This window comes from Levilactobacillus spicheri DSM 15429 (genome assembly GCF_001435095.1).
GTDB classification, from domain to species: domain Bacteria; phylum Bacillota; class Bacilli; order Lactobacillales; family Lactobacillaceae; genus Levilactobacillus; species Levilactobacillus spicheri.
Map to the genome: position 1 here is coordinate 57672 of NZ_AZFC01000003.1, position 113977 is coordinate 171648.

107 protein-coding genes, 1 pseudogene and 1 riboswitch (1 of these 109 running past the window's edge) are annotated in these 113977 nt (G+C 55.5%); of the genes and pseudogenes, 95 read left to right on the plus strand and 13 right to left on the minus strand.

Annotated features, from left to right (window positions below; genetic code table 11):
- The 21 genes from FD37_RS01780 to FD37_RS01880 all read left to right on the plus strand — a co-directional run.
- On the plus strand, positions 1 to 3872 hold the 3' portion of the coding sequence (locus FD37_RS01780; RefSeq protein WP_056963042.1) for a PolC-type DNA polymerase III. It extends 466 nt beyond the left edge of the window; only the last 3872 of its 4338 coding nucleotides appear in the window; its start codon lies beyond the left edge, outside the window; it ends in the stop codon at positions 3870 to 3872.
- A gap of 223 nt (positions 3873 to 4095) precedes the next feature.
- Complete coding sequence (locus tag FD37_RS01785; protein WP_056963044.1) at positions 4096 to 4368, plus strand: hypothetical protein; 273 nt, start codon at positions 4096 to 4098, stop codon at positions 4366 to 4368.
- 127 nt (positions 4369 to 4495) lie between these two features.
- A complete protein-coding gene (gene rimP / locus FD37_RS01790; RefSeq protein ID WP_045807914.1) occupies positions 4496 to 4969 on the plus strand; it encodes a ribosome maturation factor RimP in 474 nt (157 codons plus the stop codon).
- Positions 4970 to 4990: 21 nt separating this feature from the next.
- Positions 4991 to 6262 (plus strand): transcription termination factor NusA, encoded by a 1272-nt coding sequence (nusA, locus tag FD37_RS01795; protein ID WP_056963046.1) that lies wholly within the window; start codon positions 4991 to 4993, stop codon positions 6260 to 6262.
- 26 nt (positions 6263 to 6288) lie between these two features.
- Complete coding sequence (gene rnpM, locus FD37_RS01800) at positions 6289 to 6585, plus strand: RNase P modulator RnpM (RefSeq protein ID WP_045807912.1); 297 nt, start codon at positions 6289 to 6291, stop codon at positions 6583 to 6585.
- Positions 6578 to 6883: a L7Ae/L30e/S12e/Gadd45 family ribosomal protein gene (locus FD37_RS01805; protein ID WP_045807911.1), complete on the plus strand. Its 306-nt coding sequence runs from the start codon at positions 6578 to 6580 to the stop codon at positions 6881 to 6883. Before rnpM ends, FD37_RS01805 begins: the two co-directional genes overlap by 8 nt.
- A gap of 45 nt (positions 6884 to 6928) precedes the next feature.
- The gene (infB, locus tag FD37_RS01810) at positions 6929 to 9313 is read left to right on the plus strand and encodes a translation initiation factor IF-2 (RefSeq protein ID WP_056963049.1); all 2385 of its coding nucleotides are present in this window, start codon (positions 6929 to 6931) and stop codon (positions 9311 to 9313) included.
- Between the two features lie 21 nt (positions 9314 to 9334).
- On the plus strand, positions 9335 to 9688 hold the full coding sequence (gene rbfA, locus FD37_RS01815; RefSeq protein ID WP_045807909.1) for a 30S ribosome-binding factor RbfA: 354 nt from the start codon (positions 9335 to 9337) through the stop codon (positions 9686 to 9688).
- Between the two features lie 79 nt (positions 9689 to 9767).
- Positions 9768 to 10679 carry a tRNA pseudouridine(55) synthase TruB gene (gene truB / locus FD37_RS01820; RefSeq protein ID WP_056963051.1) on the plus strand — a complete coding sequence of 304 codons (912 nt, stop codon included), beginning with the start codon at positions 9768 to 9770 and terminating at the stop codon, positions 10677 to 10679.
- An 18-nt stretch (positions 10680 to 10697) separates the two neighbouring features.
- Complete coding sequence (gene ribF, locus FD37_RS01825) at positions 10698 to 11651, plus strand: riboflavin biosynthesis protein RibF (protein ID WP_056963053.1); 954 nt, start codon at positions 10698 to 10700, stop codon at positions 11649 to 11651.
- A gap of 364 nt (positions 11652 to 12015) precedes the next feature.
- Positions 12016 to 13053: a heat-inducible transcriptional repressor HrcA gene (hrcA, locus tag FD37_RS01830; protein ID WP_045807906.1), complete on the plus strand. Its 1038-nt coding sequence runs from the start codon at positions 12016 to 12018 to the stop codon at positions 13051 to 13053.
- A 21-nt stretch (positions 13054 to 13074) separates the two neighbouring features.
- Positions 13075 to 13680 (plus strand): nucleotide exchange factor GrpE, encoded by a 606-nt coding sequence (grpE, locus tag FD37_RS01835; protein WP_045807905.1) that lies wholly within the window; start codon positions 13075 to 13077, stop codon positions 13678 to 13680.
- Positions 13681 to 13718: 38 nt separating this feature from the next.
- On the plus strand, positions 13719 to 15596 hold the full coding sequence (dnaK, locus tag FD37_RS01840) for a molecular chaperone DnaK (RefSeq protein WP_045807904.1): 1878 nt from the start codon (positions 13719 to 13721) through the stop codon (positions 15594 to 15596).
- A 116-nt stretch (positions 15597 to 15712) separates the two neighbouring features.
- A complete protein-coding gene (dnaJ, locus tag FD37_RS01845; protein ID WP_056963055.1) occupies positions 15713 to 16861 on the plus strand; it encodes a molecular chaperone DnaJ in 1149 nt (382 codons plus the stop codon).
- A gap of 327 nt (positions 16862 to 17188) precedes the next feature.
- Positions 17189 to 17338 (plus strand): teichoic acid D-Ala incorporation-associated protein DltX, encoded by a 150-nt coding sequence (locus tag FD37_RS01850; protein WP_045807902.1) that lies wholly within the window; start codon positions 17189 to 17191, stop codon positions 17336 to 17338.
- 42 nt (positions 17339 to 17380) lie between these two features.
- Positions 17381 to 18907, plus strand: a complete 1527-nt coding sequence (dltA, locus tag FD37_RS01855; protein ID WP_082078067.1) for a D-alanine--poly(phosphoribitol) ligase subunit DltA — start codon at positions 17381 to 17383, stop codon at positions 18905 to 18907.
- Entirely contained in the window at positions 18907 to 20118 is a 1212-nt protein-coding gene (dltB, locus tag FD37_RS01860; RefSeq protein ID WP_045807900.1) for a D-alanyl-lipoteichoic acid biosynthesis protein DltB, read from the plus strand. The genes dltA and dltB overlap by 1 nt, the downstream gene beginning before the upstream one ends.
- A gap of 39 nt (positions 20119 to 20157) precedes the next feature.
- Positions 20158 to 20391: a D-alanine--poly(phosphoribitol) ligase subunit DltC gene (gene dltC, locus FD37_RS01865; RefSeq protein ID WP_045807899.1), complete on the plus strand. Its 234-nt coding sequence runs from the start codon at positions 20158 to 20160 to the stop codon at positions 20389 to 20391.
- 3 nt (positions 20392 to 20394) lie between these two features.
- A complete protein-coding gene (dltD, locus tag FD37_RS01870) occupies positions 20395 to 21684 on the plus strand; it encodes a D-alanyl-lipoteichoic acid biosynthesis protein DltD (protein ID WP_056963057.1) in 1290 nt (429 codons plus the stop codon).
- A gap of 117 nt (positions 21685 to 21801) precedes the next feature.
- A complete protein-coding gene (gene lepA / locus FD37_RS01875; protein WP_045807897.1) occupies positions 21802 to 23634 on the plus strand; it encodes a translation elongation factor 4 in 1833 nt (610 codons plus the stop codon).
- 365 nt (positions 23635 to 23999) lie between these two features.
- On the plus strand, positions 24000 to 24284 hold the full coding sequence (locus FD37_RS01880) for a hypothetical protein (RefSeq protein ID WP_045807896.1): 285 nt from the start codon (positions 24000 to 24002) through the stop codon (positions 24282 to 24284).
- A gap of 180 nt (positions 24285 to 24464) precedes the next feature.
- Here FD37_RS01880 and FD37_RS01885 read toward each other — a convergent pair whose 3' ends face one another.
- The gene (locus FD37_RS01885) at positions 24465 to 24728 is read right to left on the minus strand and encodes a hypothetical protein (protein WP_056963060.1); all 264 of its coding nucleotides are present in this window, start codon (positions 24726 to 24728) and stop codon (positions 24465 to 24467) included.
- A 319-nt stretch (positions 24729 to 25047) separates the two neighbouring features.
- Between FD37_RS01885 and FD37_RS01890 the strand changes: the two genes are divergently transcribed.
- Positions 25048 to 25374 carry a DMT family transporter gene (locus FD37_RS01890; protein ID WP_056963061.1) on the plus strand — a complete coding sequence of 109 codons (327 nt, stop codon included), beginning with the start codon at positions 25048 to 25050 and terminating at the stop codon, positions 25372 to 25374.
- Between the two features lie 131 nt (positions 25375 to 25505).
- Here FD37_RS01890 and FD37_RS01895 read toward each other — a convergent pair whose 3' ends face one another.
- Positions 25506 to 25871 (minus strand): hypothetical protein, encoded by a 366-nt coding sequence (locus FD37_RS01895; protein ID WP_045807893.1) that lies wholly within the window; start codon positions 25869 to 25871, stop codon positions 25506 to 25508.
- A 176-nt stretch (positions 25872 to 26047) separates the two neighbouring features.
- Complete coding sequence (mscL, locus tag FD37_RS01900; protein WP_045807892.1) at positions 26048 to 26428, minus strand: large-conductance mechanosensitive channel protein MscL; 381 nt, start codon at positions 26426 to 26428, stop codon at positions 26048 to 26050.
- A 343-nt stretch (positions 26429 to 26771) separates the two neighbouring features.
- Between mscL and FD37_RS01905 the strand changes: the two genes are divergently transcribed.
- The 8 genes and pseudogenes from FD37_RS01905 (at position 26772) to FD37_RS01940 (ending at position 33679) form a co-directional block, all read left to right on the plus strand.
- Entirely contained in the window at positions 26772 to 27089 is a 318-nt protein-coding gene (locus FD37_RS01905) for a hypothetical protein (protein WP_052957239.1), read from the plus strand.
- A gap of 96 nt (positions 27090 to 27185) precedes the next feature.
- A complete protein-coding gene (gene prmA / locus FD37_RS01910) occupies positions 27186 to 28133 on the plus strand; it encodes a 50S ribosomal protein L11 methyltransferase (RefSeq protein WP_056963063.1) in 948 nt (315 codons plus the stop codon).
- A 3-nt stretch (positions 28134 to 28136) separates the two neighbouring features.
- Positions 28137 to 28880, plus strand: a complete 744-nt coding sequence (locus tag FD37_RS01915; protein WP_056963065.1) for an RsmE family RNA methyltransferase — start codon at positions 28137 to 28139, stop codon at positions 28878 to 28880.
- A 78-nt stretch (positions 28881 to 28958) separates the two neighbouring features.
- Positions 28959 to 29303, plus strand: coding sequence for a hypothetical protein (locus tag FD37_RS01920; protein ID WP_045807887.1), 345 nt, complete (start codon positions 28959 to 28961; stop codon positions 29301 to 29303).
- Positions 29304 to 29320: 17 nt separating this feature from the next.
- Positions 29321 to 31549 (plus strand): RelA/SpoT family protein, encoded by a 2229-nt coding sequence (locus tag FD37_RS01925; protein ID WP_056963159.1) that lies wholly within the window; start codon positions 29321 to 29323, stop codon positions 31547 to 31549.
- Positions 31550 to 31561: 12 nt separating this feature from the next.
- Entirely contained in the window at positions 31562 to 32014 is a 453-nt protein-coding gene (gene dtd, locus FD37_RS01930) for a D-aminoacyl-tRNA deacylase (RefSeq protein WP_045807886.1), read from the plus strand.
- Positions 32015 to 32067: 53 nt separating this feature from the next.
- Entirely contained in the window at positions 32068 to 32715 is a 648-nt protein-coding gene (locus FD37_RS01935) for an HAD-IA family hydrolase (RefSeq protein ID WP_045807885.1), read from the plus strand.
- A 236-nt stretch (positions 32716 to 32951) separates the two neighbouring features.
- Positions 32952 to 33679: pseudogene (locus tag FD37_RS01940) on the plus strand (alpha/beta hydrolase).
- Between the two features lie 95 nt (positions 33680 to 33774).
- On the opposite strand, the gene FD37_RS01945 reads toward FD37_RS01940, so the two are convergent.
- Positions 33775 to 34629, minus strand: a complete 855-nt coding sequence (locus FD37_RS01945) for a fructosamine kinase family protein (RefSeq protein WP_186811282.1) — start codon at positions 34627 to 34629, stop codon at positions 33775 to 33777.
- Between the two features lie 79 nt (positions 34630 to 34708).
- Positions 34709 to 35560, minus strand: a complete 852-nt coding sequence (locus tag FD37_RS01950; RefSeq protein ID WP_045807882.1) for an N-acetylmuramoyl-L-alanine amidase family protein — start codon at positions 35558 to 35560, stop codon at positions 34709 to 34711.
- Positions 35561 to 35919: 359 nt separating this feature from the next.
- Here FD37_RS01950 and hisS point away from each other — a divergent pair, with 359 nt between their 5' ends.
- The 9 genes from hisS to FD37_RS01995 all read left to right on the plus strand — a co-directional run bounded on the left by hisS (position 35920) and on the right by FD37_RS01995 (position 45722).
- Positions 35920 to 37215 (plus strand): histidine--tRNA ligase, encoded by a 1296-nt coding sequence (gene hisS, locus FD37_RS01955; RefSeq protein ID WP_045807881.1) that lies wholly within the window; start codon positions 35920 to 35922, stop codon positions 37213 to 37215.
- A gap of 25 nt (positions 37216 to 37240) precedes the next feature.
- On the plus strand, positions 37241 to 39031 hold the full coding sequence (gene aspS / locus FD37_RS01960; protein WP_056963162.1) for an aspartate--tRNA ligase: 1791 nt from the start codon (positions 37241 to 37243) through the stop codon (positions 39029 to 39031).
- Positions 39032 to 39312: 281 nt separating this feature from the next.
- Positions 39313 to 39840 (plus strand): peptide-methionine (S)-S-oxide reductase MsrA, encoded by a 528-nt coding sequence (gene msrA, locus FD37_RS01965; RefSeq protein ID WP_056963163.1) that lies wholly within the window; start codon positions 39313 to 39315, stop codon positions 39838 to 39840.
- Positions 39841 to 39951: 111 nt separating this feature from the next.
- Positions 39952 to 40827 (plus strand): YitT family protein, encoded by an 876-nt coding sequence (locus FD37_RS01970; RefSeq protein WP_045807880.1) that lies wholly within the window; start codon positions 39952 to 39954, stop codon positions 40825 to 40827.
- Positions 40828 to 40995: 168 nt separating this feature from the next.
- Positions 40996 to 41193: a hypothetical protein gene (locus FD37_RS01975; protein WP_045807879.1), complete on the plus strand. Its 198-nt coding sequence runs from the start codon at positions 40996 to 40998 to the stop codon at positions 41191 to 41193.
- Between the two features lie 340 nt (positions 41194 to 41533).
- Positions 41534 to 42706, plus strand: a complete 1173-nt coding sequence (locus FD37_RS01980; RefSeq protein ID WP_056963069.1) for a CDP-glycerol glycerophosphotransferase family protein — start codon at positions 41534 to 41536, stop codon at positions 42704 to 42706.
- 21 nt (positions 42707 to 42727) lie between these two features.
- Positions 42728 to 43537 carry an ABC transporter permease gene (locus FD37_RS01985; protein WP_056963071.1) on the plus strand — a complete coding sequence of 270 codons (810 nt, stop codon included), beginning with the start codon at positions 42728 to 42730 and terminating at the stop codon, positions 43535 to 43537.
- A 20-nt stretch (positions 43538 to 43557) separates the two neighbouring features.
- On the plus strand, positions 43558 to 44787 hold the full coding sequence (locus FD37_RS01990) for a CDP-glycerol glycerophosphotransferase family protein (protein ID WP_056963073.1): 1230 nt from the start codon (positions 43558 to 43560) through the stop codon (positions 44785 to 44787).
- On the plus strand, positions 44784 to 45722 hold the full coding sequence (locus FD37_RS01995; protein ID WP_056963075.1) for a deoxyribonuclease IV: 939 nt from the start codon (positions 44784 to 44786) through the stop codon (positions 45720 to 45722). Before FD37_RS01990 ends, FD37_RS01995 begins: the two co-directional genes overlap by 4 nt.
- Positions 45723 to 45829: 107 nt before the next feature.
- Here FD37_RS01995 and FD37_RS02000 read toward each other — a convergent pair whose 3' ends face one another.
- Positions 45830 to 46657, minus strand: coding sequence for a pyruvate, water dikinase regulatory protein (locus tag FD37_RS02000; RefSeq protein ID WP_045807874.1), 828 nt, complete (start codon positions 46655 to 46657; stop codon positions 45830 to 45832).
- Between the two features lie 177 nt (positions 46658 to 46834).
- Between FD37_RS02000 and rpsU the strand changes: the two genes are divergently transcribed.
- Positions 46835 to 47023: a 30S ribosomal protein S21 gene (gene rpsU, locus FD37_RS02005; RefSeq protein ID WP_024746218.1), complete on the plus strand. Its 189-nt coding sequence runs from the start codon at positions 46835 to 46837 to the stop codon at positions 47021 to 47023.
- Between the two features lie 185 nt (positions 47024 to 47208).
- Here rpsU and FD37_RS02010 read toward each other — a convergent pair whose 3' ends face one another.
- Positions 47209 to 48219, minus strand: coding sequence for a zinc-binding alcohol dehydrogenase family protein (locus FD37_RS02010; protein ID WP_371862575.1), 1011 nt, complete (start codon positions 48217 to 48219; stop codon positions 47209 to 47211).
- Positions 48220 to 48366: 147 nt separating this feature from the next.
- On the opposite strand from FD37_RS02010, the gene FD37_RS02015 reads away from it, so the two are divergent.
- The 9 genes from FD37_RS02015 to glyS all read left to right on the plus strand — a co-directional run bounded on the left by FD37_RS02015 (position 48367) and on the right by glyS (position 56404).
- Positions 48367 to 48813: a GatB/YqeY domain-containing protein gene (locus FD37_RS02015; protein WP_056963079.1), complete on the plus strand. Its 447-nt coding sequence runs from the start codon at positions 48367 to 48369 to the stop codon at positions 48811 to 48813.
- A gap of 61 nt (positions 48814 to 48874) precedes the next feature.
- Positions 48875 to 49354 (plus strand): GNAT family N-acetyltransferase, encoded by a 480-nt coding sequence (locus tag FD37_RS02020; protein WP_045807872.1) that lies wholly within the window; start codon positions 48875 to 48877, stop codon positions 49352 to 49354.
- 103 nt (positions 49355 to 49457) lie between these two features.
- A complete protein-coding gene (locus FD37_RS02025; RefSeq protein ID WP_045807871.1) occupies positions 49458 to 50444 on the plus strand; it encodes a PhoH family protein in 987 nt (328 codons plus the stop codon).
- Entirely contained in the window at positions 50444 to 50932 is a 489-nt protein-coding gene (gene ybeY, locus FD37_RS02030; protein ID WP_045807870.1) for an rRNA maturation RNase YbeY, read from the plus strand. The genes FD37_RS02025 and ybeY overlap by 1 nt, the downstream gene beginning before the upstream one ends.
- Positions 50910 to 51305 carry a diacylglycerol kinase family protein gene (locus FD37_RS02035; protein WP_045807869.1) on the plus strand — a complete coding sequence of 132 codons (396 nt, stop codon included), beginning with the start codon at positions 50910 to 50912 and terminating at the stop codon, positions 51303 to 51305. The genes ybeY and FD37_RS02035 overlap by 23 nt, the downstream gene beginning before the upstream one ends.
- A gap of 13 nt (positions 51306 to 51318) precedes the next feature.
- Complete coding sequence (gene era, locus FD37_RS02040; protein ID WP_045807868.1) at positions 51319 to 52224, plus strand: GTPase Era; 906 nt, start codon at positions 51319 to 51321, stop codon at positions 52222 to 52224.
- 96 nt (positions 52225 to 52320) lie between these two features.
- Positions 52321 to 53109, plus strand: coding sequence for a DNA repair protein RecO (gene recO, locus FD37_RS02045; protein WP_045807867.1), 789 nt, complete (start codon positions 52321 to 52323; stop codon positions 53107 to 53109).
- 293 nt (positions 53110 to 53402) lie between these two features.
- Positions 53403 to 54329, plus strand: coding sequence for a glycine--tRNA ligase subunit alpha (gene glyQ / locus FD37_RS02050; RefSeq protein WP_045807866.1), 927 nt, complete (start codon positions 53403 to 53405; stop codon positions 54327 to 54329).
- Entirely contained in the window at positions 54329 to 56404 is a 2076-nt protein-coding gene (gene glyS / locus FD37_RS02055) for a glycine--tRNA ligase subunit beta (protein ID WP_056963081.1), read from the plus strand. The genes glyQ and glyS overlap by 1 nt, the downstream gene beginning before the upstream one ends.
- Positions 56405 to 56550: 146 nt before the next feature.
- Here glyS and FD37_RS02060 read toward each other — a convergent pair whose 3' ends face one another.
- Positions 56551 to 56862, minus strand: coding sequence for a hypothetical protein (locus tag FD37_RS02060; protein WP_045807864.1), 312 nt, complete (start codon positions 56860 to 56862; stop codon positions 56551 to 56553).
- A gap of 74 nt (positions 56863 to 56936) precedes the next feature.
- The gene (locus tag FD37_RS02065) at positions 56937 to 57737 is read right to left on the minus strand and encodes a PHP domain-containing protein (RefSeq protein ID WP_056963084.1); all 801 of its coding nucleotides are present in this window, start codon (positions 57735 to 57737) and stop codon (positions 56937 to 56939) included.
- A 448-nt stretch (positions 57738 to 58185) separates the two neighbouring features.
- On the opposite strand from FD37_RS02065, the gene FD37_RS02070 reads away from it, so the two are divergent.
- The 30 genes from FD37_RS02070 (at position 58186) to FD37_RS02215 (ending at position 94702) form a co-directional block, all read left to right on the plus strand.
- A complete protein-coding gene (locus FD37_RS02070; protein WP_056963086.1) occupies positions 58186 to 58425 on the plus strand; it encodes a hypothetical protein in 240 nt (79 codons plus the stop codon).
- Between the two features lie 151 nt (positions 58426 to 58576).
- A complete protein-coding gene (gene pepI, locus FD37_RS02075) occupies positions 58577 to 59458 on the plus strand; it encodes a proline iminopeptidase (protein ID WP_056963088.1) in 882 nt (293 codons plus the stop codon).
- A gap of 232 nt (positions 59459 to 59690) precedes the next feature.
- Positions 59691 to 61541 carry a DNA primase gene (gene dnaG / locus FD37_RS02080; protein WP_056963090.1) on the plus strand — a complete coding sequence of 617 codons (1851 nt, stop codon included), beginning with the start codon at positions 59691 to 59693 and terminating at the stop codon, positions 61539 to 61541.
- A 10-nt stretch (positions 61542 to 61551) separates the two neighbouring features.
- Positions 61552 to 62682, plus strand: coding sequence for an RNA polymerase sigma factor RpoD (rpoD, locus tag FD37_RS02085; RefSeq protein WP_371862574.1), 1131 nt, complete (start codon positions 61552 to 61554; stop codon positions 62680 to 62682).
- Positions 62683 to 62867: 185 nt separating this feature from the next.
- A complete protein-coding gene (locus tag FD37_RS02090) occupies positions 62868 to 63266 on the plus strand; it encodes a YxeA family protein (RefSeq protein WP_045807859.1) in 399 nt (132 codons plus the stop codon).
- A 280-nt stretch (positions 63267 to 63546) separates the two neighbouring features.
- Positions 63547 to 64053 carry an RrF2 family transcriptional regulator gene (locus tag FD37_RS02095; protein ID WP_045807858.1) on the plus strand — a complete coding sequence of 169 codons (507 nt, stop codon included), beginning with the start codon at positions 63547 to 63549 and terminating at the stop codon, positions 64051 to 64053.
- Positions 64054 to 64111: 58 nt separating this feature from the next.
- Entirely contained in the window at positions 64112 to 67504 is a 3393-nt protein-coding gene (locus FD37_RS02100; RefSeq protein ID WP_420835992.1) for an MMPL family transporter, read from the plus strand.
- Positions 67505 to 67648: 144 nt separating this feature from the next.
- Positions 67649 to 68356, plus strand: coding sequence for a tRNA (adenine(22)-N(1))-methyltransferase (locus FD37_RS02105; protein ID WP_045807856.1), 708 nt, complete (start codon positions 67649 to 67651; stop codon positions 68354 to 68356).
- Positions 68343 to 69149, plus strand: a complete 807-nt coding sequence (locus tag FD37_RS02110; RefSeq protein WP_056963094.1) for a Nif3-like dinuclear metal center hexameric protein — start codon at positions 68343 to 68345, stop codon at positions 69147 to 69149. Before FD37_RS02105 ends, FD37_RS02110 begins: the two co-directional genes overlap by 14 nt.
- Before the next feature lie 57 nt (positions 69150 to 69206).
- Positions 69207 to 70448: a peptidase T gene (gene pepT, locus FD37_RS02115; protein ID WP_056963095.1), complete on the plus strand. Its 1242-nt coding sequence runs from the start codon at positions 69207 to 69209 to the stop codon at positions 70446 to 70448.
- 143 nt (positions 70449 to 70591) lie between these two features.
- Positions 70592 to 73204, plus strand: coding sequence for an ATP-dependent chaperone ClpB (gene clpB, locus FD37_RS02120; RefSeq protein WP_056963097.1), 2613 nt, complete (start codon positions 70592 to 70594; stop codon positions 73202 to 73204).
- 159 nt (positions 73205 to 73363) lie between these two features.
- The gene (gene nudC, locus FD37_RS02125; protein ID WP_056963100.1) at positions 73364 to 74188 is read left to right on the plus strand and encodes an NAD(+) diphosphatase; all 825 of its coding nucleotides are present in this window, start codon (positions 73364 to 73366) and stop codon (positions 74186 to 74188) included.
- Between the two features lie 251 nt (positions 74189 to 74439).
- Positions 74440 to 77769 carry a DNA polymerase III subunit alpha gene (dnaE, locus tag FD37_RS02130; RefSeq protein ID WP_056963101.1) on the plus strand — a complete coding sequence of 1110 codons (3330 nt, stop codon included), beginning with the start codon at positions 74440 to 74442 and terminating at the stop codon, positions 77767 to 77769.
- Positions 77770 to 77863: 94 nt separating this feature from the next.
- Positions 77864 to 78601, plus strand: coding sequence for a transaldolase (locus FD37_RS02135; RefSeq protein ID WP_045807850.1), 738 nt, complete (start codon positions 77864 to 77866; stop codon positions 78599 to 78601).
- A 239-nt stretch (positions 78602 to 78840) separates the two neighbouring features.
- Positions 78841 to 80598 (plus strand): pyruvate kinase, encoded by a 1758-nt coding sequence (gene pyk / locus FD37_RS02140; RefSeq protein WP_045807849.1) that lies wholly within the window; start codon positions 78841 to 78843, stop codon positions 80596 to 80598.
- Between the two features lie 238 nt (positions 80599 to 80836).
- A complete protein-coding gene (locus FD37_RS02145; protein WP_056963103.1) occupies positions 80837 to 81736 on the plus strand; it encodes a CvfB family protein in 900 nt (299 codons plus the stop codon).
- A 50-nt stretch (positions 81737 to 81786) separates the two neighbouring features.
- Positions 81787 to 82683, plus strand: coding sequence for a site-specific tyrosine recombinase XerD (xerD, locus tag FD37_RS02150; RefSeq protein ID WP_056963106.1), 897 nt, complete (start codon positions 81787 to 81789; stop codon positions 82681 to 82683).
- Positions 82684 to 82745: 62 nt separating this feature from the next.
- Entirely contained in the window at positions 82746 to 83141 is a 396-nt protein-coding gene (locus FD37_RS02155) for a hypothetical protein (RefSeq protein WP_045807846.1), read from the plus strand.
- Positions 83095 to 83871, plus strand: coding sequence for a segregation and condensation protein A (locus FD37_RS02160; protein WP_186811281.1), 777 nt, complete (start codon positions 83095 to 83097; stop codon positions 83869 to 83871). Before FD37_RS02155 ends, FD37_RS02160 begins: the two co-directional genes overlap by 47 nt.
- On the plus strand, positions 83849 to 84448 hold the full coding sequence (scpB, locus tag FD37_RS02165; RefSeq protein ID WP_056963108.1) for an SMC-Scp complex subunit ScpB: 600 nt from the start codon (positions 83849 to 83851) through the stop codon (positions 84446 to 84448). Before FD37_RS02160 ends, scpB begins: the two co-directional genes overlap by 23 nt.
- Positions 84449 to 84450: 2 nt before the next feature.
- Positions 84451 to 85173, plus strand: a complete 723-nt coding sequence (locus FD37_RS02170; RefSeq protein WP_056963110.1) for a pseudouridine synthase — start codon at positions 84451 to 84453, stop codon at positions 85171 to 85173.
- Positions 85174 to 85233: 60 nt separating this feature from the next.
- A riboswitch (FMN riboswitch) is annotated at positions 85234 to 85352 on the plus strand.
- A 101-nt stretch (positions 85353 to 85453) separates the two neighbouring features.
- Positions 85454 to 86035: an ECF transporter S component gene (locus FD37_RS02175; protein WP_056963112.1), complete on the plus strand. Its 582-nt coding sequence runs from the start codon at positions 85454 to 85456 to the stop codon at positions 86033 to 86035.
- A gap of 107 nt (positions 86036 to 86142) precedes the next feature.
- Positions 86143 to 87183 (plus strand): helix-turn-helix domain-containing protein, encoded by a 1041-nt coding sequence (locus tag FD37_RS02180; protein WP_056963114.1) that lies wholly within the window; start codon positions 86143 to 86145, stop codon positions 87181 to 87183.
- Complete coding sequence (locus tag FD37_RS02185; protein WP_056963115.1) at positions 87184 to 88605, plus strand: RecQ family ATP-dependent DNA helicase; 1422 nt, start codon at positions 87184 to 87186, stop codon at positions 88603 to 88605.
- Between the two features lie 67 nt (positions 88606 to 88672).
- Entirely contained in the window at positions 88673 to 89296 is a 624-nt protein-coding gene (locus FD37_RS02190) for a LysM peptidoglycan-binding domain-containing protein (RefSeq protein ID WP_056963117.1), read from the plus strand.
- Between the two features lie 42 nt (positions 89297 to 89338).
- Complete coding sequence (cmk, locus tag FD37_RS02195) at positions 89339 to 90025, plus strand: (d)CMP kinase (protein WP_045807838.1); 687 nt, start codon at positions 89339 to 89341, stop codon at positions 90023 to 90025.
- A 73-nt stretch (positions 90026 to 90098) separates the two neighbouring features.
- Entirely contained in the window at positions 90099 to 91412 is a 1314-nt protein-coding gene (gene rpsA, locus FD37_RS02200) for a 30S ribosomal protein S1 (protein WP_045807837.1), read from the plus strand.
- A gap of 103 nt (positions 91413 to 91515) precedes the next feature.
- On the plus strand, positions 91516 to 92823 hold the full coding sequence (der, locus tag FD37_RS02205; RefSeq protein WP_056963119.1) for a ribosome biogenesis GTPase Der: 1308 nt from the start codon (positions 91516 to 91518) through the stop codon (positions 92821 to 92823).
- A 238-nt stretch (positions 92824 to 93061) separates the two neighbouring features.
- A complete protein-coding gene (locus tag FD37_RS02210) occupies positions 93062 to 93337 on the plus strand; it encodes an HU family DNA-binding protein (RefSeq protein WP_011667553.1) in 276 nt (91 codons plus the stop codon).
- 102 nt (positions 93338 to 93439) lie between these two features.
- A complete protein-coding gene (locus tag FD37_RS02215; protein ID WP_056963122.1) occupies positions 93440 to 94702 on the plus strand; it encodes a tetratricopeptide repeat protein in 1263 nt (420 codons plus the stop codon).
- Positions 94703 to 94828: 126 nt separating this feature from the next.
- On the opposite strand, the gene FD37_RS02220 is transcribed toward FD37_RS02215, so the two are convergent.
- Positions 94829 to 95722 (minus strand): YitT family protein, encoded by an 894-nt coding sequence (locus tag FD37_RS02220; protein WP_056963124.1) that lies wholly within the window; start codon positions 95720 to 95722, stop codon positions 94829 to 94831.
- Between the two features lie 284 nt (positions 95723 to 96006).
- Between FD37_RS02220 and FD37_RS02225 the strand changes: the two genes are divergently transcribed.
- Genes FD37_RS02225 through FD37_RS02240 form a run of 4 tightly spaced genes read left to right on the plus strand, consistent with a single transcriptional unit; the run spans position 96007 to position 100647 of the window.
- Positions 96007 to 97215, plus strand: a complete 1209-nt coding sequence (locus tag FD37_RS02225) for a CCA tRNA nucleotidyltransferase (protein ID WP_056963126.1) — start codon at positions 96007 to 96009, stop codon at positions 97213 to 97215.
- Between the two features lie 17 nt (positions 97216 to 97232).
- Complete coding sequence (locus FD37_RS02230; RefSeq protein WP_045807832.1) at positions 97233 to 99140, plus strand: ABC-F family ATP-binding cassette domain-containing protein; 1908 nt, start codon at positions 97233 to 97235, stop codon at positions 99138 to 99140.
- Positions 99141 to 99155: 15 nt separating this feature from the next.
- Positions 99156 to 100106, plus strand: coding sequence for a thymidylate synthase (locus FD37_RS02235; RefSeq protein WP_056963127.1), 951 nt, complete (start codon positions 99156 to 99158; stop codon positions 100104 to 100106).
- Between the two features lie 13 nt (positions 100107 to 100119).
- Positions 100120 to 100647, plus strand: a complete 528-nt coding sequence (locus tag FD37_RS02240) for a dihydrofolate reductase (protein WP_045807830.1) — start codon at positions 100120 to 100122, stop codon at positions 100645 to 100647.
- A gap of 156 nt (positions 100648 to 100803) precedes the next feature.
- Here the strand turns inward: FD37_RS02240 and trhA are convergent, their stop codons facing one another.
- The gene (gene trhA / locus FD37_RS02245) at positions 100804 to 101445 is read right to left on the minus strand and encodes a PAQR family membrane homeostasis protein TrhA (RefSeq protein WP_056963129.1); all 642 of its coding nucleotides are present in this window, start codon (positions 101443 to 101445) and stop codon (positions 100804 to 100806) included.
- A gap of 142 nt (positions 101446 to 101587) precedes the next feature.
- Here trhA and FD37_RS02250 point away from each other — a divergent pair, with 142 nt between their 5' ends.
- From FD37_RS02250 to FD37_RS02265, 4 genes are all read left to right on the plus strand, one after another.
- On the plus strand, positions 101588 to 102439 hold the full coding sequence (locus tag FD37_RS02250; RefSeq protein ID WP_056963131.1) for a DegV family protein: 852 nt from the start codon (positions 101588 to 101590) through the stop codon (positions 102437 to 102439).
- Between the two features lie 68 nt (positions 102440 to 102507).
- Positions 102508 to 103434: a GDSL-type esterase/lipase family protein gene (locus FD37_RS02255; protein ID WP_056963133.1), complete on the plus strand. Its 927-nt coding sequence runs from the start codon at positions 102508 to 102510 to the stop codon at positions 103432 to 103434.
- A gap of 13 nt (positions 103435 to 103447) precedes the next feature.
- Positions 103448 to 104050, plus strand: a complete 603-nt coding sequence (locus FD37_RS02260) for a YpmS family protein (RefSeq protein ID WP_045807826.1) — start codon at positions 103448 to 103450, stop codon at positions 104048 to 104050.
- Between the two features lie 11 nt (positions 104051 to 104061).
- Positions 104062 to 104283: a YozE family protein gene (locus FD37_RS02265; protein ID WP_045807825.1), complete on the plus strand. Its 222-nt coding sequence runs from the start codon at positions 104062 to 104064 to the stop codon at positions 104281 to 104283.
- A 299-nt stretch (positions 104284 to 104582) separates the two neighbouring features.
- Here FD37_RS02265 and FD37_RS02270 read toward each other — a convergent pair whose 3' ends face one another.
- Positions 104583 to 104909 carry a helix-turn-helix domain-containing protein gene (locus tag FD37_RS02270; protein WP_056963135.1) on the minus strand — a complete coding sequence of 109 codons (327 nt, stop codon included), beginning with the start codon at positions 104907 to 104909 and terminating at the stop codon, positions 104583 to 104585.
- Positions 104910 to 105347: 438 nt separating this feature from the next.
- On the opposite strand from FD37_RS02270, the gene FD37_RS12730 reads away from it, so the two are divergent.
- Both FD37_RS12730 and FD37_RS02275 read left to right on the plus strand, forming a co-directional pair.
- Positions 105348 to 105905 (plus strand): hypothetical protein, encoded by a 558-nt coding sequence (locus FD37_RS12730; protein WP_147007659.1) that lies wholly within the window; start codon positions 105348 to 105350, stop codon positions 105903 to 105905.
- 871 nt (positions 105906 to 106776) lie between these two features.
- Positions 106777 to 107268, plus strand: coding sequence for a hypothetical protein (locus tag FD37_RS02275; RefSeq protein WP_056963137.1), 492 nt, complete (start codon positions 106777 to 106779; stop codon positions 107266 to 107268).
- A gap of 458 nt (positions 107269 to 107726) precedes the next feature.
- Here the strand turns inward: FD37_RS02275 and FD37_RS02280 are convergent, their stop codons facing one another.
- Positions 107727 to 108359, minus strand: a complete 633-nt coding sequence (locus FD37_RS02280; protein ID WP_056963139.1) for a hypothetical protein — start codon at positions 108357 to 108359, stop codon at positions 107727 to 107729.
- A gap of 209 nt (positions 108360 to 108568) precedes the next feature.
- On the opposite strand from FD37_RS02280, the gene FD37_RS02285 reads away from it, so the two are divergent.
- The 6 genes from FD37_RS02285 to FD37_RS02315 all read left to right on the plus strand — a co-directional run bounded on the left by FD37_RS02285 (position 108569) and on the right by FD37_RS02315 (position 113698).
- The gene (locus FD37_RS02285; protein WP_056963141.1) at positions 108569 to 109006 is read left to right on the plus strand and encodes a hypothetical protein; all 438 of its coding nucleotides are present in this window, start codon (positions 108569 to 108571) and stop codon (positions 109004 to 109006) included.
- Positions 109007 to 109747: 741 nt separating this feature from the next.
- Positions 109748 to 110572: an FtsK/SpoIIIE domain-containing protein gene (locus FD37_RS02295; protein WP_056963145.1), complete on the plus strand. Its 825-nt coding sequence runs from the start codon at positions 109748 to 109750 to the stop codon at positions 110570 to 110572.
- A 118-nt stretch (positions 110573 to 110690) separates the two neighbouring features.
- Entirely contained in the window at positions 110691 to 111806 is a 1116-nt protein-coding gene (locus FD37_RS02300; RefSeq protein WP_056963147.1) for a rolling circle replication-associated protein, read from the plus strand.
- Between the two features lie 79 nt (positions 111807 to 111885).
- Positions 111886 to 112134, plus strand: coding sequence for a hypothetical protein (locus FD37_RS02305; protein WP_056963149.1), 249 nt, complete (start codon positions 111886 to 111888; stop codon positions 112132 to 112134).
- A complete protein-coding gene (locus FD37_RS02310) occupies positions 112131 to 112367 on the plus strand; it encodes a hypothetical protein (protein ID WP_056963151.1) in 237 nt (78 codons plus the stop codon). Before FD37_RS02305 ends, FD37_RS02310 begins: the two co-directional genes overlap by 4 nt.
- Positions 112368 to 112450: 83 nt before the next feature.
- The gene (locus FD37_RS02315) at positions 112451 to 113698 is read left to right on the plus strand and encodes a site-specific integrase (protein WP_056963153.1); all 1248 of its coding nucleotides are present in this window, start codon (positions 112451 to 112453) and stop codon (positions 113696 to 113698) included.
- Positions 113699 to 113977 lie beyond the last annotated feature (279 nt).

Consider the following 113977-nt stretch of genomic DNA (forward strand, 5'->3'; position numbering starts at 1 on the left):
GGTTCCCGAAGTTCAACATCGTGGTCATGATCGACGAGTCCAAGTCACAGGCCAAGATCGATGAGTTCAAGGCCCGTCAAGAAAAGACGGACGCCCAGTTGGCTCAGCAGGCGGCCGCGGCCATCGCCAAGGCCAACCAGAAGCGGCAAAGCGACGGTGACGTGGTGGCCGCCAGCGGTCCGACCCAGATTGGGAAGACCATCAAGGGCGACCAGCCGGTCATGCGGATGGTCGATATCACCCAGGAGGAACGCTCCGTCATCATCGAAGGGTACGTCTTCGACAAGGAGGTCCGGAAGTTGCGTTCGGGACGGCAGCTGCTGACCCTGAAGATCACCGACTACACCTCCTCCATCGTGGTGAAGAAGTTCTCCCGGGGTGCCGAGGACGAGGCCCAATTTGCCGGTGTCGAAGAGGGCAGCTGGGTCAAGGTCCGGGGAAGCGTCCAGGAAGACAGCTTCATGCGTGACCTGGCGCTCAACGCCTACGACATCAACGAGGTAAAGCACGCCAGTCGACAGGACACGGAGCCCGCCGACCAGAAACGCGTCGAACTGCACCTGCACACGAACATGAGCCAGATGGACGCGACGAACGGCATCGGCGACTACGTGAAGCAGGCCCAGAAGTGGGGGATGCCCGCGCTAGGGATCACCGATCACGCCGACGTCCAGGGATTTCCGGCGGCCTTCAATGCGGCCTCTAAGGCGGGCGTTAAGATGCTCTACGGGGTCGAGGCCAACCTGGTGGACGATGGGGTGCCGATTGGCTACAACAGTGCCCACGTGCCCTTAGACGGCGCGACCTACGTGGTCTTCGACGTGGAAACCACCGGCCTTTCGGCGATTTACGACAAGGTCATCGAACTATCGGCGGTCAAGATGCAACACAAAAACGTGATCGACCAATTCGAGGAATTCATCGACCCCGGGTTCCCGTTGTCCGAACAGACCACGAACCTGACCAGTATCACGGACGACATGGTGGCCGGCTCGAAGACCGAAGAAGAGGTATTCAAGGCCTTCCGCGAGTTCTGCGGCGACGCCATCATCGTGGGACATAACGTCACGTTCGACGTGGGGTTCATGAACACCGGGTACCAGCGGCACGGTATGGACGAGATTGCCAACCCGATCATCGATACGCTGACCCTGGCCCGGTGGCTGTACCCGACGTTAAAGAGTTACCGGTTGAACACGTTGGCCAAACGCTTCCACGTCAGCCTGGAGCACCATCACCGAGCGGTCTACGATGCCGAGTCGACAGGGCACCTGAACTATCTGTTCCTGAAGGATGCCGAAGAACGGTACCACGTGCAGTTCCACGACCAATTGAACGACCACATGACCGATAACGATGCGTATAAGCACGCCCGCCCGAACCACGCCATCATCTATGCCCAGACGCAAGCGGGGCTGAAGAACCTCTTTAAGCTGGTCTCGGCCTCGAACGTGGACTACTTCTACCGGGTCCCGCGGGTTCCCCGTAGCGTGCTCGACCATTACCGTGAGGGCCTGTTAGTCGGTTCGGCCTGTTCGTCCGGTGAGGTCTTCACGGCGATGATGCAAAAGGGGAAGGTCGAGGCGGCCGCTAAGGCGAAGTACTACGACTACCTGGAAGTTCAACCACCGCAGGCCTACCAGCCATTACTGGATTCTAAGCTGATTGCCGACACGGATCATCTCCACGAAATCATTCAAAACATGATCCAGTTGGGGCACGACCTGAACAAGCCGGTGGTGGCGACCGGGGATGTCCATTACCTGAACCCCGTCGACGCCATCTACCGCAAGATCCTGATCCATTCGCAAGGGGGAGCCAATCCCCTGAACCGGCAGGAATTGCCACCGGTACCGTTCCTCTCGACCAACGAAATGCTGGAACAGTTCAGCTTTCTGGACGCGGCCACGGCACAGGAGATCGTGGTCACCAACACCCAAAAGATCGCCGACGAGATCGACGAGATCCATCCGTTAAAGGATAAGCTGTATACGCCGCGGATGGAGGGGGCCGAAGATGAAATTCGGGAACGGACCATGAACCAGGCCCACGCCTGGTACGGGGATCCGTTGCCCGAACTGGTCCAACACCGGGTCGACCGGGAACTGAAGTCGATCATCGGAAACGGGTTCTCCGTGATTTACCTGATTGCCCAACGGCTGGTAGCCAAGTCCAATAAGGACGGGTACCTGGTTGGGTCCCGGGGGTCCGTGGGGTCTAGTCTGGTCGCGACCTTGACCGGAATTACCGAAGTCAACCCCTTACCGCCCCATTACCGCTGCCCGAACTGCCAGTATTCCCACTTCTACACTAAGGGAGAGTACAGTTCCGGGTACGATTTGCCAGAGAAGAAGTGCCCCAAGTGTGGCACGTTGATGATCGGTGACGGCCACAACATCCCGTTTGAAACCTTCTTGGGCTTCAAGGGGAACAAGGTCCCCGATATCGATTTGAACTTCTCGGGGGACTACCAACCGATCGCCCACAACTACACCAAGGTCCTGTTCGGTGAAAAGAACGTGTACCGGGCCGGAACCATTGGTACCGTGGCCGATAAGACGGCCTACGGGTACGTGAAGGCCTACGAGCGGGACACGGAGCAGACATTCCGGGGGGCCGAGGTGGACCGCCTTGCCAAGGGCGCGACCGGGGTCAAACGGACGACCGGTCAACACCCGGCCGGGATCATCGTTGTGCCGGACTACATGGATATCTACGACTTTACGCCGATCCAGTACCCGGCCGACGACCAGAACGCGGCCTGGCAAACGACCCACTTCGATTTCCATTCGATCCACGATAACATCTTGAAAATCGATATTCTGGGACACGATGATCCGACCATGATCCGGACGCTGCAAGACTTGTCCGGGGTCGACCCGACGACCATTCCGATGGATGATCCGGGGGTCATGGCCCTGTTCTCCGGAACGGATTCGTTGGGCGTCACCCCCGAACAGATCCAGTCGAAGACCGGGACGCTTGGGGTGCCCGAATTCGGGACCCGTTTCGTCCGGGGGATGCTTGAACAGACCCATCCGAAGAACTACTCACAACTGCTGCAGATTTCCGGGCTGTCTCACGGAACCGACGTGTGGCTGGGGAACGCCGACGAGCTGATCAAGAACGGGACCGCCACCATCGCCAACGTGATTGGGTGTCGGGATAACATCATGACCGACTTGATCAACTATGGGCTGGACTCCGAAACCTCGTTCCAGATCATGGAACAGGTCCGGCACGGTCGGGGCATCAAGGACGAGTGGCAAGAGAAGATGCGCGAGACCGAGGTACCCCAGTGGTACATCGATTCCTGCCTGAAGATCAAGTACATGTTCCCCCGGGCGCACGCGGCGGCTTACGTGCTGATGGCGTTGCGGGTGGCGTACTTCAAGGTCTACTTCCCGATCATTTACTACGCGGCGTACTTCTCCGTGCGGGCCGACGATTTCGATATCGTGGCCATGTCGCAGGGCAAGAACGCGGTCAAGGCGGCCATGAAGGCCATCAATGACCAGGGGATGGACGCCTCCGCGAAGGACAAGAATCTCTTGACGGTCCTGGAACTGGCCAACGAAATGTTGGAACGGGGCTATAAGTTCAAGATGATCGACCTGAACAAGTCGGACGCGGCGGACTGGATCATTGAGGGGGATACCCTGATTGCTCCGTTCCGTTCGGCCCCTGGTCTGGGCCTGAACGTGGCGAAGCAGATTGTGGCGGCCCGGAACGACCGGCCGTTCATCTCGAAGGAAGATCTGGCCAAGCGGGGGAAGGTTTCCAAGACCCTGATTGACTTTATGACCGAAAACGGTGTGCTGCAAGGCTTGCCGGACGAAAATCAACTCAGCCTCTTCGATGACATGATGTAGGCGAAAGCAACTTTAAACCGGTTCACGGTTGAGACGGGTCCTGCGGGACGCCGCCCCAACTCGTGCGCCGGTTTTTTTGGAGCAATCAGCCGTTGGGACGGACCCCGTATTTGCCGGGTTTAAGTCGTGGTAAGCGCTTACAATAACGTTGGAATATGGTATACTGGATGTGAGGAATTCCAGTAGGTCACGTCATGGACAATCACGAAAGTAGGTGTTCACCATGTTACGGCAATTTACCCGGTTACCAGATGGTTGGATCTTCTTTGCAGGTTATTGTTTAATTGTGTTGGGCTATGTTTTTTGTGGGTTATTGACGAGTGTCGCCGCGACGCCATTTTTGGTGTTGGTCATCGCGTACTTCGCGGTTGCGTTCGCACTGACGGTGGTCAAGGTCGTGCAGCTGCGGCGCATGGAGCTGACCCAGTTAAACTTCTTGGTGTTCGAATTTATTACCATTGCGGGCTTCATCCTGATCCTGGCAACTTGCGAGTAACCGCGCAATAGTTGCAATCCCGCGGTACTTGTAGTAAAGTTAAGAATGTAGTTAAACTCGTTTTTTAAATGAGTGAGCAGTCAATGCTCACTCTTTTTAATGGAAAAATGTAGGAGGCGGAATATATTTGAGTACTGTCGTCGAGACCGTAACGAATTTGGTGCAACCCATCGTCGCTCATCATCAGTTTGACCTGGTGGATGTCGAATTCGTCAAGGAAGGCAAGAGCTGGTACCTGCGGATCTATATCGATAAGCCCGGAGGCATCAACATTGAAGAATGTGCTTTAGTGAGTGATGAAGTATCGGAGAAGTTAGACGCGCTCGATCCAGATCCCATTCCACAAGCGTATTTCTTGGAGGTGTCGTCACCGGGTGCCGAACGGCCACTGAAGAAGCCGGAAGACTTCGACCGGGCCGTGGGCGATTACATCCACGTGTCACTCTACCAAAAGATTGGGGCCAGCAAGGTTTACGAAGGAACGCTGGAAAAGCTGACCGCCGAAACCCTCTACCTGAAGGTGAACTTAAAGGGCCGGTTCAAAACGTTTGAGATTCCGCGCAAGGGGATTGCCCAAGCTCGGCTAGCCATCAAGTTCTAAAGTTAAGGAGCGAAAGACAACATGAGTAAAGAATTACTAGGTGCCCTCGACGTCTTAGAGACCGAGAAGGGAATCAAAAAAGAAGTGATCATCGAGGCCTTGGAAGCCGCGTTGGTTTCGGCTTACAAGCGAAACTACGATCAAGCCCAAAACGTGGAGGTCACTTTCGACCAACGCAAGGGTGACATCCACGTCTTCGCCGTCAAGAAGGTCGTTGACCAAGTCTACGACTCACGGCTGGAAGTGGGCTTAGACGACGCTTTAGCCATCAACAAGGGCTACGAACTGGGCGATGACATCAAGTTTGAGGTCACCCCGAAGAACTTTGGCCGGATCGCCGCGCAAACGGCCAAGCAGGTCATCATGCAACGGGTTCGGGAAGCCGAACGGACCAACATCTACGATCAATACAGCCAGTACGAAAACGAAATCGTGACCGGTGAAGTTGAACGGCAGGATTCCCGGTTCGTTTACGTGAACCTGGGCAAGGTCGAGGCCGTCATGGGTCGTCAAGACCAGATGCCCAACGAGACCTACCGGATTCACGACCGCATCAAGGTCTACGTGACCCGGGTCGAGAACGCCACCAAGGGTCCTCAGGTTTTCGTGAGTCGGACGGCCGCCGACCTGTTAAAGCGGTTGTTTGAACAAGAAGTGCCGGAAATCTACGACGGGACCGTCGAGATCATGGCAATCGCGCGTGAAGCGGGTGACCGGGCCAAGGTCGCGGTTCGCTCGAACAACCCCGACATCGATCCCGTGGGAACCAGTGTGGGTCCCCGGGGACAACGGGTCCAGACCATCGTGAACGAACTCGGTGGTGAAAACATGGACATCGTGGAATGGACCGACGATGAAGCGAAGTTTATCGCCAACGCGTTGAACCCCGCCGAAGTGTTGGACGTCATCTTTGACCCAAACAACGAACGCGCCTGTGAAGTGGTCGTGCCCGATTACCAGTTGTCGTTAGCGATTGGGAAGCGGGGGCAAAACGCCCGCTTGGCCGCTAAGTTGACGGGCTACAAGATTGATATTAAATCAGAATCTGAAGCATCTGCTATAATGGAAGCAGATCAAGCTGCTGCGGACGCCACGGCGGAAGCTGACACCTCAGCGCCAGCCCCGGCTGACGACGAGGCATCGGTCAGCGAGCCGGCCCCGGACGTGACCCCGACATCGACGGATGATGGGGATGTGGACGACACGACCGACGCACCCACGTCAACGGATGACGTGGCATCTGCTGACCCAACGTCAGCGGCGGCTGATACGGATGATCAGTCAGCCGACTAGGCGACCGTTAAAGGAGGTTTCACGGCATGAAACAGCGTAAGATCCCGATGCGTAAAGATATCGTAACGGGAGAGATGGCCCCGAAGAAGCAGTTGGTGCGGGTCGTTCGGAATCAAGACCAAGAGGTCAGCATTGACCCCACGGGGAAGATGTCGGGACGGGGCGCCTACATTGCCTTGGACGTGGCCATTGCCAAGCGGGCCAAGCAAGAACGGACCTTTGACCACGTGTTCAGCGTGAAGATCGATGATCAGTTCTACGATGACCTGATTGCGTATGTGGATCACCAACAGGCTCGACGGGAATTATTCGACCATGACTAATTCACAACGAGCCTTACAGTTATTAGGATTGGTCCGGCGCGCAGGGAAACTTGTGACCGGCGAATCCTTCGTACTGGGCGCCATCCGGGACGGATCAGCCAAGTTGGTCTTGCTAGCCAGTGACACGGGCGCTAGCAGCCAGAAGCAGTTCCGGGACAAGGCCGCCAGTTACGGGGTTCCATTGAACGAAGCATTTACTAAAGACCAGTTGAGTACGGCCATTGGGTCCGCACGCACGGTTATAGCCATCACCGATCCGGGATTCGTCCGGAAGTTACAACAATTGCTTGCTGATTAGCCCTGACGTTCTCGCGATCGATGTGATTTTAAGGAGAGTGAAGATATGGGGAAAAAGCGAATTTACGAACTTGCTAAAGAAATTAACGTCTCCAGTAAACAACTTATCGCGAAGGCCGAGGAAAAGGGCTTTCCGGTAAAAAATCATATGTCAACGCTCGGCGAGAACGAAGAACGTCAGCTACGGGCCGCTTTTAAGCCCAAGGCCGCTCATCAGTCAACGCAAGCGACCGGTCATGCACACCGGTCGACGACCACGGCCCGTGGTGGTCAATCGACGGGGAAGCCCGTCCAACGGTCTACGGACCGCGCGGCGCACGCCTCAGCTAAGCCACAACAAAAACAGGCGGCTCGGCCGGCCCAACAGAACCAGGGTCAACAGAGCAACCGAACAACCAGTAACGCGCAACACAATAAAAATAATGGCCAGACCGGAGCGCAACACGGGACGCACAACTCCGGCACCGGCAGATTTGGTGGAAGCTTGAATAATAATACAAACAATAATAACGGCCGTCGGGGCGGCAGCAGCAATGGCCGCGGTGGACGGAATAACCGGAACAACCGCAATAACCGACGTCGTAACAACAATAATAACCGCTACAAGAAGAACCAACGAATCAAAGACACGAACCAACATAAGGGCGCGCCAGAACGGAAGAACAAGGCGTTACCAGAAACGTTGGTCTACACGGACGGCATGAACGCCCAAGACTTGGCGAAGTTACTTCACCGCTCATCGGCGGAAATCGTCAAGAAGCTCTTTATGCTCGGGGTCATGGTCAACCAAAACCAGTCCCTGGATAAGGACACGATTGAGATCTTAGCCTCCGATTACGGCATTGCCGCGAAGGAAAAGGTCCAAGTCGACGTTTCCGATATCGACAAGGCCTTCGATGCCGAGATGGCCAACACCAAGCACCTGGTAACGCGGGCTCCCGTTGTGACCATCATGGGCCACGTTGACCACGGGAAGACGACCCTGTTGGACCACTTACGGCACTCCCACATTACGGCGGGTGAAGCTGGTGGGATCACCCAAGCCATTGGGGCTTATCAAGTCCACTACAATGACAAGCTGATCACCTTCCTGGATACGCCAGGACACGCAGCCTTCACCGAGATGCGGGCCCGTGGGGCGGAAATCACCGACATCACGATCCTGGTCGTGGCGGCGGACGATGGTGTGATGCCGCAAACGATTGAAGCCATTCACCATGCGAAGGCGGCTGGTACGCCGATCATCGTGGCGGTCAACAAGATCGATAAGCCGGGTGCGAACCCGAACCACGTGATGGAACAGTTGACGGAATACGAACTGATTCCGGAAGACTGGGGTGGCGACACCATCTTCGTGAACATTTCCGCGAAGTTTGGCAAGAACATCGATGAGTTGCTCGACATGATCTTACTGCAGTCCGAAGTCATGGAATTAAAGGCCAACCCGGATCAAAACGGGGCCGGTTCCGTGATTGAAGCCCGGTTGGATCAGGGGAAGGGCTCCGTTGCGACCTTACTGGTCCAACAAGGGACCTTACACGTCGGCGATCCAATAGTGGTCGGCAATACCTTCGGTCGGGTCCGGACGATGACCAACGAACGGGGTCGCGCCATTAAGAGCGCCGTACCAGCAACGCCCGTTGAGATTACCGGGTTGAACGATGTTCCCGAAGCCGGGGACCGGTTCGTGGTCTTTGACGACGAAAAGACGGCCCGGGCCGCTGGTGAAGAACGGGCCAAGGAAGCCTTGGTCAAGGAACGCCAGAATACCAGTCACGTGACGCTCGACAACCTGTTCGACTCCCTTAAGGAAGGCGAAATGAAGGAAGTCGACGTCATCATCAAGGCGGACGTTCAAGGGTCCGTTGAGGCCCTGGTCGGCAGCTTGAAGAAGATCGAAGTTTCCGGTGTCCGGGTCAACATTATTCACTCGGCCGTTGGGGCCATCAACGAAAGTGATGTGACCTTGGCCGAAGCCTCGAACGCCATCATCATTGGGTTCAACGTGCGGCCAACGCCACAAGCCCGGTCGCAAGCCGACAGTGACAAGGTCGACATCCGGTTGCACAACGTCATCTACAACGCCATCGATGAAATCGAAGCGGCGATGAAGGGGATGCTGGAACCAACCTACGAAGAACAAGTGATTGGTCAAGTCGAAGTTCGGCAGATCTATCACGCTTCGAAGGTCGGCACGATTGCCGGTGGGATGGTCACCGATGGCAAGATTACGTCCGACAGTGACGTCCGGTTGATTCGTGACGGCGTCGTGATCTATCAAGGCAAGCTGGGAAGCTTGAAGCGGTTCAAGGACGACGTGAAGGAAGTTAAGCAGGGTTACGAACTTGGATTTACGATTGAAAACTACAACGACATCAAGGTTGATGACGTGGTTGAAGCGTACGTCATGAAGGAAGTTCCTGTTAAATAAAGGACGGAGGCACAACGTAAAATGGCACAATATCGAGTTGGTCGCTTGGAACAAGAGATCCAGCGGGAAGTTACGGACATCCTGTTAAAGCGGGTCCGTGATCCACGCGTCGAAGGCGTTACCGTTACGGGTGTGGAAGTAACTGGTGACTTGCAAGAAGCCACGATTTACTACAGTATTCTGTCGGACAAGGCGTCCTCTGCCGAGAAGACGGCGCAAGGACTGAAGAAGGCCACGGGTCTGATTCGTTCCGAGCTGGGTTCGCGGTTGAGCATCTACAAGACGCCGGAACTGACTTTCGAACAGGATAAATCCGTTCAATACGGTAGCCGGATCGATGAACTATTGAATGATCTCCATCACCAAGAAAAGTAAGGGTGCACGGAGTTGAAGGGACGCTGGCCCGCGTTTTGGGGGTCGGGCGTCCTTTTTTTGAAATGGGAGGAAACCAACGATGAACGGAATTATTCCGCTGTATAAGCCCCGGGGCGTGACCAGCTTCGACTGTATCGCGAAGTTGCGACACATCCTGCAGACCAAAAAGGTCGGGCATAGTGGGACCCTGGATCCCAGCGTGGACGGGGTCCTGCCCATCTGTATCGGACCGGCGACCAAGGTCGTGCCCTACCTGATGGCTTCCGGTAAGGTCTACCGGGGAACGGTGACCCTGGGCTTTGCCACGACGACCGAGGACCTGGACGGCGAGGTGGTCGACCGGCAAGCGCTGACGGCACCCTTTAGCGCGGCCGATTTACAAGCCGCTGCCGCGACCCTGACGGGGACCATCCAGCAAACGCCGCCGATGTACTCGGCAGTCAAGGTCCACGGGCGCAAACTCTACGAATACGCACGGGCGGGCGAGACCGTCGAACGGCCGACCCGTACCGTGACGGTCCACGACTTTGCCCTGCAGGGAGCGGGGACCTTTGACGCGACCGCGGGGACCCAGACCGTGGACTTCGAGATCAGCTGTTCGAAGGGGACCTATGTGCGGACCCTCGCCGTCGACCTGGGACGCCACCTGGGGGTTCCGGCCGTGATGGCGTCCTTGACGCGGTTGAAGAGCGGGGGGTTCACCCTGGACCAGACGGTGACGTTGGACCAGGTCGCCGTGGCCAAGGACCAAGGGACCTTAGACCAGGTCTTGCGGCCCATCGACTACGCCTTGCGGGACTACCCACAGGTGGCGTTGACGGAACGGGTCTGGAAATTGGTCAAAAATGGAGTCTGGTTGACCCCCGACGAGGTCGCCGATCACACCGAACCCGTTTTGGCCCTGCGCTTCAATGACGAGACGAAGTGTCTCTACCAGTGGTCGGAGCAGAAACACGCGTATAAACCGCTGAAAATGTTTACGGTCAACTAACGTAAGGAGACGTGACAGATGGAAGTTATTCGAATACATCATCCGCTCGATACCCGGCAGATCCCGAAGGACCCGGTCGTATTGGCCATGGGATTCTTCGACGGCGTGCACCGGGGCCATCAGGCGGTGATCAAACGCGCTAAGGCGTTGGCCCGGGCGCAGGGCGTTAAGTTAGCCGTCCTGACGTACGACCATCATCCGGCGCTGGTCTACCGGCCCTTGACGGCCGATGACCGCAAGTACCTGAGTACGCCCCAGCGCAAGCTCCAGCAGTTGGAGCGGTTGGGGGTCGACCGGGTCTTTCTGGTGACCTATACGGGCGACTTTGCGGCCCAGACGCCCCAGGAGTTCGTGGACCATTACCTGGTCGCCTTTCATACGACGACCGCGGTGGCGGGCTTCGATCACACATACGGGCCCAAGGACATCGCGACGATGGCGCGGCTGCCCGAATATGCCCGCAGCCGCTTCAAGGTCGTGACGGTGCCCGAGGAGACGGCGACCACGGCGAAGATCAGTTCGACCCGGATTCGGCAGGCGATGAAGGCCGGGCAGATCGACACCGTCAACGACCTGCTGGGGTATACCTACCGCAGCAGTGGCCTGGTGGTGCACGGCGAGGCCCGGGGACGGACAATCGGGTACCCGACGGCCAACGTTTTAGCTCCCGAAAATGAATGGGTGCCGGGAATTGGCATCTATACGGCCCGGCTCAAGGTCGGGGCCATCTGGTACCCGGGGATGGTCTCCGTGGGGCGTAACGTGACCTTTGGGGACGACCGGCCCATCACGGTCGAGATGAACCTGTTGGACTATCACGGGAACCTGTACGGCGAACCGGTCGAGGTAGAATGGCACCACCGGTTACGCGGCGAGGTCAAGTTCGCCGATGCCGATGAACTGGTCGCCCAGCTAAAAAAGGACGAGGCCGCCACGCGAACGTACTTCACGCAGCTGGCCCAACGGGAATAATGATCAAGTCAGTGCGTTAACGGACGGGTGGCTGACGGGGGGGTGTAGCCCTCGTCAGCCCCGTGATGCCCGTTTTGGTACTACCTATTCAAAGAGACTCATGGGGGGTCGTGACGTTGGTCACGGCCCCTTTAATGTGAGCGAATCATGGCAGTCCAGTTGACCGTCATTGGCAGGCCCCAATCAGGTCATCTTTACGGGGCCAAATGACCGGAATATCCCTTGACAAAAACTTTTTTAGCACTTACCCTGCCGGATTGCTAAATTTCTTGCCAGATTTCTTGACTTAAAAACCGGGTTTTGCTACATTATATATGTGTCTTAGCACTTAGTAAGTTTGAGTGCTAAAAAAGGGGTGATTGTGATGCTGTCAGAAAGACAGATGATGATTCTGCGAGCCGTTGTCCGTGATTTCACTAACAGTGGTGTTCCAGTGGGATCCAAGGCACTAGCTAAGCAGTTACCCATCCACGTGAGCTCAGCGACCATTCGGAATGAGATGGCGGCGCTGGAGGAGCAGGGCTTGATTCGAAAGACGCATTCGTCGTCCGGACGGGTCCCGTCGGTGGAAGGTTACCGGTATTACGTTGATCATTTGGTCAAGCCGGATCCGTTGCGGCCGAACGACCTGAACATGATTCAGTCCTCGTTGGGCGGCGACTTCCACAAAATCGACGAGATCATTTCCCAGTCGGCTACGATTCTTTCCAACCTGACCAGCTACACGGCGTTTACGTTGAAGCCGGAACTGAAGGACAGTCGCTTGAGCGGCTTCCGGTTGGTTCCGCTGGGTCGTCGTCAGGTGATGGCGATTCTGGTAACGGATAGTGGCGACGTGGAGAACCAAACGTTTGACGTGACCGAGGCGGTAACGGGCGAACAACTCGAAGCCGTCGTTCGCCTGATCAACGATCAATTGGTCGGGTTAACGCTACCGGAGGTTCTCAAGAAGCTGCAGACGGACATTCCGGTCAAGATTGCCAGTTATCTCCAGAGTCCGGAAGGGTTCCTGGATATCTTCGGCAACGTCTTGACCAAGGCAGCTCAGGAACGCTTCTACGTTGGTGGGCGACTCAACCTGCTGAACTTTTCGGAAGATCATGACGTGGACTCCCTCAAGTCGTTGTATTCGTTGATCGATAAGACCGACGACATTGCCGACGTCTTGGGGCAACCACGGGATAACATCTCCGTTCAAATTGGTAACGAAATGACCAATGACGCTCTGCGGAATTATAGCTTGATTACCGCAACGTACGACGTTGATCAACACGGTCGCGGGATGATTGCTATCCTGGGGCCGACGCGAATGCCATATTCTCGGATGATCGGGTTGTTAGGCGCGTTTCGAGAGGAACTCGCCAAGAAACTGCTCGATTATTATCGCTACTATGACGAGTAACAGAAAGGAAGGGGTTCAATCGTGGCTGATAAGCAACCAACATCTGCCGAAGACCAAAAGCAGGCCACGGCTGACGACCAAGTAAAGGCAACCGCCCAAGCAAAGCCAGCAGCCGATGACGCAGCTAAACAACCGACAGACCACAAGCAGCAAGCCCAGCAGCCGGATCCAACGGCGGCCAAGCTTGCGGCACTGACGCAAAAGTCCGCTGAGATGGAAGACAAGTATCTGCGGGCCGAAGCCGAAATTCAAAATATGCAAACCCGGTTTGAAAAGGAGCAGGCGACGCTGATCAAGTACGACGGTCAGCAGCTTGCTAAGGACATCTTACCCGTGATCGATAACCTGGAACGGGCCCTGGCCGTCGAAGCCGACGACGAGGCCGCCAAGGGTATCAAGAAGGGGGTTGAGATGACCTACAATCACTTGGAAGACGCCTTGAAGCGGAACCACGTGACGGAGATTGGTGCGTTGGGCGAGACCTTTGACCCGACCAAGCACCAAGCGGTTCAGACCGTGCCCGCCTCGGATGACCAACCGGCGGAAACCGTGGCACAAGTGCTTCAGAAGGGTTACCAACTGAAGGACCGGGTGTTACGCCCAGCCATGGTGGTTGTTGCACAGTAATCCAAATCAAAAAATAAACGAAAAAGAGGGAATTTTTGATGGCAAGCAACAAAATTATCGGGATTGACTTAGGGACGACGAACTCAGCCGTTGCCGTTCTAGAAGGTAGTACCCCAAAGATTATCGCGAACAAGGAAGGCGCTCGGACGACGCCATCCGTTGTCGCTTTTAAAGATGGCGAAACACAAGTTGGTGAAGTTGCCAAGCGGCAAGCCATCACCAACCCGAACACGATCTCATCCATCAAGAGTCACATGGGTGAAGCGGGCTACAAGGTCAGCGTTGATGGCAAGGACTACACGCCAGAACAAATCTCAGCGATGATCTTACAACACTTAAAGTCCTTCGCTGAAGACTACATTGGCGACACGGTCGACAAGGCCGTCATCACCGTGCCAGCTTACTTCAACGATGCCCAACGGCAAGCAACCAAGGATGCCGGTAAGATCGCCGGTCTGAACGTTGAACGGATCATCAACGAACCAACGGCCGCTGCCTTGGCTTACGGCCTGGACAAGCAAGATAAAGACGAAAAGATCATGGTCTACGACTTGGGTGGTGGGACCTTCGATGTGTCCATCCTGGACTTAGGGGATGGCGTCTTCGATGTCTTATCGACCAACGGTGACACTCACTTAGGTGGGGACGACTTTGACCAAAAGATCATGGACTGGTTGATCGCCGGCTTCAAGGACGAAAATGGCGTCGACTTGTCCAAGGACAAGATGGCCTTACAACGGTTAAAGGATGCCGCTGAAAAGGCGAAGAAGGACCTCTCTGGGGTCACCGAAGCGTCCATCAGCTTGCCATTTATCTCTGCCGGCGACAACGGCCCACTGCACTTGGAAAAGACCTTGACGCGGGCGAAGTTCAACGAATTAACGGCTGACCTGGTCGACAAGACCCGGATCCCCGTTGAAAATGCGTTGAAGGATGCCGACCTGCAGGCCAGCGACGTAGACGTCGTCATCTTAAACGGTGGGTCCACCCGGATTCCAGCCGTGCAAGAAGCCGTTCAAAAGTGGACGGGTAAGGAACCAAGTCACTCCATCAACCCTGACGAAGCCGTTGCCTTAGGTGCCGCGGTTCAAGGTGGGGTCATCACCGGTGATGTGAAGGACGTTGTGCTGTTGGATGTTACGCCATTGTCCTTGGGGATCGAAACCATGGGTGGCGTCTTCACCAAGTTGATCGACCGGAACACGACGATTCCAACCAGCAAGTCCCAAGTCTTCTCGACGGCTGCGGATAACCAACCAGCCGTGGACATCCACGTCTTACAAGGTGAACGGCCAATGGCTGCGGACAACAAGACGTTGGGGAACTTCCAACTGACGGACATTCCAGCCGCTCCTCGTGGGGTTCCTCAAATTCAAGTGACCTTCGATATCGATAAGAACGGGATCGTGAACGTCTCCGCTAAGGACATGGGCACGAACAAGGAACAAAAGATCACCATCAAGAGTTCCGACGGCCTGTCCGACGACGAAATCGAAAAGATGATGAAGGAAGCCAAGGAAAACGAAGCTTCTGACAAGCAACGGAAGGAAGAAGTCGACACCAAGAACGAAGTTGACCAATTACTCTTCCAGACCGATAAGACCCTGAAGGAAGTTAAGGGCAAGGTTTCCGACGACGAGATCAAGAAGGCGGAAGACGCTCGGGATGCCTTGAAGAAGGCTCAAGAAGCCAACAACCTGGACGACATGAAGAGCAAGAAGGATGACCTGACCAAGATCATCCAAGACCTCTCCGTGAAGTTGTATCAACAGGCCCAAAACGCCCAAGGTGGCGCTAACGGCGCGGCTGATGCGGGTGCTCAAGGTCAGACCAACTCGGATAACAACGGCGGTAAGGGCGACGACAATACCGTTGACGGGGACTTCCACGAAGTTCACGACGACGATAACAAGTAAGCCGACCGTAAAACTTGACGATAAGTTAGGGCAAAAAGCCAGAGTCCGCGGGGCTTTGGCTTTTTGTTTCGAGATATGCTATTCTTACTAATAGCTTTTAGATTGGGAGGAAAACGATGGCGCAAGAGGACTTATACGGTGTCCTGGGCGTGTCCAAGGACGCCAGTCAAGACGAGATAAAAAAGGCCTACCGGAAGTTATCCAAGAAGTATCATCCGGACCTCAATAAGGCGCCCGACGCCGCGGAGAAGTTTAAGGAAGTTCAAGACGCTTACGACGTTTTGGGCGACAAGGAGAAACGGCAGAACTATGACCAATACGGGTCAGCCGATGGCGCGCAAGGCGGCTTCGGTGGCTTTGGCGGTCAACAAGCCGGTGGCTTCGGCGGTTTCGGCGGCGGTAGCGGCGGTTTTGACGACATCTTCAACCAGTTCTTTGGTGGGGGTGGCCAACGAAATCCGAACGCACCACGGCCTGGTCGGGACCTCCAGTACCAGATGACCCTCAAGTTTGAGGAAGCCATCTTTGGGAAGAAGACCAAGATCACCTACACGCGTGAGGCACAGTGTCATACCTGTGGGGGGAACGGGGCTAAGCCCGGGACCTCGCCGGTGACCTGCCAACGGTGTGGGGGAACGGGTTACGTGACGACGGTCACCAACACGCCGCTTGGTCGGATGCAGAGTCAACAACCTTGCCCGGTCTGCCACGGAACGGGTCAGGAAATCAAGGAAAAGTGCCCGACCTGTGGGGGCTCTGGTCACGAAGAACAACGGCATGAGGTCGAAGTGACGATCCCAGCCGGGGTCGACGATGGCCAACAGATGCGCTTACAGGGTCAGGGTGAAGCCGGTCAAAATGGCGGTGGCTATGGCGACCTCTTCATTATTTTCCAAGTGCAGCCTAGCAAGGACTTCCGTCGTGACGGCACGGAAATCTACTTTGATCAAAACATCTCGTTCGTGCAAGCGGCCATGGGTGATGAGATCACGGTTAAGACCGTGCACGGCGACGTCAAGCTTAAGGTGCCCGCTGGTACCCAGGGTGGCACGACCTTCCGCTTACGGGGCAAGGGTGCGCCACGGCTGCGGGGCAACGGCAACGGTGACGAACACGTCACGGTCAAGGTCGTTACGCCGAAGAACCTGAACAAGGGTCAGCGCGACGCCTTACGGGACTTTGCGAAGGCCAGCGGCGAAAACGTCGCGGGCTCGGGCAAGGGCAACCTGTTTGACAAGATGCGCGACAAGTTTAACGACAACTAACGGATCAACTGAATTTGCGTGGCGGACGGGAGACCATCTCGCCACGAACCCATCAAGGCTACTGAAAATGTTCAGTAGCCTTTTTTGGGCCACTCAATTAACTAAATTGACGCAGAAAATGAAAAGAAACCCTTAAGGTTGAGGGGTGTTGTTTGCAATCCGGTTTTGGCAATGATAATCTCAAACTATAAACAATAACCGGAAAGACATCGGTTGTTGCCTACAGTTTTAAGGGCATCAGGGACTGTCCAAGCTGTATTTTGAACGATGATCGACTTCGGGGATGAAAGACTTCATCAGTCGACAAGAGAGTTGGGGGTGAAACTCATGTGGACGAAGTGGCTGGCAATTTGGCATCAGCCAGTGGTCGCCTTTATTGGCTGGACCATCTTCTACTTTGCAATTTTAATGGCGTTAGTTTATTTATATGGCTATAGTGGCCTAAACAGCACGACATTTATTTACAATGAGTTTTAGTCGGAGTACCGTGAGGACGGTAATTCTTTGGGGGGATAAACAGTGATAAAAAATATGGTCACCGCGATTGATCAAATCGCGCAAACGGACCCAGACCGCTTAATGTACGACGATTTGGGTCACACGAACACGTACGGAGAATTAAAACGTTACTCGGATGCGTTGGCGGCTCGGCTGGATGCCTTGAAACTGCCCCGTGAGGCGCCCATCCTGGTCTACGGTGGACAGACGTTCACGATGTTGGCCACGTTCTTAGGAATTACCAAGAGCGGCCACGCCTACGTGCCCATCGACACGCACTCGCCGTTGGAACGCATCACGACCATTGACGAGATTGCGAAGCCGGCCGCGGTGGTGGCGGTCGAAGCCTTACCCACCACGTTACCCGATACCCTGGTGATCACCCCGGACGACCTGGAAGCCATCTTTGGCCAACCGGCGCCCGATTACGTGGCGGATCACGCGGTCAGTGGGGATGAGACCTACTACATCATCTTCACGTCGGGAACCACGGGGAAACCCAAGGGGGTTCAGATTTCACACGCGAACCTGTTGAGCTACGTGAACTGGATGCTGAGTGACGATTTCGACTTGCCACAGCACCCTCGGTCATTGTCACAGGCCCCGTACTCGTTTGACCTGTCCGTGATGGACTGGGGGCCGACCTTGGCCAGCGGTGGGACGTTAGTGGCGTTGCCGAAGCAGGTCACGGATAACTTCAAGGCCTTGTTTGAGACGTTGCCGCAGATGGACCTGAACGTTTGGGTCTCGACGCCGTCCTTTATGGACATTTGCTTACTGGAGCCAACGTTTGACGCGGCCCATTATCCAAATCTGCAACGGTTCCTGTTCTGTGGGGAGGAATTGACCCACGCGACGGCAGCCACGTTACACAACCGTTTCCCAGCGGCCCGGATCTTTAACACGTACGGCCCCACGGAAACCACGGTGGCGGTCACACAGGTCGAGATTACCGACCAGATTCTGGCGGACTATCCGCGCCTGCCGATTGGCTACGTTAAGGACGACACGACAATCAAGGTGGTCGATGACCAATTGAACGAAGTCGCGGCCGGGACCGAAGGCGAGTTGCTGATCTACGGACCGTCGATGTCGAAGGGTTACCTGCACAATCCGGAAAAGACGGCCAAGGCGTTTATCGACTGGCACGGCCAGCGCGTCTACCGCTCCGGTGACTTAGGGGTCCAACTGGATAACGGCTTGATCATGTACCGGGGGCGGACCGACTTCCAGATCAAGCTGCACGGGTACCGGATCGAGTTGGAAGAAGTGAACCACTACTTGTCCCAAGAGGCCCACATCAAAGCCGGGGTGGCGGTGCCACGTTACGATCGCAACCATAAGGTCAACCAGTTGATTGCCTGGATCGTTCCGGAGCAGACTGAGCTGACCGAGTTGAACTTAACCAAGGCGATTAAGGAAAACTTACAGGGTGGCGATATGATGGAATACATGATTCCACAACGCTTTGTGTACAAGGATAGCTTACCGATGACCCCCAACGGCAAGATTGACATCAAGTCTATTATTGCCGAGGTCAACCAGTAATGCTATCGTTTGAACCATACGGGAACCCCACCTATTTCGCCTTATTAGGGGTTGCCCTATTGCCGCTCATGATTGGGCTGCTTTACGGTAAACGTTCACGACTGTACGAGACGTTAATTTCGATTTTCTTCCTGATCCTGACGTTCGGGGGTCCCAAGTGGACGCAAGGAATCGCCTTGATCATCTACATCTTGTACGAAGTGGCGTTAACCTGGGGGTACGCTGTTTATCGTAAGCAGAAGAACTCTGGTCCGGTGTTCTACCTGATGGTGATCCTGGCCATCCTGCCGCTGACCATCGTCAAGGTCACGCCGGCGGTGGAGAACGGGCAGGCATCACTCATCGGGTTCCTGGGGATCAGTTACCTGACGTTCCGGGCCGTTCAGACCATGATGGAAACGCGGGACGGGACGTTGAAGGACTACAACATCATGACGTTCCTACAGTTCATGCTGTTCTTCCCAACGATCTCATCCGGGCCCATCGACCGGTACCGGCGTTTCGAACAGGATTACCGGACGGTTCCCAGTCGTGAGAAATACCTGGGCATGATTCAAAAGGGGGTCCGCTACATCTTTGTGGGCTTCCTGTACAAGTTCCTGTTGGCGTACTACTTCGGGACGATTTTGATGCCGAAGTTGCAAATCATGGCTATGCATTCCCGGGGTGGGTTTATGGACCTGTCCTGGCCAGTGCTGGGGTACATGTACGCTTACAGTGCGGATTTGTTCTTTGACTTTGCCGGGTACAGTTTATTCGCTGTTGGGACGTCCTACCTGATGGGTATCGAGACGCCGATGAACTTTAAGCAACCCTGGCGTTCGCCGAACATCAAGGACTTCTGGAACCGGTGGCACATTACGTTGTCCTTCTGGTTCCGGGACTTCATCTACATGCGGTTGGTCTTCTGGTTCATGAAGCACCGCATGTTCAAGAGCCCGCGGACGACCGCCAACGTGACCTACATCATTAACATGTTGGTCATGGGGTTCTGGCACGGGGTCACTTGGTACTACATCACCTATGGGTTGTTCCATGGGGTGGCCCTGGTGGTCAACGATGCCTGGTTGCGGTACAAGAAGAAGCACCGGGAAAGCGTACCGCACAACCGCTTTACGCAGCTGTTTGCCATCTTCTTGACGGCGAACTTGGTCTGCTTTAGTTTCCTGATCTTCTCAGGATTCTTAAATACACTCTGGTTTACCAAATAATAAAAAACAATGGAGTATTTCATTTAGGGGGAAATTATCATGGATGTAAAAGAAACGGTATTATCAATTTTAAACGACTTAACGGGGAGCGACGTTAGTGGGGCCATGGACGACAACTTGTTTGACAGTGGTCTGTTAGACTCCATGGGGTCGGTTCAACTCTTATTGCAATTACAATCTCAACTGGGCGTCAACGTGCCAGTTTCTGAATTTGAGCGGTCAGAGTGGGACACGCCCAACAAGATCATCGCGAAAGTCGAAAGCCTGGCTTAATCAATGGCGAAGCGACTACTACGGATCTTTGGTCCGTTAATTCTCGCGGCTATTCTGGTTGTTGCGGTGCTGGTTTCACCGGTCACCTTTGGGTTTAAACACGTCAGTGCCAGTGAGGAACGCCAAGCGGCGGTCTCACTTTCGCCCAACGTGTTAAAGGGGAAGCGAATCAAGCAGGCGGCGTTGAAGAGCGACTATGTGCCGTTCTTCGGGTCCTCTGAGTGGTCGCGAATCGATCCGATGCACCCGTCGGTCTTAGCCCAGAAGTATCACCGGGATTACCGTCCGTTCCTATTGGGGGCGCGGGGGACGCAATCATTGACCAATTTCTTCGTCATGCAGAACATGCAGGGGGAATTGCGCAATAAAAAAGCGGTCTTCGTGATCTCACCCCAATGGTTCGTGAAGGACGGGACCCGGAAGGACGCCTTTGCCTTCTACTACTCTCAATTACAAACGACGGAATGGTTGTCCCATTACCGTAACGATGCAATTGACCGGTACGCGGCAAAGCGGCTCTTACAGATGCCCGTTGCCAAGTCGGATCACTTCCTGTACGCCGCCCTGCAACGGGTGGCCGCGGGAAAGCAGCTGACCGACAACGAACGCTTCTACCTGAAGACCAAGCAGAACATGTTGACGCAAGAGGATCAATTCTTCTCCGGCATCAACCTGCCATCGCAGAACTTGAACAAGGTGAACCAACAGGCGAAGAAGTTACCCACTCATTACGATTATCGTCAGTTGGATCAGCTTGCAGGCCGTATTGGTAAGGAACAGACGGGGAATAACCGTTTCCAAATCAGTGATTCGTTCTATAATCAGGGCTTAAAGCAAGAACTCAAGACCGGTAAGCTGAAGGACTTCCAGAAGAACCTCAGCTACACGAAGTCACCGGAATTCGGGGACTTCCAGCTGGTCTTGGACCAGTTTGCCCGGTTGAACACCAACGTCATGTTTATCATTCCACCGGTCAACGCCAAGTGGTCGGCCTACACGGGCTTGTCCCAGTCGATGCTCCGGCAGTTTGATCGGAAGATTCGTTACCAATTAGAGTCACAAGGGTTCCACAATATCTGTGACCTGAGTGACAAGGGCAACGTGCCGTACTTCATGACGGATACGATTCACCTGGGTTGGCGCGGCTGGTTGGCCGTCGATCAGAAGGTCGATCCCTTCTTATCCCAGCCACAGAAGCAACCAACTTACAAGATCAACGATAAATTCTATTCGGAAAAGTGGCAACAGCTGGATCCAGCGCAGTTGACGCAGTACGAACAGGAGACGAAATAAACACAAGGCGTTTGGCCACTGGCCGAGCGCTTTTTGCGTTCAGGGATTATTCTGAGGAACCCCGGGAGCTATGGTATAATTGTCAGGACATGGAACTCAGGAAAGTAGGAAATCAACATGGATCTGGAAAAATTAAAAGCACATCAAAAATATATTCGTAACTTTTCCATTGTGGCCCATATTGACCACGGGAAGTCGACCTTGGCCGACCGCATCCTCGAAATGACGGATACGATCTCCAAGCGCGACATGCAGAACCAAGTCTTGGACGATATGGATCTGGAACGGGAACGGGGCATCACCATCAAGCTGAACGCCGTGGAGCTGACCTATCACGCCAAGGACGGGCACGACTATGAATTTCACCTGATCGACACCCCCGGTCACGTGGACTTCTCCTATGAGGTCTCACGGAGCCTGGCGGCCTGTGAAGGGGCTATCCTGGTCGTGGACGCGGCCCAGGGGGTCGAGGCGCAGACGTTGGCCAACGTGTACCTGGCGCTGGACGACGACCTGGAGATCGTGCCGGTCATCAATAAGATCGACCTGCCATCCGCTGATCCGGACAAGGTGAAGCAGGAGATTGAAGACGTCATCGGATTAGACGCCTCCGACGCCGTCTTGGCCAGTGCCAAGCAGGGCATCGGCATCGAAGACCTGCTGGAACAGATTGTGGCCAAGGTGCCGGCACCGGATGGGGCGTTGGATGCTCCGCTGAAGGCGTTGGTCTTTGACTCGGTCTACGACGATTACCGGGGCGTGGTCCTGAGCGTGCGGATCTTCGAGGGCACGGTCCAACCGGGCGATAAGATTCGCCTGATGAACAGCGGCAGCGAGTACGAAGTAACCGAGGTGGGCGTCAACTCCCCCAAGCCCATCAGTCGGGACAACCTGATTGCCGGGGACGTGGGGTACATCACGGCCAGCATCAAGGACATCACCGAGACGCGAGTCGGGGATACCGTGACCAACGCCGAGGATCCCGCGGCCAAGGCCTTACCGGGTTACCGGGAAATGAGCCCCATGGTTTACGCCGGGCTGTATCCCACGGATAACGCCAAGTTGAACGACTTGCGGGAAGCCCTGGAAAAGCTGAAGTTGAACGACGCGGCTTTGGAATTCGAACCGGAGTCGTCCCAGGCCCTGGGTTTTGGGTTCCGCTGTGGGTTCTTGGGGATGCTGCACATGGACGTGGTCCAGGAGCGGCTCGAGCGGGAATTCAACCTTGATCTGATCACCACGGCGCCCTCGGTCACGTACCACGCGTACCTGACTGACGGGACCATGAAGGAGGTCGAAAATCCGGCCGAGATGCCGGAAGCGTCGGCCATCAAACGCATCGAAGAACCCATCGTGAAGGCGACGATTATGGCGCCGAACGACTACGTAGGCGCGGTCATGGAGCTGTGCCAACACCGGCGGGGGCAATTTTTGACGATGGAGTACCTGGACGATTACCGGGTCAACATCATCTACAACATGCCGCTGTCCGAAATCATCTTCGACTTCTTCGATAAGCTGAAGTCGAGTACGCGGGGCTACGCCTCCCTGGACTACGAGCGTAACGGGTACCAGGCGGCCGACTTGGTCAAGATCGACCTGTTGTTGAACGGGGACAAGGTCGATGCGCTGAGCTTCATCGCGCACCGGACGTTCGCGGCGCAACGGGGGCGGGAAATCGCGACCCGCTTGAAGGGTATCATCCCTCGGCAGAACTTCGAAATTCCGATTCAGGCGGCCATCGGGGCAAAGATCATTGCCCGGACGACCATCAAGGCCTACCGGAAGGACGTGACGGCGCACCTCTACGGGGGTGACCGGACTCGGCGGATGAAGTTGCTGGAGAAGCAAAAGGCCGGGAAGAAACGGATGAAGGCCGTTGGTCGGGTCGATATCCCGCAGGAAGCCTTCATGGCCGTTTTGAAGACGGACGAGGACGAAACCAAGTAACGCAAACCATCATATGAATGCGAAGGCCCGGTCCTGGGTGGCAAGTTGCCATTCAGGACCGGGCCTTTTTACTTTGGTATCGAGCATGTTAGGAACATCTTTGGTTATAAGAATCATTGGTTAGTGTCCACCGTTAGCGTCCTGGTAGTTAATGGGGCCTTCACGCAAGGTGGGCCTGGTCGGCCAGGGAAGGTGATGATGGCCGATATCGGACCCGTGCATGCTTCGAGGAAGGGGTCAATGAGCGCTTGGATAATCAATTGAAGAAATAATGACCGGGAGAGGGTTCTACCCCTGTAAACGGTTTCTAACGGGTTACACTTAGCCCATAGACCAGTAACACGAACAGTAAGGGGATGAGGAACATGCTAGGATTCGTATTGGGGAAAGACGGAAACTTACACGCGTTCTTTGAGGCGTTCAAACACTACGGCGAGCAGTTAACGGACGGGGAGTACGCCTTGCTCCGAGAATTGGTCCACCTCACGCGGGAACCGGGAAGCACGGTCAACATGGCCCAGAAGCTGGCCATCAGTTCTGATGAACTCGCAACTCAACTGACTAGTCTCAAAGCCTACGGTCTGATCGACTACTGGACCAAGCCGCAGTCGTCCGACGATGCGCGACTGCCGGCCTTGATTATTCGGTAATGAAAGAGTGGGACAAGAGAAGGTTAGCTGGCGAGCATTAACGGCGTCAGGCTGATAATTCCGACCTTTGACTGACGGTGTTAAGTGGAACCAGCTGCCTGTTGGCGCACGTTTCGACACCAGAAGTTCGGAAAATAAAACAGAGCTTGGGTCTTCACCCAAGCTCTATTTTAATGGATATTAATGGTAGCCCTTTTCCCAGCCACACAGCTTGTAACCGTGTTGCTTGGCCCACTTCAGGGTGACCTTCTTGGTGCGGCGCGCGTGGTTCAGTCCACGGCAGCCCCGTGAATAGTGGTACTTCTTGCCGTGGTGCGGGGCGATGATGACCTTGCTGGCCTTGGCCTCCGCGTTGACCGCCGGTGCGGTCACGGGGGCCAGCATGCCCGTCAATGTGAGCGTGGTAGTCACGAGTAACGTAACTTTGCGTAGCGTGTGATTCATGAATAATTCCTCCAAAGAATGCGCAGCTTTTAGCGTCGTCAGGGTTTGGACGGCGGTTAGTTTGATCGGTAAAGGGTGCCCGGTCAGGTGGCCCATTTACCCCGTTATTTAGCGCTTTATATTTTTCTATCAGAATTATCATAGCATAGCCTACCGCCCCGTGACAAAGGCTTTTTCGGCATTCTTTTGAGAGAAAATTGGGAAGGGTCGTTCAATCTGTCAACCGTTTCCGTGCTATAATGGTGGCAGATTATGTGAAGGAACCAGCCGGCATTCGGGGAATCCCCGAACAATGGGTGAGTTCCGGCGGAGGCGGCTTATGGGGTACGTTTATTTATCAGTGTCGATTATCACGGAGTTGGTGGGTACGACCATGCTGAAGGCGTCGAATGGGTTTACCCGGCTAGACCCAACAATGACCTCGCTGATCGCGTATACGATCTGTTTTTACTTTTTGTCGTTGACCTTGCGGACGGTGAACATGAGTGTCGCTTACGCGTTGTGGGGCGGCATCGGGATCGTGTTGACCACGGCGGTCGCGGTGCTTTTTATGCACGCGCCGCTCAATTTTGCGAGCGTTTGTGGGATCTTCTTGATTCTCGTGGGTAGCCTGGTCCTGAACCTGTACGGTGCGGGTGGTCATTAGGCCTGACCACGCGCCTCAAAGCGTGGAAATAGAACACGGCTCATAAAAAAACAGGAAGGAAATTCTCAGTTTTAGCGAGAATTTCCTTCCTGTTTTGGGCTGCGAATGGATGGTGCCCGTTTTTTGATAGGTTAACCTTCCCGTTCGGCGTCTTCTTCGAGCTCGAGCCAGATGGTTAGGGGGGATGGGATGTAGTCGGGCCATTCCTCCATCTTCTTGGCACACCGGGCCAGAATATGGCTCTGTCCGTCGGCGGCCAGGTCTTCAAAGACGGTCTCGGCCATGGCGTTGTCCGAGAGGTCGGTCATGAGCGTGGTAAGGGAGTGCTTCCACTCCTCGACCAGATCCTGGTAGATGACGATCCGGCGCGCCTGGAGAATCGTGTAATCGACCCCCTCCACGTGTAGTTGCTTGATGAGCCGATCGTATTCGTTAAACACGGCCGTTTGGGCACGTTGCCAGTCGGTCTCGGTGAAAGTTGTCTCTTCGTCTTTCATAATGCTTACCCCGCTTTGAGAGAAATGATGAACCCTGTGTCGGCTGAGCCGTGGCCCCGACACGAAACAGTACGAGCTTTAGTATAGCATGAATCGTGGCCGCCGACGCAGGATTCTTGGGGCGGGGCGGTCGGACACGAAAAAAGGCTGGGGTGCTCGTGCACTCAGCCCGTGGGTTACTTCGACTGGTCTTGCTTTAACAGCGTGACGATTTCCTTCAGGTACTTCTCTTCATTAGAGGGCTCGTCTTCTGCCGGTTCTTCCGCTGGCTTGGGCAGCAGCCGGTTCAAAAACTTCACCAACAGGAAGACCACGAAGGCGATGATCAGGAAATTGATGACCGAATTGATGAACGCCCCGTAGCGGAAGTGGGCCTTACCGACCGTCAGAACCAGGTTGGAAAAGTCGATACTCCCCACGAAGATCCCCAGCAGTGGGTTGATCAGGTTGGTGACCAACGAGTTCACGATGGCCGTAAAGGCCGCCCCGACGATGACCCCAACGGCCAGGTCCATAACATTGCCCCGTGCGATAAACTCCTTAAATTCTCTTAACATCCCGGTACCTCCCTAACGTAGTTACCCCTAATTCTTAGGGTTTTCGGGGGAAAATGCAACCGAAACGCAAAAAAATAATTATTTTAATCTTGATTCCGGAAGCGGTCCCGAAATTAGCAACAAGTTATGGTATAATTGTAAGTGGTTTCATAGTTACCAGGGGTTTCAACGGTCCTTTCACCGGTTGAAACGGTCAACGCCCGTTGCTAAACGTTTTGCTTGCAATCAGGGTGAAAATCATCTATTATGGTGACTTGATATATTCAGAAACGTTGAGACGATTGTTGTGCCAGGAAATCGTTGCGAACTGGGACAGTTGTCTGATAAATAGGAGGTGATTACCATGCTGAGTCGAACCAAACAATTTTTACGGCAACATAACTACCGTTATGAAAAGTCGTATATTCGCCCATTGATGGCGCCCGAGAGCGTCTACGTCTTTAAGTTCGGTCATGATTCGCTCAATAATCGGGTAATCATTCGTTATGGTCATACGTGGACGGGCCGTCAGCGAATCAACGAGATTGATTTGCGACTGCACAAGCAAAAGCATCCCCGAGTTTTCCAGAATGAAGCGGACATGTTGGATTATCTTGAAACCCACTTGGCCCAACGGGAAAAACGCCACGATGATCACCCGACCGATGCTGAGAAAGCCTAAGGCCGGTTGTTTCATGATTAAAGGGCTAATGGTGAGCCGGTGACAAGTTTCGTTGTCGCTGGCTCTTTTTCGTTTTATATAAGGAGGAAATCAACCATGCAATGGACAGAAGTGAGCGTGATTACGACCAATGAGGCGGTCGAGGCCGTCAGCAACATCCTACAGGAGGCCGGGGCCAGCGGCGTCAAGATCGACGATGCCGCCGACTACCAACACCTGCAGGCCAGACCCGACGAGATCTTGGACCTGACGGACATTCCGCACCGGACGACCGGCGCCGAAGTCAGCGCCTACTATCCCGAGACGGTCTTCGTGCCGGAGATCCTGCCGACCATCAGGCAACGGGTCCAGGACCTAGCGAAGTTCGGGCTCGACCCAGCGCCCGCCGAGGTGACGACTCAGGCCGTGGCCGACGAGAGCTGGGCGACCGCCTGGCAGAAGTACTACCATCCGGTGCGCATCACCCGCTACCTGACGGTGACGCCTAGCTGGGAAGCCTATCAGCCGGTTCAGAAAAACGAGCACGTGATTCGCCTGGACCCGGGAATGGCGTTCGGGACGGGGACGCACCCGACCACCCAGCTGTCCTTGACCGCCCTTGAAATGGTGGTGCGGGGCGGGGAAAGCATGTACGACGTGGGGACCGGTTCCGGGGTCCTGAGCATCGCCGCCAAGTACTTAGGCGTGGACCGCATCACGGCTTTTGACCTCGACGAGGTGGCCGTGCGCTCGGCCAAGACCAACCTGGCCCTGAATCCCGTGGCGGCCGACGTGGTCGCCAAGCCCAATAACCTGTTGACTGGAATCCACGAACCGGTGGACCTGATCGTGGCCAACATTTTAGCGGAGATCATCCTGCCGTTGATTCCGCAGGCCTGGGAGAACCTGCCGGCGGGGGGCCACTTCCTCACGTCGGGGATCATTGCCGACAAGCTGGATGAGGTCGTCGCCGCCCAGCAAAAGCAGGGCTTCATCATCGACAACGTGTTGCAAATGAAGGACTGGCGGGGCGTCATCGCCCACAAGCCAACGGAGGACGACTAACCAATGCAACGGTACTTTCTCGAAACACCGCAACAAACGGGGGACCACGTGACCCTTTCGGCGGCCACGACCCATCACTGGGTCACGGTCTTACGGGCCCAGGTGGGTGACGTGGCCGAGTTCGTGGACGCCACGGCGCACCTCTTTTACGGCGAGCTGCTGACGGCCGATGCGACCGCCGCGACCGTGGCCCTGACGGCGGTGCCAACGCCCGCGGTCGAACTACCGGCCGCCGTGACCATCGCCTGTGGGTTGCCCAAGCAGGAGAAGGCCGAGTGGATCACCCAGAAGGCCACCGAGCTGGGCGTGACCCACATCGTCTTCTTCGGGGCCGACTGGTCGGTGGCCAAGTGGCAGCCCAACAAGGTCGCCAAGAAGGTTGCCCGGTTGACCAAGGTGGCCCACGGCGCGGCCGAACAGTCGCACCGGTTGCGCCGGCCTACGGTGACCTACGCACCGACCTTAAAGGCCGTGCTGGCGACCCCGTACGCCCACCGCGTGATGGCTTACGAGGAATCCGCCAAGCAGGGGGAGCACAGCGCCCTCAAGGCAAGCCTGCAGGCGGTCGCACCGCAAGACAGCGTCCTGGCCATCTTTGGCCCCGAGGGCGGGATCAGCCCGGCTGAGGTCGCCACGGCACAAGCGGCCGGGGCAACGCTGGTCGGACTGGGTCCCCGCATTCTGCGAACCGAGACCGCGCCCCTGTACTTTTTGACGGCCGCCTCGGTCCTGTGGGAATTGCGGTAATCCGGCTGATAGGATGAAATCGGCTGGAAAACATGCTAAAATGATTGCAATTATTGAAGAGAGTTAGGTGGGGGTAGAATGAATCTGTTCAAAAAAATAGGTTGGCCCTATTGGGTCGTGGGCATCGTGATGGGGGTCGTGGTGCCACTACTGATGAAAGCGCTGGAACTTAGCGCCGTACTCCGGTTCGGCGGCCTGCTGATCCTGATCAACGGCGGCATCGCCATCGCCACGGGGCGGTTGATCGTGCAAAAGCATCAACCGCGCTGGTGGCTGCTGATCTGGCCGGTGTGGTTCTTGATCGGTGCGATGCTGGCTTGGCCGCAATACACGTGGGCCTTTGCCGTCGTTTATCTGTGCGTGGCGTACCTCACGGCGGGCCTCAGCACGCCAGAAACGGGTCAATCTGAAATTAAAAACTAAGGGTGGTGACGGCCGATATGACCAAAGAACGTGTCTGGACGGCTGAAGAAGTAATTGCCAGAGTAGGAAAATACATGAACGCGGAACACGTTGAGATGGTGGTCAAAGCCTGTCATTTTGCAACGGTTGCGCACAAGGACCAGTTCCGTCAATCCGGCCAACCCTACATTATGCACCCGATTCAGGTCGCCGGCATCTTGGCCGACCTGAACATGGACCCCGAGACCGTCTCGGCCGGTTTTTTGCACGATATCGTGGAGGATACCGGGGTGACCCTGAGTGACGTCCGGGAACTCTTTGGAGACGACGTCGCGCTCATCGTGGACGGCGTCACCAAGCTCGGGAAGATCAAGTACAAGTCGAACAGAGAGCAGCTGGCGGAGAACCACCGGAAGCTGCTGCTGGCCATGTCGAAGGATATCCGGGTCATGATCGTGAAGCTGGCCGACCGTCTGCACAACATGCGGACCCTGCAGCACCTGCGGCCGGATAAGCAACGGCGCATCGCCAACGAAACCTTGGAAATCTACGCACCGTTGGCCGACCGGTTGGGGATCAGTACCATTAAGTGGGAGTTGGAAGACATCTCGTTACGGTACCTGAATCCGCAACAGTACTACCGGATCGTTCACCTGATGAACTCACGGCGGGACCAACGGGAACAGTACATCGCGGCGGCCATCAAGGACATTCAGACCTCGATCGCCGACCTGCACCTGCAGCCGGAGATCTACGGCCGGCCGAAGCACATCTACTCGGTCTACCGGAAGATGAAGGACCAACATAAGCAATTTAGCCAAATCTACGACCTCTTGGCCATCCGGGTCATCGTGGACACCATTAAGGACTGTTACGCCGTATTAGGCGCCATTCACTCCCGTTGGAAGCCGATGCCCGGGCGGTTCAAGGACTACATCGCGATGTCCAAGGCCAACATGTACCAGTCCCTGCACACCACGGTGATTGGTCCCGAGGGTAAGCCGCTGGAAGTCCAGATTCGGACCAAGGAAATGCACGCCGTGGCTGAATACGGGGTCGCGGCCCACTGGGCTTACAAGGAAGGGGTCAAGGACAAGGTTCAGGCCACCAATACGGGGGACAAACTGAACCTGTTTAAGCACATCATCGAGTTGCAAGAAGATACCGATGACGCGGCGGACTTCATGGATAGCGTCAAGGGCGAACTCTTTGGCGACCACGTCTACGCGTTTACCCCCAAGGGCGACGTGCTGGAGTTGCCGAAGGGCGCCGGCCCGCTGGACATGGCCTACGCCATTCATACGGAGGTCGGGCACCACACTACCGGGGCCACGATCAACGGTAAGATCGTCCCGTTGAACTACGAAATCAAAAATGGGGACATCGTGGACATCCGTACGTCGAGCAGCTCGGCCGGGCCGAGCCGGGACTGGCTGAAGCTGGTCTCGACGCGGCGGGCCCGCAACAAGATCAAACAGTTCTTCCGGCAACGTGATCGGGAACAAAACATCGATCAGGGGGAAGAACAAATCGAGCGCATGATCCGGGACCTGGGATACGAACCGAGGGCCATCCTGACCAAGGAGAACTTGGACAAGGTCACGGCGAAGATGCACTACCAACAGACCGACGATTTGATGGCGGCCATTGGGTTTGGCGATTTACAACCCCGCGGCGTGGTCAACCGGCTGACCGAGGACGTCCGGCAGGCGGCCGAGGATGAACGGCGCCGGCAGGAGGAAAAGGAACTGCTGGAGGACCACCAGACCATCAAAAGTGACGGCGAGGCGGACAAGAAGGATCGCAAGAAGCAGCCCGATGGCGTGGTCATCGAGGGTGTCGATAATTTGCTGATTCGGTTGAGTCACTGCTGTTCACCGGTTCCGGGGGACAATATCGTGGGGTACATCACCAAGGGCCGGGGCGTTTCCGTGCACCGGACCGATTGCCCCAACGTGCGTCACGCCGAGGAGAACGGTGAGCGGATCGTCTCCGTTCGCTGGGGTGACGAGCACGGGGATCGGACCAACTACAACGCCGACATCGAGGTCCAGGGATACAACCGCAACGGGTTGCTCAACGACGTGCTCCGGACGATCAACAACTCGACGAAGGACCTGACCTCGATCAACGGGAAGGTGGACCACAACAAGATGGTCATTATCTCGGTCAGCTTGGGGATCCGCAACCGCTGGGAACTCCAACGGATCGTCGACAACATCAAGAATATTCCGGACGTTTACGTGGTTAAGCGCCCGTTCCATTAGTAGGAGGATACGATGCGCATTCTATTACAACGGGTCAAACAGGCCAGCGTGACCATCGAGGATCAGGTCCACGGGCAGATCGACCAGGGCTTTTTGCTACTAGTCGGGGCCGAAGACAGCGACACCAGTGAGCAGGTCGACTACCTGGTCCACAAGATCAGCCACCTGCGGGTCTTCAGCGACGCGGCGGGAAAGATGAACCTGAGCGTCCAGGACGTCCAGGGGAGCATCCTGTCGGTCTCCCAGTTCACGCTGTACGCCAACGTGAAGAAGGGCAACCGGCCCAGCTTCGTGGGTGCGGGCGACCCCGCCCACGCGGAGAAGCTGTACCATGAGCTGAACCAGAAGCTGGCGGCCACGGGGATTCCGGTGGCCACGGGAGTCTTCGGGGCGGACATGCAGGTGGCCTTGGTCAACGATGGTCCGGTCACCATCTGGTTCGACACGGACGACTTACAAAAATAAACCATGAACGACCAGTTGACAACGACTGGCCGTTTTTTTAGGAGGACAACTTAATGCGGTATCAACAACTTTTTTGGGACTTCGACGGGACGCTGGTCAATACCTACCCGGGGATGGTCACGGCCTTCCACCAGGCCTTAGAGGACACGGGCGTCAACGACTTTGAGATCGACGACCTGGCCATCTACCAGGCCATGCGCCAACACAGCTTGGGCACCGCCCTGCAGCGGTTCGCGGCCGAATTCAGTGTGGACCGGGGCCGCTTGCAGCAGCTGTATCGGCACCACGCGGCCCCGCAGTTAACGACGGCGGCCCCGTTTGCCGGGGTGGGGGCGCTCTTGCGGACGGTCCAAGACCAGGGCGGGCGGAACTTTGTCCTCACGCACCGGGATAACGGGGCCCTGGACCGGTTATCCGCGCTGGGCCTCAGCGGGTTCTTCAGCGGAGCGGTCACGGCCGCCGACGACTACCCGCGTAAGCCCGACCCGACCAGCCTGCGAGCGCTGATGCAACGCTACGCGGTTGAGCCGGCGACGGCCATCATGATCGGTGACCGCAACTTGGACGTGCAGGCGGGCCACCGCGCGGGGATGGCCGGGGCACTCTTTGACCCGGAACACCTGATCGTCGACGAAAGCCAACCCGAGGTGCGGGTGACTCAGATGGCCGAGCTAAAGGCGTGGCTGCTGGCAACCGATTAGCGGGGCTCGCAGCGAACTGATGGGTGCTGAAGGGTCCGCCGTGACACTCCGGTGGCCCCGGCGTATACTAGACCCCAACAAATGATTGGGGAGTGACGGGGACGATGTTACGACGATTGCGAACGCGTCAAGTCTGGCTGGAGATCAGCCTGTTATTGGTTTTGCTCTTAGGGGGCTGTGCGGCCCGCGGGACGGGGCCCCAGGCCAGCTCGTCGAAGCTGGATGGGGCCAAATACGTGCCCACGCTGTTCTTTCACGGGTACGGTAGCAGTGCGAACGCCGAGATGCCCATGATTCGAGCCGCGCAACGGGCCGGGGTCACCCAGACCGTGGTTCACGCCACGGTGGCGAAGGACGGTCACGTCAGTTGGCGGGGCCGGTTTAAGGCCGGGGATGAGCACCCCATCGTGGCGGTACAGTTCACGGCCAACCGCGAGGGGGATTACCAGGTCACGGCTGGCTGGGCCAAAAACGTGATCACGGGGTTGCAGCAGACCTATCACATTACCCGCTTCAATATGGTGGGCCATTCGATGGGGAACATGGCGATGGTCTTCTACCTGCTGAAGAATGCGCGGAACACCCATTTACCGCAGCTGCAACGGCAGGTCGACATCGCCGGACACTTTAACGGCATCCTGGGGATCAACGACCGCCCCAACCGCATGACCCTCACGGCGGCGGGTAAGCCGACCAAGCTGGATCGCGATTACCAGCAACTGTTGGCGTTACGGCAACGGTATCCGCGACAGGCGCGCGTACTGAACATCTACGGGGACCTGAATAACGGGACTCATTCGGACGGGTCAGCAACGCGTCGTCGAAATCGCTGCGCTACCTGGTGGCTGGACGGGCACGGTCGTATCAGGAACGACGCATCGTGGGGCCAAACGCCCAGCACAGCAAGCTGCACGACAACGCGCAGGTCAACCGCCTGTTGATTCACTTCTTATGGCAAAAATAAGGGCTTTATAAATCTAAAACGACCTGAGCGCCGCCAAACCAATAGTGATTTGGCGGCGCTCAGGTCGTTTTAGTGGGTGATTTAATAGATTGTGATCATGAGTGCGGCAAGCCCCGTTCGAGCGTGGCATCGACGGCGGGGCCGTAGGTTTCACCGAAGAGGTTCAGGTGCGCTAGCAGGTAGTAGAGCTGGTAGTGGGGCAACCGATCGGCGTAGCCCGATTCCAGGGGATAGGCCGCTTGGTAGCCCTTGTAGAAGTCCCCGTCGAAGCCGCCGAAGATGGTGGTCATAGCCAGATCGAACTCCCGGTCCCCGTACAGGGTGTCGGGGTCGATCAGCGTGGGGGTCCCGTCGGTCGTGAACAGGTAGTTGCCGGCCCAGAGGTCCCCGTGCAGCAACGAGGGCACGATTTTGCGGCCCCGGTTTTCGGCCACGATGGCCTGCCGGACCCGTTGGTAGGCGGCCTCACGCTGAGAGTTCCAAAGGTGGTGGGCCAAAGCGCGCTTCACCAGCGGGTCGAGCCGTTGTTCAAGGTAGAAGGTCGTCCAATCCGTCTGCCACTGGTTATTTTTGGGCAGTTTGGCCACGCGGTTGTCCTGGTCGAATCCGAACTGTGGAGCGGTCACCCGGTGAACCCGGGCCACGGCCTGCCCCAGGTCGTACTGGCTGCCCCGACCGGTTTCGAGAAACTCGAGGAGCAGGTAGGCGTCCCCGTCGATCTCGCCGGTCCCCAGGACCGTGGGCGTGTTGACCGCTTGACTAAGTGCCTGGAGCCCGGCGACCTCGTGGGCGTAAAAGCTCGCGGGGGTCTGGGGCTGGACCAGTAAAAAGGCGGGGCCCTCGGCCGTGGTCAGCCGAAAGGCCTGATTGATGTCGCCCCCGCTGACAGGAGTGGCGGTCGTCACCCCGGGTAAGGGCAGTTGTGAAAGCCAGTTTGCAGATAAAGACAAAATCATCGCTTCTTTCTAAAATGAGGAGATCCACGGCAGCGGGCACCTGCTGACGAAAACTATTCCCGTGTCAGGCAGGTTAGTTCTGGGCTGCGAAGTAGCGGCTCAGGCCCTGCACGACGTTATTGGCCACGGTCTGTTGGTAATGGGCGCTGCGGATGTCGCTGAAGTCCTTTTTGGTGTTGATGTAGCCCATTTCAAGTAGGAGGGACGGGCGGCTGTTGTCCCGGATGACCTCGAAGTTGCCGAAGCGGATGCCCCGGTTGGTCAGCGGCAGGTCGTCCATTTCACGATTGATGGCCTCGGCCAACGCGTAGGAGGACTTGCGGTGGTAGTAGTAGGTCGTGGTCCCCGAGGCCAGGTTATCGGTCGGTGACGAATCGAAGTGAAAGCTGATAAACGCGTTGGCTTGGTTGGTGTTGGCCAGGGCCGGGCGGTCGGCCAGACTGACCGAGGTGTCCGAACTCCGGGTCATGATGACGTGTGCCCCCTTGGCCCGCAACAACTTGGCTACGCGTTGGGCGAGTTCCAGCGTATAGGTCTTCTCGTCGTGTTTCTGGTCGATGGATAAGGCGCCGGAGTCGCTGCCCCCGTGGCCCGGATCCAAGACGATGGTCGCCTCGGATAAGGTGGTGGCCTGCTTGAGATTGCCCGGATGATCAACTAACCAACTGGCGACCCAGCCGAAGTGGTTCTGGCTGTCGCGGACGTGGTACCAATTGTCCTTCTCGCCGATGATGGTCAGGCGGCTATTCTTGGCGACCTTGCTGGTCACCCCGTAGGTCAGGCCGGGGCCCCGCCGGAGGTTCAGATTGCTGACGGTGGCGGTGACGGCGTTGTTGCGGACGAAGGCCATCAGTAGTCCGCCCGCCACGAGTAAAATGATGAGACTGGTGACCAGTCCCACCCAATTCTTAGGTTTAAAGTGCATGTTGGGTTTCTCCTTCAACAAATTAGGTCAATTATACCACGGGGCGGGGAACGAACCGTGGAAGTTGTTAGCGGCTGCCTTGACTTTTAAGCTGGCTTTCAGTATTCTTAAGAAGAATAAAATAGAAGCCCATGAGGAAGACCAGTAAAGGGTCAATCGTTTACAGAGAGGTTGCGTGGCTGAAAGCAACTAACGAACGACTTTTGAAGACACTTTCGAGGCTAATGACAGTTTCTGTCATTCGTTTGCAACGTTATCCTGCTGAGAAAATAAAAAGGTGGTACCGTGCATACCTGCGCCCTTGTCAATTGACAGGGGCGTTTTTTATTTAGCGCAGCGCTGAGAAAGGAAGAATGCATATGCGTTACCAACGACCAAAGGGCACGGCGGACATCTTACCAGGCGATTCTGAGACCTGGCAGTTCGTCGAGGCCACGGCGCGGCAACTGTTTGCCCGTTACCGGTTCGATGAGATCCGGACGCCCATGTTTGAAAACTTCGAAGTCTTCTCCCGTACGTCGGGGGATACCTCGGACATCGTCACCAAGGAAATGTACGACTTCAAGGATAAGGGGGACCGGCACCTATCCCTGCGGCCAGAAGGCACGGCCGGTGTGGTCCGGGCGTTCGTCGAGAACAAGCTTTACGGTCCCGAGACGACCAAGCCCTACAAGGTCTACTACATGGGGCCGATGTTCCGTTACGAACGGCCCCAATCCGGGCGGCAACGGGAATTTCACCAGATCGGGGTGGAAGCCTTCGGCAGTGACGCGCCCGAATTGGACGTAGAAGTCATTGCGCTGGGGATGAACCTCCTCACCAAGCTGGGGTTGAAGCACCTGCGCCTGGCCCTCAACACCTTGGGGGACCAAGAGACCCGGGCCGCTTACCGGCAAGCGCTGATCGACTTTCTGGAACCGCACTTCGACGAACTCAGTGATGACTCGAAGGTCCGGCTGCACAAGAACCCGCTGCGGGTCCTCGACAGCAAGGACAAGCACGACCAGGAGATTGTGGCCGATGCGCCATCGATCCTGGACTTCTTGACGCCCGACGCCACGGAACACTTCGCCAAGGTCAAGGCGAGCCTGGATGCCTTGGGCATCGACTACGACGTGGACGCCACCATGGTGCGGGGGTTGGACTACTACAACCACACCATCTTCGAGATCATGGCCGATTCACCCGCGTTGGGTGAGGGCTACACCACCGTGCTGGCGGGGGGCCGCTACAACGGCCTGGTCGCAGAACTGGGCGGTCCCGAGATGCCCGGTGTCGGCTTCGGAATGGGCGTGGAACGGTTGGTTCTGTTGATGCAGGCCGAAAAGGTGCCCGTGCCCGATGAACACCCGCTGGACGTCTACATCGTGGGTATCGGCGACGACACGTCGCTCGAGACGCTCAAGCTGGTGCAGGCCATTCGGCAGGCGGGTCTGACCGCCGACCGAGATTACCTCGGCCGGAAGCCCAAGGCGCAGTTCAAGACGGCCAACCGGTTGGCGGCCAAGTACACCTTGACCATCGGTGACCAGGAACTGGCCAACCAAACGGCGAACTTGAAGGCCATGGCCACTGGTGAAGAGATCAGTGTGCCGTTAGCCGACATTTACCAAGATTTCCAAAAGGTTGTGGATCAAGGATTCACGGCAGAATAAGAGGGGAAAATCAATGGAAAAGAATTTGAAACGGACCACGTACGCCGGTCTTGTCGACGAGCAATACCTCGACCAGACCGTTGTTCTCAAGGGTTGGGTGCAAAAGCGCCGGAACCTGGGGGGCTTAATCTTCGTTGACCTGCGGGACCGGGAAGGCCTGGTCCAATTGGTCTTTAGCGAAAAGTTTGACCAAGATGCCTTTGCCGTGGCGGAAACGCTGCGGAGCGAATACGTCATCGAGATCCAAGGGAAGGTCGTTGCCCGGGTCGGCAAGGAAATCAATCCGGACATGCGGACGGGGAAGGTCGAAGTCCAAGTCATGGGCATCAACCTCTTGAACAAGGCTAAGACGCCACCGTTTGACATCAAGGACGGCATCAACGCCTCGGACGATCTGCGGTTACAGTACCGCTACCTGGACTTACGGCGGCCCGAGATGCAACAGGGCATCATGCTGCGGAACCGGATCATCCAGTCCGTACACAGCTACTTTGACAACAACGGCTTCGTGGACATCGAAACGCCGGACCTGACTAAGTCCACGCCAGAAGGGGCCCGGGACTACCTGGTACCTTCCCGGATCTACCACGGCCACTTCTACGCCTTACCGCAATCACCGCAACTGTTTAAGCAGTTATTGATGGGTGCCGGCTTCGACCGGTACTACCAAATCGCCCGGTGCTTCCGGGACGAAGACTTGCGGGGCGACCGGCAACCGGAATTCACCCAGATCGACTTGGAAACGTCCTTCTTAACGGCCGAAGAGATCCAAGACATCACCGAAGGCTTGATCGCCAAGGTCATGAAGGACACCTTAAACGTCGACGTCACCCTGCCGTTCAAGCGGATGGACTGGGACGAATCGATGGCGCGGTTCGGGACCGACCAACCAGACGTGCGGTTCGGCATGGAATTGAAGGACCTGTCGGCCATCATGCAAGACAGCGACTTCAAGGTCTTCGCGAACGCCGTTAAGGACGGCGGCCAAGTCAAGGCCATCGCCGTTCCTGGTGGTGCGGACCTGTACAGCCGGAAGGATATCGACAAGTACGCCCAATACATCGAACGTTTCGGTGCGAAGGGCTTGGCCTGGATGAAGGTCACCGACGACGGCTTCAGCGGCCCCATCGCGAAGTTCTTCAAGGACGCCGATTCCTTCGAGCAGATCACGACGGCCACCGGTGCCAAGAGCGGCGACCTGCTGCTCTTCGCGGCCGACTCCAAGCGGGTCGTGGCCCAAACGCTGGCGTACCTGCGGGTCGACATTGCCAAGAACCAAGGTATGATCGACGAGAACAAGTGGGCGTTCCTTTGGATCGTCAACTGGCCACTGTTTGACTACGACGTGGACCTGAAGCGGTGGGTTCCAGCGCACCACCCGTTCACCATGCCGAAGGAGGGCGATGCCCACTACCTGAACGATGGCGAAGACCCGCACAAGGCCTACGCTCAGAGTTACGACATCATCCTGAACGGGTTGGAATTAGGGGGCGGGTCCATCCGGATTCACACCCGGGAGCTTCAGATGAAGATGCTGAAGGCCTTAGGCTTTACGCCGGAACGGGCCGAGAAGCAATTTGGCTTCCTCCTGAAGGCGTTAGATTACGGGTTCCCGCCTCACGGTGGTCTGGCCATCGGGTTGGACCGGTTTGCCCGCTTGCTGGCTAAGCGCGACAACATCCGTGACGTGATCGCCTTCCCGAAGAACTCGAAGGCGACCGAACCGATGACCCAGGCCCCAAGTACCGTTGCCCAAAAGCAACTGGACGACCTCGACCTGGCCATTACCGATGCGGACGGCGATTCAGACAAGTAATTGAAATGAATGGGCCTAAAGGCGGTTAGCTGGCGAACCGTCACGACGGCAGGCGGGATAATCCCGAACTTGGATGATTTGCCTGCTGGGGTTAAGCGGAACCAGCTGCCTCTTGGAGCCCGTTTTCACACCAGCTATTCGAAGAACCGAAAAGAGCCTGAGCAATTCTCAGGCTCTTTTTTGTTGGCCAAGAGCACGGTGCGGGTTAGCCGTGGCCTTGACGAATCGCCGGAAAAGGCCTTTAATGAGAAATAATTTAGCAGAGAAAGTTGGGGATGTTTATGAGTCGTCTTGAAACAGCAACGTTTGCCGGTGGGTGCTTCTGGTGTATGGTCCAGCCCTTCGAGGAACACCCCGGGATTCACAAGGTCTTGTCCGGGTACACGGGCGGCACGGTCGCCAATCCCACCTACGAACAGGTCAAGGCCCACACCACGGGACACACCGAGGCCATCAAGATCTGGTTCGATCCGGACAAGGTGAGCTATGCCGACTTGGTGGAATTGTACTGGCAGCAGACCGACCCGACCGACGCGGCCGGCCAATTCCAGGACCGCGGCGATAACTACCGGCCGGTGATCTTCGTGAACAGTGCCGAACAACAGCGTATCGCGGCGGCGTCCAAACGCGCCTTACAGGAACGGGAGCAGTTCGACCAACCCATCGTGACCAAAATTCAGGTCGTGCAGCCGTTTTATCCGGCGGAAGCCCGGCACCAACAGTTTTATAAGAAACATCCCGAACGAATGGCGCAAGAGGAAGCCGGCGGCCGGGCCGCCTTTATCGACCAGCATTGGAAGAACCATTAGAACTCGCTAAAAGATGGGGTTAAGCGTGGCCGTAGGGGCCGATAAATGCTATACTTAGCGGGCATGATAGTGTAGTTGATAAAGGGAATAAGTGAGGTCGGTTTTTAAATCATGGACGATGTGCAGCAGCTTTTCAAACGGCATACCTATACGGCAAAGTTTTCCGTTGCCTTTTTCTACGGCGTTTTGGTTTCGATTGCGGTGAACTTCTTCTGGACGCCCGGACACATCTATTCGTCCGGGGCCACCGGGTTGGCCCAACTGATCGATACGTTGACGGGACGCTATGCGCCGTTTCAGATCACCACGGCGCTGGGGTTGTTCCTGATCAACGTGCCGCTGTTCGTACTGGCCTGGAAACAAATTGGTAAGTCATTTACCGTCTTTACGTTCATCTGTGTCGTGTTCGCGTCGACGATGATTCGGGTCATCCAACCCGTTCACCTGACGACCGATCCAATCATCTGTGCGATCTTCGGGGGTGCGGTCAACGGGTACGGGACCGGATTCGCCCTGAAAAACAGCATTTCGACCGGGGGGCTGGACATCATCGGCATCGTGGTACGGCGGAAGACGGGCCGCAGCATGGGGTCGATCAACATGGCGTTCAACAGTCTGATCGTCATCAGTGCCGGGTTCGTGTACGGGTGGCCCTACGCCTTTTACTCCGCGCTGGGGTTGTTCGTGAACGCCAAGGTGATCGACATGACCTTTACCCGCCAGCAGCGGATGCAGGTTATGGTGATCACCAGTCGTCCCAAAACGGTGATCGACAGTATTCAAAATCACATGCGGCGGGGGATCACCATCGTGCACGGGGCCGAAGGGGCCTACCACCACGATGAAAAGACGATCCTGTTTACCGTCATTACGCGTTACGAAATGGATGCGTTGGAGGTGGCGATGGAAGAGGCCGATCCGAAGGCCTTCGTCAGCATTTCCGACACGGTCAAAGTCTTAGGCCACTTCTACGAACCGAAGTGGTGACGTGAACGGTTCCGGGTGTCCCCGGGGCCGTTTTTTTAGTGACTTGACCAACCAATCGGTCTAGAACGGTCAAAAAGCAATGCCGAATCAAATTAGGCGTTGCTTTTTTTGATGGAATGTTTTAGAATCTAACTACATTGTATAAATAGATAAAAAGGGGCAATTATTATGAATAAAAATTGGAATGAAACCGTTACGGGAATTGACTCGGAGTCCATGTTAGACGCCTTACAGTACCGGATGATGGGGGCGACCCCACAGGACAAGGCAACCGATCGGATCGTTGCCCAGGCTAAGGATACGGGGATGCTGGACTATGAAAACCGGGAACTCTACGGTCAATGGTTCAACAAAATGATGTACTAATCACGAAAACCCTTTCACGGATTCACTTGTATATTTTATGAATATTATGCATAAAGCAATGTGACAACTTGGCGACAAGTTTTTAAAGATTCCGTCACTACTCCGGTGGGATTCTTGTGGTGGGGCTGCCAAACTGGTACCCTAAAGTTGTCCAGAAGACATTAGGCCATCCTCACTAACCAGGGATGGCCTTTTTGAGTGGGAGCACCGGGTGAAAAGACCGGTGCGTCCCGCTTTTTACGTGCGGAATGTTAAAGCTTCCTAAAAAGGACTAGGTTCCCGGGGCAGATGTGGTATAATTTCCAATGTTATGGGCCGCAAAAACTAGGATATATTGGTGATGAACGTGAAAGAATTTTACTTGTGGTTAGTGCGGGTGATGTCTCATTTGACGGGGGCCCAACGGCGACGTAACGTGGTTTACCTGATGAGCTTTGGGGACAATCTGCCCCTGATCCGCTCACTTGACCAGGCATTACCGGAGGGCCGGGAGCTGCTGGTCTTTTACCGTCCCACGCAGGCCGCGGCCGCCCGGCGCCTCGCCGCGGCGGGTATCACGGTCCGACCGTTTCGAGACGGGCTGAAGTTCGTGGTGACGGGAATTCCCGTCATCATGCGGGCTCGGGTGGTGTTTTGCGACAACTACTACGCGTTTCTCGGGGGCCTGTACCACCCGAAGAACCTGACAATCGTGCAACTCTGGCACGCAGCCGGGGCCATTAAGCGGTTCGGCTGGGAGGACCCCACGACACAGGACCGTTCGGCGAGTGATCAACGGCGGTTCCAGGCGGTGTACGATCACTTCGACGAGTACGTGGTCGGCGCACCGGCGATGGGGGCGGTCTTTCACCGCAGTTACCGGGTCCCCACGACGCGGATGCAGCTGCTGGGGTATCCCCGGTCCGACCGGTTACGCGATGATCAGTGGATCGAGCGGACCCGGCAACGGGTCTACCAGGTGGCACCGGAATTGTCCGGGCACCGGGTCATTCTCTACGCGCCCACTTACCGGGAGGGGGTCACGTTTACGCCGCCGGCCGGGCTGGCGGCGGCCTTAACGGCTGACCCGACGGCCCGGGTGGTCGTGAAGCTTCACCCGGTCTTGGCGGCGGCCGCCACGGACCTGCAACGGCAATTGGGCCGGCAGGTCGTCGTGGCGGAGACGCTGAGTACCGGGGAGCTGCTGACGGTGGCCGAGACGCTGGTGACGGACTACTCCTCGGTGGCGTTTGACTACAGCCTCTTGCCCAACGCACACAGCCTATTGTTTTACCTGTTTGATTTACCCAGTTACACGCACAACCCCGGGGTTCAAGCGGACCTCTTGGATTGGTTACCCAGTCCGGCCTTGCGGAATAGCCAAGAGCTGGCGGCGGCCATCGTGGCCGACCGGAAGACGGATCTGACCCAGTTCAATCATCGGTGGAACGCGGCCAATGACGGCCAAGCCACCGACCGGGTCGTTGAACGTTACGTGGGCTTAGTGGCCCCGACGCGTTCGGCGGACGATTAAAAATTAAAGGAGTGCAGTGCCTTGAAAGAGGTCATGGCCTTATTTAAAGAACAGATCTCGAGTTTGGGGATTATCTTTCGGATTTCCCGTTACGAGGATCAAGCAAGTTACCAGAGCCATTATTTAGGTTTGATGTGGGAGTACCTGTATCCCTTGATTCAAATCGGAATCTACTGGTTAGTTTTCGGTGTTGGCTTAAAACATGGTCAACCGTTAAACGGGGTCAGTTATCTGCCCTGGATGGTGATCGGGATTTCACCGTGGTTCTTCATGAACCGGGCGACCCTGGACGCCTCGAAGAGTATCTACCAGCGGGTCAACATGGTGGCCAAGATGAAGTTCCCGGTCTCCGCGTTGCCAACAATCAAGGTCGTTAGCAACCTGAGTTCCTTCTGGACCATGATGGTCTTTTCCATCTTTATCGGCCTGTTGAACGGTGTTTACCCGAAGGTCGCGTGGTTCCAGTGGTTGTACTACTTCTTCGCCATGATCATGTTGATGGTGGCCCTAGGGGTCTTCAATTCCTGTATCAGTGTGCTGGTCCGCGACTACCACATCTTGCTCCAATCCGTGATGCGGATGCTGTTCTACGTGTCCGGCGTGCTGTTTAACTTCGTGACCACGTCGTTCCCGGCACCGTTCGTTCATTTACTAGAACTGAACCCGTACTATTACATTGTCAACGGGTTCCGGGAGTCCTTCTTGGGGACCGGCTGGTTCTGGCAACACCCACTCTTGACGTTAGAGTTCTGGGCCTTCGTGTTCTTCGTACTCCTCTTGGGGTCACACCTGCACTACAAGTTCCGGTCACGCTTCGTCGACTTAATCTAGTTAGAAAGGGGCAACCACGCATGGCTAACGGGTTACACAGCGTTATCCAATCATTGAAGCTAGTTGCTCGCTATGGGCTCATCGTGCTGAACGATGGGCTTATTTGTTTACCGACAAAAAAGCGATTAGTGATGTTTGAAAGTTTTAACGGCAAGGATGTCAATGACAATCCGGCCGCCATTTACCGGGCACTGGTCCACGCGGAGCCACGGTACGCGCAAACGGCGTACTTCAGTGTCAAGCCCCGCGAATACGCGGCGTTACACGCCAAGTACCCGGAGATTCGCCTGATCAAGCGCTTCACGCCCAAATGGGTCTACCTGATGGCCAGAGCGGAGTACTGGGTCTTAAATTCCCGCTTGCCAAATTGGTGGCACGCCAACCGGCGCACCACCACGATTCAGACCTGGCACGGCACGCCCCTGAAGAAGCTGGGGACCGACATTCAAAACGTGGCGATTCCGGGGCGCACCACGGCCCAGTACCACGCCGACTTTGTGACGGCGGCCAACCGGTGGGACTACCTGATTGCCCCTAACCAGTACTCACAAGACATCTTCAAGCGGGCGTTTGGCTACCGGGGGACCTTCCTATCGATCGGCTATCCGCGCAATGACGTGCTCTACACGGCCGATACAGCCCCTCAGATTCAAGCCCTGCGGCACCGCCTGCTCCCTCAGGCCCAGGGGCCCATCGTGACCTACGCGCCGACTTGGCGGGACGATACCGCGATTCAGCAGGGGGTCTACCGCTTCGACCTGCCGTTTGACCTAGGGGAATTCTTCCGGCACGTGCCGAGCGGGACTCACCTGATCATCCGGCCCCACTACCTGGTCAAGGACGCGGTCGATATTCGGGGCTACGAGGACCGGGTCAGTGTCCTGGCGGAGGCCGACATCGCGGAGCTTTACCTAATCTCGGACCTCTTGATCACGGACTACTCCTCGGTCATGTTTGACTACGCCAACCTCAAGCGGCCCCAATTGTTCTTTGCGTACGATCTGGCCCACTATCGCGACCAGCTGCGCGGCTTTTACTTTGACTATACGGCGGAGAGTCTGCCCGGACCGCTGGTGACCACGGCACCGGCCTTTTATCGGCAACTGGATCGCTGGACGACCGACCACGGGTTCGCGGACCACGCGCAGCAACAGGCCGCCTTTTACCAGCGCTTCTGCGCGTGGGAGACGGGAACGGCCAGTCAGCAGGTAGCGCAGTTGATCATCACGGGAAAGGAAGCAGGAAAATGACAGCAACGGAATTCTTGATTGGCTCCCACGTCAGCATGAAGGGGCAAGCCATGTTACTGGGCTCGGCGCAGGAGGCTGCGGCGGCCAACGAGAACGTCTTCATGGTGTATACGGGAGCGCCGCAGAACACCCGGCGTAAACCGATCGCGGCGCTCAACGCACAAGCGGGTCAGGCCTACATGCGGGCCCATCAGCAGCGTGCCGTGGTGGTCCACGCGCCCTACGTAGTCAACTTGGGGAACACGAAAAAACCGGAAAACTTCGCCTTTGCCGTGCAGTTTTTGACGGAAGAGGTGCACCGGGCCGCGGCCATCGGGGCCCAGCAAATCGTGCTGCATCCCGGGGCTCACGTGGGTGCCGGTGCACCGGCGGCCATTGCCCAGATCGCCCAGGGCCTGAATCAGATCCTGGCGGCGACGGCCGACGTTCCGGTGCAGATCGCCCTCGAGACCATGGCGGGCAAGGGCACGGAGGTCGGCCGGACCTTTGAGGAGCTGGCCAGCATTATCGACCAGGTGACGGCCAACGAACGGCTGTCCGTGTGCTTCGATACCTGTCACACCAGTGATGCCGGGTACGCCATCGCCACGGACTTTGACGGGGTCCTAGACACGTTCGACCACGTGATCGGGGTGGACCGGCTGAAGGTCATTCACCTGAACGATTCGAAGAATCCGCAGGGCAGCCACAAGGACCGCCACACGAACATTGGGTTCGGGACGTTAGGGTTCGACGTGCTGAACGCCATCGCGCACCATCCCCAACTGACGGCGGTCCCGAAGATCATGGAAACACCCGCGGTCGGCCCCGACCGAAAACACGGGGCCAACCCCCACGGGTACGAGGTGGCCATGCTGACCGCCCAGCAGTTCAATCCCGACCTGGAGGCGGATGCGTTGGCCGGGGCACCATTTGACGCCTTCTTGCACCGGTAACGGCGGCAAGCGAGGCTCGTGAAAAAGCAGCATACGCCAAAAACGGCCACGTCAGCAGGTTGCTGGTGTGGCCGTTAGTGCTTTATTCAACTGGTGGAAACGCCGGACTAGTCGCTTAATGGGTGGGGAATCAGGTCGTAGTCGACGCTTTCCATGATCAACGTGGCAGTTTCTTCGATGGACTTATTCGAGACGTCGATGACCAGGCAGCCGATTTTTTTGTAGATGGCCTGGGCGTAATCGAGTTCCTCGGTGATTTTGGCCGTGTCGGAGTAAGCACTGTCGGCGGGGAGCCCGTAAGAGATCATGCGTTCCTGACGGATCTTGCGCAGAATCTCCGGCCGGTTGGTCAACCCAAAGATGCGCTTCGGGTCGACCTGCCAGAGCTCCTTGGGCAACTGCGTCTTGGGCGACAGGGGCAGGTTGGCGACGCGCAGGTTGCGGTTGGCTAGGAAGAGGGACAGCGGGGTCTTCGAGGTCCGGGAGACTCCCAGAATCACGATGTCGGCCTTCAGCAGTCCGGCTGGGTCCTTCCCGTCGTCGTAGGTCACGGCGAACTCCATGGCGGCGATGCGGTCGAAGTAGGTGTCGGTCAGGTTGTGGACCAAGCCGGGAACGCCGGCGGGTTCAAGCCCGGTAGCGGCCTGCATAACGGTCATGGCCGGCTGGATGCAATCGAAGTGCTGTAACCCGTGGGCCTGCGCGAAGTCCTGCACGTGTTGGCTGAGCTCCTGGTTGACCAGGGTGTGGAAGAGCATCGCGTGTTGTTTTTGGGCCAGATTTAAGATACTATCGAGGATCGAATGGGTCTGAATGAAGGGGAACCGTTGATAGCTGACCTTGACGCCGGGAAATTGCGATGCGGCGGTCTGGGCAACGGTCAGCGCGGTTTCTCCGGATGAGTCGGAGATAACAAAAATTGTAATTTGCGACATGGGTAAGCACCTCTGGTTTTTCTTCTAGTTTACCCCCTAGGAAAGACCGGTTCAAATTTTATTCAAAACCATTATTGACGCATTTTGTGTGTTTATGTATAATGGTTAAGAACCGTCACGCTGGTAGATAAATTCTAATCAGCGTTATTACTTGTGCTCGGAGGGAGGGAATTTCAAATGGCAAAGACAGTCGTTCGTAAAAACGAGTCTTTTGACGACGCTCTTCGGCGCTTCAAACGTACGGTTTCCCGTAGCGGTACTTTACAAGAATACCGTAAACGTGAATTTTACGAAAAACCAAGTGTGAAGAAAAAGTTAAAATCCGAAGCTGCGCGGAAGCGTAAAGCTAAGAAGCGTCGCTTTTAATTAAAAAGTTCTTGAAACCTGATCTGCGGATCAAGCTTCAAGAGCTTTTTTCGTGCCAGTTGAAATTTTCTCTAAAAAAAGATCGACAATTCGTGATGGGAAATTGCCGGTCTTTTTAACGTTTAAGTGATTGTGACCCGGTACCGCAAGGTGATTTTTGCTAGGGGCCTGCCGCGGACAGTAAGTTATCTTTCAATAACGGCCTTGCCCATCATGCGGTGGCTCGCGACCAGCTGCAAGGCGGCACGGAGGTTCTCGGCGGTGAAGGGCGTCAGCGTCTTGGTCAGCGTCGACTTGAGGACGCCCGCATCCAGCAATTGGCTGATCTCGTCGAGGGCGTGGTGTTGACTGACCATGTCCGCGGTCTGGAACCAGGCCTTACTGAACATCCATTCCCAGGCGAAGGTCGCGCGCTTCTGCTTGAGGGCCCGCAGGTCGATGGGCACCTCACTGCCCGTAATGGAGACGATCTTGCCGCTCGGCTTGATCAGGTCGACGATTTCAGCCCAATGTTGGTTCAGGTTGCTGAGTTCCAGCACGTAATCGACGTACTGGTGACCCAGGGCCCGAACTTGGGGGACCAAGTCCTGACGGTGATTGACCGTGACGTCGGCGCCGTGGGCCTTGGTCCACGCGATGGTTTCTGGACGTGAGGCGGTGGCGATGACTTTCAGGCCGGCCCAGTGGGCGAGCTGGGTCGCCACGGACCCGACGCCCCCCGCGCCGTTGATCACGAGGAGCGTTTGTCCCTGGTTGTCGGCGTGCGGGTCGATGCCCAGTTGTTCGAAAAGGGCTTCCCAGGCGGTCAGTGCCGTTAAGGGCATAGCCGCACTTTCGGCCGTGGATAACGTCTGTGGGGCGTGGCCGACGATCCGCTCGTCGACCAATTGAAAGTCGGTGTCGCTCCCGGAACGGCTGAAATCACCGGCGTAGAAGACCCGGTCACCGGGGTGAAACAGGGTCACCGCGTCTCCCACGGCACTGACGGTCCCGACGGCGTCCCAGCCGAGAATGGCGGGGTGGTCGTCGTCCGGCGCGTCGCGTTTGAAGCCGACTAGGTCGACGGGATTCACGGCCGTGGCCGCCACTGCGACTAACAGGTCGTGACCCGTGGGCGTCGGTTGGGCGAGATCGAATTGAACAAGACTCTGGGGGTCATCTAAGGGTAGATGACGGGTATAACCAATCGCATGCATCATCATGAATTAGTTCCTTTCTTTTTGTAAGCTCACAGCAAGCGTACCGATTTTTCGGAAAAACCGCAAGTCAAACGTCTCTAAACCTGACGCCCCGGCCAATAAGTAGTAAAATAAATTGGTATACTAATTTAGGAGGAACCCCCAATGAGTTTAGAAACCCAATTAACAGAAGATTTAAAGACGGCGATGAAGGCCCACGACAAGCTGACCTTGAACGTGGTTCGGATGATGAAGGCCGCTTTGACCAACGAAAAGATCAAGCAAGGCCACGACTTAACGGCCGACGAAGAACTGACGGTGGTTTCCCGCGAATTAAAGCAACGGAAGGAATCCCTGGAAGAGTTCCAGAAGGGGAACCGGGAGGACCTGGTTGCCGGCGTCAAGGCCGAGATCAAGATCGTGGAGAAGTATGCGCCGAAGCAATTGAGTGCCGACGAGATCACGCAGATCGTGACCGACAGCATCGCAAAGGTCGGCGCGACCGGCATGGGCGACTTCGGCAAGGTCATGGGTGCCGTGATGCCCCAAGTCAAGGGCAAGGCTGACGGTAACCTGGTCAACCAGACCGTTAAGGCACAACTCAACAAATAAATCGTAAAGCCACTGCCGGGCCCGTTGTCCGGGGTGGCTTTTCTGGTGAGGAGGGTGACGAATGGCATTACAGTACGAACGTTTTCAGACGGTCAGCCCGGCGATTCGGGACTTACTCTTGCAGGCCGACCCCGAGTGGGACCAGGTGATGACCTATTTACCCCAAAGTACCGGGTTGACCCTATTTTGGCAGCGAGAACTGGTCGGCGTGTTGGTCCTCACGGTGCGGCCCCACCGCGTCTTAGAAATCACCAATCTGTCTGTTATACCCGCGAAGCAACGGCGCGGGATCGGCCAAGCCGCCATCCGGTTTGCCCAACAATGGGGCAGTGAACACGGGCAAACCACGTTACGCGTGGCGACCGGCAGTACCAGCCTGGGGCAACTCTACCTGTACCAAAAGTGCGGTCTGCGGATTGTGGCCGTCGAACCGGATTACTTTACCCACCATTATTCACTGCCCATCTGGGAGAACGGGTTACGCCTCCGCGACCGGCTCATTTTAACGCAAGCGTTGTCCCCGGAGAATCAGGGCAGCTAACTCCCGGTGGATTTTAACGGTCAATCCTTTTACAATCCCCGGTGGTATGCTAAAATTCAAGTATCAGTATCCTTAAATTTTTAAGATAAAGGAGCAAACGTCTTTGACTGAAAACGCGAAGATTGAAAAAGAATATATCCTAGAAAATCCCGCCGACGAAGCGGCTCTTTTGGGTGCTCAGGACCAGTTTGTGACCTTACTCGAGGAAGGACTCGCGGTAACCATCAAGCCCTTCGGGAATTCAATCAAAGTCGCCGGGGATGCGACCGCGGTCGATCAAGCGCTGAACATCCTGCGCAACATGAGTGGTCTCTTAGCGAAGGGCGTTCACCTGAACAGCTCAGACGTTGTGAGTGCCATGAAAATGGCCGAGAAGGGGACGTTGACCTACTTCCAAGACCTGTATACCGAAAAGCTGTTAAACGACGCGAAGGGCCGCCCTGTGCGGGTCAAGAGCTTTGGCCAACGGCAGTACATCGATGCCATCAAGCACAACGACATTACCTTTGGCATCGGTCCGGCCGGAACGGGGAAGACCTACCTGGCCGTGGTCATGGCCGTGGCGGCCTTAAAACACGGGGACGTTGAGAAAATCATCCTGACGCGGCCCGCGGTCGAGGCCGGCGAAAGCCTGGGCTTCTTACCCGGGGACCTGAAGGAAAAGGTCGACCCTTACCTGCGGCCCATCTATGATGCGCTGTACGCCATCTTAGGCGCCGAACACACGACGCGGCTGATGGACCGTGGCGTCATCGAGATCGCCCCGTTGGCCTACATGCGGGGGCGGACCCTGGAGTCGGCCTTCGTCATCTTGGATGAAGCCCAAAACACCACCAACATGCAAATGAAGATGTTCCTGACGCGGCTGGGATTTGGCTCAAAGATGATCGTGAACGGGGATATCTCCCAGATCGACCTGCCCCACAACACCCGCTCGGGACTGATTCAAGCCCAACACATTCTACAAAATGTTCGGCACATCGCCTTTGTGACCTTTACGGCGGACGATGTGGTGCGGCACCCAGTCGTGGCCAGCATCATTAACGCTTACGAGGCGAACGAAACTCAACCAAATGGAGCTAAAAAATAATGGATTTAGAGATTTACGATAAGACCCACGACGGCGTTCCCGCCGAAAAGATTCAATTGATTCAAGACGTCCTGCAGTACGCGGGCACCTACCTGAAGTTAGCGGACAACACCGAAATGTCGGTCACGTTGATGAACAACGAAGACATTCACCGGATCAACAAGCAGTACCGCGGCGTGGACCGGGCGACCGACGTCATCAGCTTTGCCATCGAGGATGACGAAGCCGCCGATGACGACTTTCCCCTGGTCATGGACGACGAACTCGCCGCGGAGATCCCCGAAAATATCGGGGACATCTTCGTATCCATGGACAAGGTCAGTGAACAGGCGGAGTACCTGGGTCACTCCTACGACCGGGAACTGGGCTTCTTGGTCGTGCACGGGTTCTTACACCTGAACGGGTACGATCACATGGAGCCCGCGGACGAAAAGGTCATGTTTAAGCTGCAGGCCGACATCTTAGATGCCTATGGCCTCAAGCGATAAGCAGACCGGGAAGAACCGGGCGTTCCGGCAGTCCCTGGGGCACGCCGTTGACGGGCTCAAGGCACTGTACCGGTATGAACGCAATTTTCGTAAACACCTCGTCGTCGGCAGCCTCGCCGTGTTGGCCGGACTTATCCTGCAGCTAACGGTCAACGAGTGGCTGTGGCTGACGCTGGCCATCTTTTTGGTGTTGATTGCGGAGACGTTGAACACCATCGTGGAAGCGGTGGTCGATCTCGTGGTGGGGCAGACCTATCACGATTTAGCAAAACGGGCCAAGGACGTGGCCGCGGGAGGGGTGCTCTTAGCCGCCCTGTTTGCGGTCATCGTCGGCTGTTTAGTCATGGCGCCAGCGCTGATGCGTTGGTTCTGAGGAGGAAGTACCAGTGGATAATCCAAATTACAAATCCGGGTTCGTGGCCATCGTTGGCCGGCCGAACGTCGGTAAATCAACGTTTTTAAACCGGGTGATCGGTCAAAAGATCGCCATCATGTCGAACACGGCCCAGACCACCCGCAACAAGATCCAAGGCATCTATACGACCGATGAGGCCCAAATCGTCTTCATCGATACGCCGGGGGTCCACAAACCCAAGACCCAATTGGGCGATTACATGGTCAAGTCGGCGCTGTCCGCCCTGAACGAAGTCGACGCCGTTTTGTTCATGATCAACGCCGCCGAGAAGCGGGGCGCGGGGGACAACTTCATCATCGACCGGCTGAAGGGCATCAAGGCGCCGGTCTACCTGTTGGTCAATAAGATCGACCAGATTCACCCGGACGACCTGCTGGCCATCATGGACCAGTACAAGACGGCCCTGCCGTGGAAGGCGGTTTACCCGATTTCCGCGTTGGAGGGGAACAACGTCAACGAATTTCTCGGTGACCTGGTGGACCAGATGCCTAACGGTCCCCAGTACTACCCGGCCGACCAGTTGACGGACCATCCGGAACGGTTCGTGGTCAGTGAACTGATTCGCGAAAAGATCTTCATGCTGACCCGTGAAGAGGTGCCGCATTCCGTCGCCGTCGAGATCGAAAGCATGAAGACGCAGGCCAATGACCGGGTCCGCATCGAGGCGACGATCATCGTGGAACGGCCAACGCAAAAGGGCATCATGATCGGCAAGGGCGGCAGCATGCTGAAGAAGATCGGGACGATGGCGCGGCAGGATATCGAACACCTGCTGGGCAGTCCCGTTTACCTGCAGCTGTTCGTCAAGGTTCAGCCAGGGTGGCGCGATAAGTCGAACCTGCTGAAATCCTACGGGTACCGGAACAGCGATATCTAGGGGTCATTTAAAAAGCATTGAAGGAAACGATAGGCGGGAGGCTGGTCAGGTCAGCGCCTATCGTTTTGTGATTTCAGACGGAGGGAGGACGCCAGAATGGCACGACACGTCACGGATTTTAACGGAATCTTGTTATTTCGCCGGGACTACGCCGAACGAGATTACCTGGTCAAGTTTCTGACCCAGGAGTTCGGCAAGAAGATGTTTTTGGTGCGCGGGGCCAAGAAGCGGGGCTTTAAGATGACCGCCGATATCCTCCCGTTCACGGTCGGGCGGTACGTGGGCGACATCGCCGATGAGGGCTTGTCCTACATTCGCACGGCCCGCGAGACCCGGCAGTTTCAAGCGATTGGGACCGATATTTTCAAGAACGCCTACGCGACTTACATCATGAGCCTGGTCGATACCGCCTTTCCCGACAGTCAACAGCTGCCGGACTGGTATCACCGGGTCTACCGGGCCCTGGAATTGATCGACGAGGGGCTGAATCCGGCCATCGTGACCAACATCGTGGAGATTCAGCTGATGCCGGCCTTCGGGGTGGCCCCCCAGCTCCAGGGGTGTGCCATCTGCGGCCGCACCGACCTGCCGTTTGACTACTCGGAGAGCTACGGGGGACTTTTGTGCCAGCAGCACTGGGCGGCCGACCCGCGGCGATTGCACCTGAGCCAACGGACGATTTATTATCTGCGGCAGTTTTCGGTGATCGACCTGGACCGGATTCACACCATTCAGGTCAAACCCACCACGGAACACGCGTTGCGGCAGTTGATGGATGAGATCTATGCCAGTCAGATCGGGGTCCATCCCAAGAGCAAGCGGTTCTTAGACCAGATGCAGACCTGGGCACCCAAATTAATGGCTGACCCGACGGATGATGATTGACAATCACCTCCGAGACGCTTATGATTAATTTCAGTTAAATAAGTCGATTATGATGAATGAAAAGCGCGGTGGCGCATGCAGACAGCGAGTTCGGGTGAGTGGAAGCCGGACCATGACCACCGGGTATTGGCACATTCGGAGTCGTTTCCAAGTAAGCTGCTAGTCGGATGACTAGAAGTAGGGTGGAACCGCGAAAATTATTTCGTCCCTACGTGAATCTACCAGTGTCTGGTGGAGTTCACGTAGGGACTTTTTTTGCGCACTTATTAGACCAATAAGGAGGAACAGCATCCATGACAGAAAAACTGTCCATGCAAGCAATCATTTTGAAGTTACAGCAGTACTGGTCTGCCCAGGGCTGCATGCTGATGCAAGCTTACGATACCGAAAAAGGGGCCGGCACCATGAGTCCCTACACGTTCTTACGGGCGATCGGTCCCGAACCGTGGAACGCGGCCTACGTGGAACCATCCCGGCGGCCAGCCGACGGGCGTTACGGGGAGAACCCGAACCGGTTGTACCAACACCACCAATTCCAAGTGGTCATGAAGCCGTCGCCCGATAACATTCAGGAACTTTACCTGAACAGTTTGCGGGAACTGGGCATCGACCCGTTGGAACACGACATTCGGTTCGTAGAAGACAACTGGGAGAACCCTTCCATGGGGTGTGCCGGTGTTGGTTGGGAAGTTTGGCTGGACGGGATGGAAGTCACCCAGTTCACCTACTTCCAAGTCGTGGGGGGCCAAACGGTGGATCCCGTGACCTCCGAAGTGACCTACGGGTTGGAACGGCTCGCGTCCTACATCCAGGACGTGAACTCCGTGTTCGATCTCGAATGGGGCGACGGCGTCAAGTACGGGGACATCTTCAAGGAACCCGAATACGAACACTCCAAGTACAGTTTTGAGGAGAGCAACCAGGCCATGCTGGCGCGGCACTTCGACGAGTACGAAGACGAGGCTAAGAAGCAGATTGCGAACGGCCTGGTCCACCCGGCTTACGACTACGTGCTGAAGTGCAGCCACACCTTTAACCTGTTGGACGCCCGGGGCGCCGTTTCCGTGACGGAACGGGCCGGCTACCTATCCCGGATTCGGAACATGGCACGGGCCATCGCCAAGGCCTTCGTGGCGGAACGGAAGAAGCGGGGCTTCCCATTGATCAAGGATGAGCAGTTACGACAAAAATTATTAGCGGATTCTGAGGAGGCAAAATAATGGCACACACATTTTTACTAGAAGTTGGATTGGAAGAAATGCCAGCTCACGTGGTGACGCCTGCTATTCGGCAACTTCAGAAGCGCGTGGCGGACTACCTGAAGGAACAACGGGTCAGCTATGAGGCCATCAAGCCCTTCTCCACGCCCCGGCGGTTAGCGCTGGAAATCACCGGCTTAGCCGACAAGCAAGAAGACGTGAGCGAGTCCGTCAAGGGCCCGGCCAAGAAGATCGCCCAGGACGCCGATGGTCAGTGGACGAAACCCGCTATCGGGTTCACCCGGGGCCAAGGCCTGACGCCCGACGACATCGTCTTCAAGGAATTCAAGGGGACCGAATACGTCTACGTGGACAAGTTTATCGCCGGGAAGCCGGTCGCCGAAGTGCTCGCGGGCTTACACGACGTGATCACCGCTATGACGTTCCCGACCATGATGAAGTGGGGCACCCACCACTTCGAGTACATCCGGCCGATTCGCTGGCTGGTCGCCCTGCTGGATGAGCAAGTCATTCCGTTCAGCATCCTGGACGTGACGACCGACCGTATCACCCAGGGCCACCGGTTCTTGGGCAAGGAGATCACGCTGAAGACCGCGGCGGACTACGAAGAGCAGTTGACCAGCGAATACGTGATCGCCGACGCCGCTAAGCGCAAGGCCCTGATCAAGAAGCAGATCGAAAAGATCGCCAGTGATCATGACTGGAACGTGACGATCGATGCGGGGCTGTTGGAAGAAGTCAACAACCTGGTCGAGTGGCCCACGGCTTTTGAAGGGACCTTTGATCCGAAGTACCTGACGATCCCCGACGAAGTGTTGATCACGTCCATGCGGGACCATCAACGGTTCTTCTACGCCCGGAGCCAAGCCGGTGACTTGCTGCCGAACTTCATCTCCGTACGTAACGGGACCGACCACGACCTGCAAAACGTCGTGGCGGGGAACGAAAAGGTCTTGACGGCCCGGTTGGAAGACGCCATGTTCTTCTACAAGGAAGACCAAAAGAAGACCATCGCCGACTACGTGGACCGCTTGAAGACCGTCAGCTTCCACGATAAGATCAGCACCATGGCCGAAAAGATGGCCCGGGTCGAGGCCATCGTGAAGGTGCTGGCACAGCACCTGAACCTCAACGACGCGCAGACTCAAGCCGCCGTACGGGCGAGCCAGATCTACAAGTTCGACCTCGTGACCGGGATGGTCGGCGAATTTGCCGAACTCCAAGGGGTCATGGGTGAGAAGTACGCCCTGTTACAGGGCGAAGATCCCGCCGTTGCCCAAGCCATCCGGGAACACTACGAGCCGATCTCGGCCGATGGGGCGTTGCCAACGTCCGTTCCGGGGGCCGTTTTGGCCCTGGCCGACAAGTTCGACAGTATCCTGACCTTCTTCGCCGCAGGGATGATTCCTAGCGGTTCCAACGACCCGTACGCTTTACGGCGGCAGGCCACGGGGATCGTGCGGATCACGACCGACCAGCAGTGGTCCTTGCCGGTGGCCGACCTGGCCAACGCCTTTATCGCGGCGGAACAGGCGGCTAACGTGGCCCCTGAACTGGATCAGACCAGCCAGATTGCGGCCGTGGTCGCCTTCATCAAGGAACGGATCCGGAAGATCTTCAAGGGGGTCAAGATTCGTTACGACATCGTGGACGCCGTTTTAGGTGGCAGCAGTACCGATGTGTCGCAGCTGTTCACGGCGGCGGACATCTTGACCGCCCACGCCGCAGACGACAACTTCAAGGCCGTCATCGAATCCCTGACGCGGGTCATCCGCTTGTCACAAAAGGCGCCGAAGAACGTGGCGGACATCACGATCGATGCCGCTAAGTTCGAAAACGACAGCGAAGGCGAGCTGCACACGGGCATCGACCAGGTCGCTGCGGCGGCACCGCAGGGCTTGAACGCGCTGTACGCGGCGCTGGTCGCCGTTCAACCAGCCATCGCCGACTACTTCGAAGCCACGATGGTCATGGCCGACGACGAAGCGGTCCGGAATAACCGGTTAGCTGAATTGACGCGCTTGGCTCACTTGACCTTACAATTAGGGGACCTGGATCAGCTGATTGTGAAGTAAGCAAAGCATCATTGACCGGTTCACCGGTCATGAAGCGATCCCAAAAAACGCGTTGACAACTGAACGCGGATACAAAAAGAACGGCGCTCCTCATAAAATTGAGGGGCGCCGTTCTTTTTTGTCGGCTGTTCTGATTGCTAGAATGCCTAGTTGAAGGAATCGTGATGGTGGGCTCGGTGGCCGGTCGCGTGCTTGCGTTCGGCCCAGGCCTCTTCGGCGACGCGTTGGGCGTGCTCCCGGCGCTTGGTCCGGTTACTCTTGGGCCGAGGACCCTTGGCCTTGCGTTCGCGGTTCTTTTTGGTCACGGACTTCTTCCGCTCGACCAGCATGGCCGCTTCGGCTTCCTTCTGAGAGAGCAGGCCGCGTTTAACGCTGGTCATGTAGCGGTCCCAGACTTCGGGACCGACCTTGCTCTTGAGTTTCTTGAGGCGTTCTTTGTCATCTGACGCGTTCGACATGGTAAAGGCTCCTTTATCGGGTTCTGATACCCCAGTTTAGCACAGTTGGGCGGAATTGCCTAAGTTTGAAAATGCTAAGCGGTCCGGGCCCCGTTAACCAATGAGACGGTCTCGGGATGGTCGGTGAAGCGGGTGATGGTCGTCACGCCGTGTTGGAGCAGTAACCGCCGGGCGGCAGCAAATTGACTGGCGTAGCCGCTCAGCTGATGGGCATCGGAACCGATACTGAAACGGTGGCCGCCGTGGGCCAGGTAGCGGGTGATCAGGGCATCGTAGAGGGCGACGTTGCCGTAGTGGTACATGCTCTTGGTATTGAGCTCGAGGGCCAGGCCTCGCTGGCAGACCAAGGCTAGCATCCGGTCTAACCGGTCGCCGGCGTAGCGGTCGAGTTCTGCGGGGGTCAGGGTCAACTGGCGCAAGCCGTAGTCGAAGTGGGCCAAAACGTCGGCGGGGACAGGGCTTTCCAAGGCGTCGATGATCAGCTGCAGGTATTCGCGGACCACCTCGGCCACCGGTAGCTGAAGAACGGTGCGCTGGGTGAAATCAAATTGGCCGTTTTGATGGACCGCTAAGAGCCGCAGGTCGAACGGGTGCCGGTCCAGGTAGGCGATGATTTTGGCCTCGGCGGCCGCGGTGTACCCGATCTCGACGCCCCGGTAAAGCCGAACGCCGTAGCGCTTCTGCAGGGTCGTTAGCGTGCGACAGTACTTGGCATAGTTGGGGACGTTGTTATGGAAATGGGCAACGGGGTTGTGAAAATCCAGTTGTTCGGTCGCGACCACGGGGGCGTTCGGGTGGGCCTGCAGGTAGCGACTGAGCGGTTCGGTGGAATCAAACGAAAATTCCGAGTGGGGGGATGGGGTAAAAAGGGTCACGGATCATCAGGTCTCCTTCTAAAACAGGCAACGGCCAGATAACGGCCAATGCCTAATTTCTCATTTTTTAATATTTTCTTAATAATAAGACATTTTGAAAGCAAGCGCAATTGGAAATTTTGAAAGCACATCAGTGAAGGCTGCGGGCGACTGTAAAGTGCAAAAACGAAACGATATTGCTTATTGCAATAAGCAATTTATCAGGAATCCAGCAACAAGGGGAGTGTCTGGGAGAATCGCCGGTCGGTCGTTTGGCCAGCCGACCAGGGGATCCTGCCTTGAATAAAAGGTTACCGCGTTACCTTTTTTAAAATGAGAAAGGCGCCTTTAAATAGTTAAAAAGATTAATAAGGTGAGTCGGCCCAAGCGGGTGTTCACCGAACCTGTGACCCGGTGGGCGTGGTCTACTAGAGGTGTCCTCAGTAATCCGATGAAGGGGGGCTTCGTCATGGCAGCGATGATCTATCTGGTTGAGAACCATCAGGGGAGCGACTACTTTGTCCCCGTTGATTGCAACAATGTTCATCAGGTGGAGGAGATCGAGCAACAACACGATTTCGTCTACGGGGAAGTCGCGACCAACACGGCGGCAAGGCGCTTAGTGGCCCGACGTCCTTACTCGGCGGCGTTTCGCCAACGCCTGTTGCGCCGAATCCAAGCCTACTTTGCCCGGCAGACCCAGGGCTGACTAGTGGGCTGTGCACCAAGTCTGGCGATGGCCAGACTTTTTTGGTGGCAAAATGCCTGAATGACTTGAAATTATAAAACGGTTATGAAATGATTAATCTTACATGAGAAGAAACGCAAACTCGTGGTGGGACAGGAAAGGAATTGAGAAGATGAAGATTGAAGAAGGCTACATGCCGTTTCACGGCTTCAAAACGTATTACCGGATCGTGGGTGAACGCACACCGGGCAAGGCTCCCTTACTACTGATTCATGGGGGCCCGGGGTCTTCACACAACTACTTCGAACTCCTGGACGATTATGCTCAGACCGGCCGGCAGCTCATCATGTACGACCAGGTGGGGTGTGGCAAGTCGTCTCTGCCGGAGGACCGCAGCGTCTACGTGAAGGAGACCTGGGCGGAGGAACTCGTGGCGTTGCGCCAGTACCTGCACCTGGATGAGGTCCACATGCTGGGCCAGTCGTGGGGTGGTATGTTGGAGATGCTCTACTTGACGAACTATAGTCAACGGGGAGTCAAGAGTGTCATGATCGACGGCTCGCCAGCCTCTATCAAACTCTGGACGCAGGAACAGCACCGGCTGATTTCCTATCTTAGTTACGAGGATCGCGCCGCCATTGCCGAGGCCGAACGGACGGGCGACTTCAGTGGCCCCAAGTACCTCGCGGCGAACGACCGGTACATGGAGCGTTATTGCTGGGATGACCCCGATGAACAGTCTCCGGAACCCCTGCGGCGGCCGACCAACGGTAAACGCGCCAGCCTCATCGCCGAAGGGCCGAACGAATTCACGGAAAACGGGACGATCAGTGACTTTGAACTGACGGATCAACTGCATAAGATCCACGTGCCGGTGCTGGTCACCAACGGGACCGACGACCTGTGCACGCCTTTGATCGCCAAGTCGGTCTACGACCACATTCCGGGCGCCCAGTGGCACCTCTTTGCGAACAGCCGCCATTTGGCCCTGCTGGATCAACACGACGAGTTCATCAGCGTGTTGGACCACTGGTTGACGACCCACGATGCTTAAGTGAACGATGCTTGACGGAACACTCGGCGTCACGTCCCCGTTGCGGGGCGGGGGTCGGGTGTTCTTTTGCGTCAAAGTTAGGTCGATTTACTTGGCCAAAATTGGACTTCGTGGTACTATATATTATGTATTTCTACGCACGAATTCCAATCAAAGAGTCGCACTTTTCGGGTTTCCGGGGTGCGACTTTTCAAGGCTAGCGTGTGTGAACCGAATAGGAAGGGGGCTAACGATGGCGAAGATTCCTGAAGAAGTGATTGAAACGGTCCGAACGGCGACCAACATTGCGGACGTGGTCGGACAATACGTTCAATTGAAGAAATCCGGGAAAAATTTGTTTGGGTTGTGTCCCTTTCACGAGGAACGGACCCCCTCATTTTCCGTTTCGGAAGATAAGCAGATTTTTCACTGCTTCAGCTGTGGTCGCGGGGGCAACGTCTTCAAGTTCTTGATGGAACTGGAACACGTGAGCTTTCCCGAGGCGGTCGTCAAGGTCGCCGACTTCAGTCACGTGGACCTGGATAACGAGTACCGACAGGACGCCAACGCGCCTGCGGTAAACTCCAAGACGGCGCAGCTGATCGACCTGCATGAGCAGGCCGCCAAGCTGTACCACCATATCCTGGTGAACACGGAGATGGGGCAGCCCGCCCTGGATTATCTGCATAATCGGGGGTTGACCGACGAGACCATCGAGACCTATCAGTTGGGGTTCGCCCCGGCCCAGCGGTTACTGAAGCCCTTCTTCGAGCAGCGCCAGGCGGACTATCAGTTGTTACGGCAAAGTGGCTTGTTCATCGAAAACGCGCAGGGAGACTTACGGGACCGGTTTACCGAACGGGTCATGTTCCCGCTGCGCAATGCGAGCGGACACGTGGCCGCCTTCTCTGGGCGGGTGCTCAAGAAGAGCGACGACCAGCCGAAATACTTGAATAGTCCAGAAACGGCGTTGTTTACCAAGAGCCGGTTACTCTTCAACTTTGACTTGGCACGGCCGGCGATTCGTGAGGCCGGTGAGGTGATTCTTTTCGAAGGATACATGGACGTGATCTCCGCCACGCAGGCGGGGGTCCGTAACGGCATCGCTTCGATGGGGACCAGCCTCACAACCGAGCAAATCTACGCCATCGAGCGCACCACGGACCATCTGAATATCTGTTACGATGGGGATACCCCGGGGCAACGGGCGACGCAGCGGGCAATTGGCCTGTTGCGTGAGCACAGTCACCTGGACCTCAGCGTGATTCAGTTACCGGAGGGGCAAGACCCGGATGAATACCGGCGGGCCCACGGTGATGAGGGGTTTCAAAAGGTCATGCAAAGCGCCAAGGAGACGCCCATTCGCTTCCAGTTGCGCTATCTACGGCGCGACCGGGCGTTGGAGACGGATAGCGAACAACTCGACTACCTGAATGAAGCCCTGCCCCTGTTGGCGCAGGTGAATGAGCCGGTGGCCCTAGATCTGTACCTGAACCAGTTGGCCACGGAGTTCCATCTCGACAAGGCGGCCCTGGTGGCGCGCCTCAAACAGGTCCGCCAGGTCGATGGCGCTCAACGCGAACGGCAGCGGCACCAGGCCGCGGCGGCCCCAACACCACCACCGGTGGCCCCGGCCGTCACCGTCCATCAACAACAGCGCCCGTTGACGCGGTTAGAGCGGGCGGAGCGACTGTTGCTTTACCGGTTGCTGCACGATCGAAATGTGTGGGCCCGCGTGAGCGAGGTGCCCAACTTTTGTTTCGTGCACGACGATTATCAAGTGATTTATACCCTGGCCCAGGGTTATTTTCAAACGCACCAGGTTTACCAGAGTGCCCAGTTTACAGACTTTATCCAGGAGGAACGGCTCCAACAACTCGTCATCGAGCTGGAGACGACCATCTCCCTTGCGGCGGTCACCCCGCGGGAGATTGATGACTATCTCTCGGTCATTATGGATGAAGCGCCGCTCGAGGCCCAACTCCGTGAGAAGAAGCGGGCGTTGAGCGAGGCGTCACGACTGGGCGACACGGACCAACAGCGCCAACTCGTGATTGAGATTGTGCAGTTGGAACAACAACGACAGGCGAACAAGCAAGTTTAGTCTAGGGGGTATTTTAATGGCGAAAAAGACCACGGATCAACCAATGTTTGACCAAAAGGCATATAACAAGACGGTGCGAGCCCTGATTAAGAACACCAAGAAGGCTGGCCACATCTCATACGATGAGTTAACGGATAAGGTGGCTTCTCCCTACTCGTTGGATGCTAAGCAGATGGATAAATTGTTAGAGACGATTTCGGATGCCGGAATCAGCGTGGTCGATGAGAAAGGTGAACCGGACCCACGGGCGGTCAAAGCCCAAAAGGCCGTTTCCAAGAAGGAATTAAAGGAAGCCTCCACCACGACGGGGGTCAAGATCAACGACCCCGTGCGGATGTACCTGAAGGAAATCGGGCGGGTCAACCTGTTGACGGCTGACGAAGAAGTGGCCTTAGCGCTGCGGATCGAAAAGGGCGATGAAGAGGCTAAGCAGGAATTGGCCGAAGCCAACTTACGGCTGGTCGTTTCCATTGCCAAGCGGTACGTCGGTCGGGGGATGCAATTCCTGGACCTGATTCAAGAAGGGAACATGGGGCTGATGAAGGCGGTCGAAAAATTCGATTACCGGAAAGGGTTCAAGTTCTCCACGTACGCCACTTGGTGGATTCGCCAAGCGATTACGCGGGCGATTGCTGACCAAGCCCGGACCATTCGGATTCCGGTGCACATGGTCGAAACCATCAACAAGCTGATTCGGATTCAACGGCAACTGCTCCAAGACTTAGGGCGGGAACCAACGCCCGAAGAAATCGGGGCCGAAATGGACATGCCGACCGAAAAGGTCCGGGAGATCTTAAAGATCGCGCAAGAGCCCGTTTCGTTGGAAACGCCAATCGGTGAAGAGGACGATTCTCACCTGGGAGACTTCATTGAGGACCAGGATGCGACGAGTCCCGCCGACCATGCGGCCTACGAACTCTTAAAGGAACAGCTGGAAAGCGTTCTGGATACGTTAACGGACCGGGAAGAAAACGTCTTACGGCTCCGGTTTGGCCTGGATGACGGGCGGACCCGGACGCTGGAAGAGGTCGGCAAGGTCTTCGGGGTCACCCGGGAACGGATCCGGCAGATCGAGGCCAAGGCCTTACGGAAGCTGCGGCATCCATCACGGAGTAAGCAACTGAAGGACTTCTTGGAATAAACGACTTAATGAACTGAATCCCTAAATACGTCACCCTAGTTACACGGATTAATTCCGTCAAGACTGGGGTGGCGTATTTTTTTTGCCAAAAAAGATTGACAGCCGACAACGGATTCGGTATGCTGTTGATACTCACTTAGTTACTTGAGTGATTAACCAATTAACGAATTCGGAGGAAGCAGCACATGAAATTTTTGGGGAAATTTGTTCTGACCTTAGTCGTCTTAGGGGCCATTATCGTGGGCGGCGCGGTGATCTTACCGGGGATCACCAAGAATCGCCAGTCGCAACTCGCGATGGCCATTGATAACGTGAACCCGCTGGTCACCCAGGAGACGGTCTACGCGTCGACGTCGGCCAAGCCCGTCCGCCAGTTCATCGGCGGCGCGGGGGAAAAGGAGTATACGTATCGGCTGGTGACCTATAACGCCAAGGGGGAGGCACGAACCGTGGTCTTTGATGCCCAGTGGCGCTTGAAGCCAAACAAGTTCTTAGCCATCACCACTAAGGGACAAAACGTCGAATCCTGGAAGGCAATCGGCCGGGTTCCCGCTAACGTTCAAAGCAATTTAGCCATGAGTTAAAAAAGCCTCACAGGTACTCAGTCGTCAGACCAGTCGGTGACCCCGCAATCAGCCGGGGCCACCGGCTTTTTTCGTTGACTTGATCTGAGTCAAGGTTTGCGCCCTAGCGGTGCGGGATACTTAATCGTGGGGAAGAATTGTTGGGCAGTAACCGTTTACATAAAAGACCAGCCGCCAGTCGGTTATTTTATTGGGTAAAAGGTCTTGAAATTTGATGTAAAGGGGATATAATGTATCTCGTTTAAAGTTCCCGGTATTCGGGAGAAGGGAGAACTGAATCGTGAAAGCCAAACCAAGTTTGGAGCAGGCACTGTGTATCGTGGCGTTACTCGGGATTCAGGACCGGCGGATTCCCCTGCAGAGTCGGCTGGTGGCGGAACGCCTGGGCATCTCGACCAGCTACCTGAAGAAGATCGTTCAGCATTTGGCGGCCGCCCACATCGTCAAGACGGTCCCCGGCCGTGATGGCGGCATCGTTTTGACCCGGGATCCCCAGGCGATCACGTTGCTCGACGTCTTTGACGCCATTGAGGGGCACAGCCCGTTCGTGCAGAACACGGGGCTGGTCAACAAGGTCTTCGGCTTGGAGCTAAAAGAGGAGTTTCAAGCGACGTATCACCTGAAGCACTTCAAGGATCAGCAGCCCGTGGCCAACGTTTTGGCCATTTTTAAGCAAGCGGAGGCGCGCTACCGTCAGCAACTGGCGACCCTGACCATTGGGGCGGTGTTACCGACCGATGGGGCGCAACCGTTACAGCTGGATTGGACCAAGTGGCTGACCCGGTAACACCTGAGCATCAAGAGAGCAAGTATAGAATAAGGAGGCAGTTCACGCTGTGCGATGGATGAATAAGCACTACCTTTGGAACGTGATCGGCTGGTTGGTCATTGTCTTACTAGCCGTCCTCACGATTCCCAATATGAGCAAGTTGGTGGCCGATAAGGGGCAAATTACGGTTCCCAGCAATTATCAAAGTACCCGGGCCACCAACATGCAGAAACAATGGGGGCGTTCGCAACGGGGGACCACGGCGGTCGTCGTGGTGTTCAACAACGGCAACTCCGCGTTGACCAGCACGCAAAATCAGCGGATCGACCAAACGATTCAACGGATCAAGCATCATGAGGATCAGTACCAGATCCGGTCGATCACGGCGGCTAGCGACAGTTCCACGGCCGCTTCCCAACTGATTTCAAAGGACAAAAGTACCCAATTATTACAATTGAACGTTCACAAGACGTCCAGCCACTCGATCACTAAGATTCGTTCGGAGATCACCCAACTGGCGAAGACGTCCGGGGTCACGACCTACGTGACCGGGGCTGACGTCTTGAACCAGGACTTCTCCGATGCTACCCAGGCCGGGGTCCAGAAGACGGAAATCATTGCCGCCATCTTTATCTTCCTGGTCCTGTGGTTGGTCTTCCGGTCGCCCATCACCCCGTTATTCTCACTGTTGACGGTGGCGGTTTCGGTGATCACGTCGATTTCCGTGGTCGCCAACCTGGTGGACCGGTTCAACTTCCCGTTCTCTAACTTTACGGAAGTCTTTATCGTCATCGTCCTGTTCGGGATCGGGACCGACTACAACATCCTGCTGTATAACGAGTTTCGTGAGCGGCTGGCCCGCGGGGTCGATAAATATACGGCGACCAAGGAGGCCATCCGCATCGGGGGCCGCACGGTACTGTACTCCGGCCTGTCCGTTTTGATCGGGATGAGTGTCCTGGGCTTTGCCAACTTCTCCCTGTACCGGTCGGCTGTCGGCATCGCCGTCGGGGTCATCGTCTTGTTGGCGGTCCTGCTGACCTTAAACCCGTTCTTCATGGCGGTCTGCGGGCCGCACATGTTCTGGCCCGTCAAGAAGTTCCAGGGCGAGGGGGACAGCAAGCTGTGGCACAACATGGCCAAACACGCCATGATCCGGCCAGTCATCACGTTGATCCTGGTCGGCATCATCTTCGTGCCGTTAGCACTGACCTCGCACGGGACGTTGGACTATGACAACCTGGTCGAAATCGGGGATAACGTCCCCGCCAAACAGGGGTTCAAGGTCGTCCAAAAGCACTTCTCCAAGGGGACGGCGGAACCCACGACCATTTACATTCAAAGTTCGCATAAACTCGATAACGAAAAGTCGCTGCTGCTGATCGACCGGTTGACCAAGCAGCTGCAACAATCTGACGGCGTTAAGACCGTCGCGTCGGCCACCCAACCCGGGGGGAAGGCCATCAAGAAGCTGTACGTCCGTAACCAGATGAGTACCGTGACGGGCGGGTTGGTCAAGGCCCAACAAGGGGTCAACAAGATCAATAAGGGCTTGAAGTCCGCCCACAGCCAATTAGCCAGCCAGAACGTTTCCGGTTCGGTGAAGAGTGCTAATCAGTTAGCCTCTGGGGCGAAGCAGGTCAGTGACGGGACGCAAAAGCTGAATAGCGGCACCCAGTCACTGTCCAGCGGGGCCAAGACGTTAAGCTCCGGGACTCAGACGTTACAAAGCGGGATCAGTCAGGTCACCGCGGGATTGAATCAATTGAACACCAAGGTATCGTCCGCTTCGGGCGGGCAACAAGCCGCGGAACTGGCGCAATTGGAATCGGCGTTGCCACAATTGAACGCGGCGATTCAGCAGTTGAGCAGGCAAGTGGCCAATAGTTCGACGGGCAGCACCAGCGGGGTCACGAGTTCCCTGACCACGATTGGGACCCAGACGAAGGACATTGCGACCCAGCTGCAAAATATCAAGAGCTCGGTCGGCACCGTTAATTCGGTGTCCATGTCGGACGTCGAAGCGGCCTTTACCGCTGCCGGGGCCCCGTTATCGGCGACCCAAAAGCAGGTCATGGCCAGCGTCTTGGCCAAGCAAACGGCGGCTCAGAAGCAGTTATCCGCTTCGTTGAGCAGTTCGTTAGCCAAAATTGGGAGCGACGCCTCGGCAATCGGCAGTGCTGATCAGACGGTGGCAAGTCAGCTTCAGAGCTTGCAGAGTTCGACCAGCACGCTCCAGACGGCAGTCGCCACGTTGGCCCAGAAGTCCAACGTGGTCCTGCCAGGGGCGGCGACCGCTTTACAGGCGGCCAGCTCACAGTCGAGCCAGTTATCGAGTGCCACGAGCCAGTTGTCTTCGGCGATGAACACGATCAACGGCAAGCTGCCTCAACTGGTCACGGGGGCGGACGCGTTAGCCGCCGGGACCAACAAGCTGAGCGCCAGCACGTCCCAGCTTGCTTCCGGGGCCAGTCAGGTCGCCACGGGGAACCAGACCATGGCCACGAAGCTCGCGTCGATGAGCAAGCAGCTGACCACGTTGAAGGCCGGCTTAGGCACGGCCACGAACGGCCTGTCCAGCGTTTCCACCGGGGTCGGTTCGGCCAACGGGTACCTGAAGGGCTTGCAAAAGTCGGCCGCCGCCGAAACGTTCTACATTCCGGCCAAGCAGCTGCACGGCAAGAGCTTCGCGCCGGCGCTGAAGACGTACCTGTCGCCGAACAAGAAGCTGACCAAGCTGACGGTGGTCTTGGACGATGATCCGAGTTCCGCTGCGGCCATGGCGCGCCTGCCGAAGTTGGAAAAGGTGGTCAACGGGACGCTGAAGGGGACCAGCCTGGGGAACGCCCAGGTGGCCTTCGGGGGCAATACGTCTCAGACCAACGATATCAACGAAATGGCGTCCGGTGACTTTAGTCGGACGGTCATCATCATGTTAGCCGGGATCTTCATCGCGCTGATGGTCGTGACCCGTTCACTGGTTCAACCGATCGTGATCGAAGGCATCCTGGTCGTTGCCTACTCCGGCGCCCTGACCATCGTTCACTGGTTGGTCAAGCCGGTCTTGGGAGCGGACATGTTGACCTGGAACACGCCGTTCTTCACCTTCGTCATGTTGATCTCACTCGGGGTCGACTACTCGATCTTCCTGATGCGCAAGTACCGGGAGTACCTGCACGAACCGGGCGCCACGAGCGACAAGATGCTCCAGGCGGCCACGGTGATCGGGACGGTCGTGATCTCCGCCGGGATTATCCTGAGCGGGACCTTCGCCGCCTTGATGCCGTCCGGGGTCATGACGTTGATTCAGATTGCGTTGGCCGTGATCATCGGGATCGTCTTGCTGGTGATTCTGTTGCCAATTGTGATGCCGGCCGTGATGAAGATCACGTACCCGTACCCATATTCTAATATGGCGCGGGAAGCGGATCAGGCACAGTCGGATCAGCCAAAACACGCACAAAAGTAAGCATCGTAAAAGCCACTCGGCGATTGGGAGATCGCGGGTGGCTTTTTTTCTGCCGGGAGATTCTGGGGTTGGGAGTATCGTAAACGTCCCGACTAGCTTATACTAAAGGGTAATCAGATTTTTTGGAAAGAAGGATGCTAGAACATGGATGCAGACCACTTATCACAACGTTTGGCGACGGTGGCCAAGTACGTGCCCGCGGGAAGTCGGTTGGCCGACATTGGCACGGATCACGCCTATTTGCCGGTCCACTTGATGAAACGAGGATTGATCGTCGGCGGCGTGGCCGGCGAGGTCGTCCGCGGTCCCTTTGAGAACGCCCGGCACGAGATTGCCCGGGAAGGCTATACGGCCAAGCTGACGGCGCGCCTGGCCAACGGACTTCAGGCCATCGAGCCGACCGATCACATCGATACGGTCGCCATTGCCGGGATGGGGGGCGCCCTGATCACCCAGATCTTGACCCAGGACTTTGACCGGTTGGCGGGGGTCAACCGGCTGGTCTTGCAGCCCAACGTCGGGGCCATGCAGGTCCGGGAGTTCCTGATGACCCACGGGTTCCAACTGGTGGCCGAAGAGATTTTAGCCGAGGACGGCCACATCTACGAGGTGCTGGTGGCCGACCGGCAGGCTCACCCGCAGACCTACGATGAGGAGGCTTTGCGGTTCGGCCCGTACCTGCTCGCGGCACCCAACGCGGCATTCGTGGCTAAGTGGCAACACGAGGCCGACCGCACGCGGGAGGTCTTACACCAGGTCCAGGCAGCCAAGGTCGTTCCCACGGCTAAGGTCACGGCATTAGAAGCGGAATTACGACAGATAGAGGAGGTCTTGCACCGTGTTAGGGCGTGAGTTCGTTGAACGATTTGAACAGTTTGCCCCGCAGAGCTGGGCGGAACCCTGGGACGTGCCCGGCTTGCAACTGGGGGACCTAGAGGCGCCGATCCATAAGATTCTGGTCACGCTCGACGTGCGGCCGGAGACCGTGCAGGAGGCGCTCGACGTAGGGGCGGACTTCATCTTTGCCCACCACCCGGCGATGTTCCATCCGGCCAAGACCCTGGACCTGAGCGTGCCGCAAAACCAGATGTACGCCACGATCCTGGCCCATCACCTGACGGTCTATGCCGCGCACACGAACCTGGACAGTGCGCCCGGGGGAATGAACGACTGGTTGGCGGCCGCTCTGGGGCTGCAAGATTGCACGGGATTGGTGCCGAGTCACGGCCAGACCGCCACCACAGCCGTGACCATGGGGCGCATCGGCAACTTGGCACGACCGACCACGGTCCAGGCCTTTGCCGAGCACTGCCGGCAGGTCTTTCACGTGGCGGGGTTACGGCTGATCAGTCACCGACCGACGGCCCCGGTCACCCGGGTCGCCGTTTTGGGCGGCAGCGGCAGCGAGTTCTACACCGCGGCGGTGGCGCAGGGCGCCGACGTCTACGTCACGGGTGACGTATCGTATCATCCGGCCCAGGATATGCTGGCGGCCGGACTGAGCGTGGTGGACCCCGGACACCACATCGAAAGCATCTGTGAACCCCGACTGACCCAGCTCTTTACCACCTGGGCCGCGGAAAATGACTGGCCCGTGACGGTCCAAGCCACGAAGCTGAACACTGACCCGTTTACTTTTCTTTAGGTCGGAAAGCGCGTAAACTGAACTTAGTAACGAAACTAAATTGAGGAGTGATTTGTTTTGGCAAAGTACGAAAACCTGATTCCCCGCTTTTTAAAGTACGTAAAGGTGAATACCCGCTCGGATCCGAATTCGACCACGATTCCATCGAGTCCCCGCTTGACCGCCTTTGCGGAGCACTTGGTCCAGGACCTGCAGGCCATTGGCTTGACCAACGTGCACATCAACCAGCAGTCCGCGTACGTGTACGCGACTTTGCCCGCGAACACGGACAAGCCGGTCAAGAAGATTGGGTACATCTCGCACTTTGATACGGCTGACTTCAATAGTGAAAATATCCAACCGCAGATTGTGGAGAACTATGACGGTCACTCCGTGATTAAGCTGGACGCCGCCGGCAAGTACACGCTGGACCCGGCCGTGTTCCCGAACTTAAAGAACTATGCGGGACAAACGTTGATCACCACCGACGGCAGCACGCTGTTGGGAGCCGATGACAAGTCCGGGGTCGCCGAAATCATGGCGGCCATGGAATACCTGCTGGCACACCCGGAGATCAAGCACGGGGAAATCGAGATTGGCCTGGGGCCCGACGAAGAAATCGGGACCGGGGCCGACCACTTCGACGTCGCCGACTTTGGTGCCGACATCGCCTACACGGTCGACGGGGGGCCGTTAGGACAGTTGGAATACGAGACCTTTAACGCCGCCAACGCCCAGGTCACTGTGACCGGGACCAACGTGCACCCGGCCGAAGCCAAGGGGGTCATGGTCAACGCGTCGCAGGTGGCCATGGACTTCCACGCCGCGCTGCCCGAGCACGACCGGCCGGAAAACACCGAGGGCCGCGAGGGCTTCTTCCACCTCTACAGCATGACCGGTGACGTGGACACCGCCCACCTGAGTTACATCATCCGGGACCACGACCGGGACATCTTCGAAGATCGGAAGAAGTTGTTCCAAGGAGTGGCCGACCAGATGAACCAGGCCTTTGGGAGCGACCGGGTCCAGGTGACCATCAAGGACCAGTACTACAACATGCGGGAGGTCATCGAAAAGGACATGACCGTGGTCGACCTGGCCAAGCAGGCGTTGGAGGACCTCGACATCAAGCCGCTGATCTTCCCCGTTCGTGGGGGGACCGATGGCTCCAAGATCTCCTTCATGGGCTTGCCGACGCCGAACCTGTTTGCCGGCGGGGAGAACATGCACGGGCGTTTCGAGTACGTCTCCGAGCAGACCATGGAACGGGCGACCGACGTACTGATCAAGATCGTCGAACTCGCGGAACAACAGGCTTAAATTAATTAGTCAAAATTGGTCAAATTATTTTGAATTTGGTCCGGAATCAGTTAGAATATGAGTGAAAATTGAGGTAGACCTTGGTTTGCCTCTTTTTTGTCCCTTAAATATGGAAAATCTCAATAACGAACGGAGGACGACTCTTGAATCCAGAAAAATTTACCCAGGCGTTAACCGACGCCTTAGCCGAAGCACAACAGATTGCCATGACCCGGCGTCACCAAGCCGTGACCGTGGCCCATCTTTTTAAATTCTTGATCCAGCCGGGAGAGCTCGCACGACAACTCTTCACGAACGCGGGGATCATCGTGGCAGATTTGGACGCGGAGCTTGACCGGGAACTGGACGGGATTAGCACCGTCACGGGTAGCGGCGTGCAGTACGGCCAGGAATTCTCCCGCAACCTGACCGACCTGCTCCAACACGCCGATCAGGTCCGGGCCGGCTATAACGACGACTTCATCGCGATCGACGCGGTGACCATCGCGCTCCTACAACTGAGCGGGGAGACCTTGACGGACTACCTGAAGCAGCAGGGCCTGACCGAAAAGAAGATGCGGCAGGTCGTGGACCAGGTTCGCGGCGGCGAACGGGTCACCTCGAAGAACCAAGAAGACCAGTACCAGGCCCTGGAGAAGTACGGGACCGACTTGGTCAAGGCCATGCGCAGCGGGAAGATCGACCCAATCATCGGCCGGGATGACGAGATCTTATCGGTCATTCGGATCCTGTCCCGCAAGACCAAGAACAACCCCGTGCTGATCGGGGAACCCGGTGTGGGGAAGACGGCGATCGTCGAGGGCCTGGCGCAACGGATCGTCCGGGGCGACGTGCCCGATAACCTCAAGGACAAGACCATCTTTAACCTCGACATGGGCTCCCTCATCGCCGGGGCCAAGTACCGCGGTGAGTTCGAGGAACGGTTGAAGGCCGTCTTGAAGGAGGTCACTAAGAGCGAGGGTCAGATCATCATGTTCATTGATGAGATCCACAACATCGTGGGCGCCGGGAAGGCCGAAGGCAGTATGGACGCCGGCAACCTGCTGAAGCCCATGCTGGCGCGCGGAGAGCTGCACCTGATCGGGGCCACCACGACGGACGAGTACCGCAAGTACCTGGAGCAGGATAAGGCGCTTGCCCGGCGGTTCCAACGGGTTCAGGTCGCTGAACCCAGCATCGAGGACACCATCACGATCTTACGGGGGTTGCGCGAGCGCTTCGAGATCCATCACGGGGTGCGCATTCACGATAACGCGCTGGTCGCGGCGGCCAAGCTGTCCGACCGGTACCTGACTGACCGGTTCTTGCCGGATAAGGCGATCGACCTGGTGGACGAGGCCTCGGCGTCGATTCGTGTCGAGATGAACTCCGCACCGACCGAATTGGACCAGTCGCGGCGGCAACTGATGCGGATGCAGGTGGAGCAGACCGCCCTGAAGCAGGAGACCGATGCCGCGTCGCAGGCTCGCCTCAAGGAACTGCAAAAGGACCTGGCGAACACCAAGGAAAAGGTCGACCAGCTGAGTGCCCGCTGGAACGATGAAAAGGCCGCGATTAAACGGCTGGGCGATCAGAAGACCGCCATCGACAAGGCTAAGCGCGACTTGGCCAACGCCGAGAGTCAGTACGACCTGAATAAGGCCGCCGAGTTACAGCACGGCACGATTCCCCAGTTGGAAAAGGAGTTGGCCGACCTGGAGCAGCAGGATCAACAGCAGCATTGGCTGGTCTCCGAATCCGTAACGGCCAACGAAATCGCGGCGGTCGTCAGCCGGATGACCGGGATTCCCGTGACCAAGCTGGTCCAGGGAGAACGGGAGAAGCTCTTGCAGCTGAGTGACCGGCTGCACGACCGGGTCGTGGGGCAGGACCAAGCGGTCAACGCCGTGGCGGATGCCGTGTTGCGGTCGCGGGCGGGCCTACAGGATCCGACCAAGCCACTCGGGTCGTTCTTGTTCCTGGGCCCGACCGGGGTCGGGAAGACCGAGCTGGCCAAGGCACTGGCCGAGAACCTCTTCGACAGCGAGGACCACATGGTGCGGATCGACATGAGTGAGTACATGGAAAAGGAATCCGTTTCCCGCTTAGTCGGGGCGGCGCCGGGATACGTCGGCTACGAAGAGGGTGGCCAACTGACCGAGGCCGTGCGGCGCAACCCGTACACCATCGTGCTGTTCGATGAGGTCGAGAAGGCCCACCCGGACGTCTTTAATCTATTGCTTCAGGTGCTCGACGACGGGCGCTTGACCGACAGCCAGGGCCGGACCGTGGACTTTAAGAACACGATCCTGATCATGACCTCGAACCTGGGCTCCGACGTGCTCTTGAACGGGACGAACGAGCAGGGGCAGATCACCCCTGAGGCCCAAAAGCAGGTCGCGCAACTCTTGCAGACCCACTTCCGGCCCGAATTCTTGAACCGAATCGACGAGACCATCATGTTCACGCCGCTGAGCTTAGCCGACGTGCAACAGATCGTGGTCAAGCTGGTCGCCCACCTCGCGACCCGGCTGCACGAGCAACAACTCGACCTGACCATCACGCCGGCCGCCCAGGCGTGGATCGCCAAGGCCGGATACTTGCCAGCTTACGGAGCCCGGCCACTCCAACGGTTCATCACCACCCACGTGGAGACGCCGCTGGCCAAGCTGCTGATTGCCGGGAAGATTCCGGCGCATAGCCTGATCACGATTGACGTGGCGGATGACCAGTTAACGTTTACCCACGCATTACAAGCACCGGCCACACCGGCCTAAAGCGGTGCCAACAGGTCGCCTTTCGGTGGAAGGGCGGCTTTTTGTTTGGCCGGGGGAAGTTGTATAATGGGGCCATTGATGAAGAAAATCGAGTGGGCCGCTAGCGGTCGGCATCTTTCCGGCCAGGCCCGCCACACTGACGAAAAAAGGACGGTTACCATGATTCAAGACATTGCACCCCACCATTTCGATAACACCTACGCCCATAAACGCGCACCCCAGGCCACGGATTACGTGATTGTGTATGACCAACGGCACGTTTTGTTGACCGCGGCGCAGCAGTTGCCCCGCTACCGCGATGTCCAGCACCTGTGGTCGACGGGGGCCAACCGGTTGACCTATCTATTTGCCATCGATCAGACGGGGTTCTTTCTGCTGAGTGGCCCGGTCCCGGTTCCCCGTGGCTGGGCCCTCGCCCCCGATAACGTCTTTCGCCAGTTGACCCCGGATTACCTGGCGTTCGCCGGGACCGTGGCCGTTCACCTGGGAGAATGGTACGCGCAGAATCAGTTCTGTGGCGCCTGCGGCCATCGGCTAGAACCGGTGGCCACGGACCGGGCGCTACGGTGTCCCAACTGTCACCGGACGGTCTTTCCCCGCATCTCACCGGCCATCATCGTGGGCGTGACGCAGGGGGACCAGTTGCTGCTGACCCGCTTCTTAACGGGCTACCAGAAGCACACCCTGATCTCGGGCTACACGGAGATCGGGGAGACCCTGGAGGACACGGTTCGCCGCGAGGTACACGAGGAGGTCGGGCTGGCTGTCGAGCGGTTGCGCTACTTCGGCAGCCAGCCGTGGGGCCTATCGGGTTCGCTACTAGCGGGGTTCTTTGCGGATCTCGACCACGCGGCGGCGATTACGCTGGAACACGACGAATTGGCGGAAGCCCGCTGGTACCGGCGCGACGAGCTGCCCCACGATGACGGGACCCGGTCGCTGACCTGGCAGATGATCGAGGCCTTTCGGCAGGGGAAGGCTTAAGCGCGGCAAAAGCGCTGGACGCAATCCTGACGATAGCCGTTATCCCGCCACCGTTTTCTGATGACCTAGCCGGACGGGTTAGAACAGAAAGGAAGTTCTCACCTGCTTGAGAAGTTCCTTTCTGTTTTTTAAAATCCGGGTGATGCTTAAATGAGAATCTTTGAAAAAAGGCTTGGAACAGACGTTCGTTATCCCGGCTTTCTCGGGAACGTCTGGTATAATAATGACAGTGAAAAGAAGGGGGAAGCAACGTGTTTGTTCCATTACAGGTCCTGAGCACCTACAGTCTGTTACAGAGTACGAACCGCATCGATGAGTTGGTGCAAACGGCCCAGCAACGGGGCTATACCGCGCTGGCCCTGACCGATAAGAACGTGATGTACGGGACGGTGGCCTTCTATAACGCCTGCCAACGGGTCGGCATCAAGCCGTTACTGGGCCTGACGTTGACCGCGCAGGGCGTGGTCACGCAGGGACCGGGGATGGACTGGGTGCTGATTGCCCGGGACTTCACCGGGTACCAGCAACTGATGCAGCTGACCACGGCCTATCAGGTCGGCCAGCGGCCGGTCGATCTGGCCCAACAGACGGCGAACCTGAGTCATCTGGACGTGATTGCGCCGCTGAACAGTGAGGTCCATCAGCTGCTGTCGGCCGGGGATGTACCGGCGGCCGTTAAGGTGGTCCAGCAGGTGCAACGCTGGGCGCCGTACCACGTCTACCTGGGAATCGCGCCGGAAGTGGCTGCGACGCAGCAGTCGCAATTGCGGACCGTGGCCCAACAGACCCACGCCCCGCTGATTGCCCTAAACCCGGTCGAGTATCTGAACCGGGAGGACCACTTTGCGGTGACCGTTTTGCGGGCCATCGCGGCGGGCACCACAATCGACGACCCCGCCACGGCCCAGCAGACGTTGGGAGCTCACTGGCTACGACCGGCGGCGGAACAGGCTGCCCGGTACACTGGTGATCTAGCGGCGGCGGCCAGCGCCACGGCGCAACTGGCGGCGGCGACCGACGTGACGTTGAAGTTTCAACAGCCTCAGCTGCCCCATTTTCCGACGCCGGCGGGTAAATCCTCGCAGGCGTATCTCCGTGAGCTGTGTACTCAGGGGCTGCAACGCCGCCTCCAGGCCTTGCCCAACGCCGATCCGGCGGCGTACCAGCAACGGCTCGACCACGAGCTCGGGGTCATCCACCGGATGGGGTTTGACGACTACTTTTTGATTGTGTGGGACGTCATGAACTTCGCCCACCGCGCGCGGATTCAGACCGGGCCCGGGCGGGGATCGGCCGCCGGGTCCCTGGTGGCCTATGTCCTGGCCATCACCGAAGTGGACCCGTTGACCTACCACCTGCTCTTCGAACGGTTCCTGAACGAGGAACGGGCCCAGATGCCCGATATCGACCTGGACATTCCCGATGACCGGCGGGGCGAGGTGCTCCAGTACGTCCACGATAAGTATGGCCACACCCGGGTCGCCCAGATCATTACCTTTGGTACGTTGGCCGCCAAGGCCGCCCTGCGGGACGTGGGGCGGGTCCTGGGGGTCAGCCCCTACGAGATGAGTGACTGGAGTGCGGCCATCCCTAATCAGCTCCACGTGACGCTGAAGGCGGCCTATGAGCAGTCGCAGCGGCTGCGGAACCTGGTGGCCGACAGCGACCGGAACCGCTTGTTGTTCACCACGGCCCAAGCACTCGAGGGCTTGCCCCGCAACTACTCGACCCACGCCGCGGGGATTGTCTTGAGTCAGGGCGACCTGACCGACCTGGTGCCCCTGCAACCCGGGAGCGAGGATCTGCTGATGACCCAGTACCCCAAGGACACCGTCGAAGCCGTGGGACTGCTGAAGATGGACTTTTTAGGACTGCGTAACCTGAGCATCCTGGCAAACGCGCTCCGGCTGGTCAAAGCCCAAACGGGACAAGCGTTGGACCTGAACGCCATTGATTTAAACGATCCAGCGACCTTGAAGCTGTTTGCTCAGGGCGAGACCAACGGGGTGTTTCAGTTCGAATCGGCTGGGATCAAGCGGGTCTTGCGGCAACTCCAGCCCGATAGCTTTGAATTGGTCGCCGCGGTCAACGCCCTGTACCGCCCGGGGCCGATGGAAAACATCGACACCTTCGTGAAGCGCAAACGCGGCCAGGAACCCGTGAGTTATCCGGCCGCGGCCCTTGAGCCGATCCTGGGCCCGACCTACGGCATCCTGGTCTATCAGGAACAGGTCATGCAGGTGGCCTCCGTGATGGGGGGCTTCACCCTGGGGCAAGCCGACCTGCTCCGGCGGGCCATGAGTAAGAAGAAAAAGCAGACCATGGACGCCATGCAGCGCCAATTCGTCAGCGGCGCTCGGAAGCTGGGCTACGATCAGGCGGTCGCACAGCGCGTCTTCACCTACATGGACCGGTTCGCCAACTACGGGTTCAACCGGTCCCATGCCGTGGCCTACAGTAAGCTGGCCTTTCAACTGGCCTACTTAAAGGCGCACTATCCGGGCCCGTTCTACGCCGCCTTGCTGAACTCCGTGATCAACGTGCCCACGAAGACCAAGCTGTACCTGACGGAAGCCAAACGGCACGGGGTCACGATCCTGCCGCCGGACATCAACCGCTCGACGGCGTACTTTAATCTGCGGCAATCGGCGATCATCTTTGGCCTGAGCTCCATCAAGGGCGTGCGGCGGGACTTCCTGCGTGACGTCTTGGCCGATCGCCGGGAGAACGGGCCCTACCAGAATCTGCACCAGTTCTTGGAGCGGATCGACCCCAAGTATCGTAAGGCCGACCTGCTAGATGCGTTGGTCTACGCGGGCGCCTTCGACCACTTTGGGTATAACCGCGCGGAGCTCATCGCCGCGATTCCCGAGTTCTTGAGCAGTGTCGAGCTGTCGGGCAGTAACGTCGAACTATTCGCGGCGCTGGCCCCCAAGGTCAAGCCGCGGGCCGACCTTGACCTGATGACCAAGTTGACCAAGGAAGAGGCCGTCTTAGGGGCCTATCTGTCGGGGCATCCAGTCGAACAGTACCGGGACCTGGCCACCCGGCTCCACGCCCAACCCATCAGTGAGCTGGGGACCGTGAACCGGGTCTGCCTGGTAGCTTACGTGACGGCCATTCGCACGATCCGTACGAAGCGGGGGGAACCCATGGCGTTCCTCACGGTCAGCGACGAGTCGGCCGAGGTGCGGGTCACCGTCTTTCCGAACCAGTACCGCCGCGCGGCCGACTGGCTCAAGACGGACCAGGTCGTGGTGCTGCGGGGCAAGGTCGAGCGGGACCGCGGCTTACAGGTCGTTGCCGACCAGCTGGAGATGGCGCCGGCGCCGACCACGTTACCCGCCGGTGACCGGTGGTTCGTGCGGGTCGATGGCGACCATGACAGTCGGGCCATCGCCCAGAGCCTGGCCCAATTTCTGACCCAGCACCCGGGTCCCGTCCCGGTCATCGTGTACCAGCCGCAAACGGACCAGAAGCGGGTCTTGCCCCAGCAGCAATGGCTACCGGCCGATGAGCGGCTCCAGCCGTTGCTCGAACAGCTGATGGGGACGGGCAACGTCGTTTTTAAACATGGATAGACCAATTATTTCAAAAATGCCTCTAGACTATTTATATCGGCTCTAGTATTATATATACCAATGAGCGATATTACTTAATCTGGAGGTCTTTTTTATGCAATTGAACGTGAAGGTTTATTCCGATGGGGCGGAACTGTCCGCCATGAAGCAGGTCGCAGCCCAAGGATTGGTCCAGGGCTTTACCACCAACCCCAGTCTGATGAAGGCGGCGGGAATCACCGATTACCTGGCCTTTGCCCGCGAGGCGGTCGCGACGTTCCCGGATCAATCGATCAGCTTTGAGGTCTTTGCGAACCAGCCCGAGCAGATGCTCAAGGAAGCGCTGGTCCTGTCACACCTGGGCCAGCACGTGGCCGTGAAGGTGCCCATTATCCGGGCGACCGGTGAGGACAACACGGCGGTCATCAGCAAGCTGTCGCAGGCCGGGGTCCAGGTCAACGTCACGGCGATCACCACGCTGACGCAGGTCAAGCAGGCCGTGGACGCGTTAGACCCCGCGGTCGGCGGCATCGTCTCCGTCTTCGCGGGCCGTATCGCGGATACCGGCGTGGATCCGTTACCCCTGATGCGCCAGGCGGCCGACCTGTGTCACACCAAGGCCGGGGTCGAGCTCCTCTGGGCCAGCACCCGTGAAGTTTTTAACATTGTGCAGGCCGACCGAATGGGCTGCGACATTATTACCGTGCCGCCCAAGATTTTGGGGAAGCTCAGTAAGTTCGGGAAGGACGCATTTCAGGTTTCAATCGATACGGTGAAGACCTTCGATCAGGATATCGCCGAACTCGGTTTTTCGATTCCGACCACGTCACTTCAGTCCACACCAATTGATTAAAACGTACCGTTAACATTAGAAATTAGTTAACAAAAAAGCCGACCGGGGATGAAAAAGGTTACAGAAAACGCTTACTTTGGGAATTCGAGAACAAACTCCCCAAAATTCGACAAACATAGCAGACATAAATTTTTAAAAGTGCTAAAATACTTTTGGAATCAAATTTGTGCCGAAGTTTTGGCTTGCCGAATTTTCGGTGGGTCGTGTTTCGTGCCAATTCTAAAGGAGAGATTTTTCTAATGAAGAAAACCAAGATCGTAAGTACCCTTGGTCCTGCAAGTACTGACGTTGATACGATTGTTAAGTTGATCGAAGCCGGCGCTAACATTTTCCGGTTCAACTTCTCACATGGTGATCACGAAGAACACCTTGGCCGTTTGGAAAACGTCCACAAGGCGGAAAAGATTACCGGTAAGACGGTTGGTATCATGTTGGATACGAAGGGTGCCGAAATCCGGACGACCGTTCAACAAGGCGGCAAGTTGACGTTCAACACCGGTGATCAATTCCGGATCTCCATGGATGCTTCCATCGAAGGGACCAAGGAAAAGATCGCGGTCACTTACCCTGGCTTGTACGACGACGTTCACGAAGGCGGCCACGTCTTATTCGATGATGGTCTGTTGGACACGGTAGTTGACAAGAAGGACGATGCAACCAAGGAATTAGTTGTGACCGCCCAAAACGATGGTGTCTTAGGTTCCCGTAAGGGTGTTAACGCTCCTGGCGTTTCCATCAACTTACCTGGGATCACTGAAAAGGACTCCGACGACATTCGTTTCGGTCTGGACCACGAAATCAACTTCATCGCCGCTTCCTTCGTTCGGAAGCCACAAGACGTGATGGACATTCGTGAACTCCTCGAAGAAAAGCACATGGAACACGTGCAAATCTTCCCTAAGATCGAATCCCAAGAAGGTATCGACAACTTTGATGACATCATCAAGGTTTCCGATGGGTTAATGGTCGCTCGTGGTGACATGGGTGTTGAAATCCCAACGGAAAACGTGCCTTTGGTTCAAAAGGCTTTGATCAAGAAGTGCAACATTTTAGGTAAGCCAGTGATTACGGCGACCCAAATGTTGGACTCCATGCAAGAAAACCCACGTCCTACCCGTGCCGAAGCATCTGACGTTGCGAACGCCGTCTTCGATGGGACCGACGCAACCATGCTTTCTGGTGAAAGTGCTAACGGTGAATACCCAGTTGAAGCCGTTTCAACCATGAACCGGATCGACATCAAGGCTGAAAATGCTTTGAAGGACTTCGGTCGTGACAACTTAGACTTCGACAACGGTGACGTAACGGAATCAATCGGTGCTTCCGTTGCCCGGGTTGCCAACCAATTGGGTGTTAAGACCATCGTGGCAGCCACTGAATCTGGCTACACCGCTAAGATGATCTCCAAGTACCGTCCAAACGCCGACATCCTGGCCGTTACCTTTGATGACCGGACTCGTCGTGGTTTGATGGTTAACTGGGGTGTTTACCCAATCGTGACCGAAAAGCCAGCCAACACCGACGCCATGTTCGACTTAGCAGCTGCCAAGGCTGTTGAAACGGGCTTAGCTAAGGAAGGCGACTTGATCTTGATCACCGCTGGTGTGCCAGTCGGCGAACGCGGGACCACGAACTTGATGAAGATCCAATTGATCGGTTCCAAGCTCGTTCAAGGCCAAGGGGTCGGTGACGACACCGTTATTGGCAAGGCTGTGATTGCCAACACCGCTGCTGACGCAAACGCGAAGGTAACGGAAGGCAGCATCTTAATTGCCAAGAACACTGACAAGGACTACTTGCCAGCCATCGAAAAGTCCAGTGCCGTGATCGTTGAAAACGGCGGCTTGACTTCTCACGCTGCGGTTGTTGGAATTTCCATGGGGATTCCAGTTATCGTGGGTGCCGTTGGTGCCAGTGAAAAGATTTCTGATGGTGAATTGATTACGGTCGACTCACGGCGGGGAATCGTTTACCACGGTGCTTCCAACGCCCTCTAAGCGTTAAAATTTAGATAAACGAAAAGCGGGTCCACTACGGTGGGGCCGCTTTTTTGCTGGAAAGGCTCGCTAGTTGGTGGGTTTCCGTGTAAAATGATAAGTAAGACGCTACCGATGAGAGTGGGAGTAAAAACGGTTTGCTGACGTGCATTCACGGCGTCAGGCGGCGGCTCTCAAACTTATCAGGTAAACCAGTGGAACGGCGACCGGGGCAACTCCCGGTAGAATCGAGGAGACTATGGAAAATGTATTAGGCCGCATCGTGGCGGGTAAGGTAACCGATGAAAATGAAGAGGACTACTTCGTGCAGGTCGCGGGAACGACCTTCCGACTGAGCAAGTCCGAGATCAAGAAGCCCCTGCACCTGGGCTCGAACTTCCGGGGCTTCACCTATGAGAACGAGGACCATCAGATGGCGATGACCCGGAACGCACCGGACGCGCAGGTCGACCATTACGGGTGGGGCACCGTGGTTCGGAACCAACGGCAACTCGGGGTCTTCGTCAATATCGGACTGCCCGACAAGGACGTGGTGGTCTCGTTGGATGACCTCCCAGACATGATGGAACTCTGGCCCCAAAAGGGCGATCGCCTGTTGGTGACCCTGCGGGAGGACGCCAAGCACCGGTTATGGGGCGTGCCAGCCGACATGGACATCTTCCAGGCCATCGCGCAACCGGCCAACAAACACATGCAAAACGCGAACGTGACGGCGACCGTCTTTCAACTGAAACTGGTCGGGACCCGGGTCATGACCGAGCACTTTGAACTCGGATTCATTCACCCCAGCGAACGGGAACGCGAACCCCGCTTGGGCGAACAGCTGACCGCGCGGGTGATCGGGGTCAACGATGAGGGGACCTTGAACTTATCCCTGAAGCCCCGGGCCTACGAGGCCATCGACGATGACGCCGCCATGCTCTTGGCGGCCCTGGAACACAGTCAGGACGGTCATCTGGAATTCAGCGATAAGAGTTCACCGGCGGCCATCAAGGCCTACTTCGGGATCAGCAAGGGCCAGTTCAAGCGGGCCGTGGGGCACCTATTGAAGGCCCGGCGAATCACGCAACACGATGGCGCTTTGTGGTTGGTGCCGGTGACGCCGGATGACCCAAGCACACCAGCGGATGAGGCTTAGGCTTCGCCGCTGCTAACGATGCTCAGTAAGTGGTGAAAGGGGCGCTGAGGATGACGGTTTTAGAGAATACCACGGCGGACTTCGCCCACTATTTGACGGTCGAACAGGGGCTGGCACCGAATTCGGTGGCCAGTTATCGCCAGGAGGTCCAGACCTTTGCGGCCTACCTGCAGGCCCAGCACCTGAGCGACTTTCGCCAGGTCGACCGGGTTACCATCATGAACTACCTGGCGGCGCTGACCCAGCAGGGCAAGGCCCGTAACTCGGTCATCCACGCCGTTTCGGCATTGCGGAAGTTGTACCGCTACCTGATGCAGACCCACCAACTGACGATCAATCCGATGGCTAACGTGGCCGCCCCCAAGCACGCCGAACATTTACCGGCGGTGCTGACGGTGGCCGAGGTCGACCGCTTATTGACGACCCCGGATACCAGCGATAAGTACGGCATCCGCGACCGGGCGATGCTCGAGGTCCTGTACGCGACCGGCCTGCGGGTCAGTGAGCTGGTGCACCTGAAGCTCGTCGACCTGCACCTGGAGATGGGGTTGATCCAGACCCTGGGGAAGGGTGACAAGGAGCGCATCGTGCCGATCGGCGACGTGGCGAGTGACTGGATCCAGCGGTACCTGCAGACCAGCCGGCCCGTGCTCTTGAAGCAGCGGACCAGTCCCTACCTGTTTTTGAACGCCCACGGTGGGGGGCTGACGCGCCAAGCCATTTGGCAGAAGATCAAGCACTACGTGGCCCTGGCGGATATCCAAAAGGACGTGACGCCTCATACGTTGCGCCACTCCTTCGCCACCCACATCCTGGAAAACGGCGCCGATCTGCGGGTCGTTCAGGAACTGCTGGGCCACGCCGATATCACCACGACGCAGATCTACACCCACATTTCGAAGAAACGCTTAACGGCGGTCTACGATCGGTACCACCCCCGGGCTTAGGGCCGGTTGGCACCAACCGCGGAAGTGTGGTACAGTAATGAACGCTAAAACGGAGGACAGCTATGTTATTAAAGTATCGCAGTGATTACCAAAAAATTGCGATGGGCATTTTGAGTCTCCTCCCAAGTTATAAGGATTGGGAACGCCTGCAACGGGAACTTACCTGGTATCAGGGCGGCCCCGATCGAACGCTTTATCTGTGGAAGGATCAGCACGCCGACTTTGCCGGCGTGTTGGGGACGGAGCAACAGGGGACCTACGTTGTGGTCCGCCTCTTGTCGTTGATTCCCGATAAGCAAACCACGGCGAACACCTGGCAGATGCTGGATGAGTTAGCCGCGACCGTGCCCCACCACCGGGTGATGGGCACCCTGGCGAACGCCAAGATTATTGCAGACTGGGAGTATCATCATGGACAAGACCACGTTGAACGGCCAGCCACTGATTCAGGTCAGTGACTTTGAAGGACCGCTAGACTTGTTATTACATTTGATTAAAACCAACGAGATGGATATTTACGATATCCGCATCTCCACGATCACCGCACAGTACCTGGACTACCTGCACCAGATGCAGACGTTGCGGCTCGACATCGCGGGGGAATACTTTGTCATGGCCGCCAACCTGATGGCCATTAAGGCTAAAATGCTGTTGCCGACCCCGCAAACCGTGGCCCCGGTGGATGACGAAGCGCCCACCGATCCGCGGGAAGACCTGGTCAACCAGCTGCTGGAATACCAACGGTACCAGCAGGCGGCCCAGGTCCTGAAGCAACGGGCCCAGGAACGGCAGCAGCACTTCACGCGGGCGGCCATGCCGGTTCCCAGCGATACGCCGCTGACCGTGGCGCCCGGCGTGACGGTCGACGCCCTGCAGGCGGCACTGGTCAAGTTGGTCCACCGGGCAACGGTGGCCCAACCGGTGACCCAGACGGTGACGTCGGAACGCTACACCATTAAGGACCAGATGCAGGCGGTGCTCCACCGGTTGACTAAGCACCCGGTGACGTTTGAGCACCTGTTTGGCGCCGCCCCGCGGTTGGACGAGGTCGTCACGACCTTTTTAGCCGTTTTGGAGTTGGCCAAGCAGCACCGCATCGCCCTGCATCAGGCCAGCCGGTTGGTGCCGCTGCGGATCAACGCACTGGGAAAGGGGGCCGTTGGTGATGACGCCACTCGCACAGATTGAAAGCCTGCTCTTCGTGAGCGGTGATGAGGGCATGACGGTCGCGGACCTGGCCACGGTAACCGGGCTGATGAAGCCGGCCGTGCTGGCGACGCTGGAACGCCTGGCCCAGAAGTACGCGGCCGATGCGGACTGCGCCCTCGAATTGATGGTCAACGATACGACCTACCGGCTGGTGACCAAGGAGGCCGCCAGCGAGGTCGTGCAGCGCTACTTTGAAAGCCCGTTGAGCACGACGTTGTCCCCGGCCTCCCTGGAGGTCCTGGCAATCATCGCGTACCGCCAACCCATCACCCGTATCGAGGTCGATGAGATTCGGGGCGTGCAGAGTGCCTCGACGGTCCAAAAACTGGTGTTGCGGCGGCTGATCGAGGCGGCGGGGCGCTTAGACGAGCCCGGCCGGCCGAAGCTGTATCGGACCAGTGCCTACTTCTTGGACTACTTCGGTCTGCAGCAGTTGAGTGACCTGCCGCCCTTGCCGGACGCGGCGGTGCCGAATTCGGAAGACGCCGCTGATGACGGGGACCTGTTCTTGCAGGCCTTCAACCAACAACTTAACCAATCAGGAGATGAACCTTAACGATGGAACGATTACAAAAGGTCCTGGCACACGCCGGGGTCGCATCACGCCGCCAAGCCGAAAAAATGATCACGAGTGGTCACATTCGGGTCAACGGGGCGGTCGTGACCGAACTGGGAACCAAGGTCGGGGTCCACGACGAGATTTCCGTGGACAACGTCCCGATCTCGAGTGAGGCGCCGGCGTACATCCTGCTCTACAAGCCGCGGGGCGTGATCTCGACGGCCAACGATGAGAAGGGCCGCAAAACGGTGGTCGACCTGGTCGAGGACGTGAAGCAACGCGTGTATCCCGTGGGCCGGTTGGACTATGACACGTCGGGTCTCCTGCTGCTGACCAACGACGGTGAGCTGGCGAACCGGTTGACCCACCCCAAGTACGAGGTCGAGAAGACTTACGTGGCACGGGTCACGGGGATTCCTAGCAACGACGCGATGCGCCAGCTGCGACGCGGGATCACGGTCGACGGCGAAGCCTATGCACCGGCTAAGCTCAAGCTCTTGAGCACCGATCATAAGAAGCAAACGGCCATCGTGCAGTTGACCCTGCATGAGGGAAAGAATCACGAGGTCAAGAAGATGTTGGCGGCCGTGGGCTGTCCCGTCGAGAAGCTGAAGCGGGAGCAGTACGGTTTCTTGACCCTGAAGGGCTTACAGACCGGGGATGCCCGGAATCTGAAACCGGAAGAGGTCAAGGAACTCCGGCGGTTGACCGGTTTATCCTAGTGGGATAATTGACAATCTTACTAAAAGTTAGTATATTGTGAGTGTACAAAAAAATTTATGGTTCATCTTCAGGGCAGGGTGCGATTCCCGACCGGCGGTAAAAGTCCGCGACCCGCGTGAGCGGTTGACCCGGTGTGACTCCGGGACCGACAGTATAGTCTGGTAGGCAGAAGATGAGACGTTGCTTTTTGCGTAACCCTACGTAAATCCAAGGTCTTGCCCTTCTGCGGCGGGACCTTTTTTGGTGTCGTCGCGAGATGGCCGCTAGGAGGAACAACTTATGGAAAATCGGCAACAGGGAATCAGCGTGCGTTCAATGGTGGAGATGGCACTCTTTGCCGGGGTGGCTTACGTGTTGATGTTTGTGTCACTCCCCATCATTCCCATCGTTCCGTACATGAAGCTCGACTTGAGCGACTTGGTCGTTTTGTTGGGAATGGGGCTGTTTGGCCCCGGGGGCGCCATCTTGATTGCCGCCGTGAAGGAACTGCTGTACTTCGTATCGACCGGACTCGACGTGGTCAACTTCATCGGAATCTTAACGGCCTTCATCGCGGACGTGGCTTATATTTTACCGATTCACTGGGTCTTGAAGGGGCAACCGACTAAGCTGAGCCGGCAGGTCGGCGCCATTCTGGTCGGGACGGCCAGCTTGACGGTGATCCTGTCGTTGGCCAATTGGGGCGTCATCACGCCGCTCTACCTGAAGGTCTGGGGGATGTCGCTGGGGTTACCGGTCAACCAACTGATCCTGCTCGGGGTGATTCCCTTTAACCTGATCAAGGGGCTGGTCCTGGGAGGTCTGTACATTCTCTTGAGTCGGCGCATGAGTGGGTGGATCGCCAAGCACCGGCAGGTCTGAGACCATTAAAACAATTATGCTAAACTTGAGAAACGGGGCCGCCGGTGACGGGGTCCCGTTTTCTTTTATGGTAAACTAACGGTATATCTGGCGAGGAGGACTTGGTCGTGGAACCAGCAGACTTATTACAATTACTGAGTGACCAGCAGGCTCGCCGACTCCGGGTCATTGAGAATCTCTTACGGGGTCGCCGGACGGTGTCGACCCTCTACTGGGGACTCCGGTACGACCTGCTGTACTTATTAGACTTGAACAAACACCTGCCGCGGGGCGGGTTGGACGCCGTTGCACACACGGTGGTGGCGAACGGCTGGGCGCAGTGGGGCTCGGATGAACAGCCCCAACTGCGTCTGACCAGTGCCGGGGTGCACGCGCGTGATCAGCGCCCGTACTACCAGCCGGGCGACGTAACCGCCTGGCCGTTACTGGACCTGAACGTGGCCCGGCAGCGCTTGTTGCTCGCGATTCAGGTGACCTCGGAATACGCCCACCAGACGAACCGCTACTACCCGCTGGCCGTTGACCAAGCGACCCGGCAGACCGTGCGGCGGTGGTTTTATCAGGTTCGTGACCCGGCGCTCCCGGCGCAAGTAGCCGCGGCACTGACGGCGACCTTAGCGACGCTCCCCCCGACCGTTGCGGCGGTCACGACGGCGGGGCTCACGGGCTACCAGCAGCCGGGGCAAACGACCCAACAATTGGCGGATCAGTTTGCCATCACGTCCTGGGAGGCGTATCTGATGCACGTCACGGCGGTCGTGGCCGTTGCCCAGGCGGCCCGCGACCCGCACCACGTCTTGGCCCCCCTGTTGGCGCCGACCTGGCAGTCGCCGGTCACCCGCAGCGCGCAGGCCACCCTGGCCACGGTAATGACCGGGACGCCCCTGGACCGGGTGGCCGCTGAACGGCACATCAAGCCCAGCACGGTCCGGGAGCACCTGCTCGAGGCGGCCATCATGCTGCCGCCGACGGCTTTACCGTACGACCGGCTGATTCCGGCCGCCGCCCGCCAAGCGCTGCTGGCGGCGTTGCCCCAGACCATCGACGACTGGGAGTATACGGCGTTGCCCGCCGAGCTTCAGGAGCGCTACGACTTTTTCACGTTTCGGCTATTGGCGATTTGGCAACATAAGCGGGGGGTGGACTAAGTGGTCCCATTGGAAACGAGTTTACAACAGTTATTCGGGTTTACGACCTTTCGCACGGGCCAACGCGCCGCGCTAACGGCCCTGGAGGCCGGGCAAGACACCCTGGCCGTGTTGCCCACCGGTGCGGGGAAGACCCTGATCTATCAACTATATGGTTACCGGCATCCGGGGTGCGTGGTCATCGTCTCGCCCTTACTGGCCCTGATGAACGATCAGGTCGACCGGATGCACGTGGCGGGGTTTCGACACGTGGCGGCCATCACGTCGCTGACCAGCTACGGGGAACGGCAGGCCATCCTGCAGCACCTGGGGGATTACCGTTTCTTGTTCCTATCCCCGGAGATGTTGGCGCAAGCGCCGGTGTTGACGCGCCTGCAGCAGGTCCCAATCAGCCTGTTCGTCATCGACGAGGCCCACTGTATCGTTCAGTGGGGGCCGGACTTTCGCCCCGAGTACCTCTTATTGGGGGCGATTCGAGCGAAATTACACGCGCCGTTGACCCTGTTACTGACGGCGACGGCCGACCACGCGACCCGGCACGAGATCAGTAAGCAGCTCCGGGTCCACCCCCAGGTCGTGGCGGAAACGGTCGACCGTCCGAACATCTTCTTGGACGTGGAGGCGGTCGCCAACGATGCGGAGAAGCAGGCCCGACTCCTCGAGCTGGTCACCCAGCTTCAGGGCCCCGGGGTCGTTTATTTTTCCAGCAAGCAATTGGCCAGTGAAACGGCGACGTGGTTGCGCGACCAGACGGGACTGCCCGTCGCCGCGTACCACGCGGGCCTGGCGAGCGAGGATCGCTTCAAGATCCAGCAACAGTTTATGCAGGGAGACTTGGCCGTCATCTGCGCGACCAGCGCGTTCGGCATGGGGATCGATAAGAACGATATTCGCTACGTGATCCACTACCATTTACCGGCCGACCTGGGGAGTTACGCCCAGGAGATGGGGCGGGCCGGTCGGGACGGTCAACCCAGCGTGGCCATTCTGCTGTACGCCGCGGGGGATGAACGTTTGCCCCAAGCGCTGAACCAGGCCAACCGGCCGGACGACGTCACGATTCAGCGCTTCTATCAGCAGCCCAGTCATTTCGACCCGGCAGAACCGGGCATCGCCTTACTGCAATTTTACCGGGCGCACGGGATCTCCGAACAAGCGGTCAGCGACCTTTTCGCCCGGCGCGAACGGGAGCGGGCCCAGGCGCTGGCCCGAATGGTGGCCTACGTGCACACCACGACGTGTTTACGGGCGACCTGGCTGACGGCCTTCGATGAGTCCGCACCGGCGCACCAGGCGACCTGTTGCGCGCCGGCCGGCCAGCCCCTGGACCTGGCCGCCCTGGGGCTGAAGCGCTCAGTCGTGGCCCCGACACCGGCGCCCGCCCGGGATTGGCGCCAACAGCTGACCCGACTATTTTATTGAATAATTAAGGAATTCACCGATTGTGTATGGTACAATTAGTTGGAAGTTTTTCAGGGAGGTTAGCAAGATGAGTCAGAAGCGTGATGAGCACACGACAAAGGAAGAAACGTCGCGACCATGGGAGCAATCGTTCGCCGATGATCGGGATGATCAAGGGAACTTGTCGCGGACCAAGATGCGGCGGCAAAACCATAGCAATACCATGGTCACGGTGATCCTGGTCGCCATCATTATCGTCATTGCGGCGGCTTCACTGGTTTACGGCCTCGCACGGCAGAGCTCGGTCAACCGTCCACAGAACACGGAGAAGGTGGCCGCGAGCTCATCTAGTTCGTCGAAGAAAGCGGCGACGAGCAAGAAGCCTCAGCACAAGACCAAGAAGACGACGACGTCGAGTCAGTCTAAAAAGTCCTCGACGACGGCCACAACGACTGCTAGCTCGACGGAAACGGCGGCTAGCAGTTCTTCGGCTACAACCGATTCGACGACCAGTAGTACGGCTAGCAGTAGCAGCGCCACCAGCAGTAGCAGCAGTTCCACGGCCGGGGCTAAGTACACGACGGTCGAGTCCGGCCAAGGGGTCTACCGGGTCGCTACGAACGCGGGCATCTCGGAACAAAAGCTGCTGGAGCTGAACGGGTTGTCCTCCGGGGCGACCGTTCATCCGGGACAGCGGTTGCGGATTCGTTAACGGGTCAATCACAGAATTTTTAAATAGGGAGTTCGATACAGCATGGATAAGCAAGGGTTACAGGTCGCCATCGACGGCCCAGCATCGGCCGGCAAGAGTACGGTCGCGAAGATTGTGGCACAACGGTTCAACTACATCTACTGTGATACGGGTGCTATGTACCGGGCCATCACGTGGAAGGCGCTCCAAGCGGGCGCTGACCTGGGGGACGAGGCCACCATTAAGCAACTACTAGATGCGATTACGATTCGCTTTGAGCCGGGGACCCCGGTCCAAAAGGTCTTCGTGGACGACACGGAAGTCACCCTCGCGATTCGGCAACCCGACGTGACCAATAACGTCTCCCAGGTGTCGGCGTTGCCTGCGATTCGGACGGAATTGACCGCCCGGCAGCGGCAGATCGCCGATGCGGGTGGCATCGTCATGGACGGCCGGGACATCGGCTCCACTGTATTGCCGCACGCCGAGGTCAAGATCTTCCTGGTCGCGAGCGTGGACGAACGGGCCCAACGCCGGTTAAAGGACAACGCCGCTAAGGGGATCCATACGCCCTTGGCAACGTTGAAGCACGAGATCGAGGAACGGGATCGCAAGGATTCCACCCGGAAGGTCTCCCCGTTGACCCAGGCGGCCGATGCGATTCGGTTGGATACCACGTCGCTGTCGATCGACCAGGTCGCGGATAAGATTGCTGAAATCATTCGTGAAAAAGAATTGCAAGAGAAATAGGCATTTTACTAGCTTTTATCACAATAATCAGATAAAATGGTGTTTAGAGTTGTCGCAAGGAGGAAATATTCGCATGAGTGAAAATGGCACGAGTCAAAACAATGATAACAACGATTTGCTGGACGCGTTGAACAACGTGGACAACGTGAAGGTTGGCGATGTCGTTAAGGGTGAAATCTTAGCCATCGACGATGACCAACAAGCAATCGTTGGGATCGGTGAAACTGGAATTGAAGGGGTCGTTCCCAAGAAGGAACTTTCCGCCAAGCCAGTTGATGATATTAAATCAGTAATTAAAGTCGGGGACGTCTTAGACCTCGTCGTAATTTCACGTATCGGTAACGATAAAGAAGGCGGGAGCTACCTGCTCTCACAACGTCGTTTGGAAGCCCGTAAGGTTTGGGACGACATTCAAAAAGAATTCGAAGCTGGCCACACGTTGACCGCACCCGTTACCCAAGTGGTTAAGGGTGGTTTGGTCGTTGATGCCGGTGTCCGGGGCTTTGTCCCAGCATCCATGGTTTCCGACCACTTCGTTGAAGACTTATCGCAATTCAAGGGCCAAACCCTTGAATTCAAGATCGTGGAAATCGAACCTAGCGAAAACCGTCTGATCTTGTCCCACCGGGCTATCGTTGAAAAGCAACGGGCCGCTCAACGGGAAGAAATCATGTCCAAGCTGCAAGCTGGTGACACGGTTGAAGGCAAGGTTGCTCGTTTGACGAACTTCGGGGCCTTCGTTGACCTCGGTGGCGTGGACGGCTTGGTTCACGTTTCTGAAATTGCTTACGAACGGGTTGAAAAGCCTAGTGACGTTCTGAAGGTTGGCCAAGACGTGAAGGTCAAGGTCTTATCCGTTGATCCAGAACGTGACCGGATTTCCCTGTCCATCAAGCAAACCTTACCAGAACCTTGGGATGGGATCGAAGAAAAGGCACCGCAAGGCAGCGTCTTAGATGGGACCGTTAAGCGGTTGACCAGCTTTGGGGCCTTTGTTGAAGTCTTCCCAGGCGTTGAAGGTCTGGTTCACATTTCCCAAATTTCTCACCAACACATTGCGACGCCAGCTGACGTCTTGAAGGTTGGTCAAGAGATCAAGGTGAAGGTCTTAGATGTTCGTCCAGACGATCACCGTTTGGCATTGTCCATCAAGGCCCTGGAAGAAAAGCCACAATCTGCTGACGACAACGAAGGTAACAGCAATGCTAACCGGAGTCGGAGTCGCAACAACGGTGGTTCTGCTAACCGTTCCCGTCGTAACAACCGGAACGCCGCAGAAACTTCAACGGCTAACGCCCCAGAAGAAAGCACCGGCTTCTCTTTAGGTGACCTGATCGGGGACAGCCTGAAAAAGGATATCGAAAACCAGGAAAACAACAACGACTAATTAAGTCGGTTTAAAGGGGTCTAGAGCGGAACTGTTAGTGGGTTGCGTTCTGGACCTCTTTTTGAAATCAATAACTTATGTCATAAAAAAGGAGGGATTTGCGATGGCTTATCCTGTTGTTGCAATTGTTGGGCGGCCAAACGTGGGGAAATCGACCCTGTTCAACCGGATCGCCGGTGAACGGATTTCCATCGTCGAAGATACGCCCGGCGTTACGCGTGACCGAATTTACGCGCCCGCTGAGTGGTTGGGGACGGAATTCCGAATGATTGATACCGGGGGAATTGACATGGGGGACGAACCGTTCCTCAGCCAAATCACCCAGCAAGCCGAAATCGCCATTGATGAGGCGGACGTGATCATCTTTCTGGTCAGTGCACCCGAAGGAATCACCGATGCCGATGAGAAGGTCGCGAAGATCCTGTACCGGTCGAAGAAGCCGGTTGTATTAGCCGTCAATAAGGCCGATAACCCCGAATTGCGGGAAACGGTCTATGACTTTTACGGGCTGGGCTTCGGCGATCCGTATCCCGTTTCGGGGGTCCACGGGTTGGGCCTCGGGGACCTGTTGGATGCCGTGATCAAGGAGTTCCCGGCCAAGGACGGCCGACCGCAGGACGATTCCATTCGGTTCAGCCTGATCGGCCGGCCGAACGTCGGGAAATCGTCGCTGGTCAACGCCTTACTGGGGGAAGACCGGGTCATCGTGTCGAACATCGCCGGTACCACGCGGGACGCGATCGATACCAAGTTCACGGCCGACGGGACTGACTTTACCATGGTCGATACGGCCGGTATCCGGAAACGGGGCAAGGTCTACGAAAACACCGAGCGGTACAGCGTCATGCGGGCCATGCGGGCCATTGACGACTCCGACGTGGTCTTGATGGTCATGAACGCCGAGGAAGGCATTCGGGAGCAAGACAAACGGGTCGCTGGTTACGCCCATGAAGCGGGTCGGGGGATCATCATTTTGGTCAACAAGTGGGACACCCTAAAGAAGGACAACCACACCCTGAGCGATTTCCAGAATCTGATCAGAGCGGAGTTCCAATACCTGAGCTACGCCCCGATCCTGTTCGTTTCCGCCAAGACGGGTCAACGGCTGGACCAGCTGCCAGCGTTGATCAAGCGGGTCTCGGCGAACCACAACCAGCGGGTCCAATCGGCCACGTTAAACGACGTGATCATGGACGCGATTGCCTTGAACCCGACGCCATCCGACAACGGCAAGCGGTTGCGGGTCTACTACGCCACCCAGGTGGCCGTGGCCCCGCCGACCTTCGTGGTCTTTGTGAACGATCCACAAATGATGCACTTCTCGTACGAACGGTTCTTGGAGAATCAGATCCGGGAACACTTCGATTTCGAGGGGACCCCGCTCCACCTGATCGAACGGGCCCGGAAGTAGTTCTCAGGCCCGCGAGACTAGCCTTTTGACCGAATCAGGGGTGAAATTTAGCAAAATCCCAAGATATTACCGGTTTATTGCTAAAAAATCGCGTTATCCCTTGTCATATAAGGCTTCCTGTGCTATCTTTGATAAAGAAATGATGTGGTTTTGCCACAATTGTTTCATCATTTTTGGACCACTCAAAAATGAACTAGATGGCCTACATCTAATCTTCTGTTCAGGAGGTGAATTCACAATGGCAAACAAAGCACAATTGGTTAGTGACGTTGCAACTGCAACGGGCTTAACTAAAAAGGACGCAACGGCTGCAGTTGACGCAGTCTTCGATTCTGTCCAAGCAACGTTAGCTAAAGGCGAAAAGGTTCAACTGATCGGCTTTGGTAACTTTGAAGTACGTGAACGTGCAGCTCGTAAGGGCCGTAACCCACAAACTGGACAAGAAATCCAAATTCCTGCAAGCAAAGTACCTGCCTTCAAGCCAGGTAAAGCTTTAAAGGACGCTGTTAAATAATTGATCTCAACTATTTAATAGATAAAGGGCCAGGACGGTACTTACCGGACTGGTTTTTTATTACCACAAAAATCATGAACCTTTCAGGAGGCGGGTCAGAACATGAGTTACGCACAGACAGCGTTAGATCAACTGGAAAAGGGGCAATTGGCCGAGTTTAAGCGGCAATACGCCCTGGCGCTCCGGCACGACGATGACGATACGCTCTTCAGCTTAGCCGAGGAGCTCTACTCACTGGGGTTTCTGAACCAATCACGCCGAATCTACGAAAAATTATTAACGAAGTATCCGGAGGAAGACGAGCTCCGGACCAATCTGGCCGACATCGCCATCGATGAGGACAAGGACGACGAGGCGCTCAACTACCTGAACCAGGTCAAGCCGACGTCGCCGGCCTACGTCGAATCCCTGATGGTGGCGGCCGACCTCTATCAGACCCAGGAACTCTTTGAGGTCAGTGAACAGAAATTACTGACGGCGAAAAAGTTGGCGCCCGACGAACCGGTGATCACCTTCGCGTTGGCCGAGTTATACTTCACCATGCGGGAATTCCGCAAGGCCATCCCGTTGTACCTGGACCTGATCACGGCCGGGACCACGGAGATGTCCAAGGTCAACCTGGTCGAACGGCTGGGGGTCGCCTACGCGAACGCCGGGCGGTTCGAACAGGCCATTGGGTATCTCAAGCAGATTCACTCGGGTGAGATGACCCCGGATGTGAAGTTCGAAACGGCCTTTACCTACCTGCAGCTGAAGGAGCGGCCGGCGGCGATTCGGCTCTTTACCGAGCTGAAGGAGACCGACCCGAACTACACGTCGTTGTACCCGTATCTGGGGCAGGCCCTCGAGGCCGAGAACCGGTTACCGGAGGCGTTAACGGCCCTGCAGGAGGGGCTGGGCGTCGACCAGTACAACGAGAAGCTGTGGCTTCAGGCGGCCCACGTGGCCACCCGGTTGGACAACGAGGACTTGGCCGAGAAGTACCTGAAGAAGGGCCATGAGCTGGACCACGACGACCTGAGTGCCGTGATCCAGTTGAGCAACCTGTACGTTAAGCAGGAGCGGTGGGACGATAACCGCGACCTGGTACAACCGTACATTCAGGAACAGAATACCGACCCGCAACTGTACTGGAACCTGGCGGTCACGGCCGAGCACCAGGAAGACTTTTCGGCGGCGCGGGCGGACTACGACGCGGCGGCGCCGTTCTTTATGGATCAGCCGGACTTCTTGAAGCCGGCCATCTACTTCTACCGGGAAGAGGGGGCGCGAGACCAGGTCTTGAAGTTGTTAAAGGCCTACGTGCAACTGGTCCCCGACGACGAAGAAATGGCCCTGATGCTGGAAAGCTATCAAACCGAATAACCTTGAAGAAGCGACCCTGGGGGGGCCGTTTTTTCTTTTAAAGGTCACACACAAAAATTACTTTAACTTATAGTCTCACAAAAAAAGCAGCCGCAAACCCCGCGGCTGCCAAAACCCCTAAGAGGGTCACCGGTGAAAAATCTTGCCCAGCCCGTGGTGGGGAATCTCGAACGAGAACCCTTCACCCAGTGCCTCGGTCACGCTGATGACCGAAACGAACGCGCGGATATCGTGCTTGTTGATGATGCGCCGGACCTGGTGTAATTCATGCGGAGAGACGACCACGTAGATCATCTTCCGGGGTTGGTGAGAATACCCGCCTTCACTGGTGATCAGGCTGACGCCCCGTTCCATCTGATCCATGATGTCGTTGGTGATGGCCTGGTAGTGTTCAGAGACGATGATGAGCCCCCGAGCGGCGTAGGCCCCGGCCTGCATAAAGTTCACGATTCGCGAGAAGATGTAGGAATAAATCAGGGTGTAGGACATGTGCCGGACGTCGATGTAGACCAGAGAGATCAAAAGAACGATGACGTCTAACCACAGCAACGTTTGTCCCATGGGGACGCCGCGGAAGCGCTCCATGATTCGGGCCACGATGTCCGTTCCCCCGGTGGTCCCGCCGTAACGGTAGAGGAGCCCGGAGCCACTCCCGCCCACGATGCCGGCGGCCAGTGAGGACAGGAGTAAGTCGTTGTGCAAATCGATGCTGATGGGGACCCGTTGCCAGATCCATAAGAATAAGGACAGCATCAGGGTTCCGTAAATCGTGTAGATCAGGGATTGTTTTCCTAGAAAACGCCACCCAATCAGGAGTAACGGTGCGTTGATCAGGATGGTCGAGTAGGCCGGGTCGAGGCCGAACAGGGCCCGGATAATCAGGGTGATCCCGGAGATCCCGCCATCGGCCAGGTGGTTGGCGATGTTGAAGACGACCAGGCTAAAGGCCATGGTCGCACAGCCAACCCCAATCATGACCAGGTCGACCAACTTGATGGATTCATCTTGAACTTGTGTCATTGTGTCCCCTCCAATATCAATAAAAGTCTTGAGACGTGAGGGTTGGGCTCTAGTTGACCCGCTTCTCAAAAATAAAACCAGAAGGTTAACTAGTTTTCCAATCGGAGTTTATGTTTCAAACTAATCTTGTCTCTTACCTATTCCATCATAGCATACCTCCGGGGGCTTCCGGGCGGAAACTGTCGGCGGGTCCACCGCTTAAAAATTCATTTCTCCCCGTGAATCTGGTAAACTGGAACCTGGAAGTTTATCACGATACGAATTGGGAGAAGGGAACGGCGCCATTGAAATTAGAACAGTTACCACAGGAATTTGAATTAGCGCGACCGGTCTTGCAAACCATCGAACGGGCAGGCTACGAGGCCTACTTCGTGGGAGGCAGTGTCCGGGACACGATTTTAGGCAAGGCGATTCACGACGTGGACATCGCGACCAGTGCCTATCCCGATGAAATCAAGCACCTGTTCAAACGCACCGTGGACACGGGTATTGAACACGGGACGGTCATGATTCTCGATCACGGGACGGGGTACGAGACCACAACGTTCCGGTCCGAGTCGACCTATACCGACTTTCGACGGCCGGATCACGTGACCTTCGTGCGGTCGCTGGCGGAGGACTTAAAGCGCCGAGACTTCACGATCAACGCGCTGGCCATGCGCGAAAACGGGGAGGTCATTGACCTGTTCGACGGGCTAACGGACCTCAAGCAGCGACGAATTCGGGCCGTGGGCAATGCCCAGGAACGGTTCCACGAGGACGCCTTACGGATGATGCGGGCCGTCCGCTTTGCCAGTCAACTGGACTTTACCATCGTGCCCGAGACGGCCGCGGCGATCGCCGCTCACGCGCAACTGTTGGCGAAAATCGCGGTCGAACGCACACAGGTCGAGCTGTTGAAGCTATTCACGGGAAAGGCCCCTCAGAGTGGCTTACAGCCCTTTTTAACGACCGGACTGTGGCAATACTGTCCCACGTTTAGCGACCACGAGGCGGCCTTGAAGGACGTTTGTCACCGGTTAACGACCGGCACTCCTGATGAGACGACGACCTGGACGCTGCTGGTGCGGGCCTTTGACCTTTCAGAAAGCGAGGTGGGGCCGTTTCTCAAGCAATGGAAGACCTCGAACCAGATAATCACGGCCGTTCAGACGGCGGCCCGTGCGGCAACGAGCTTGGCCACCGCGGACCTGGACGCCTGGCAACTCTACCAGTGTGGTGAGCAACTGCTGCCAGTGGCGAACAGTGTCGCGGTCATCTTAGGCGCACCGGACCGGGAGACGGCTTTGTTAGCGGCTTGGCAGGCACTCCCCATTAAGACCAAGAAGGCCTTGGCGGTGACCGGGCGGGACCTGATGCAGGCCGGGATTCAGCCCGGGCCCCAACTGGGCGACTTGTTGGCCCAACTGGAACACCAGGTCGTGACCAGCCAACTGCCGAACGACCGGGATCAGTTGATCCAACAGGCGCTGACCTTAGCGAATTTGAAATAAGAGAGTGACGATAACCTATGCAAACATTACGTGCAGAACACCTACACCGAACTTACGGAGAGAAGACCCTCTTCGATGATTTAAACTTTATTATTAACGAACACGACCGAATCGGGTTGATTGGGGTCAACGGGAGCGGAAAGACGTCTCTGCTGAACACCCTGGCTGGCGTGACCAACGATCAGACGGGCACCCTGACCACCCCCAAGGACTACACGATCGGCTACCTGACCCAAAAGCCCGCCCTGGACGAGGACTTGACGGTGATGGATGCCGTGTTCTCCGGGAACCAGACCGTTTTTAAAACGATTCGGCGCTACGAGGACGCCCTGGCGACTTACGGGCAGCACCCGGAGGACGCCAAGGCGCAGAAACGCTACATGGACGCCGAGGCCCAGATGAACGAAGAGGATGCCTGGACCGCCGAAAGCGACGTGAAGACGATCCTGACCCAACTGAAGATCACGGACCTGTCGCAATCGATCAAGACGCTGTCCGGGGGGCAGGTCAAGCGGGTCGGCCTGGCTCAGGTCCTGATCCAGTCGCCCGACCTGTTACTGCTGGACGAACCGACCAACCATCTGGACTTCGACTCCATCGCGTGGCTGCAGCAGTACCTGGCGACCTACAAGGGCGCGTTACTGGTCGTGACCCATGACCGGTACTTCCTGGACCAGATTGCCAACCAGATCTGGGAGTTAGACTTCGGGAAGCTGTACCAGTATCCCGGCAACTATCAAGCCTACGTTCAGGAAAAGGCGGAGCGGGTCAGTCAAGAGGCCGACGCCGAACAGAAGTCCAAGCGCCTGTACCAACAGGAACTGGCTTGGATGAAGGCCGGGGCCAAGGCCCGTTCGACCAAGCAAAACGCCCGGATCAACCGGTTCCACGAGCTGGCCAATCAACAGGGCACCCGGCAGGTTCAGCAGCACGTGGCTATTTCGTTGGGTCAACAACGGCTGGGTAAGAAGGTCATCGAGCTGAAGGATGCGAACCTTCAGTTGGGCGACCACGTGATTCTGAAGGACTTTAGTGACTTGATCCAGGGGGGCGAACGCATCGGGATCAGTGGTGAGAACGGTGCGGGAAAGTCCAGCCTGCTCAACGTGATTGCCGGGAAACTGCCCCTCGATTCGGGCATCATCGACGTCGGGGAGACCGTTAAAATGGCCTACTACACCCAACAGATCGAACCGATTCCCGACGATAAACGCATGATCAACTACCTGTCCGAAGTGGGGCAGAACGTGACCGATAAGCAGGGGAACTCCGTCAGCGTCACCGAATTGCTGGAACAATTCCTGTTCCCCCGGTTCATGCACGGGACCCTGATTCGCAAACTCTCCGGGGGTGAAAAACGCCGGCTGTACCTCCTGAAGCTACTGATGGAGCAGCCGAACGTGCTCCTTTTGGACGAACCGACCAACGATTTAGACATCAGTACACTGACCGTGTTGGAGGACTACATCGCCCAATTTGCCGGCACCGTCATCACGGTCTCCCATGACCGCTACTTCCTGGACAAAGTGGCCGACCGGTTGCTGATCTTTAACGGCAACGGACAAATCGCCCGGTACTCCGGTCAGTTTAGCGACTACCTGGCGGCCCAACAAGCGGCGACCAAGGCGGCGAAGACGACGGCGAAACCTAAGGCCAAGGCACAGGAGACGGCAACACCGGCCGCTCAGCCAACCCAAAAGAAAAAGGTCAAGCTGACCTATGCCGAACAGAAGGAATGGGAAGGCATCGAGGGCGAGATCGACGGCTTGGAATCCCAGAAGGCCGCCGTTCAAGCCGAGATGAATCAAAACGGGGCCAACTACGATAAATTAGCGGACCTCCAGCAGCAACTGGACGACTTGGATCACCAGCTGGATCAGAAGGTCGCTCGGTGGGAATACTTGAGCGAATACGCGGAAGATTAGGAGGCAACAGCTTTCATGTTAGAAGATGCATATTTAGACCTGGCACGGACGGTGCTGGAAACGGGACACCCCAAGACCGACCGCACCGGGACCGGGACGGTGAGTCTCTTCGGTTACCAGATGCGGTTCAACCTGCAAGAGGGGTTCCCGTTGTTGACGACCAAGAAGGTGCCGTTTGGCCTGATCAAGTCCGAACTGCTATGGTTTCTCCGGGGCGATACCAATATTCGTTTCCTGCTGCAGCACCACAACCACATTTGGGACGAATGGGCCTTTCAACGCTACGTAGCGAGTCCCGACTATCACGGCCCCGACATGCACGACTTTGGGCGGCGGTCGTTGGTGGACGCCGACTTTAACCAAGCGTATCAGGAACAAAAGAAGCTCTTTTGTGACCGGATTGTCAACGACGCGGCCTTCGCGGAGCAGTACGGTGATTTAGGCCTGGTGTACGGCAGTCAGTGGCGGGCCTGGCAGGGGCACAACGGGGAGACCATTGACCAACTGGCCAACGTGATCAAGACGCTGCGGACCCACCCCGATTCTCGGCGGATGATTGTTTCGGCGTGGAATCCCGCCGACGTGCCATCAATGGCGTTACCACCGTGTCACATGTTGTTCCAGTTCTACGTGAACGATGGCAAGCTCAGTTGTCAGCTCTATCAACGCAGTGCCGACATCTTCCTGGGCGTGCCGTTCAACATCGCGAGTTACGCGTTACTGACGTCGTTGATCGCCAAGGAAGTCGGCCTCGAGGTGGGCGACTTCGTCCACACGCTGGGGGATGCCCACATCTACAGCAACCATATCGAACAGGTCAAGACCCAGTTGGCACGGACGCCCAAGGCCGCCCCACAGCTGTGGTTGAATCCCGACAAGTCCAGTATCTTCGACTACGACATGCACGACATCAAGGTGACCGGGTACGACCCGGCGCCGGCCATTAAGGCGCCCGTCGCCGTTTAGGAGGAATCGTTCGATGCTGATTTTTCTCTGGGCCGAAAGTGAGGGCGGCGTGATCGGCTACCACGGTCACTTGCCCTGGCACCTGCCGGCCGACATGCACTTTTTTAAAACGCAAACGACGGGGCACACCGTGATTGCGGGGGCCAAGACCTTCGCCTCGTTCAAGCGCCCGCTACCGAACCGCCAAAACGTGGTGGTGAGTCACCGTCCGGCGTCGGCCTTCCCGGCTGGCGTGACGGTGCTCAATTCGTTGACGGCCGTGCGGCAATACGCGGCCGAACACGCGGCCGAAAAGCTGTTCGTGGTCGGCGGGGCGACCCTGTTTAGCGGGCTCGCGGCCGACGTGGATCAGCTGTACCGTACCCAGATCCACGCGACGTTCCCGGGCGATACCGTGATGCCCGCCATCGACTATACCCAGTTCGAACGAATCGGCCATCAGCCGGGGGTTCGGGATGAGCGGAACCCGTATGATTACGAATTTGATCAATTTCAGCGTAAAGGGTCGACTGAAGCGGCGGGTTCAAGCGACGCCCAATAGCCTACCAGTCTGACAAAAAACAGGAAGCGACCGCTCGGAAAAGGTGAGCAGTTGCTTCCTGTTTTCGTATTTTTCGGTTAGGCATCCCCAATGGTCGGGAACGCACGTAATTAAGTGACGCTGGCGGGAGAACGTGGTAGACTAACCCACCTAAGACTAGGCGTATAGCAGGATGGAGAAGTACATCAGCGCGGTCCCCAGCATCACGAACAGGTGCCAGATGACGTGGCCGAACGGGACGCCCTTGAAGCTGTACAGGACCGCCCCGGCCGTGAAGGCCACGCCGCCACCGAACAACAGGCCAAAGCCGATGGGCCCTAAGCCCAGGTACAGGGGTTTCATCCCCAGCAGGCACATCCAGCCCATCACCACGTAGATGATGGTGGAGAGCTTCTGGTGCTGATTCAGCCAAATGGCCTTGTAGACGATGCCCAGAATCGCCATCGCCCAGATGACGCCGAACATGGTCCAGCCCAGGGCGCCCTTGATGACCAGCAGGGTGTAGGGCGTATAGGTCCCAGCAATCAGCAGGTAGATGGCACAGTGATCGAAGATTTGAAAGACGTGGCTGGCCCGGGTGAAGACCAGGCTGTGAAAGAGGGTCGACGCGAGGTAGAACAGCACCATGATGGCGCCATAGATGGCAAAGGTCGTGATACGCAGGGCGCCCCCCTTGGCGACGGCCTGTAAGATCGACACGACCAGTCCGGCGATGCTTAACGCGGCCCCAATCCCGTGGGTCACGGCATTCAGAACTTCATTGACGATGCGATAGGAACGACTACGCGTAGTTGGCAAGAGATGGCCTCCTTATTTTCTCAAGCGTTTTGCTTGGGTTCAGCTGAAAAATTTACCTAATTCTGCTATACTGTTACCGTATGTTTCATCTACGTATATTGTAGCATAAACCAAATTTCTGGTCAGAAAGAGTGGGATCCCCATGGCTAACATCAAAATCGTCACGGATTCGTCTGCTGGGTTAACTGAGCAGCAGATCCAAGAGAATCACATTACGATCGTGCCGTTGACGGTCATGATCGACGACACCATCTACGTCGAACGTGAATCGATTTCTAACAAAGAGTTTATTGATAAAATGAAGACGGCAAAGACGCTGCCGAAAACGAGTCAGCCACCGCTGGGTTCCTTCGTCGAAACCTTCGATAAATTGGGCGCCGATGGCAGTAGTGTCATCTGCTTCACCATGCTGGAGGCCATCAGTGGAACCATCCACGCGGCCGAACAGGCGGCGAACCTGTCCAAGACCGACGTCACGGTCGTGGACAGTCAGTTCACCGACCAAGCCCTGGCCTTTCAGGTCATCGAAGCCGCGCAGCTAGCGGCCGCCGGTGCGGATAAGGCCGCCATCTTGGCGCGGGCCGAACAGGTCCGGGACAACACCCGGCTCTTCATGGGCATCGTCAACCTGGAGAACATCCTCAAGGGGGGCCGGCTAGGCCGGGCCGCCGGGATGTTAACGACGTTACTGAACATCAAGGTCGTTTTACAGGTGACCGGGGGCGAACTCAAGATTCGGGCCAAGGGCCGTGGGATGAAGACCATCGATAAGTACTTTGATAAGGTGTACGAGCAGATCAAGCAGACACCGAACATCAAGGCGATCGGGATTTCCCACGTTGAGGCCTTCGACAGCATCGACAAGATCCAGTCGCACCTGAGCATCCTGTTACCGGGGATGCCGGTCCTAGTCAGAGAGACGGTCCCCATCATTGCGACCCATGGTGGCATGGGCGCCTTCGCGTTGATGTATTACACGGATCCAACTAAATAAGCACGCGGAATCACGGAAAAGGGGTGGCGACGTCACCGCTTTTTCTTTATACGGAGAGGAAAATTGGGATGAAAAATATTAAGACGTTAGGGAAGGTCCTGGGAGTGGCCTTACTCGCGGTCGTGGCCGTATTGGCCGTATTGACGTACTGGCATCCGGGGACCCGGACGCTCAAGACCACGACGGTCACCACGACCGACCGCCGCTCGACCGTGCGGCTGGTGGCGTTGGGGGATTCGTTGACCCAGGGGGTCGGGGACCAGAAGAATCATGGCGGCTACACCGGACGGATCAAGACGATGGTCCACCAGCAAGATAAAGTCAAGGTCATCATGCACAACTACGGGTTAGCGGGTGACCGCAGTGACCAGATCGAAAAGCGGCTGGTCAACAGCACCGAGCAGCAAAAACAGGTGCGGCAGGCGCAAGCCATCACCCTGACCGTGGGGGGCAACGACCTATTACAGACGCTCACGAAGAACGTCACCATTAATCAGCAATCACGGTTGGACCGGCAACTGGACCAGGCGGAACGGGCGTACGGTCAGAAGCTGCAGAGCCTTCTGAGTACCATTCGCCGGTATAACGGCAAGGTGCCCATCTTCCTGTACAGCATCTATAATCCGATCTACGTCTACTTTGCCAATCTCGACCAGATCACGAACGCGGTCGATGATTGGAACGCGGTGACCGTCAAGACCGCCAAACGCTACCAGAGTCTGTACGTGGTGGACATCAACCGGGACCTGTCAGTCGGGCAATTCCGGTCGGTCACCCAGCAGGCTAAGTTGAAGCGCGCGGCGCAGAAGAGTAACGACGGCCAGCTGTCGACGGAATCCTTCCAGAAGCAGATCTTGGCGACCGACGCCAATAAGGAACTGAACAACTACCTGTCACCGGCCGACCATTTCCACCCGAACGCCAAGGGGTACCGGCTGATGACGCAGAAACTGTTCGAACAGATGCAAGCGCACCAACAATGGTTAAAGAAATAAGGGGGAAATTTGCATGCAACGACACACAGAATCAACGACCCCAACGCGGAACTGGTGGAAAACCGGCTTCATCACCCTCATCGCGGTGCTCGTGGTGGGATTTCTCGTGACGATCTTTCTCGCGACCCGACCGGTGAAGGTGGCGGCGACCGCCCAACCGGCCGCCCAGAGCACCAACATCAACGTGACCCTGAACAAGCAACAGGTCAACGCCCTGGCGGACTACTACGTCAATAAGTCCCTGAAGAACCAGGCGATGAAGTACCGCTTTCAGGTCGCGGACCACGCGATGCTGACGGGGTCCACCGAGGTCTTGGGCGCCCACGTCAACTTTTCGCTGATGTTTAACCCGACGGTCCTGGCAAACGGCGACGTGAAATTGACGGCCCAGAAGCTGTCCATCGGGTCGTTACCGGTCCCGGTCAGCTTCGTGATGACCTACGTCGCCAAGAATTACCCGCTGCCCAAGTGGGTGGCCATGGACAGCGGTCATAAGACCATGACCCTGCACCTGACGGCCATCGGGAACGGCAAGAAACTCTCGTACGCCGCGAAGACCATCGACCTGTCCGGAAAGGGCAAGTTCGTGTTCCAGGCGCGGATTCCGAAAAATTAAGGAGGCATTGGATGCTCAAAACGTTTTATCAATTTTTAATGACGCAACGCAATCCGGAAAGCTATGATCCGGTGGCGACGTTTGCCAACAACGCCTTTTACGATAGCGCGTTTCCCAAGCAGGAGACCGACTTCGAGACGCTGTCCAAGTACCTTGAAGAAAACGCCAGCTACCTGCCGTCCATGACGATCTTTGACGACGCGTGGCGGCTCTACCAGGATTTCCTGGCCTAAACTAAGGAGGCAATTATGAGTACCATTCAATGGTTGAGTGGTACTACGTACTAACTATAAAGATAAAACATGAATTTAAATTGACAAAAAAGCCTGCTATAGCGGGCTTTTATATTGCCTATTTTGAGAGTTGAAAAATTGTAGTAGATCTGTGCAGTTAGGTATATTAAGCAATGCTTATCAATGATTAGCAGAATAGGGCACAAAATTGGGCACATGAATTTATTGAATGGACATATCTTTAAGATTATGAAGAGACTAAAAAATGTGATTTATCCGTTTGAGGAAAAATCACATTTTTACTTTTCTGACAGTATGTCAATCAACTTTTCAAGAGTTTGAAGTGCTTCTTTATCAGTGATTAATGCTAATTTCCCTTCAATGCGTTTTTGAATTTGTTTATCATCCGTAAACGTAAACAAATCTGTGTAATTAACGCCTAAGGCCTTTGTAAGCTTATCCAGAGTTTCTAATCGTATGTTAGTTCGAAAACCTCTTTCAATGCGAGAAATTACTGAAGAATCAATATTAGCACGTTCCGCTAGTTGTTCTTGTGTCAACCCGTTTGCTTGTCTAAGTTGAAGTAATCGATGTGCTACTTTGTTACCTATGCTGTCTTTCTCCATTATTGATGATCGCCTCCCGCTCTCTTAAGCCTATAAGATTAGGAAAAACGATTACAGGGACTTTTAGCCTATAATTTTACAAAATGTTGACTTATTGACATCATTAATGTTATGCTCTTACCGTAAAATATAATTATTTATTAACATGTGATTCAAGTTAAGATATAATTAATTTGTGTGTTTATGTACAATGTTAAGTAATTACATGGTTTAGCGGAGAAATAGGATCTGTGGCTCTCATGGGGGTAAACCCCCAAACCCCAATACCCCTTTTGCGCCGGGTCGCTGCGCGACCTCGACCGATGGAGGCTGCGCCCCCATACCCCCATTAAATCATGTAACAGGAAAGATTGACTTCTACCACGCCTTAGCGTGAGAATAGATACATAGTAGAAGGAAAATCACCTAAAAACATGAAGAAAAAGGGAGTAATGACTTATGAAGAAAATGAATAGTGTTATCGCCTTAATGGGTGTTGGATTGATGTTAGGTGGTACGGGTTTACCTGTCGTAAATGCGAGTGCATCGAAAACACCAACTGATATTGCACCATTTGTGTATAACAAAGGGTACGAAGTAAATCGGATTTGGAGTCAAAATCTTGCACATCGACGATATAAAGTTTTCAATGTTAAGGGAAAAGTTTATAAATTTAATGGTACTAAGAAAAATACCAAATTAAAAGTAACACATTATCTTAAAAATTATAAGAAAAAAACATGGACACGAACTAAATTTGTTCAAGTCAAACACCATGGTAATTGGATGGTTTATTATTATGTGAAATCTAATGCCAAGAATAAAGCCGCCGGTTGGGTCAAAGTAACAGATTTAAAATTAAAATATCCGGCTAAAACTGGAAAACATATCCAACCAGAATTTGATGTATGGTACCGCACATTAACGGCAGCTCAACGAAATTGGTATTATCATAGCAGTCAAAATGCGGCAACTGATGGTAATGGAAATTTAAGTGTGGACGATGTGTTCCATTAATTCATCAACAACCCAACCAATTGATGATTGGTTGGGTTGTTGGTCGCGCGATTCGCCTACGCGAATCGCTACATATGGGGCATCCTGCCCCAAACCCCCAATCAACCACGTAATCGGAGGTCTCGTTGAATAATGAGGTTCATTAATTTTGAAGGCTAGTTAGACTATTGTTAAAATTAGTCTTCATTCAATTTAAAATGAAGCTTAATTTATATTATGCCGATTAACTCATTTAAATTACCAACCATCGACTAACTTTCAGCGGAACCAGTCACCCAATTAATCCCCTAACAAAATGGTGTATCAACCACATCTTAATGCTAGTTACATGACCTTAAATAGGGGCTGTATGCGGGCGAACCGATTTGAAAATCACCTAGATATAGCCTATACTAGCTTAAATAGCAACGGTAGCTACGTTGATTAAGGGAGGCATGGTCTATGACCGCAATTTCGATGACTAATAACGATAGGTTTCACGCTGAAATACCCACTTCACAAGTCCAGGAATCAATTAACAGAGTCGTATCGGGCCGGGCCACGGTGATTATTTGTTCAAGTAAACTTGAATTTTTCAAGTCATTGGGCATTTAATCGCCAATCTTTTTCTGGCCCGCGATTCGCCTACGCGAATCGCTATTATCATGGGGCGTTCCCGCCCCAAACCCCCACTAATCTCTGTAAAACGATTGATTTTCATCTTCTCAATCGTTTTAAGTCACCAACCTTAGACCCGCTTGTCCACCGTCTTTATTCCCGGTATACTAACCTTAATCACTTCGTCTCGCGGTTAGCGAGAATCGACGAGTTTTCATCCAAGGACTCGTCGGCCCTAGTATTGGACATATCTAGTGAAGAGGACTGATTGACGATGACGGAATTAATGCTGTACCCCGATGATATGACCTTGATTCAATTAACGGGCGATATTCGTTTATTAGCGAGCAATCCCCAGACCCATGATTTCGTATTAACGATTGGTCGTCACAATTTGACTGCCGGTCGATACACGTTGCCGGAAGTTAGTCGGGCCTTACAACACGATGATTGGTCATGGCTCACCGCGTTACCCCTGACTAAACTCGTCTTTGATAACCGGGTGTTAATTCGCCCAATTTGGCGCCCAAATCGCTTTGGACAACGAGCCGACACCAATGCGTTTCAAACGGTGACCATGACGGCCAAGACCGTGTTACTTCAAGTCAGCGCCCGGGGAACCCAGTTTGACGTATATCGGCGTTATCAACCGTATCAAGGTCATCAATTTACGTCGGGATTGACGTATGAACAGTATCAGGCCCAACAACGGGCCATGCAAACGACGGTCAGTGAACTAGGCCTCAATAATTGGTTAGCCAGCTGACCGATTATTAAGAAGGTTAGAAGTATGGGAACGATTCAAGATTTAGCCCAGGCCACCCGGATGGTGATTCACGGGGGGCAGGATCGATGAGATCATTAATACTTACATATATATCAAAACTCCTTGTTATCAATTAAGATAACAAGGAGTTTTTAATTCCTGCATACGCGGACATATGGTTCTAATCAATCATTGAAAAATGATTGCTCTCATAATTTTCTGTCTATCGATAAAAAACTACTTATCGAGACATCCCCGCATACGCGAGGGAAGAATCATAACTGGGAAAATCCTGCATTACGCAGGTTACCCACATCCTTAATATATATTCATTATTTAATCTAGTCAATATAGAATCGGGATGATTAATTTGATCAATAATAAATATATATTTTGATTATTAAAGCCAATATAAATATATTTGGAAACTTGTTATTGATCACTGATAGCGGGTTTATTTATTTTGGTTTAACAATAGTAGAAAGATACTCGGTAGGATTATCTAGGCGTTCTCGGGCAATGAGATGCTTAGAGCTTCGAGAAGCATCTGTAGGACGATTTTCTTCTGCTTTGATGTCTGTATAAAGGTCCTTTTCATACTGATCAAAATCAAAAGAGTACCCATTAATTGCTAGTAGCAGTTTTAACGTCATTTTTGAAAATTCTTCTTTTTCTCGCGAACGTACGATATCCTTAATCATTTGTTCATGTTTAGAAGGATTAGGCATTCCGTCATTTAAGTATTTCAGTGCGACCTCATCATTAAATGCATCTTCGGTATTAGCACGCTTTTGGTCGATATTGACAATTTCGCTTTCATATCGTTTTTGCCCTACAATCGTTTCCGTATGAACTCCTTCCTTAACATCTTCCAGTTGTAGAGATGGATGATCGTGAAGGTACATAGCACAGGCATGCTGCATCGTTCTCCATGTATATAACCGTGGATTTGTAGATCCTTTCACCACAGGAAAGTCCTTGAGAAACCGGCGAGCAGTTTTAAAACTGACTTCTATCTGATCGACAAAGTACCTGCTTGTATAATACGTTTTTCCATCAATTTTTACTTTTGCTAGTTTTTCTCTGGCCATAATATACGCCTCCTGATTTTTGTCTGTTTATTTAGATACCTTTAATAAGAATCGATTATTATCGCTGATTTTAAAGCGTTTTGTTTCTAAAAAGTTTCCTGTTTATTTGTATCTTTATGGTATTGCTTATCGCAGTATAGCATGCTATCTTTTACTTATCAACAGCAAAGCAAAGCTGCTAGATAAAAAAATTTGGAGGTAGAACTATCATGGAAAAAAAGGAAGAATTGAATTTAGTTTCGGGAAAAGTGGGCCTTATGCGCTTTGATGCTGGTAGCAGTAATCTAGATATTCCAGCACAAGTACAGGTAATCTCCACGTCGGAAAAGAACCGGTACGTGGATGGGGAGCGGACGGAGACGGTTGAAAAAATTGCCTTGTCAGTTCTTGACACAAAAGTAGTCGCGGTTGCTGAGCGAGTCGGAGTTTCACTTTCCGATATGCCGGCCATTTTTGCTGAAATTCAAGACCCAGAAATGGTGAAAAAGCTTACTGGACAGTCCGATAAGCTTGTGGGCAAAATTTTATCTACGGCCAATGCGTCGCTTGCTTTACGGTGGGTAGCCTTTGGACGAAGCGGTGGATGGAATGGACTCAAACTGGTGCTTGATCCGATTCAGGCCTTTTCACGAAAGGAGAGTAAGTAAATGCTGATTACATGTAAAGTTTGGCTCAGATCTTATGAGCTAAAAAGAGAAATTCTCGATCATCTTAGTTCTGCTATAAGGAGTTACCGTTCTGAAAGATGGTGGGTGCTTAACGGTATGACTCTTGAAAGAGAGCTTGGGTTGATTAGTAGTAAGCGAACTGCTAAAAAAGTCATCCGGCATGGGACTCACTTCGATGCCTACTATCTTCGGCAGATACGGTATGAACTGAGGCGGTACGTCAAGTGAAGTGGCATACTTTCCATAAAAGGTTCTCTAATGCCAGATTTTTGGGTGACTTAATGGCCGTTGACCTACTGCTAGGCACATTGATAGTTATAGTCACATGGCTAAGAGATTGGAAGCCATCTTCGATTACGTTAGTAGAATGCGCATTTTGGAGCTTAAGCATTATAGGTAATTTTTGGCCCTTCTTTGGAGGGCTTGGCATATATCGATGGCGAATAAATCAGCTATTTGAGGTTTATGCCAAGTCTGTGACAATCAGTGATAAACTGCTTTTCCCAACAGTAAAGTACTGCTATAACCAGCGCAAAGATTGCTTTATTTTTGTCTTCTATTGGGAAGGAAAGGTTTCCATTGGGACACAGACGGAAATTATCCATCGACTATCCGAAGTACTTTTTCCCAAAAACACGTACGTACTCGAGGAACCTGTGACTACACCAGCATACACAAGTTATCGCTACACAAAAAGACCAGAAAGGCTGCGAATTATATATGAAAGAGAATAGTCTAATCCCGCTAAATGATGTTTTGGCTTGGAATCTTGAAAAGCAGCCTCATGCGGCGATTACCGGAAAAACTGGGGCTGGGAAAACGCAATTTATTTACTATCTTCTTTTAGAAGCAGCAAAAATGACTAGTGAAATTTATGTTTTGGACGGTAAGGGAGGAGATTTGTCCAATCTGACTTCAGTCCATGTTGCTCAGTCAACTGAGGAAGTGGTAAATGTCTTTAAACTGTTAGTGACAAAAATGCATGATCGGATTTCCGCTATTAAGTCTAAAAATCTGGGAAACGTAACAGCCGTAGATATTGGTTTTGACCCGATTTTCTGCTTCATCGATGAGTTGGCCGCAATTATGATAAACGCAAAAAAAGGCGATCGGAAGAATAAAATTGCTAATCGCGCCAATGCTAAGATTAAGAGTTGGTCAAAGTTGAAAGAGGACAGTACTCAAGAAATCTTAGACGCAATAACCGAACTCATTTTAGTTGCGCGTCAATCTTCCATCCACTTGGTTATCTCTGCTCAACACTTTGATGCAAAGCTTCTTGATGACTCTACAGTGCGCTCAAACCTAAGTATGAAGGTACTTTTAGGGCGGCAAACGCCACAGGAGTATAACATGATGAATCTGGTGGCGGAACAACTGCCACTAGTGGATTTTTCAGTCGTTGGATCAGGTATTATCATGCTTGATGGACTGGGGTGGGTACATGCGCGCCCCTTTGAGACACCTTTTATCACCTTTAATGGGTGCACTCCTAATGAAGTTCTGACTGACCGTATAAAAAATGATTCGCCACCAACTAATTGATTGGCGGCGAGGGCCGCAGGCACCAGCCGCCAATCTTGAGCCGCCGAAGGCGGCTCTACTTGATAATAAGAGGGTGTTTGGAACAAAAATTCAAAAAGAACGAATGGAGGTGACAAGTGTGCCTAAATATTACGATTCACGTGGTGATGAAGTCGCTCCCAGATATGACATTTCTTCTGGAAAGGAGTTAGAACCCGAAGATGTATGGCTTACCTATTGGACACCACTACTTGGTAAAACTGTTCGCTATGATGAGGCCATTAAGCTCTTTGAGAAAAGCATTGAGTTAAAAGCGTACAACAAAACGAAGGAGATTACGCCCTATAAGTTGAAGGAAGGGTATAAAAGAAAAACTTCAACCGATGGAAAAAGGATAACAATTTTCCATGAGGTGACAGGAAAGCCTGCAATTTCTCGAGTGCTTAGTGATGAGGAGTATGAAGATTTAGTTCATGCGCGAAAAATCAGGAAGCGGAAGGCTTTCATTGATAAGGCATTAGCTAATGCTTGGACCCACTGGGCCACCCTAACCTTTTCTCCTGAAGTTGCCCCCACTGCAGCGTATACCTATCAAGAGGCCAAAGAAGCCTTTATGCAGTGGCGTAAGTCAGTAAAAAGGAGTCAAGGGGACTTCAAGTACATGGCCATTGCAGAATATGGCTCCAAACAAGGTAGAATTCATTGGCATGCGCTTTTATACTTCCCCCCCTCAACCGTTTTTAAACAAGTTTATACCCCTAAAGGGAAGGCCCTCTTCTTAACTAATTCAAACCATAAAAATGTTCTTGATGAACAGGGGAAATCAGTACCTAAGTTATTACTTCCAAGATGGCGTTACGGATTCACTGACTTTTATCCCGTATATAATGGCCCACAAAGAGCCGTTAGTTATATGGCGAAGTATATGACTAAGGATGATGAGGCAGCACCGTATGAGCAACAAGGCACCAATGCTAAGGCCTACTTGTCGAGTAAGGGACTTAAAAATCCTAAAAAAGAGTATCTCTTGAAAGGAAAGCGTAGCAAATTGCTGGATGAGAAAAAGCAGGATCAGTTAGAAAAGGCTCGGCCAACATTTAGACTTTTGCAGAATGGTGCAGAGATTATGCATAAGTCTGAAGCGTTTATAGATGATCAAGGAGAGTCTCATATTTTACACCGACAAGTTGGCATTATTGATGTCGCAAAAAAAGAGCATCGGTCGACTACCAATCATCCCGATGCTCCCCAATAAAGTTAGACCAAATCAAAAAAGATGATATGGACTAGTACATAATTATACCAGCCCATATCATCCGAAGGGAAGATATAAAATGAGTGACAAGGAAGATAATGTGACTGCTAGAAATTTGGAAGAAATGGCTGCAATTGTAGTGCAATACGCGACTATGTTGCTCGATGAAGCCATGAAAGTTACTGCTATGGATAAATTGGACGTTGATCAAATTACCCATATACTAAATGTTGTGAGCGAAGGTCTTGAAAATTCAACATATGACATGGATGAATACTCGCTATATTTATTAGGGAGGCCCAACCAATGGGGAGGGAACTATAAATGATAGTTAAGTATGTCCCAGCTGAAAATGCCGAAGCACAATGGGGGAATAAAGCCTCCATTCTCAAAAGATATGATGGGCTTACTATTTATACGTTAAATCGGTGGCTCGCTGAGATGCGTAGTAACAAAGAGTTTCGTAAGGGCGTCATTAATCCAACACATAAACTGGTTTGGATTAATTTTCAAACCTTTGAAGATTTCTTGTATTGGAAGCAGCACAAGTATCTTAAATAGCATTGAAAAATGGTAAAATAGAATTGTCGATAAATTCTGTTTTATCTTTTTCTTTAGAGTTATTTATGAGAAGGGATAAAATTATGCATTTTGAAAAAAGAAAAAAGGCTGATGGCACTGTCTCATATATTGCGATTGAGAGCTTTGTTGATCCATTAACGGGTAAGCGGAAGCGAGCAACTGTTTCTTTTAAGTCTGGTACGTCACGTGCAAAGGCTCAAGCCCGTCGAGAATTAGACGATAAGATAGCGGCTGCTATCAACGGTTTAGAAGATGGACAAAAAGAACGGCTTAAGTCTTACACATTCGGGGAGCTAAAGCATGATTGGTTTGAGAGCTGGAAAAAAACGGTAAAACCTCAAACGGTCAAACGAGAGGAAATGGTCATTGCAAGACTATCAATGATAATTGATCAGAGTACTTTGGTTACTAAAATCACTTCATTATTAATCAAAAATTGTTTAGACGACTATCGTGAGAAATATAAGTCATCTTTCTCGACTATGCAACATATTAAGTCAACGTTAAACAAGATTTTTGATTATGCAGTCCTCTACTGTGGCCTTCCGTTTTCGCCAGCGCAAGCTGTTAGGTTAAAATCATCCGTTGCCGATAAAGTTGGTAAAAAGGAGCGCTTGGAAAAGAAGTTTTTAGACGAACGTGAAATTAAGGCTTTATTAACGGAATTGCAGAACCGGAGAAACCCTGCATATTTTGAGCTGACTCTTTTCTTGATTGGAACAGGCTGTAGAATTGGAGAAGCTGGTGCGTTGGCTAGTGATGATGTTGATTTTGAGAAAGGAACGGTCACAATAAAAAGCTCTCTTCAATCTCATGATTTACGAGTTGATGAATACTATTTAGATACACCCAAGACATCAGCTGGTGAACGAACAGAGGACTTACCGAAATTCGCTGTTAATGCCTTGAAAAGGTGTATTCAATGGAATAGACTAGTGGATCAGGCGCATAGGGAGTCTCCGAGTGATGAATTTCGTTTTTCCAAGTCAATCTTTAGAACCGAATATGGTTCACCTATCACTTCACATAACTATCGTGCACTTCTAACTCGAATTAATGAGTGGTTATTCGATAATTGTGAGCAGAAATATGGATTCAAATGGACTAAGAATGTTGTTCCTCACAGTTTTCGCCATATTCATATCTCTATTCTTCGGAGTGACCCATCGGTTCCCTTACCGGAGGTTCAAGAACGAGTGGGCCATGTAAAGGAAGAAACGACTGCCGGATATACCCATCAGTTGACAACGTCTCAAACAAAATCTGTTCAAGTCATCAGTAATTTTGCTGAAAAAATTGGTATGAATTAAATCTTGTGCCCAATTTGGAATGGCCATATGGCACAAATTGGGCACAAAATCGTGTTTTACAAAAAGCAACGTGCTAGAAACGTTGATATATCAAGGAGAAAAAGCTATGAGTACCATTCAATGGTTGACTTGTACTCTTGTCACTAGAGTAGAGATATCATGGCAATTCAAATTGACTAAAAGCCCGGTATGACGGGCTTTTTATTTTACGTATTTTTATATTTGGCAGATTGCAAGAAATAACTTGAACGAATTTAATGACGTAAATTAAGCAAGAAG

What these genes read in the sequence shown, in the direction of transcription:
- FD37_RS02210 (WP_011667553.1), top strand. Translation starts at nt 93,062, where the DNA reads ATGGCAAACAAAGCACAATTGGTTAGTGACGTTGCAACTGCAACGGGC.
- ybeY (WP_045807870.1), top strand. Translation starts at nt 50,444, where the DNA reads ATGGATTTAGAGATTTACGATAAGACCCACGACGGCGTTCCCGCCGAA.
- FD37_RS02155 (WP_045807846.1), top strand. Translation starts at nt 82,746, where the DNA reads ATGTTATTAAAGTATCGCAGTGATTACCAAAAAATTGCGATGGGCATT.
- FD37_RS02265 (WP_045807825.1), top strand. Translation starts at nt 104,062, where the DNA reads ATGCTCAAAACGTTTTATCAATTTTTAATGACGCAACGCAATCCGGAA.
- hrcA (WP_045807906.1), top strand. Translation starts at nt 12,016, where the DNA reads ATGCTGTCAGAAAGACAGATGATGATTCTGCGAGCCGTTGTCCGTGAT.
- FD37_RS02175 (WP_056963112.1), top strand. Translation starts at nt 85,454, where the DNA reads ATGGAAAATCGGCAACAGGGAATCAGCGTGCGTTCAATGGTGGAGATG.
- FD37_RS01990 (WP_056963073.1), top strand. Translation starts at nt 43,558, where the DNA reads ATGGCTAACGGGTTACACAGCGTTATCCAATCATTGAAGCTAGTTGCT.
- FD37_RS02250 (WP_056963131.1), top strand. Translation starts at nt 101,588, where the DNA reads ATGGCTAACATCAAAATCGTCACGGATTCGTCTGCTGGGTTAACTGAG.
- FD37_RS01805 (WP_045807911.1), top strand. Translation starts at nt 6,578, where the DNA reads ATGACTAATTCACAACGAGCCTTACAGTTATTAGGATTGGTCCGGCGC.
- FD37_RS01890 (WP_056963061.1), top strand. Translation starts at nt 25,048, where the DNA reads ATGGGGTACGTTTATTTATCAGTGTCGATTATCACGGAGTTGGTGGGT.
- FD37_RS02315 (WP_056963153.1), top strand. Translation starts at nt 112,451, where the DNA reads ATGCATTTTGAAAAAAGAAAAAAGGCTGATGGCACTGTCTCATATATT.
- FD37_RS01995 (WP_056963075.1), top strand. Translation starts at nt 44,784, where the DNA reads ATGACAGCAACGGAATTCTTGATTGGCTCCCACGTCAGCATGAAGGGG.
- rpsU (WP_024746218.1), top strand. Translation starts at nt 46,835, where the DNA reads ATGGCAAAGACAGTCGTTCGTAAAAACGAGTCTTTTGACGACGCTCTT.
- dnaK (WP_045807904.1), top strand. Translation starts at nt 13,719, where the DNA reads ATGGCAAGCAACAAAATTATCGGGATTGACTTAGGGACGACGAACTCA.
- glyS (WP_056963081.1), top strand. Translation starts at nt 54,329, where the DNA reads ATGGCACACACATTTTTACTAGAAGTTGGATTGGAAGAAATGCCAGCT.
- rpsA (WP_045807837.1), top strand. Translation starts at nt 90,099, where the DNA reads ATGAGTGAAAATGGCACGAGTCAAAACAATGATAACAACGATTTGCTG.
- FD37_RS01850 (WP_045807902.1), top strand. Translation starts at nt 17,189, where the DNA reads ATGTGGACGAAGTGGCTGGCAATTTGGCATCAGCCAGTGGTCGCCTTT.
- nusA (WP_056963046.1), top strand. Translation starts at nt 4,991, where the DNA reads ATGAGTAAAGAATTACTAGGTGCCCTCGACGTCTTAGAGACCGAGAAG.
- FD37_RS02220 (WP_056963124.1), bottom strand. Translation starts at nt 95,722, where the DNA reads ATGACACAAGTTCAAGATGAATCCATCAAGTTGGTCGACCTGGTCATG.
- FD37_RS02270 (WP_056963135.1), bottom strand. Translation starts at nt 104,909, where the DNA reads ATGGAGAAAGACAGCATAGGTAACAAAGTAGCACATCGATTACTTCAA.
- FD37_RS02090 (WP_045807859.1), top strand. Translation starts at nt 62,868, where the DNA reads ATGAAATTTTTGGGGAAATTTGTTCTGACCTTAGTCGTCTTAGGGGCC.
- glyQ (WP_045807866.1), top strand. Translation starts at nt 53,403, where the DNA reads ATGACAGAAAAACTGTCCATGCAAGCAATCATTTTGAAGTTACAGCAG.
- FD37_RS01950 (WP_045807882.1), bottom strand. Translation starts at nt 35,560, where the DNA reads ATGCACTTTAAACCTAAGAATTGGGTGGGACTGGTCACCAGTCTCATC.
- FD37_RS01880 (WP_045807896.1), top strand. Translation starts at nt 24,000, where the DNA reads ATGCTAGGATTCGTATTGGGGAAAGACGGAAACTTACACGCGTTCTTT.
- dltC (WP_045807899.1), top strand. Translation starts at nt 20,158, where the DNA reads ATGGATGTAAAAGAAACGGTATTATCAATTTTAAACGACTTAACGGGG.
- pyk (WP_045807849.1), top strand. Translation starts at nt 78,841, where the DNA reads ATGAAGAAAACCAAGATCGTAAGTACCCTTGGTCCTGCAAGTACTGAC.
- mscL (WP_045807892.1), bottom strand. Translation starts at nt 26,428, where the DNA reads ATGTTAAGAGAATTTAAGGAGTTTATCGCACGGGGCAATGTTATGGAC.
- FD37_RS01935 (WP_045807885.1), top strand. Translation starts at nt 32,068, where the DNA reads ATGCGGTATCAACAACTTTTTTGGGACTTCGACGGGACGCTGGTCAAT.
- FD37_RS01915 (WP_056963065.1), top strand. Translation starts at nt 28,137, where the DNA reads ATGCAACGGTACTTTCTCGAAACACCGCAACAAACGGGGGACCACGTG.
- FD37_RS02305 (WP_056963149.1), top strand. Translation starts at nt 111,886, where the DNA reads ATGAGTGACAAGGAAGATAATGTGACTGCTAGAAATTTGGAAGAAATG.
- FD37_RS02035 (WP_045807869.1), top strand. Translation starts at nt 50,910, where the DNA reads ATGCCTATGGCCTCAAGCGATAAGCAGACCGGGAAGAACCGGGCGTTC.
- FD37_RS02215 (WP_056963122.1), top strand. Translation starts at nt 93,440, where the DNA reads ATGAGTTACGCACAGACAGCGTTAGATCAACTGGAAAAGGGGCAATTG.
- FD37_RS02295 (WP_056963145.1), top strand. Translation starts at nt 109,748, where the DNA reads ATGAAAGAGAATAGTCTAATCCCGCTAAATGATGTTTTGGCTTGGAAT.
- dltB (WP_045807900.1), top strand. Translation starts at nt 18,907, where the DNA reads ATGCTATCGTTTGAACCATACGGGAACCCCACCTATTTCGCCTTATTA.
- rnpM (WP_045807912.1), top strand. Translation starts at nt 6,289, where the DNA reads ATGAAACAGCGTAAGATCCCGATGCGTAAAGATATCGTAACGGGAGAG.
- lepA (WP_045807897.1), top strand. Translation starts at nt 21,802, where the DNA reads ATGGATCTGGAAAAATTAAAAGCACATCAAAAATATATTCGTAACTTT.
- FD37_RS02000 (WP_045807874.1), bottom strand. Translation starts at nt 46,657, where the DNA reads ATGTCGCAAATTACAATTTTTGTTATCTCCGACTCATCCGGAGAAACC.
- dnaJ (WP_056963055.1), top strand. Translation starts at nt 15,713, where the DNA reads ATGGCGCAAGAGGACTTATACGGTGTCCTGGGCGTGTCCAAGGACGCC.
- der (WP_056963119.1), top strand. Translation starts at nt 91,516, where the DNA reads ATGGCTTATCCTGTTGTTGCAATTGTTGGGCGGCCAAACGTGGGGAAA.
- FD37_RS02285 (WP_056963141.1), top strand. Translation starts at nt 108,569, where the DNA reads ATGGAAAAAAAGGAAGAATTGAATTTAGTTTCGGGAAAAGTGGGCCTT.
- FD37_RS02260 (WP_045807826.1), top strand. Translation starts at nt 103,448, where the DNA reads ATGCAACGACACACAGAATCAACGACCCCAACGCGGAACTGGTGGAAA.
- FD37_RS02310 (WP_056963151.1), top strand. Translation starts at nt 112,131, where the DNA reads ATGATAGTTAAGTATGTCCCAGCTGAAAATGCCGAAGCACAATGGGGG.
- dnaG (WP_056963090.1), top strand. Translation starts at nt 59,691, where the DNA reads ATGGCGAAGATTCCTGAAGAAGTGATTGAAACGGTCCGAACGGCGACC.
- FD37_RS02145 (WP_056963103.1), top strand. Translation starts at nt 80,837, where the DNA reads ATGGAAAATGTATTAGGCCGCATCGTGGCGGGTAAGGTAACCGATGAA.
- FD37_RS02240 (WP_045807830.1), top strand. Translation starts at nt 100,120, where the DNA reads ATGCTGATTTTTCTCTGGGCCGAAAGTGAGGGCGGCGTGATCGGCTAC.
- ribF (WP_056963053.1), top strand. Translation starts at nt 10,698, where the DNA reads ATGGAAGTTATTCGAATACATCATCCGCTCGATACCCGGCAGATCCCG.
- prmA (WP_056963063.1), top strand. Translation starts at nt 27,186, where the DNA reads ATGCAATGGACAGAAGTGAGCGTGATTACGACCAATGAGGCGGTCGAG.
- FD37_RS02275 (WP_056963137.1), top strand. Translation starts at nt 106,777, where the DNA reads ATGACGGAATTAATGCTGTACCCCGATGATATGACCTTGATTCAATTA.
- FD37_RS02010 (WP_371862575.1), bottom strand. Translation starts at nt 48,219, where the DNA reads ATGCATGCGATTGGTTATACCCGTCATCTACCCTTAGATGACCCCCAG.
- FD37_RS01970 (WP_045807880.1), top strand. Translation starts at nt 39,952, where the DNA reads ATGGACGATGTGCAGCAGCTTTTCAAACGGCATACCTATACGGCAAAG.
- FD37_RS02170 (WP_056963110.1), top strand. Translation starts at nt 84,451, where the DNA reads ATGGAACGATTACAAAAGGTCCTGGCACACGCCGGGGTCGCATCACGC.
- FD37_RS01895 (WP_045807893.1), bottom strand. Translation starts at nt 25,871, where the DNA reads ATGAAAGACGAAGAGACAACTTTCACCGAGACCGACTGGCAACGTGCC.
- infB (WP_056963049.1), top strand. Translation starts at nt 6,929, where the DNA reads ATGGGGAAAAAGCGAATTTACGAACTTGCTAAAGAAATTAACGTCTCC.
- FD37_RS02105 (WP_045807856.1), top strand. Translation starts at nt 67,649, where the DNA reads ATGGATGCAGACCACTTATCACAACGTTTGGCGACGGTGGCCAAGTAC.
- FD37_RS01925 (WP_056963159.1), top strand. Translation starts at nt 29,321, where the DNA reads ATGACCAAAGAACGTGTCTGGACGGCTGAAGAAGTAATTGCCAGAGTA.
- FD37_RS02255 (WP_056963133.1), top strand. Translation starts at nt 102,508, where the DNA reads ATGAAAAATATTAAGACGTTAGGGAAGGTCCTGGGAGTGGCCTTACTC.
- dltD (WP_056963057.1), top strand. Translation starts at nt 20,395, where the DNA reads ATGGCGAAGCGACTACTACGGATCTTTGGTCCGTTAATTCTCGCGGCT.
- FD37_RS02190 (WP_056963117.1), top strand. Translation starts at nt 88,673, where the DNA reads ATGAGTCAGAAGCGTGATGAGCACACGACAAAGGAAGAAACGTCGCGA.
- FD37_RS02060 (WP_045807864.1), bottom strand. Translation starts at nt 56,862, where the DNA reads ATGTCGAACGCGTCAGATGACAAAGAACGCCTCAAGAAACTCAAGAGC.
- FD37_RS02280 (WP_056963139.1), bottom strand. Translation starts at nt 108,359, where the DNA reads ATGGCCAGAGAAAAACTAGCAAAAGTAAAAATTGATGGAAAAACGTAT.
- FD37_RS01920 (WP_045807887.1), top strand. Translation starts at nt 28,959, where the DNA reads ATGAATCTGTTCAAAAAAATAGGTTGGCCCTATTGGGTCGTGGGCATC.
- msrA (WP_056963163.1), top strand. Translation starts at nt 39,313, where the DNA reads ATGAGTCGTCTTGAAACAGCAACGTTTGCCGGTGGGTGCTTCTGGTGT.
- FD37_RS01975 (WP_045807879.1), top strand. Translation starts at nt 40,996, where the DNA reads ATGAATAAAAATTGGAATGAAACCGTTACGGGAATTGACTCGGAGTCC.
- FD37_RS02015 (WP_056963079.1), top strand. Translation starts at nt 48,367, where the DNA reads ATGAGTTTAGAAACCCAATTAACAGAAGATTTAAAGACGGCGATGAAG.
- scpB (WP_056963108.1), top strand. Translation starts at nt 83,849, where the DNA reads ATGACGCCACTCGCACAGATTGAAAGCCTGCTCTTCGTGAGCGGTGAT.
- FD37_RS02100 (WP_420835992.1), top strand. Translation starts at nt 64,112, where the DNA reads ATGAATAAGCACTACCTTTGGAACGTGATCGGCTGGTTGGTCATTGTC.
- pepI (WP_056963088.1), top strand. Translation starts at nt 58,577, where the DNA reads ATGAAGATTGAAGAAGGCTACATGCCGTTTCACGGCTTCAAAACGTAT.
- dtd (WP_045807886.1), top strand. Translation starts at nt 31,562, where the DNA reads ATGCGCATTCTATTACAACGGGTCAAACAGGCCAGCGTGACCATCGAG.
- truB (WP_056963051.1), top strand. Translation starts at nt 9,768, where the DNA reads ATGAACGGAATTATTCCGCTGTATAAGCCCCGGGGCGTGACCAGCTTC.
- FD37_RS02230 (WP_045807832.1), top strand. Translation starts at nt 97,233, where the DNA reads ATGCAAACATTACGTGCAGAACACCTACACCGAACTTACGGAGAGAAG.
- FD37_RS02070 (WP_056963086.1), top strand. Translation starts at nt 58,186, where the DNA reads ATGGCAGCGATGATCTATCTGGTTGAGAACCATCAGGGGAGCGACTAC.
- FD37_RS02135 (WP_045807850.1), top strand. Translation starts at nt 77,864, where the DNA reads ATGCAATTGAACGTGAAGGTTTATTCCGATGGGGCGGAACTGTCCGCC.
- xerD (WP_056963106.1), top strand. Translation starts at nt 81,787, where the DNA reads ATGACGGTTTTAGAGAATACCACGGCGGACTTCGCCCACTATTTGACG.
- FD37_RS01980 (WP_056963069.1), top strand. Translation starts at nt 41,534, where the DNA reads ATGAACGTGAAAGAATTTTACTTGTGGTTAGTGCGGGTGATGTCTCAT.
- hisS (WP_045807881.1), top strand. Translation starts at nt 35,920, where the DNA reads ATGCGTTACCAACGACCAAAGGGCACGGCGGACATCTTACCAGGCGAT.
- FD37_RS12730 (WP_147007659.1), top strand. Translation starts at nt 105,348, where the DNA reads ATGAAGAAAATGAATAGTGTTATCGCCTTAATGGGTGTTGGATTGATG.
- cmk (WP_045807838.1), top strand. Translation starts at nt 89,339, where the DNA reads ATGGATAAGCAAGGGTTACAGGTCGCCATCGACGGCCCAGCATCGGCC.
- FD37_RS02160 (WP_186811281.1), top strand. Translation starts at nt 83,095, where the DNA reads ATGGACAAGACCACGTTGAACGGCCAGCCACTGATTCAGGTCAGTGAC.
- FD37_RS02235 (WP_056963127.1), top strand. Translation starts at nt 99,156, where the DNA reads ATGTTAGAAGATGCATATTTAGACCTGGCACGGACGGTGCTGGAAACG.
- FD37_RS01885 (WP_056963060.1), bottom strand. Translation starts at nt 24,728, where the DNA reads ATGAATCACACGCTACGCAAAGTTACGTTACTCGTGACTACCACGCTC.
- nudC (WP_056963100.1), top strand. Translation starts at nt 73,364, where the DNA reads ATGATTCAAGACATTGCACCCCACCATTTCGATAACACCTACGCCCAT.
- FD37_RS01905 (WP_052957239.1), top strand. Translation starts at nt 26,772, where the DNA reads ATGCTGAGTCGAACCAAACAATTTTTACGGCAACATAACTACCGTTAT.
- FD37_RS01785 (WP_056963044.1), top strand. Translation starts at nt 4,096, where the DNA reads ATGTTACGGCAATTTACCCGGTTACCAGATGGTTGGATCTTCTTTGCA.
- recO (WP_045807867.1), top strand. Translation starts at nt 52,321, where the DNA reads ATGGCACGACACGTCACGGATTTTAACGGAATCTTGTTATTTCGCCGG.
- FD37_RS02020 (WP_045807872.1), top strand. Translation starts at nt 48,875, where the DNA reads ATGGCATTACAGTACGAACGTTTTCAGACGGTCAGCCCGGCGATTCGG.
- rbfA (WP_045807909.1), top strand. Translation starts at nt 9,335, where the DNA reads ATGGCACAATATCGAGTTGGTCGCTTGGAACAAGAGATCCAGCGGGAA.